Origin of the sequence: Microbacterium pasadenense, from assembly GCF_047246565.1 — a bacterium.
Lineage (GTDB): Bacteria > Actinomycetota > Actinomycetes > Actinomycetales > Microbacteriaceae > Microbacterium.
This window is the reverse complement of sequence record NZ_JBFOKN010000002.1, coordinates 113,990-227,268: the sequence shown is the minus strand read 5'-3', so window position 1 is coordinate 227,268 and position 113,279 is coordinate 113,990. Positions and strand designations below refer to the sequence as shown.

Genomic DNA, 113,279 nt, shown 5'->3' with positions numbered 1-113,279 from the left:
GCTGGCGAGGCGGCGTCATCGACTCGAACGAATCCGAGGTGGAGGAGCGCATGTTGGTGAGCTTCTTCTCCTTGGTGATGTTGACGTCCATGTCGTCGGCGCGGGAGTTCTCGCCGATGACCATGCCCTCGTAGACCTCCTGCGTCGGCTGCACGAAGAACGACATGCGCTCCTGCAGCGCGATCATCGCGAACGGGGTGACCACACCCGAGCGGTCGGCGACGATCGATCCGTTCTGGCGCGTCACGATGTGACCGGCCCACGGCTCGTATCCGTGCGAGATGGCGTTGGCGATGCCGGTGCCGCGCGTCGTGGTGAGGAACTCGGTGCGGAAGCCGATGAGACCGCGCGACGGGACGACGAACTCCATGCGCACCCAGCCGGTGCCGTGGTTGATCATGTTGTCCATGCGTCCCTTGCGGGCGGCGAGCAGCTGCGTGATCGCGCCGAGGTACTCCTCGGGGGCGTCGATCGTGAGGTGCTCGAAGGGCTCGTAGGTCTTGCCGTCGATCTTTTTCGTCACGACCTGGGGCTTGCCCACCGTCAGCTCGAAGCCTTCACGGCGCATGTTCTCGACGAGGATCGCGAGGGCGAGCTCGCCGCGGCCCTGCACCTCCCACGCGTCGGGACGGCCGATGTCGACGACCTTGAGCGAGACGTTGCCGATGAGCTCGCGGTACAGGCGGTCCTTCACCATGCGGGCGGTCAGCTTGTGCCCCTTGACCTTGCCGGCCAGCGGCGAGGTGTTGGTGCCGATGGTCATCGAGATGGCCGGGTCGTCGACCGTGATGGCGGGCAGCGGGCGGACGTCCTCGGGGTCGGCGATGGTCTCGCCGATCGTGATGTCCTCGAAGCCGGCGATCGCGACGATGTCACCGGGGCCGGCCGACTCGGCCGGGTAGCGCTCGAGGGCGCGCGTCATCAGCAGCTCGGTGATGCGGGCGTTGCTCGTGGTGCCGTCGGCGCGGACCCACGCGACGGTCTGCCCCTTCTTCAGGGTGCCGTTGAACACGCGCAGCAGCGCCAGCCGACCGAGGAAGGGCGACGAGTCGAGGTTGGTGACCCACGCCTGCAGCGGCGCCTCGTCGTCGTAGGCCGGCGCCGGAACATGCTGGAGGATCGCCTCGAACAGCGGCTCGAGGTCGTCGTTGTCGGGCAGCGAGCCGTTCTCGGGACGGTTGCGCGATGCCGCGCCGGCGCGGCCCGAGGCGTACACCACGGGGACGTCGAGCAGCGCGTCGACGTCGAGGTCGGGGACGTCGTCCTGCAGGTCCGAGGCGAGGCCCAGCAGCAGATCGTGCGCCTCCTCCTCGACCTCGGCGATGCGCGCGTCGGGACGGTCGGTCTTGTTGACCAGGAGGATGACGGGGAGCTTCGACTCGAGCGCCTTGCGCAGCACGAAGCGCGTCTGCGGGAGCGGACCCTCGGAGGAGTCGACGAGGAGCACGACGCCGTCCACCATCGAGAGGCCGCGCTCGACCTCGCCGCCGAAGTCGGCGTGGCCGGGCGTGTCGATGACGTTGATGGTCACCGGCACGTCGGTGTGGACGCCCTTGTAGGTGATCGCCGTGTTCTTGGCGAGGATCGTGATGCCCTTCTCGCGCTCCAGGTCGTTGGAGTCCATGGCGCGCTCTTCGACGTGCGAGTGCTCGCCGAACGAGCCCGTCTGCCGGAGCATCGCGTCCACGAGAGTCGTCTTGCCATGGTCGACGTGGGCGACGATAGCGACGTTGCGGAGGTCCGGACGGAGGGCGAGCGCCATAAAAGGGTTCCTTGCGAGAGGGATGTTGCCGGGATGCCGACGCTCCACTTTACCGCAGGCGCCGACACGCCGACGGGGCGACGCCGTTCGGCCCCGCCCCGTCTGCTGTTCCGGGCGTCCCGCGGCTCAGCTCCCCGGCGCGCGCGGAACGCCGTCGACCTGGTCGAGGAGCGCCCTGCGCGCCAGGCGCCGCTCGCGCTGCTCCTGCGGATCGGGCACCGGCGAGGCTGCGAGCAGCCGCCGGGTGTACTCGTCCTGCGGGGCGTGGAGGACGACATCCGTCCGTCCCTGCTCGACGGCCCGCCCGTTCTGCATGACGAGGACCTGATCGGCCAGCAGGTCGACGACGGCCAGATCGTGGCTGACGAGCATGCAGGCGAAGTCGAGCTCGCGCTGCAGCTCGCGCAGCATCTCGAGCACGGCCGCCTGCACCGACACGTCGAGGGCGGAGGTCGGCTCGTCCGCGATGAGCAGCTCGGGCTTGAGCGCGAGCGCCCGCGCGATGGACACCCGCTGACGCTGCCCGCCGGACAGCTCGTGCGGATAGCGGTTGATCACATCCGTCGGCAGGCGCACGGCATCGAGCAGCTCACGCGCGCGCGCCAGGCGGGAGCTCTTGGTGCCCACCCGGTGCACGACCATCGGCTCGATGATGCAGTCGCCGATCGGGAAGCGCGGGTTCAGCGACGACGCCGGGTCCTGGAAGACCGCCCCGATGTGCAGGCGCGCATCCTTCGCCGCACGACCGCGGAGCTTCGCGAGATCGGCTCCGCGGACCTCGAGCGATCCGGAGGCGACCGGAAGCAGGCCCAGCACCGCCTTCGCGATCGTGGACTTGCCCGAACCGGACTCCCCCACCACTCCGAGGACCTCGCGCTTGGCGAGTGAGAAGGACACCCCTTCGACCGCGCGGAAGGCCTTGCCCCGCATGACGTACTCGAGGGTCAGGTCCTCCGCCACGAGGACGAGCTCGCGCTCGGGACGGGACCCGACGGCCACATCCTCGAGATGCGGCTCGAGCACGGCGGCCGGTGGCACCGACAGGCGCGGCACCGCGTCGAGCAGCTTTCGCGTGTATGGGTGCTGCGGCGCCAGCAGGACATCCGAGACGGGACCCTGCTCGACGATCTCGCCCCGGTACATGACGACGACTCGGTCGGCGAGGTCCGCCACGACGCCCATGTTGTGCGTGATGAGGAGGATGCCGGCGTTCAGGTCGTCCTTCAGCGAGCGGAGCAGATCCAGGATCTCCGCCTGGACGGTGACGTCGAGCGCGGTCGTCGGCTCGTCGGCGATGATCACCTTCGGGTCGAGGGCGATCGCCATCGCGATCACGATGCGCTGCCGCTGGCCGCCGGAGAACTGGTGCGGGTACTGCGAGATCCGCGTCTCGGGGTCGGGGATGCCGACGCGCCGGAGCAGGTCCACGCTTCGATCACGGGCATCCGACCCGTAGGCCACGTCGTGCAGCTCGAACACCTCGGTCAGCTGCCGCTCCACCGTCAGGACGGGGTTCAGGGCCGACATCGGCTCCTGGAAGATCATGGCGACCTCGGTGGCCCGCATGGAGCGCATCCGATCCGGCGCGAGCCCGACGACCTCGACGCCGCCGATCTGAGCCGACCCGGATATCAGGGCGTTGTCCGGGAGGAGTCCCATGGCCGCTGCCGAGCTGACCGACTTGCCCGACCCCGACTCCCCGACGATGGCGACGACCTCACCCGCCCGCAGCTCGAGGGTGACGCCCTTGACCGCCTCGACGAGCCCCGCCTCCACCGCGAAGTCGACCCGCAGGTCGTCGAGGCGGAGCGCCGTCGCGGTTCCGATGCTGTTCGTGTCGCTCACGAGACGCCCTTCTCCGCGCGCAGGCGGTCCAGCCGGCGCGCGCTCCACTTGCGGGTCTGGCGCGGGTCGAACGCGTCACGCAGGCCGTCCCCGAGGAAGTTCACCGCGAGGACGATCACCAGGATGATCATGCCCGGCCACCAGAACAGCCACGGCCGGTTGGTGAACGCGTTCTGGTACTGGCTGATGAGGAGGCCGAGCGACGTCTCCGGCGGCTGCACCCCGAACCCGAGGAAGCTCAGCGAGCTCTCGAGGAGGATCGCTCCACCGATCGCGAACGTCGCGTTGACCACGATGATGCCGATCGTGTTCGGCATCACGTGCTTGAAGATGATCCGGAACGAGCTCGCCCCGGTCGAGCGCGCGGCGGCCACGTACTCGCGCTCGCGGAGCGAGAGGACCTCGCCGCGCACCAGGCGGGCGAGGCCGGTCCACGACACCAGGCCGATCATGAGCGCGAGGGCGAAGATGCCGCCGCCGGCGTTGCCGGCGATCCGCCCGAGCACGGCGGCCAGGACGAGGAGCGGGATGACGATGAAGATGTCGGTGATCCGCATCAGCACGTTGTCGACCCAGCCGCGGTAGTAGCCCGCGACGGCGCCCATCACGGCGCCGATGGAGGTGGACACGATGCCGACGACGAACGCGATGATCAGCGAGCGCTGCATGCCCACCATGACCAGCGAGAAGTAGTCCTTGCCGGTGCTGTCCTGCCCGAAGGGGTGCTCCCCCCAGCGGATCCCCTCGCCGCCCAGCCAGGTCGGGATGAGGCTGAGCGTCGGGCGGCCGCCGTCGACGACGTTGCCCGCCGCGAGGTAGCTCTTGTCCCACCAGCCCGGGACGCCGGCGAACCCGATCGAGGTGAAGGCCACGAGCATCGTGAGGATCAGCACGACGGCCGAGATCATGGCGGCGCGGTGCCTCACGAATCGCCGCAGGACCAGCCGTCCCTGCGAGAGCGGCTTGGCGTCGTTCGCGGCGAGAGCCGCGTCCTCCGCTTCGGCGAGGTCGTAGATCGCGTCGGTGCGCGGGGTGGAGTCGTTGCTCATACTCGGATCCTCGGGTCGAGGTAGGCATAGGAGATGTCGGCGACGAGGTTGAACAGGACCGCCACACCGCCTGTCACCAGGAAGAAGGCCATGACGGGCGCCGGGTCGACCTGGTCGAGACCGACGGCGAACAGGTCGCCCATGCCCTTCCAGCCGAACACGCGCTCGGTGATCACGGCGCCGCCGATGAGGGCGGCGAAGTCGAACGCGGCGATGGTGGCGATCGGGATGAGGGCGTTCCGCAGCGCATGGCGGAAGATGACCGTCCGCTCGGGGGCGCCCTTCGCGCGCGCCGTGCGGATGTAGTCCTGACGGTTCACCTCGAGCATCGACGCACGGGTGTACCGGCTGTAGCTGGCGAGCGAGATGACGGTGAGGAGGAGGGTCGGCAGCAGCATCTGCGTGCCGTAGTCGAGGAAGGTCTCCCAGAAGCCCCCGGCGAAGTTGGGGGTCTGCGACCCGATCGTCGAGATCGGCCGGGGCTTGAGGTCGAGGAACGACGGCCACACCCGGAAGATGTTGTCGAGGACCGTCAGCCCGGCGCCGATGAGCCCGGTCGCCACCGACGCCACGATCGCCTGGGTGCGATACCGGTCGCTGAGGAACCGTCCGATCAGCCACGGCACGACGAAGGCGAGCAGCAGCCCGAGTGCGAGGATGCCCCAGTTCATGTAGTAGACGAACACGTTGACCAGGGCGAACTGCACGACGCTGACGACGCCCGCCGTGATAAGGGCGGGCAGCAGGACCTCGCGGTTGCGGAGGCCCACCGTCATCGCGGTCGCGCTGAGGGCGACCGCGAAGGTGAGGAGGGCGACCCCGACCATGCCGAGCTGCGGGTTCCGGAAGAGGTCGAGGGCGGCGAGGGTCGGCAGCGACACCGCGAAGAACACGGCGGTCACCACGAAGGTGATCAGACGCCGCCGGAGCGAACCGGCGAGGAGCACCTGCATGAGGAGGCCGAGGACGATCGCGATGATCGCGACCTGGATCGGGTCGAAGCCCGGCTCCTGCAGCCAGTTGTTGAAGCCGATCGCCAGGTACTCCTTCAACAGCACTGCGGCCCAGAACACGGGCAGGGAGAAGAAGAGGAAGGTGCCGAAGGTGACGCCGTAGTCGAGGCCGGAGTACTGCCGGATCGCGGTGAGGATGCCGACGGCGATGCCGATGATGAGGGCCAGGATGGTGGCCAGGAGGACGAGGCGCAGGGTGGAGGCCGCGGCCTGGCCGAGAAGGGTGCCGACGTCGACGCCGGTGCGGCTGGTGCCGAAGTCGCACTGGCCGATGAGGCAGCGGCTCACGCCGCCGAGCCAGGAGAGGTAGCGCTGCCACCAGGGCAGGTCGAGCTGCATGTACTCGGTGCGCTGCTGGATCAGCAGATCGCGGTTCTCGGCGTTGCTCTCACGGAGGTCCGCGAGCGGGTCCCCGGCGTTGATGACGAGCACGTACACGAGGACCGAGGCGCCGAGCATGACGCCCACGGCCTGTACGAGGCGCCGCAGGATGAACTTCAGCACAGGTGTGCTTCCCTTCGGGTAGGTCGCAGTCGAACGGAGACGCAGATGTGCGGGCCGGCGTCGGCCGACCCGCACATCGGATCACCGCTGATTACTCAGCACTGCTCCATGCGTACGCGTTCCACGAGATTCCGCTCTGCGTGGTCGTCCGCTCGACGCCCTCGATGTTCGAGCTCGCCGCGTCGACGCCCGGGTGGGCGAAGATCGGGATGCCGAACAGGTCGTTCCACAGCAGCTCCTCGATGACCTTGGTCTGCGCGAGGTGGACCTCCGGGTCGAGGCTGTCCTTCAGCGTTGCCCACGCGGCATCCACGTCCGCGTTCGAGTAGCCGCCGTAGTTCTGCGGCTTGTCCGTGCCGTAGATGTTCTCACCCGAGGCGATCTGGCCGGAGCCGGCCCAGGCGAACAGCGCGACCTCGTAGTCACCGCGCTCCTGCGTGCCGCCGGGGGCGAAGAAGTCCTCGTTGCCCGCGTCGACGATGTTGAATCCGGCCTGGTCGCAGGACGACTTGATCAGTGCGACCTCGTCGGCACGGCGGGGGTTCGGAGCCGAGTACCCGATGCGGACCTCGGCGCCCTCGGCGCCCTCGGCGGAGACGATGCTCGCGGCCTCTTCGATGTTCGGCTCGTCGTACTCGCCGTTGTAGGACGCCTCGATGACCTCCGGGTAGTTCTCCTGGAAGGGGAACACCTCGCGGGCGTTGAGCACCTCGGCCTCGGGGTCGATCGGCTTGATGAGGTTGTCGACGATCTGCTGACGGGGCACGCACATCGCGAACGCCTTGCGGAGCTCGAGGTTGTCGGCGAACAGGGAACCGTCGACGAAGTTGAAGTCGAGGTGCTCCCAGGTCAGGGTCGCGCCCGTGAGGACGTTGGCCGAGTCGCCGAGCTGCTCGAGCTGCGAGAGGGTGTCGACGGTCGGCTGCGGCGCGATGACGTTGAGGTCGCCGTTGTCGAGCGCCTGGACCATCGCGTCCTGCTCGACGAAGCGGAAGACGAGCTCAGCGTTCTGCGCGGCGTTGGCCTCGCCGTAGTACTCCTCGTTCGCGACGAGCGTCACCGACTGGCCGGCCTCCCACGTCGCGAGCTTGTACGGGCCGGACGAGGGCACGAGGGCCTCTTCCGGGAGCTCACCGGGGTTGGTGAGCCAGCCCGTGTTCCAGAACTCGGCTGCCGGAGCGAGCGCATCGCTGTCGCCGGAGCGGATCGCCTCGACGAGCTCGTCGGTCGACATGCCGGCCTGCTCGGCGACGATGTGCGCGGGGTCGACGAGCCACGACTGGATCGCCCAGTCGGGGTTCTTCACGGCGAACTCGACCGTGAACTCCTTCGCGTCGGCCTCGCCCTGCGGACCGTCGGGGACTTCCTGGCCGAGGTCCTGGGAGACGGAGTTGAACAGCGGGCCGTCGTCGCCGGCGAGCTCGGTGTTCTGGATGCCCCACGCCAGGACGGCGTCGGCGACGGTGATCGGGGTGCCGTCGGACCAGACGGCCTCCTCGTTGATCGTGTACTGGATGGTCAGCGGCTCCTCGGAGACGAGCTCGTACGAGCCGAGGTCGGTGTTCGGCACGACGGTGCCATCCGGCCCGAAGTACGTGAACCCGGTCTTGATCTGGTCGACGATCGCCGAGTTGTACGTGCTGTAGGTCTCAGGGGTGAAGCCGTTGTAGCTGATGAAGTCGTTGGGACCGACCGACAGCGCAATCGAGGCGGTTCCCGTGGGCTCGGCCGTCGGCTCGCCACCTCCGCCAGCGGGCGGCGCGCACGCCGTGAGTGCGAGGGCCGCGGCGCCGATGGCCGCACCCGCGAAAAGGGATCGTCGTGAACGCATTTCGTCTCCTACATCATCGTGGTGCAAGGGTGATCCGGGCCCGGACGTCGCCGCCGAAGGGCACGGATATCGAAACCATAGGTTTGGGGCGGTTCCGATCAAAACGGTTTGGGCCAAACGTTATCGACCTTTAACTCGACCCGGACGACCGAAGCAGCCCGACCCGACCGGAGACATCGACAATCGCCCGTCAACCGTTGGAGATACTCAACCTAACTCGCCGATCCACTCTGATTCGGCGGCGTGGAGATCTCTTCGTACGAACGTAACATTGCGTGACGAACCCGCAAAATGTCTGTGATGGGGTCGACGGACCGCCACTACGCTCACGCCACGGCGCGGCTGATGATCACGGCGCCCAATGCCCACACGACGATGCTCGTGAGGGAGACCAGACCCACGGCATCCCACGAGCGGGACGGCTCGCCGTGACCGGCACCGCTCTCCGCGGCCCTCTCCCAGCGCCCTCGAATGAGATCCAGGTCGCGCAGGGCGGCCGACTGTCGATGGTTCCCCTCCGGCTCGCCGCGCAGGGCGGGCCGGGGTGGGCGACCGACCATGGGCCCGCCGAAGGAACTGACGATGCGTCCGCTGCGGAGCGTGAAGCGCACCTGGTACCGGAGGTCGATGTCCGTGACCGTCTGCCACGGCAGCCGGACCACCCGGAGGAAGTTCTGAACGGTCGCCCCCTCGTCGTCCACGGCGATGTGGGAGGCGTAGGACGCCGCGTAGATGAGCCAGAGCACCAGAAACAGCCACGGCGCGATCAGGAGGATGTCGAGCCAGCCCGCGCGCAGGCCGGTGTCGACCAGCAGCAGGACGACCACGATGCCCGCGACGACGAGGGCGGCGACGCCCGACGGTGCGCGGAAGGCCGTCCGGTGCGCGGGACCGGGGCCGCCGGGGCGGCTCCCGGTCCCGCGCTCGCCCGTCACGCCGTCAGGACCCGAACTCGAACCCGGCACCGGGGATGGCGGCGAGCAGTTCGCGCGTGTACTCCTCGCGCGAGTTGTCGAACACCTCATCCGTCGACGCCGACTCGACGAGCTGACCGCGCCGCATGACCGACACGTTGTCGGCGACGAGCCGGACGACCGCGAGATCGTGGGTGATGAACAGATACGTCAGATCCAGCTCGGTCTGCAGTTCGGTGAGCAGATTGAGGATCTGCCCCTGCACCAGGACGTCGAGCGCCGACACGGCCTCGTCGAGGACGAGGACGTCGGGCTTGAGAGCCAGCGCGCGCGCGATCGCGACGCGCTGGCGCTGACCGCCCGAGAGCTCTGCGGGATACCTGTCGCGGACCGCGCTGGGCAGCGACACCTGGTCGAGGAGCTCGGTGACGCGGGCGGAGTGCTCCTTGGCCGTCCCGAACTTGTGCACGCGCATGGGCTCGGCGATGGTGTCGCCGACGCTGTACTGCGGGTCGAGCGTCCCGTACGGGTCCTGGAACACCGGCTGCACGCGACGGCGGAACGCGAGCTCCTCGGCGCGGCTGAGCGAACCGAGCTTCTTGCCGTCGAAGCGGATCTCGCCCGAGGTGAGCGACTCCAGCTGCAGGAAGAGCTTGGCGAGGGTCGACTTGCCGGACCCCGACTCCCCCACGATCGCCGTCGTCGTGCCCTTGGCGACCGTCAGGCTGACGTCGTCGACGGCGACGATCTCGCGCGAGGACAGCCCGCCGGTACGGATCTTGTACACGCGACGCGCATTGCGGATGTCGATGAAGTCGGCGTCCGCCTCGGCCTGCGCCTCCGCCTCCCGCTCCTCGGCTCGGGTCAGGAACGGATCCCGCACTTCGCCGAAGACCTCCGTCGCCTCGTGGTGGCGGACGGCCTGCATCCGACGCGACGCCAGGCTCGGGGCCGCCGAGACCAGCCGGCGCGTGTACGGGTGCTGCGGGTCGGCCAGGATGACCTGGGACGGTCCCGACTCGACGATCCGACCGCGGTACATCACCACGAGATGCTCGGCCCGCTCTGCGGCGAGACCGAGGTCGTGCGTGATGAACAGCACCGACGTGCCGAAATCCGTCGTGAGCGTGCCGAGGTGGTCAAGGATCTGACGCTGGACGGTGACGTCCAGCGCGGACGTCGGTTCGTCGGCGATCAGGAGCTTCGGCCGCGCAGACAGCCCGATGCCGATGAGGGCGCGCTGCCGCATCCCGCCCGAGAACTGATGCGGGTACTGGCGCATGCGATCGGCGGGGTCCGGCAGACCAGCCTCCGACAGCACGTCGACGGCACGCTCGCCGATGGCGGCGCGACCCGTCGCAGTCCTGTTGGCGCGGACCGCCTCGCGCACCTGGAACCCGACCGTCAGGACGGGGTTGAGGTTCGACATCGGGTCCTGCGGCACGTAGCCGATCTGCGAGCCGCGGACGCCCTGCAGCTCCCGGGCGCTGAGGGAAGCCAGGTCCTGACCCTCGAACATGATCGATCCCTGCGTGATCCGACCGGCGCCGGGAAGCAGACGGATGATCGCCTGCGCCGTGGTCGACTTGCCGGAACCGGACTCGCCCACGATCGCCACGGACTGACGCGGATAGATCGTGAGGTCGACACCGCGAACCGCGGGGACGAGACCCGCCTTGGTCTGGAACCCCACGTGCAGGTCGCGGATGTCGAGCAGCGGCGTCGAATCGGAAGTGTGATCCGTCATCGGCGGGCACGCTCCTTCGGGTCGAGGGCGTCTCGCACGACGTCGCCCAGCATCAGGAACGACAGCACGGTGATCGAGAGAGCCAAGGAGGGATAGATGAGGACCATGGGGCTCGTGGTCAGCGACGGACGGGCCTGATCGATGTCGTTGCCCCAGCTCATCACGGACGGCGGCAGACCGACGCCGAGGAAGGAGAGCGTGGCCTCGGCGACGATGAACGTGCCGAGCGAGACCGTGGCCACCGCGATCACCGGCGCGATCGCGTTGGGGAGGACGTGGCGCAGCAGGACGCGGAATCGGGACACACCGAGCGCTCGTGACGCGACGACGTAGTCCGCCTGCTTGGCCGAGAGCACGGCGCCGCGCATGATGCGGGCGATCTGGGGCCAAGCGAACAGGGCGATGACCATCGCGACCACCAGCGGGGTCCGCTCGGGGAGGACCGACATGAAGACGATCGCGCCGAGAACGGTCGGGATCGCGAAGAAGATGTCGGCGACGCGGGAGAGGACCGCGTCGAGGAAGCCGCCGTAGAAGCCCGCGAGCGCGCCGACGGTCGAGCCGAAGACGGTCACGAGCGCGGTCGCGAGGAAGCCCACGAGGATCGACGCCTGCGCGCCGTGGATCACACGGGCGTAGATGTCGCAGCCCTGACGGGTGAATCCGAACGGATGACCGGCCGCAGGGCCGGCGTTCGAGTTCGCCAGCTGGCAGTTCGCGGTCGGCGAGACCTGCGTGAACAGGCCCGGCGCAACGGCGACGATCACGATGAGGAGGATGAGGATCGACGACACCCAGAACAGCGGGCGTTTGCGCATCGACTGCCAGGCGTCGTTCCAGACGGTCCGGGGCTTGTCGGAGACGGAGACCGCATCGATCGCCTGGAGCGGCGCCTCCTCCTCGGGGGCGACGAAGTGCCGCTGAGTGAGACGGGGGTTACTTGGCATAGCGGATCCTCGGGTCGAGCCAGGCGTACAGGAGATCGACGAGCAGGTTCGCGAACATGATGATGATGACCATGATCGCGACGAACGACACGACGGTCGGGCCCTCGCCGATGGTGATGGCGCGGTAGATCGTCCCGCCCACACCGTTGATGTTGAAGATGCTCTCGGTGACGATGGCGCCCACCATGAGACCGCCGAGGTCGACGCCCAGGAAGGTGACGACCGGGACCAGGGAGTTGCGCAGCACGTGCACCGTGACGACGCGGGGGCGGGACAGGCCCTTCGCCGTGGCGGTGCGCACGAAGTCGGCCGAGAGGTTCTCGGAGACGGAGGACCGGGTCAGCCGGACGATGTACGCGAACGAGACGCTCGCGATGACGATCGCGGGGAGGATGAGCTCGCTCCACGGGGCACCTGCGCTGACGGTGACGCGCGCCCAGCCCAGCTGGATGCCGACGACGTACTGCAGCACGAAGCCGATGACGAAGGTGGGGACGGAGATCAGCAGGAGGCTGACGACCAGGGCGCTCGCGTCGAAGAGCTTGCCCTTGCGGAGACCGGCGACGAGACCGACCAGGATGCCGAAGAACGCCTCGATGGCGAGAGCAAGGAGGGCCAGTCGGGCCGTGATGGGGAAGGCGGATGCCATGACGTCGGCCACGGGACGGCCGGAGAACGTGGTCCCCCAGTTCCCCTGGAAGAGGTCGCCGATGTACAGGAGGTACTGCACGATGAACGGCTTGTCGAGGTTGTACTGCGCGCGGACCGCTTCGATGGCTGCGGCCGACGGCTGACGGTCTCCGTAGAGGGCGGCGATGGGATCACCGGGAAGCAGGAAGACCAGGGCGTAAATGAGGAAGGTCGCCCCGAAGAAGACGGGGATCAGCTGGAGCAGCCGTCGACCGATGAACCAGAGCATCGACGAAGAGAGTCCTAAATGAGCGAGACGGGTGGGGAGGTGCCGGTCAGCACGGTGTCCGGGGCGCAGCAGCGCCCCGGACACCATACTTCACGTTGACCGAGAGCCGGATTCAGCCCTTGGTGACGAGGTGGTAGAGCGGCACCGAGTCCCAGCCGAACTCGACGTTGTCGACACCCTCGCCCCAGACGCCCACGGCGTTGGCGTACCAGAGCGGGACGCTCGGGAGGTCCTGCAGCAGCATGACCTGAGCCTCCTCGTACAGCACGGCCGCCTCCTCGGGAGACGCCGCCGCGGCGGCCTCATCGAGCTTCGCGTCGAACTCGGGGTTGGTGTACCCCTCGTAGTTCGAGCTCGCGCCGGTGCGGTACTGCGCCGAGAGGAAGTTGCCCTGCGACGGGTAGTCGGCCTGCCAGCCGGCGCGGGTGGCGCCTTCCAGCGTGCCCGAGGTCCGCAGATCGAGGGCTGCGGCGAAGGTCGGGAACGGCTGACCCTCCGCGTCGATGCCGAGCGTGTTGGTGACGCTGTTGATGACCGCGTCGACCCAGGCCTGGTGGCCGCCGTCCGCGTTGTACGCCAGCCGGAACGTGCCGTCGTAGGGAGCGATCTCCTCCGCCTCGGCCCACTTCGCCTGGGCGCCTTCGGGGTCGTAGGAGAGGACCTCGGAACCCTCGAGCGCGTCGGACCAGCCCTCGACGACCGGCGACGTGAAGTCGGTCGCCGGGGTGCGGGTGCCCTCGAAGATGGTGTCGGTGATCTCCTCGCGGTTGATCGCCATGGAGATCGCCTCGCGGCGGAGCTTACCCTCTTCGTCCTGACCGAAGTGGTCGAGGTAGAAGGGGATGTTGAAGCCCTGGTAGATGGCCGCCGGCTGGTTCACCGAGCGCTCCGGGAAGTCATTCTCGTAGGTCGCGAACGCGGTGTCCGGCACCGTGTCGAGGACGTCGAGGTTGCCACCCTGCGCGTCGGCGTAGGCCGACTCGAGCGACGTGTAGAAGACGATGTCGAGGCCGCCGTTGGCCACCTCGCGGACGCCTTCGTAGTCCGGGTTGACGACGAGCGAGATGCCCTCGTCGTGCCGCCAGGCACCCTCGCCGTCGAGCATGTAGGGACCGTTGCCGATCGGGTTCTCGCCGAAGGCCTCCATGTCCTCGAACGCGACGGACGGCAGCGGCATGTACGCCGTGTAGCCGAGACGCAGCGGGAAGTCGGCGTCGGGTGCCTTCAGGGTGACCGTGAAGGTCATCTCGTCGGTGACCTCGAGGCCGGTGGGCTCGGTGCTGCCGTCGTCGGTCGCACCCTCGATCGTGTAGAACCAGTAGGCGCCGTTGGGGTCCTGCGCGCCGGCGGTCCAGGTGTCGACGAAGGTCTGCGCTGTGATCGCCTCACCGTTGGTGAACGTCCAGCCGTCGGCGACGGTGATCGTCCACGTGGTGTTGTCGTCGCTCTCGATCGACTTGGCGACCTCGTTCTGGATCGCTCCGTCGGCGGCGTAGCTGACGAGACCGGCATAGATGGACGTCAGGATCTTGCCGCCGCCGACCTCGGTGGTGCCGTAGGTGATGAGCGGGTTCTGCGGCTCGTTGCCGTTCGTGGTGATGACGGCGGAGCTGTCGGCCTCGCCGCTCTCTGCCGGTGCCTCACCGGACTGCGATGCGCAGCCGGCCAGGGTGAGCGTGACTGCGGACGCGAGCGCGAGTGCGCCGAGCCCCCAACGTCGTCTCGACATGGTTCCTCCTGATTACGGGTACGTGGCGAACGGCCTTCCGGATCGAACCGCAAGGCGAATGCACACAAGTTGGCCCCCCGACGATAAGCCGACGTCGGGACCGCGCACGCACCGGTGGCCAAAACGTTACAAGTCGGCAACATACCGCCCGCGCGCTTGAGCCGTCTGCGAACTGCGCCGCCGTTCCACTGAGCAGGATCGCGTCGACCCGACGCAGCGCGCACCGTGATAGGCGGCGAATGCCCCTGCGAAAGCGAAGTTCTTCGCGCGGTTGACTTCGTATTCAGGCGCCCCGACCGCCGCGAAGTGAGTCTTTGTAAGGCCGGTGATACGCTGGCGCCGACACCGCCGAAAGGAAAACCATGAGCGACGCCGTCATGATCTTCGCAAGCACCGAGGCCGCCGACATGCGGCACGTCATCCCGCACGAGGTGCACGATCCGTTCCTCTATGTCGAGCTCGACGGACGCGCCTACACGGCCATCAAGTCCCTCGAGGCGGCGCGCATGCGTGAGGTCCCGGGCATGACCGTGTTCCCGCTGGATGAGCTCGGCTTCGACGACCTCCGCGCATCCGGTCAGGATCCCGACACGGCCGAGCTGAACACGCTCGTGGAACTCTGCCGCCGCCTCGGAGTGTCGCGGGGACTCGTGCCGCCGACCTTCCCACTGGAGGTCGCCGACCACCTGCGGGGCGCCGGCGTGGACCTGCAGGTCGACCGCCCGCTCTTCGTCCAGCGCCGCCGCGTCAAGACGCCGCACGAGCTGGCGGGCATCCGGCGTGCACAGGTGGCGGCCGAGGCCGGGGTCTCCCTGGTGGCGGATGCGATGTCGCGCGCGGAGGTCGCGGAGGACGGGGGGCTCGTCCTCGATGGCCGTCCCCTCACCTGCGAGGATCTCAAGGACGGCATCCGTGCCGCGTTCCTGCGCAACGGGTGCGAGGACGCCGGCATGATCGTCGCGCACGGAGCGCAGACGTGCATCGGGCATCACGCCGGCTCCGGTCAGATCTTCGCCGAGGAGCCCGTCACCGTCGACATCTGCCCACGGGACATCACCTCGGGCGGCAACTCCGACATGACCCGGACATTCGTGAAGGGCGAGATCGACGATGAACTCGCCTTCTACTACCGCATCGTCAGGGAGTCGTTCGACAAGACCCTCGCCGCGATCCGCCCGGGGCTCCCCGTGGCCGAGCTGCACCGGATCTCGTGCGAGCCGATCGAAGCGGCCGGCCAGCCGACGCAGCTCACGAAGAAGCCCGGCGAGGTCCTCGACGAAGGCTACTTCCACAGCCTCGGCCACGGTGTCGGCCTCGAAGTGCACGAGCCGCCGAGCCTCAACCAGAACGACGCGGTGCTCGTCGCCGGCGACGTGATCGCGATCGAGCCGGGCTGCTACCGTCAGGGCTTCGGCGGTGTCCGGCTGGAGGACATCGTCCTCGTGACGGAGGACGGGTACGAGCTCATCTCGGACTACCCGTACGAGCTCACTCCCGTCTCCCTCCCCCGCGGGAAGTGACCATGACGCGTGATGCGCGCATCGACCGGGATGCGGACGAGATCGTCGCGCAGTGGCAGGACCTCTGCCGCATCCCCACGGTCGCCGGTGACCTCGCCGCGATAGGCAGGGCCGCCGACTGGATCGAGGAGAAGCTGACTCCCCTGGTGGACTCGGTCGAGCGGTACGAGATCCCGGGCTACGGACCCGTCGTCGTGGGCTTCCGAGCCGGCCGCAGTCCGCGAACGCTCCTTCTCTACAATCACTACGACGTGCAGCCCGAGGGCGATCACGCGCGATGGACCTCCCCTCCCTACGACGCCGAGATCCGGGACGGCGCGATGTTCGCCCGGGGTGCCTGCGACGACAAGGCCGACGTCGCCGGCCGGCTCACCTCGCTCCGCCTGTGGATCGAGGAGCACGACGGCGACATCCCGTTCTCCGTCGTGTACCTCGCCGACCCGTGCGAGGAGATCGGCAGTCCCGGGCTCGCCGAGGTCCTGGCCGAGCACGCCGAACGACTCGCCGCGGACGCGTGCCTCTGGGAGAGCTACCTCCGGGAAGAGGACGGCCGGCCGGCCATCGGGTTCGGATGCCGGGGCTCGCTCGAGGTGGAGCTCTCGCTGACCCTGCTGGGCGCGGCGCAGCATCCGTCGTACTCCTCGATCCTCCGCTCCGCGCCGCTCGAGATGATGACGGCCGTCACGTCGATGCGGACCCCCGACGGCCGCGTGGCGGTTCCGGGCTTCGGTGACCAGGCCATCCGAGCGGACGACGCCGCTCGCGCCCGGACGGCCCAGGTGACGGTGCCCGCGGAATCGATCTCGGTCCCCGGAGTCAGCCCGCACCTGCCGATCCCCGCCGTCGACCTGTCGACGCGGTTCATCTACGAGCCGTCGATGAGTCTGGCCGGCTTCGACCTCGATCCCGGGGTGCGGCAGAGCATCCCGCCGTCGTGCTCCGCACGCGTCCGGTTCGGCCTGGTCCCGGGCATCGAGCCGCTCGCCGCGTTCGACGCCGTCACAGCCCACCTCGCTGCGGTCAATCCCGACATCACGGTCTCGCTCGTCCGCGCGATGGCGCCGGCCTACTCGCCGGTGGAATCGACGTTCGGCGAAGCCGTGGTGCGCGCGGCACGCACCTCGTTCCAGGCGGAGCCGGTCGTCTACGACGTCATGACCGGAGCCGGGCCCGGCGCTCTCTTCCTCGAGCACCTCGGCGCTCCGATCATCTCGCCGACCGGCACCCTGCGGCCGGCGGGGAACATGCACGGGTACGACGAGCACGGATACCTCGAGGACTACCTCGACCACGTCGACTTCTCGCTCAACGTCCTGCGAGAACTCGACTGTGGCGGGTTCGGCGAGAAGGCGGCACAGTCGTGACCGGCGCGACGGAGGACTCCATCCGGGCCCTGCTGGAGCCCGACCGCGAGCCGCTCGACCTCGACGATGTCGATCGCCGCATCCTCCACCGCCTCCACGAGGACGCACGCGCGTCGCTGCGGAGCATCGCCGCCGACGTCGAGATGTCAGCGCCGGCCGTGGCCGAGCGGATCAGCCGCCTCGAACGCGGTCACGTGATCCGGCGACACACGGTCGAGCTCGACTGGGCGGCGCTGGGGTACCCGATGCTCGTGGTCGTGCCGATCCGACTCGCGACGACGACGGATGCCGGCGCCGTCCTGAGCCGCCTCCGCGAGATCCCCGCCCTCACCGAGGTGCTCGTCCTGGCCGCCGGGTACGACCTCATGGCGCGATTCCGCGTCCGCGACCACGCGGACCTGCAGCGGCTGCTCATCGAACGGATCTGGCCGATCCCCGGCATCGAGCACACCGAGACCATGCTTTCGATCGGCCGCCTGGCCGACCCGGCCCCGCTGCGGCACGTGCTGCCGACGGAAACGCCGCTCAAACGGCGTCGCGGCTGAGCGCGGCGTCGCGAGACGGCTCGGTGCGCCCGACACGGCGGCCCGTCTCGGGCGCGAGGTGCCTTCTCGCGAGCCGGCGTCAGCGGCGACGGATCCGCGCGTCGGCGCGGTCCAGCCGGAACCAGTGCCACCCGTAGGGTCCGAGGTCGATGTCCAGGACGCCGTCGGTCCGGATCGTCGTGCGATCGAAGCGGTCGGTCAGGGTGACCGACTCGCCGTCCGCGTCGACCTGCAGCGTGGCCGTCTGCGGCTCGGCGCTGAGGTTGTGCAGGGCGAGCATCGCCCAGTCGCCGTGCCGCGCGAGGTGGGCGAGCACCGCGTGCTGACGCAGGGGCAGGACCTCGAGCGTCGACCAGGCCAGCGAGGGCTCGGCGCGGAACGCCGTGGACAGCCGCCGGATGTGATGCCAGAGCGACGTCTCATCCTCCCGCTGCACCGCGACGTTCACCCGCGCCGGCGCGTAGTCGCCGCTCGGCATCGGCCGCGGGAACCGGCGAGGCGGCGCCGTGGAGAAGCCGCCCCCGGCATCCGCGGTCCACTGCATGGGGGTGCGGACGGCGTACCGCCCCGCGACGTCGAGCTGCTCCCCCATCCCGATCTCCTCGCCGTAGAACAGCACCGGGACCCCGGGCAGCGAGAACATCAGGGCGTAGACCATCCGCACGGCGCGGTCGTCGCCCAGCATGGTCGGCAGGCGCCGACGGATGCCGCGCCCATACAGCCGCATCCCCTCCTCCGGCGCGAACGCGTCGAACACCTCGGCGCGCTCGTCGTCGGACAGCTTGTCGAGGGTGAGCTCGTCGTGGTTGCGGACGAAGCTCGCCCACTGGCTGCCGTCGGGGAGCTCGGGGCGCTCGCGCAGCGCCTGTGCGACCGGGCGGGCGTCGGCACGGGCGAGCGAGAGGTACAGCCGCTGCATCGTGACGAAGTCGAACTGCAGGTGGAGCCCGGACGAGTCGCCCTCGGCTTCGAACCACTCCAGCTGCTCCTGATGCGTGAGGTTCACCTCGCCGAGCAGGACGGCGTCGCCCGCGCGCATCGCGACGAACCGCTGGATGGCTCGCAGGTGCGCGTGCGCGTCGTAGGCCGGTCCCGTGCCGGCGGCGGTCTCGTGGCGGGCCGCGGTGCTGAACAGGAACGGCACGGCGTCGATCCGGAACCCCGAGACGCCGAGCTCGAGCCAGAGGCCCAGGTTGCGCTCGATCTGCTGCTGCAGCTCGGGATGCGCGATGTTCAGATCCGGCTGGTGCGCGCGGAAGTGATGCAGGTAGAACTGGCCCGTCTTGTCGTGGCGGGTCCAGGTCGACTCCTCCTCGCCCGGGAACACGGGCGGGTCGGGGTTCTCCGGCGGCTGGTCCCGCCAGACGTACCAGTCCCGCTTGGGGTCCGTCGTCGACGAGCTCGCGGCCACGAACCAGGGGTGCGCCGACGAGGTGTGATTCATGACGAAGTCGAGGATGACCCGCATGCCGTGCGCGCGCGCCACCCGGATGACCTCCACGAGGTCGCCGAGCGTCCCGAACCGCGGGTCGACCGCGAAGAAGTCGGTGATGTCGTAGCCGTCGTCGCGATCCGCCGTCGGGAACAGCGGCATGAGCCACAGGCACGTCACGCCGAGGTCCGCGAGGTCATGGATGCGCGTCGCGAGCCCCTGCAGGTCGCCCGTGCCGTCGCCGTCCGAGTCCTGGAACACCTGCACGTCGAGGCAGTAGTACACCGCCGTCCGCCACCACCGGTCGGCGGCCTCGATCGGGCGGGGACTCACGATGCACCCTTCAGCTGCGGGAGGACGTGCTCACCGAACGCGTCGATGAACGGATGCTGCTCGGTGCCGACCTGATGCAGGTAGAGCTCGTCGAGGCCCGCTGCCGTCAGCTCGGCGATCCGCTCGGCGTGGCGCCCGAGGTCGCTGGAGATCCAGACCGCCGCCCGCAGCTGCTCCTCCGTCGCGTCGGCGGTGCGGCGCTCGAAATCCTCCGGCTGCTCGATGTCCCACACCTCCGGCGCGGGCACGAGATTGCTCTGCCAGTGGTCGCGGGCGATGGTCAGCGCGTCGTCCTCCCGCGGGGCCCAGACGAGGTGCAGCTGGCCGCAGACGGGGCCGCGGCCGCCGGCATCCCGATATCGCGTCACGATCTCGCGGAGGGCGACCGGGTCGGATGCCACCGTGATCAGGCCGTCCGCCCATGCCGCATGCCGCTCCGCCGATTCGGCGGTCACCGCCGCGGCGAGCAGCGGCGGTCGCTGCGCCGGGCGCGACCAGACGCGGGCGCGGTGCACGCGGACCTCGCCCTCGTGAGTCACCTCCTCCCCGTCGAGGAGACGCCGCATGACGTCGACCGTCTCGATGAGGCGGCGCTCCCGCGTCGGCTTGTCGGGCCAGGGGTCGCCCGTGACGTGCTCGTTCATCGCCTCGCCGGAGCCGAGCGCCGCCCAGAACCGCTCGGGGAACATCTCGCCCAGGGTGGCGATCTTCTGCGCGGCGACGGCGGGATGGTAGCGCTGACCCGGCGCCGTGACGACGCCGTAGCGCAGCGACGTCGTCGCCATCGCCGCCGCGAGCCACGACCACGCGTAGCCGCTGTTGCCCTGCCGGCGGCTCCAGGGCGCGAGGTGGTCGGAGCACATCGCGGCGTCGAAGCCGGCGCGCTCGGCGTGCTGGACCGCCGCGAGCAGGGCGCTCGGCGGCAGGTGCTCGTGCGACGAGTGGAATCCGATGACGGCCATGCCGACCACGCAACCCTGCCCGGGCGGGGCCGTCAAGGGCGGCGCCCGGTCTTGCCCGGGTGTCAGCCCTTTGCTATGCCGACCTGGCATCCTTCTCCCATGCCGTCGCCCACATCCGCCCGGGAATCGTCGAGCCGCGACCCGCGGAGATCGCGACTGTGGTGGGAGATCGGGATCGTCCTCGCCCTGTCGCTGGGACGGTCGGCGGTGTTCTCGGTGCTCGCCCTGCTCGAGGCGCTCACCCGCGCGCCGCTCGGCGACCAGCAGACGTCCCTCAACCCCGGCGCGGGCGCCACCGAGTTCTGGGACGTCACCGAGCAGGTCCTGTCGTACCTCTTCGGGCTCGCGCCCGTCGCGCTGGCCGTCTACCTGCTGTGGGAGCCCGCGCGCACCGGCTTCGCGAAGATCGGTCTCACCGTCGAGCGCTTCGGCCGGAACCTCGGCGGGGGGCTCCTGCTCGTCCTGGTCATCGGTGTGCCCGGGCTCGCGCTGTATGCCGCCGGGCGGGCGGTGGGGATCACGGTCCAGGTGGATGCCTCGCCGCTCGACTCGTCGTGGTGGACGATTCCCCTGCTGCTGCTCGCGGCGCTGCGCGCAGGACTGCTGGAGGAGGTCGTCATGGTGGGGTACCTCTTCGACCGGCTGCGGCTGCTCGGCTGGCGGACCGGGACGATCATCCTGTCCACCGCGGCCCTCCGGGGCGCGTACCACGCGTACCAGGGGTTCGGCCCGCTCGTCGGGAACGTCGCGATGGGCATCGTGTTCGGGTGGGTCTATGCGCGCTGGGGACGGGTGATGCCCCTCGTGATCGCGCACGTCGCGATCGATGTGATCGCCTTCGTCGGCTACCCGCTGGCCGCGGCGTGGTGGCCCGGCGTGTTCGCGCCCCCGGGCTGAGTCCCGGTGCCGCGAGACGGCACGGTGCGCCCGACGCGGCATCCCGTCACGGGCGCGGGATGCCGTCTCACTGACGAGGGCCTCCCCACAGCGCGCCCAGCGCCGGAATCCGTCCCCGGATCGGCTGACCGGACGCCGGGATCCGCCGGCCGCGTCGACCATCGGGCATGCACATCCCCGAGCTGCGCCCCAGTCCGCTCCCGCTCGTCGTCGCGTGCGACCGCAGTCCGGTCCCGCGGCCGCGCCGCGACGTGCGGCTGATCGCCGTCCGGCGCGGCATCCACGCCGACGCCGCCGAATGGGCCCGGCTGCAGCCGTGGGAACGCTATCTCGCCCGGGTGCACGCGCTCGCGCTCGCCCGGCCGCAGAGCGTCTTCGCGCGCGAGTCGGCCGCGGCGCTCCTCGGCCTCCCGGTGTTCGGCGAGCCGCGCCGCATCCACCTCCATGACCCCGAGGGGACCGTGTCGACCACCTTCGGCGACGTGGTCGTGCACACCAGCCGGGACGAGCGGGGCGTCCTCGAGGCGTCGGGCCTGCGCCTGCTCTCCGCCGAGGACACGATCGTCGACCTGGCCCGCTCGCTCCCGCCCGCCTTCGGCCTGGCGGTGACGGATGCCGCGGTGGCACGATCGGCATCCGTCACGGATCTGGTCCACCGCAACGACGGCAGGGTCGACCGGCGCGGACGCCGGCGGGCGGCATGGGTGCTCGCACGCACGGACGGGCGGGCGGAGTCCGTCGGGGAGTCGGTCAGCAGAGCCGTGATCGAGTGGCTCGGGTTCGCCGCCCCGGTGCTCCAGCACGAGTTCGCCGCGGAGGGATTCCGGGACCGGACCGACTTCTGGTGGCCGGAGGTCCGGGTGGTCGGGGAATCGGATGGATGGGGCAAGTACGGGCTCGGCGACGCCGCCGCATCCCGCCTCGCGCTGGCGACCGAGAAACGGCGCGAAGACCGGCTGCGCCGGCAGGTGCGCGGCTTCGCGCGATGGGAGTGGCGGGACGCGATGCGGGCCGAGCCGCTCGGCAGCATCCTCCGCGCGGCGGGCGTCCCGGTGGTCCGCCGCCCCGACCATGCGATGCTCGCGACGCTGCGCCGCGCGTGAGACGGCACGCTGCGCCCGGAACGGGAGACCGTCCGGAGCGCAGCGTGCCGTCTCAGCGGGTCAGGCGAACGCCTCCACCGGAGGGCACGCGCACACCAGGTTCCGGTCGCCGTAGGCGTTGTCGATGCGACGGACCGGCGGCCAGTACTTCGCCCGAACCAGGCTGTGCACGGGATAGACGGCGACCTCCCGCGGGTACGGGTGCGCCCACTCACCGGTGATGACCGACTCCGCGGAGTGCGGCGCGTTCACGAGCGGGTTGTCGGCCGCCGGCCACTCCCCCGCCGCGACCGCGTCCGCTTCGGCGCGGATCGCGATCATCGCCTCGACGAACCGGTCGAGCTCGGCCAGATCCTCGGACTCGGTCGGCTCGACCATGAGCGTGCCCGCCACCGGGAACGACATCGTCGGGGCGTGGAACCCGTAGTCGATCAGGCGCTTCGCCACATCGTCGACGGTGACCCCGGTCGCCTCCTTCAGCGGGCGCAGATCGAGGATGCACTCGTGCGCGACGAGCCCGCCTTCGCCCGCGTACAGCACCGGGTAGTGCTCCTGCAGCCGTCGCGCGACGTAGTTCGCCGCCAGCACCGCCGCACCGGTCGCCTGGCGGAGACCGTCCGCTCCCATCATCCGGACGTAGGCCCACGAGATGGGGAGGATGGATGCCGATCCGTACGGAGCCGCCGACACCGGCCCGCCGTCGAACACGAAGCCGCCGGCGTGCTCGGCACGCTGCGCCATCGGGTGCGAGGGCAGGAACGGCGCGAGGTGCGCCTTCGCCGCGACCGGCCCGACGCCGGGGCCGCCGCCGCCGTGCGGGATCGCGAACGTCTTGTGCAGGTTCAGATGCGAGACGTCGCCGCCCAGGTCGCCGAACCGCGCGAAGCCGAGGAGGGCGTTGAGGTTCGCGCCGTCGACGTACACCTGCCCGCCCGCCTCGTGCACGGCCGCCGTGATGTCGACGACGTCCTGCTCGTAGACGCCGTGCGTCGACGGGTAGGTGATCATGAGCGCCGCCAGTGCGTCGGCGTGCGCGGCGACCTTCGCCCGCAGGTCGTCGAGGTCGACGTTGCCGGCCTCGTCGCAGGCCACGACGACCACCCGCATGCCGGCGAGGACGGCGGATGCCGCGTTGGTCCCGTGCGCGGACGACGGGATCAGGCACACGTCCCGCTGGCGGTCGCCGCGGGAGTGGTGGTACCCCCGGATCGCCAACAGGCCGGCCAGCTCGCCCTGCGACCCGGCGTTCGGCTGGAGCGACACGGCGTCGTAGCCGGTGACGTCGGCCAGCCAGCTCTCGAGCTGGTCGATCATCACGAGGTAGCCGCCCACGTCCTCGAGGGGGGCGAACGGATGCACGCGCGCGAACTCGGGCCACGACACCGCCGCCATCTCGGTCGCCGCGTTCAGCTTCATGGTGCACGAGCCGAGCGGGATCATGCCGCGGTCGAGCGCATAGTCGCGGTCCGAGAGCTGCTTGAGGTAGCGCATCATCGCCGTCTCGGAGCGGTGCGTGTTGAACACCGGGTGGGTCAGGTACTCGTCCGTGCGACGGAGCGCCTCGGGCAGGTGGGCGTTCCGGTCGCGGAGCGACACGAAGACGCGCGCCGCCTCGACGCCGAAGGCGGCGGCCACGGCGTGGAGGCCGGCCACGGTCGTGGTCTCGTCGACCGAGACGCCCACGGAGTCGCTGTCGCGGAACCAGAGCTGGTAGCCCCGTTCGCGCGCCGCTGCCACGACCTGCTCGGCACGCCCGGGGGTCGCGACGACGAGCGTGTCGAAGAACGCGTCGTGCAGCACGGCGGATCCGGTCTCGACGAGCCAGTCCCGCAGCAGCGCCGTCTTCGCGGTGACCTCCGCGGCGATCGAGCGCAGTCCCTCGGGGCCGTGGTACACGGCGTACATCGACGCCATGACGGCGAGGAGGACCTGCGCCGTGCAGATGTTGCTGGTCGCCTTCTCCCGGCGGATGTGCTGTTCGCGCGTCTGCAGCGAGAGCCGGTAGGCGGGGTGGCCCGCGGTATCCATGGACACGCCCACGAGGCGTCCCGGCAGCTGCCGCTCGAGGCCGGACCGCACCGCCATGTAGCCCGCGTGCGGGCCGCCGAATCCCATCGGCACGCCGAATCGCTGCGTCGTGCCGACGGCGACATCAGCGCCCATCGAGCCCGGCGAGCGCAGCAGGGTGAGGGCGAGCAGGTCGGCCGCCACGACCACGAGGCCGCCGGCGTCGTGAACCGACGCGATCACCTCACTCGGGTCCCACACCCGTCCCGTGGCGCCCGGGTACTGCACGAAGGCCCCGAAGACGTCGGAGGTCTCCCCCCCGTCGAAAGCCGTCTCGCGCACCTCGATGCCGAGCGCGGCGGCGCGATGGTGCAGCAGCGCCCTGGTCTGCGGCAGCGCGTCGGCGTCCACGAGGAAGACGTTCGACCGGCTCTTGGAGGCACGGCGGGCGACGAGCATGCCTTCGACGACGGCGGTGGACTCGTCGAGCATCGACGCGTTCGCCGTCGCCAGTCCGGTGAGGTCGGTGACCATCGTCTGGAAGTTGATGAGCGCCTCGAGCCGGCCCTGCGAGATCTCGGGCTGGTACGGCGTGTACGCGGTGTACCAGGAGGGGTTCTCGAACACGTTCCGCTGGATGACCGACGGCGTGAGGGTGTCGTAGTACCCGAGCCCGATCATCGGCCGCGCCGTGCGGTTCTGGGCGGCGAGGTCGCGGAGCTCGGCGAGCGCCTCGGCCTCGGATGCCGCGGGCGGGATCACCCCGTCACGCGGGCCGGCGTGGATGGCGTCGGGGACGGCCCGCTCGACGAGCGCGTCGAGGCTGTCGTGTCCCAGCAGGCGGAGCATCCGCTCCTGCGCCGCGGAGTCGGTCCCGATGTGACGGTCGCGGAAGGTCGAGCTCACGCCTCGCCGCCCGTCAGCGCGACGTAGCCGTCACGGTCGAGCAGTCCGTCCGTCGACGCGGCGTCGACACGGATCTTCAGCAGCCACGCGTCGAACGCGCCGCCGTTGACCGAGGAGGGGTCGTCGACCACGGCGTCGTTCACCTCGACGACCTCGCCGCTCAGCGGGGCGAACAGCTCGCCGACGGACTTGGTCGACTCGATCTCGCCGACGACGGCGCCCGCGGTCACGGCCGTTCCGACGCTCGGGAGCTCGACGAAGACGACGTCGCCGAGCTTGTCGGCGGCGTAGTCGGTGATGCCGACCGTCGCGATGTCGCCGTCGAAGGCGATCCACTCGTGCTCGGCGGTGTAGGACAGGGCGGTCAGATCGGTCATTTCTTCCTCCGGTAGAACGGCAGCTCGGTGACGACGGCGGGGATGCGGGTCCCGCGGACGTCGATGGTCAGTTCGGTCCCGTCGGCGGCGGCCGACGGGTGGACGTAGGCCATCGCGATGGGATGGCCGAGAGTGGGGCTGAGGGCGCCCGAGGTGATCCCGCCGACGCGCTCGTCGCCGGAGTACACGTCGTACCCGGCCCGGCCGGCGCGACGTCCCTCCGCCACGAGCCCCACGAGGACGGGAGCTTCGAGCAGCTCTCGGGCGGCGAGGCCCTCCTTGCCGACGAAGCTCTCCTTGTCGGTCGCGACGACGCGGCCGAGGCCCGCCTGCGCCGGCACCGTGTCGATGCCCAGCTCGTGTCCGTACAGGGGCATGCCGGCTTCGAGGCGCAGGGTGTCGCGCGCGGCGAGCCCCGCCGGGACGAGGCCATGGGAGGCGCCGGCATCCGTGAGCGCCTGCCAGAGGGCGGATGCCACGTGGGTGGGCACCAGCACTTCGAAGCCGTCCTCGCCGGTGTACCCGGTGCGGGCGATGAAGGCCCGCTCCCCCGCGAAGTCGCCGGCCGACCAGGCGTAGTAGGGCAGGTCCGCGAGCGCAGGCTCGACGGCGCTGAGCCCCGCCGCCTCCTCGAGGATCGTCCGCGCGGCGGGTCCCTGCACGGCGATGAGGGCCATGCCGTCCGTGACGTCCTCGATGCGCGGTGCGTCCGGCCAGGCCGCGTCGGCCGATGCGAGCGCGGCGGCCACGGCCTCGCGGTTGCCCGCGTTGGAGATGATCAGGAAGTGCTGCTCGCCGGTGCGGTAGACGATGACGTCGTCGATGATGCCGCCGGACTCGTCGAGGACGAGCGAGTACTTCGCCTTTCCGACCTTCATCGTCGAGATCCGGCCGGCGAGCACGTGGTCGAGGAAGCCGGCGGCGTCGCCGGCCGAGATCCAGAACTCCGCCATGTGCGAGATGTCGAAGATGCCCGCCGCTGCGCGGACCGCGTGGTGCTCGGCGAGGTCGGAGGTGTACCGCACCGGCATGAGCCAGCCGCCGAAGTCCGTGAACGAGGCGCCCAGGCCCTCGTGCACCTCGTGCAGCGGCGAGCGCCGCAGCCCGTCGGTCGGGGTGTCCGTCATGTCGTCTCCGCTCAACATTCCACGACGCTGACGGCCAGTCCGCCCAGCGACGTCTCCTTGTACTTGCTGCTCATGTCCCGGCCGGTCTCCCACATCGTGAGGATCACCTCGTCGAGCGACACCTTGTGGCTGCCGTCGCCCCACAGCGCCATCTTGGCGGCGTTGATGGCTTTGGCGGCGGCGATCGCGTTGCGTTCGATGCACGGGATCTGCACGAGACCGCCGATCGGGTCGCAGGTCAGCCCGAGGTTGTGCTCCATCGCGATCTCCGCGGCGTTCTCCACCTGCCGCGGCGTCCCGCCGAGCACCTCGGCGAGTCCGGCGGCGGCCATCGACGACGCGGACCCGACCTCGCCCTGGCAGCCGACCTCGGCGCCCGAGATCGAGGCGCGCGCCTTGTAGAGCACGCCGATCGCCGCGGCGGTGAGGAAGTAGGGCACCGCGATCTCCGCGCGGGAGCGCCCGGCCGGAGCGAAGTGGGTCGCGTAGTGCAGGACCGCCGGGACGATCCCGGCCGCGCCGTTGGTCGGGGCCGTGACGATGCGGCCGCCCGACGCGTTCTCCTCGTTGACGGCGAGAGCCACGAAGTTGACCCATTCCTGCCACAGCGACGGGTCGGTGCCGGCCGGGTCCTGCGCGACGAGCCGGGCGTGCCACTGCGGGGCGCGGCGCGGCACGTTCAGCCCGCCGGGCAGCATCCCCTCGCGAGCGGCTCCGGAGCGGACGCTGGCCTCCATGACGTCGACGATGTCGAGGATGCCGGCGCGCACCGTCGCCTCGTCGCGCGAGGCCACCTCGTTGTGCAGCATGACGTCGGCGATGCCGAGCTGCTCGCGCGCGCAGTGCGCGAGCAGTTCGGCGGCGGTCTCGAAGGGAAAGGGCACGGCGACGTCTTCGGCATCCGTCGCCGCCTCCCCGTCCCGCAGGATGAACCCGCCGCCGACGGAGTAGTAGATCGCCTCGTCCAGGAGCGCGCCCGAGGCGTCCTCGGCCCGGAACCGCATGCCGTTGCTGTGCCCCGGAAGCAGGGTGAGGGGATGGAGGACGATGTCGTCCTCGCCGAAGACGACCTCGGTCGCGCCGCCGAGGCGCAGCCGTCCGCTGCGGTGCAGAGCGGCCGCTCGCGCCTCGACCTCGTCGGGGAGGATGCGGTCGGGCCGGCAGCCCTCGAGCCCCAGCAGGACGGCGAGGAACGTGCCGTGGCCGCGGCCCGTCGCCGCCAGCGAGCCGTAGAGGTCGACGCCCACCCGCGCGATCGCGCTCGCATCGAGACGCGACACGAAGTCGGATGCCGCACGCATGGGGCCGACCGTGTGGGAGCTCGACGGCCCGAGACCGACGCGGAAGAGGTCGAACACCCCGATCGTCATGAGCGGGGCGGTCGCACGAGGAGCGGGTCGACCGGGTGGGCGACGGGGACGGCGGGACGGGGAGGTGCTGTCATGAGGAACTCCGAACGACGCGAGAAGCGGTGGGTTCCTCCCCCTCTGTCATCGGCCTGAGAGATTTCGCAGATCCAGTCTGCTTGCCCCGTCGGCGGGCACGCAAGGGTGCCGCTTTTCAGAGTGACCTGTCGTCTCGGTACGTGGGCCTGAGAGATTCCGGGGAGGGATTGCTCCTTCGGCAGCCGCGAGCGGCTTCTCCCGAGACGACGTGATGGTCGGTATTCGATTGTCGGCCGAGCCTATCACCGGGCGGCGCGACGCGCCGATCAGCCGGTGCAGGCCCCGGAGGCGACGGGCTCGTCGTCTGCCCGGGCCTCGAGCGCCGGCGCGAGCTCGGCGCTCGTCATGGCGTAGCCGCGCTCTTCGTCGTCCTCGCCGCGGGCGAAGACGACGCCGGTCACCTCGCCGTCCTCGGTCAGCAGCGGACCGCCGGAGTTGCCGGGCCGGACGTTCGCCTCGAGGGCGTAGATCTCGCGCGACGCCGTGCCGTCGTCGTAGATGTCGGCGACCAGCGCGTCGCCGACCGACAGGACGTAGGCGACGCCGCTCGTGAACGGCCCGCCCAGCGGGTAGCCCTGAACGGCGACAGAGGTGCCGGCGTCGACGGCGTCGACGATGGGCAGCGGAGCCGCGCCGAGGCCCGGGACGGCGATCACGGCGAGGTCGTCGGTCGGGTCGAAGTAGACGATCCGACCCTCTTCCGCCTCGCGCCCGGGGAGTTCCACGAGCGGCGCGTCGACGCCCGCGACCACGTGCGCGTTGGTGACGACGAGGTCCTCGGCGGCGACGAAGCCGGACCCGGTCAGCGAGGCGCCGCAGGCGTACGCGTTGCCGCTGATCCGGGCGACGGATGCCGCGGCCCGCTGCAGCTCGGGGTCGTCCAGGGCGACCGGGGGCGCCGTCGGCTCGACCTCGGGCGCGAGCAGCTCGCCGACCCGCGGGATCCCCTCGTCGACGACGAAGCCGCGGAACTCGGCGAGCGCGGCGTCCATGGCCGGCGGGGTGAGGTCGTCGAGGAGGCCGAGCACACGCGACGACGCCACGGCCGGTGCGATGACGGGGGTGCCGGAGCTCACGACCGTGCCGGCGACGAGGAGCAGGATGACGGCGAAGGATGCCGCGTTGACGAGGGCGCCGAGGACCCGGTCCAGCGGCGCGAGCTTGGCGCGGTCGATCCCCTTCCGCAGCCGAGCGCCGACGGCGGTGCCGACCGCGGCGAGGGCCGCGACGATGGCGAGCGCGATCGTCAGCAGCACGAGCGTGCGGTACTCCCAGTCCGCGAACGTTGGGGCGACGACGGGCGTCAGCCACACCGCGACGGTGACGCCGAGCAGCACGCCGACGAGGGTCCCGGCGGTGGCGACGAGCCCGCGCAGGAGGCCGCCCAGGAGGGCTGCGACCAGGACGAGCACCACGATGATGTCGACGACCAGCACGACGAGCCTCCTCTTGCGAGGCCGCGCACGACGGGCTGACGTGGTCCTCGCAGTCAGCGTAGGGGGCGAGTCCGGGAATTCCCCTTGCTTGCAGTTCAGGTCGCTCGGACCATAAGATGGGAGTGGAGGTTAGAGTCCCCATGACCAGAAGCCGCCCGGACCACGGGATCCGCGTCGCCGTCTCGACCGTCATCTTCAGTCTCCGGCGCGAGTCGGACGACGACGAGGCGCGCGTCGTGCTGCCCGTGGTGCGCCGCACCCGGGACCCGCAGAAGGGCCTGTGGGCCCTCCCGGGCGGATGGGTCGACAGAGCCGAGAACCTCGAGTCCACGGCATCCCGCACCCTCGCCGAGACGACCGGCCTCGCGCCCAGCTACCTCGAGCAGCTGTACGCGTTCGGGGACGTCGGCCGCTCCCCCACCCGCGTCGTCTCCATCGTGTACTGGGCCCTCGTGCGGGAGGACGTCTCGCGCGCCGCCGAGCAGCACAACGTCGCCTGGTTCAACGCCACCGAGCTGCCCGGGCTCGCCTTCGACCACACCGCGATCGTCGACTACGCGCTGTGGCGGCTGCGCAACAAGGTCGGCTACAGCCGGATCGCGCACGGTCTCCTCCCCGACCGGTTCACGCTCGCCGACCTCCGTGAGGTGTACGAGGCGATCCTCGGCCGGCGCCTGGACCCCGCGAACTTCCGCCGCCAGGTGGAGAACTCCGGCACCCTCATCCCGACCGACGACTTCCGCACCGGCAGCCACCGGCCCGCCCGCCTCTACCGCTACAACCAGGATGTCGAGCTGGCCGACCGCGGCCCGCTCCCGCAGTGAAGGACCACTCATGACCTCTCCGCTCACGCTTCAGCCCCGCCCGCTCGACCCCAGCGTCGATCACGGCATCCAGGCCATCGTCGCGGGCGCCGCGACGACCGAGACCTGCAACACCGACCTCGCCGCCGGGCCCTGGACGTTCGACTCGCGTCCCGGCTACGGCCCCGGATCGTCCATGGGCGACGTCATCCCCACCGGCGCGCCCCGGCAGGGCCAGCTGCCCGAGGAGTATCGCGAGGCCAGCGAGATCGAGCTGGCGGCCCGCATCACCGCCGCCAAGACCACGCTCGGCGACCGCGTGGTGGTGCTCGGACACTTCTACCAGCGCGAAGAGGTCATCGCCCACGCCGACTACGTGGGCGACTCGTTCCAGCTGGCGGGCGCCGCCCTCGAGCACCCGGACGCCGAGGCGATCGTCTTCTGCGGCGTCCACTTCATGGCCGAGACGGCCGATCTGCTGTCGCGGCCCGAGCAGGCCGTCATCCTGCCGAACCTCGCCGCGGGATGCTCGATGGCCGACATGGCCGACATCGACCAGGTCGAGGACTGCTGGGAGCAGCTGGCCGAGGTGTACGACGACCCGGCGATGCTGACGGGGGCCGGCACCCCCGACGCCGACGGCCTCGTCCCGGTCGTCCCGGTCACCTACATGAACTCGTCCGCAGCGATCAAGGGGTTCGTCGGCCGCCACGGCGGCATCGTCTGCACCTCCTCCAATGCCCGCACCGTGCTCGCCTGGGCGTTCGCCCGGGGTCGTCGCGTGCTCTTCTTCCCCGATCAGCATCTCGGACGCAACACCGCGAAGGCGATGGGCGTCCCGCTCGAGCAGATGCCGATGTGGAACCCCCGCCGCCCGCTCGGCGGATCGACCGAGGACCAGCTCGCCGCATCCCGCGTCATCCTGTGGCACGGCTTCTGCTCGGTGCACCGGCGCTTCACCGTCGACCAGATCGACCGGGCGCGCGCAGAGCACCCGGGGGTCCGCGTGATCGTGCACCCGGAATGCCCGATGGACGTCGTCGACGCGGCGGACGAGGCGGGATCGACCGACTACATCCGGAAGGCGATCGCCGCGGCATCCGAGCCGACCACCTTCGCCATCGGCACCGAGATCAACCTCGTCCAGCGGCTGGCCGCGCAGTTCCCGCAGCACACCGTCTTCTGCCTCGACCCGGTCGTGTGCCCCTGCTCGACGATGTACCGCATCCACCCCGGCTACCTCGCCTGGGTGCTCGAGGGGCTCGTCGCCGGCGAGGTGCGCAACCGCATCACGGTTCCGGCGGACGTCGCCGACCCGGCGCGCGTCGCGCTCGAACGGATGCTGGCGGCGAAGCCGTGACACCCGCCGTCGTCGTCGTGGGATCGGGCATCGCCGGCCTGACCGCGGCGCTGCACGCGATCGCCGGCGGCTGCCGCGTGACCCTCGTCACGAAGGACGTCCTCGACCACGCGAACACACGGTACGCACAGGGCGGGATCGCAGGCGTCATGTTCCCCGACGATCGCGTCGAGGACCACGTCCGCGACACCCTCACGGCGGGAGCGGGTCGGTGCGACGAGCGGGCCGTGCGCGTGCTCGCCGCGGAGGGACCGGCGCGGATCCGCGAGCTCATCGACCTGGGCGTCGCCTTCGACCGCGCCGCCGACGGCGCGTTCCTCAAGGGGCTCGAGGCCGCCCACTCCTACCCTCGGGTGCTGCATGCGGGCGGGGACGCGACCGGCACGGCCATCGAGCGCGCCCTCGTGGCCGCCCTCCGCGGGGCCGACGCGGCCGTCCGCGAGCACGCCTTCCTCGTGGACCTCGTCACCGACGGCGGACGGGTGGCGGGGGTCGATCTGCTCCTCGACGACGCACCGGGCCGCCCCGGCCGGCGCGAGCGGATCGCCGCGGATGCCGTGATCCTCGCGACCGGCGGCGCCGGGCAGCTGTACGCCCACTCGACCAATCCGACGGTCGCGACGGCGGACGGCATCGCCGCGGCCGTCCGCGCCGGCGCGGCGGTGGCCGACCTGGAGTTCGTCCAGTTCCACCCGACGGTGCTCGCCGCCGGTGAGGCGTTCCTCGTCTCCGAAGCGGTCCGCGGCGAGGGCGCCGTGCTGCGCGACGAGCGCGGGCGCCGATTCGCCCTCGACGCACACCCCGACGGCGAGCTCGCGCCGCGCGACGTCGTGGCTCGCGCGATCGCCGCCGCGATGGAGCGGCAGGACGGGCGGCCCGTGCTGTTGGACGCGACACGCGTCGGCGACCCCGGGTTCCTCGCCCGGCGCTTCCCGACGATCGACGCCGCCGTCCGCGCCCGCGGTCTCGACTGGACCCGCGAGCCGATCCCGGTGACCCCCGCCGCCCACTACCTCATGGGCGGCGTCGTCACCGACCTCGACGGGCGCACCGGCGTCCCCGGCCTGTACGCCGTCGGCGAGGTCGCCTGCACCGGGGTGCACGGCGCGAACCGCCTCGCGTCGAACTCCCTCCTCGAGGGCGCCGTCTTCGGTGCGCGCGCCGGCGACGCGGTGGCCGCGGATGCCGCCGCACCGGTGTGGCCGGTCCCCGCCGCATCGCCGCCGGGACCGGCATCCGTCCAGCCCGTCGTCGACGCGCCGCCGTTCAGCCGGGCCGCCCTGCAGGATCTGCTCTGGACCGAGGCAGGCCTCGTCCGGGACGGCGCGGGCCTGGCGCGCGCCGCCGCCCTCCTCGCGGCCTGGGCGGACGGTGCGGTCGCCCGCGCGGCCGTCACCGAGTCCGCCCTCGAGGACGAGAACCTGCTCGTCGTCGGTGCGCTGCTCGTCGCCGCCGCCCGGGCGCGCACGCGCTCCGTCGGCGCCCACCACCGCCGCGACGACACCCCCGTCGCGGCCGCCCTGGAAGGAGCCGCGTGATGCTCACGCCGCCCGTCATCGACCGTGTCGTCCGCGCCGCCCTCGACGAGGACGCGCCCTGGGGCGACCTCACGAGCGAATATCTGATCCCGGCGGACTCCGTCGCGACCGCCGACCTCGTCGCGCGTGAGGCCGGGGTCTTCAGCGGCGGGCAGGTGTTCGCGGCCGCGTTCGCGCTCACCGACCCGCGCGTGGACGTCGAGCTGCGCGTCGCCGACGGCACCCCGTTCTCGCCGGGGGACGTGCTCGCGTCGGTCACGGGGCCCGCACGCGCCATCCTCACGGCGGAGCGCATCGGGCTGAACTTCGCGCAGCGGATGTCGGGGGTCGCGACCGTCACGGCGCGCTACGTCGCCGAGGTCGCCGGGACCCGGGCGCGCATCGTCGACACGCGCAAGACGACCCCCGGGCTCCGCGCGCTCGAGCGGCACGCCGTACGCAGCGGCGGCGGTCACAACCACCGCCACTCGCTGTCGGACGCCGTCATGGCCAAGGACAATCACCTGGCACTGCTGACCCGCGGCGGCGCATCGGTGACCGAGGCCCTGATCGCCGCCAAGGCCCGTCTCCCGCACACCGCCCACCTCGAGGTCGAGGTCGACCGGCTCGACCAGATCGAGCCGGTGCTCGCCGCGGGCGTCGGCACGATCATGCTCGACAACTTCTCGCTCGCCGACCTCCAAGCCGGCGTGGCACAGGTCGCCGGACGCGCCACCGTCGAGGCTTCGGGCGGTGTCTCGCTCGACACGGTGGGCGCGATCGCCCGGACGGGCGTCGACGTCATCTCGGTCGGCGCCCTCACGCACTCGGCGCGTGCGCTCGATCTCGGGCTCGACATCCGCATCGACGGCTCCTGATGCTCTACCTCGACGCGGCCGCCACCACCCCGGTGCGCTCCGAGGTGCGCGAGGCGATGCTGCCCTTCCTCGACGAGCGCTTCGGCAACCCCTCCAGCGTCCACACGCTGGGTGGAGATGCGGCGACCGCCCTCGACGACGCACGCCGTCGGGTCGCCGCGATCGTGGGCATGCGTCCGGGCGACATCGTGTTCACCTCGGGCGGGACGGAGGCGAACAACCTCGCCGTCAAGGGCATCGCGATCGCCGCGTCGCTGCGGCGCGGCGCGCCGGTCCACGTCGTCACCAGCCCGATCGAGCACGAGTCGATCCTCGCCTCGTGCGCGTACCTCGAGCGCGTGCACGGCTTCACCGTCACCCGGGTCGCCGTCGATGCGCGCGGGCGCATCGATCCGGATGCCGTGGCCGCGGCGGTCCGGGGCGACACCGCCCTCGTCTCGATCGGGTTCGCGAACAACGAGGTCGGCACGGTGCAGGATGCGGCGGGCCTCGCCGCCGTCGCGTCGGCCGCGAGGGTCCCGCTGCACCTGGACGCCGTGCAGGCCGCCGGGTGGCTGCCGCTGTCCGGCACCGGCGCCGACGCCCTCTCGATCGCCGGCCACAAGGTCGGGGCGCCCAAGGGCATCGGCGTCCTCGCGGTCCGCGGCCGCATCCCTCTCGAGCCCGTGCTCCACGGCGGGGGCCAGGAGCGGGACCGGCGCAGCGGCACCGAGAACGTCGCAGGCGCCGTCGCCCTCGCCGTCGCGCTCGAGCTCGCCGAATGCGAGCGCGACGAGAGCGCCGTGCGCACCGCCGCCGTGCGCGACGCGTTCACCGCTCGCGTCCTCGAGCTCGTCCCCGAGGCGCGGCTGACCGGCGACCCGATCCGTCGCCTGCCCGGCACCGCGAGCTTCACGTTCGCCGGTGTCAGCGGGGAGGCCGTCCTCCTCGAGCTGGAGCGGCGCGGCGTGGTCTCCTCCAGCGGGTCGGCGTGCGCGGCCGGGAGCGACGAGCCCTCGCACGTCCTCGTCGCGATGGGGATCGCGCCGGAGGTGGCGCAGACGTCGGTTCGCTTCACGTTGGGGCACCGGGCCGCGGGCGACCCGGCCGCCGTGGCCGCGGCGGTCGCGGCATCCGTCACGGCGGTACGATCGCGGTGATGAGCAGCCCGACCGTCACCGTCATCGTGCCCGGCCGGAACGTCGGCGCCTTCGCGGCGGAAGCCCTCGACTCGCTGCGCGCACAGACCTCCGACGGGTGGCGGGCGATCCTCGTCGACGACGCGTCGACCGACGAGACGGGGGAGATCTTCGCGCGGGCCGCGGCGGACCCCCGGTTCAGCCTGATCCGGCACGATGTGGCACGGGGTCTCGGCGCGTCGCGCAACGAGGCGCTCGACGCCGTCGACACCCCGCTCGTCGGCTTCCTGGATGCCGATGACATCATGCGGCCTCGCGCGCTGGAGACTCTCGTCGGCTCACTGGCCGGCACCGGCAGCGACATCGCCGTCGGCGCCTACGTGCGGCTGAAGCCGGATGCCACCGGCGCCTACTCGCCGGGCGAGGTGCAGCCGTGGGTCACGGCCGCCACCGCCCCGGCCCGACGTGCGACGACCCTCGCCGAGCACCCCGACGTCTCGGGCAACATCGTCGCCTGGTCCAAGGTGAGCCGCATCGACCTGTGGCGGCGGAACGACCTGCGCTTCACCGAGGACCGTGCCTACGAGGATCAGGTCGTCGCCCAGCGGATCTACGCCTCGGCGCGCGCGATCGATGTCATCCCGGATGTCGTGGTGCAGTGGCGCGAGCGCGCCGACGGCACGTCGATCACGCAACTCCGCCATACCGTGCCGGTGCTGCAGGACTACCTCGAGGGGATGCGGGGCGGGCTCGCGGTCCTCGACGGGAGCGGCCACGCCGCCGCGGCGCGCTCCCGGATCAGCCTCATGCTCGGCATGGATGTGCCCGCGCTCGTCCGCATCGCCGAGCATCACCCCGACGACGCCTATCGTCGTCCGCTCGGCGCCTTCGTCCGCGACCTCGGCGAGCGGGCCGCCCGCGAGGGAATCGCGCTCGATCCGGCATCCGTTCCGCTCCTCGACGCCGCAAGGGCGTGGTGAGCGGCCGGGATCAGTCGAGGCCCGAGATCAGGCCCGCGGCCAGCTGCTGCGCGGCGAGCTCGGCGTAGAGCCCGCCCTGCGCCAGCAGCTGCGCGTGCGTGCCCGATTCGACGATGCGACCCGCGTCGACGACGTGGATGACGTCCGCGCCCACGACGGTGGAGAGCCGGTGCGCGATCGACAGCGTCGTCCGACCGCGCGCGGCCTCGTCGATGGCGTCCTGCACGACACGCTCCGAGACGGTGTCGAGGGCGGACGTCGCCTCGTCGAGCAGCAGGACGGGCGGGTCTTTCAGCAGCACCCGCGCGATCGCGATGCGCTGCTTCTCGCCGCCTGACAGGCGGTACCCGCGCTCCCCCACGACCGTGTCGTACCCGTCCTCGAAGCCGGCGATCACGTGGTGGATGTTCGCCGCGGTGCACGCCGCGACGATCTCGTCGTCGGCGGCGTCCGGCCGGGCGTAGCGGAGGTTGTCGCGGATCGACGCGTGGAACAGATAGGTCTCCTGCGACACGATGCCGATCCGGTCGATGATCGACGAGTGCCGCAGCGATCGGACGTCGGCACCGGCGAAAAGCACGGCGCCGGACACCGCCTCGTACAGCCGTGGCGCGAGATAGAGGATCGTCGTCTTGCCTGCTCCCGACGGCCCGACGAAGGCCACATGCTGGCCGGGCTCGGCGACGAACGACACGCGATCGAGCGTCGCCCGGGACTCCGCCGTGGCATCCGGGTACCGGAACGACACGTCCCGGAACTCGATCCGGCCGAGGGGGCCAGGCGCCGCCGCCACGTCGATCGCATCGGCCCGGTCCTCGATGGCGGGGACGAGGTCGAGGTACTCGAAGATGCGGGCGAACAGGGCCTGCGAGGTCTGCAGATCGAGCGCGACGCGCATGAGGCCCATGAGCGGCATCAGGAGACGGGCCTGCACGGTGGTGAACGCGACGACCGCGCCCGCCGTGATCGGGTCGGCGTCGCCGGCGATGAGGTACCCCGAGACGAGGTAGATGACGGCAGGGACCGACGCCATGATCACCTGCACCACGGCGAAGAACCCCTGCCCGCTCATCGCCTGCCGCACCTGCAGCGTGATCTGGTTGGCGTTCTCGCCGGAGTACCGCGCCGACTCGGCGCGCTGCCGGTTGAAGGACTTCGACAGCAGGATGCCCGACACGCTCAGCGTCTCCTGCGTGATGGCGGACAGCTCGGACAGCGACTCCTGCGTCTGGCCCGCGATGCGGGCGCGCACCTGGCCGACGCGCCGCTGCACGAAGACGAGGAACGGCATCATGACCACCGCGATGAGCGTCAGCCGCCAGTCGATGAGGATCATGGCGACGAGAGCGGATGCCACGGTGACCGTGTTGCCGAGGACGCTCGTGACCGTGTTGGTGAGGACTCCGGACACGCCGCCGACGTCATTCTGCAGCCGGGACTGGATGGCACCGGTCCTGGTCCGCGTGAAGAAGCCGAGATCCATCGCCTGCAGATGGTCGAACATGCGGACGCGGAGGTCGCCGGTGACCCGGTTGCCGACCGTGGAGGTGAACCAGGTCTGCGCGATCCCCAGCAGGGCGCTGAGGACGAACAGCGCGACCATCACCAGGACGAGCCACCCCAGCAGGCCCAGCACGGGACCGGAGCCGTCGAGCGGGAAGAGGGCCTCGTCGAAGATCCGCTGCACGATGAGCGGCGGGATGACGCCGACCGCGGCCCCCACGACCACCAGCACCGCCGTGACGGCGAGCTTGCCGCGGTACGGGCGGAACAGCTCGCCGACGCGTCGTCCCAGGTTCGGCACGCGCGGAGCGGCGGCGTTGAGCTTCCGCTGCGCCGCTTCGTCCACTCCGCGGAACCCTCCGCGCCCGCCGCCGGGCCCACGCATGCTCATCCCGTCACCCTAATCGCGGCCGCCTGCACCGGATCCGCAGCCCGGAACGGGAATGGCGGGCGGCGGTGGTTCGTTACGCTGGAGCGACGCGGTCATCGCCACGTCGCCTCACGATCACGCAGCCGCTCGGCTTCGATCCCCTGGTGGCACCTCTCACCGCTCTCGCACTTGCGTGACCGATTCCCGAAGGATCCTCTTGACTCTGCAGGACAGCTCCCCCGACACCGCGTCCACCCCGGTCGCCCAGATCGCCAAGCCGGGCCGCGTGATCGCGCTCCTCGTCGTCGCCGCGTTCGTCGTCATCCTGAACGAGACGACGATGGGCGTCGCGCTCACGAACGTCATGGCGGACCTCGGCATCACCGCCGCGACCGGCCAGTGGCTGACCACCGGCTTCCTCCTGACGATGGCGATCGTCATCCCGCTGACCGGCTTCCTGCTCGAGCGGTTCCCGCTGCGGACGGTGTTCTTCACCGCGATGACGCTCTTCTCCATCGGAACGCTGATCGCGGCGCTCGCGCCCGGGTTCGAGGTGCTGCTCGCCGGCCGCATCGTCCAGGCCAGCGGAACCGCCATCATGATGCCGCTCCTGTTCACGACCGTCCTCAACGTCGTGCCCGCCTCGCACCGCGGCCGGATGATGGGCGTCATCAGCGTCGTCATCGCCGTCGCGCCCGCCATCGGGCCGACCGTGTCCGGCGTGATCCTCTCGACGCTGTCGTGGCACGCGATCTTCTGGATCATCCTCCCCATCGCGCTGCTCGCCCTCGGCCTCGGCGCCGTGTGGGTGCGCAACGTCACGACGACCCGTCCCGACACCCGTCTCGACCTGCTCTCGGTGCTCCTGTCGGCCCTCGGATTCGGCGGGCTCATCTACGGTCTCAGCAGCATCGGCGAGTCCGCGTCCGGTCACGCCGCGATCCCGGTCTGGATCCCGCTCGTGGTCGGTGCGCTCGCGCTCGCCCTGTTCGTCGCGCGGCAGATCGGACTCCAGAAGTCGGACGGCGCGCTCCTCGACCTCCGGACGTTCCAGAGCCGGTCGTTCACCCTCGCCATCGTGCTCGTGGTCGTCGTGATGGCAGCCCTGTTCGGCTCGCTCATCCTGCTCCCGATCTACCTGCAGCAGGTGCTCGGACTCGACGTCCTGGCCGTCGGCCTGATGCTGCTGCCCGGCGGTGTGCTGATGGGCGCCATGGCTCCCGTGATCGGCAACATCTTCGACCGCGTCGGACCGACGCCGCTCGTCATCCCCGGCATGATCATCGCCGCCGCGTCGCTCTGGGGCATGGCGACCTTCGACGAGAACACGGGGGTCGCCTGGATCATCACGGTGCACCTCGCCCTGAACCTCGGGCTCGGCGCGGTGTTCACGCCGCTGCTGACCTCGGCGCTCGGATCGCTCCCCCCGCGGCTGTACCCTCACGGCAGCGCCATCGTCGGAACGGTGCAGCAGGTGGCCGGGGCCGCCGGCACCGCCGCGTTCGTCACCATCTTCTCCGTCACCACGGCCTCGGCGATCGCGACCGGTGCGGACGAGGTCCTGGCGAAGGCCGGTGGCGTGCACGCCGCTTTCCTCGTCGGTGCCGTGGTGGCGTCGCTGGCCGTCGTGCTCGCGTTCTTCGTGCGGAAGCCGGCCGAGCCGGCGCTCGGCGCCGCGCACCCCGCAGCCCACTGACGCGCGATGCCACCGGACGCCCGCGGGCGCCGGTGGCATCGTCTGTCGGTCAGTTCGAGCCGCAGCACCCGCCGCCGCAGCACGAGGAGCCCTCGTCGGCGACGATCTGGATCGGGTTCTTCTCGTCCGGCAGCGGCTGAAGCGTCGGAACGGGCAGCGAGGAGGTAGCCATGCGTCCATCGTATGCCCGCTACCGAGAGGCGGCTTCGCTGTCAACGCCCTCCGGCGCGCCGACGGCGGTGCGTAGCGTCGGGGCCATGAGCACACTCAGCGGAAAGCGCGTCGCGTTCCTCGCGACGGATGGATTCGAAGACAGTGAACTCACCTCGCCGTGGCAGGCCGTGACGGATGCCGGCGCGACGGCGGTGATGGTGGCTCCCGAGGAGGGATCGATCACCGGCAAGAACGGCCATGCGCAGCCGGTGGAGTTGACGACGCAGGCCGCGGATGCCGGCGACTTCGACGCCCTGGTCCTGCCGGGCGGCGTCGTGAACGCCGACCACCTGCGCCTCGACGAGGCCGCCGTCCGGTTCACTCGGGACTTCTTCGCCCAGCACAAGCCGGTCGGCGCGATCTGCCACGCGGCGTGGATCCTCGCCGAGGCCGACGTGCTCGGCGGCCGCAAGCTGACGAGCTACCCCAGCCTCAAGACCGACCTGGTCAACGCCGGCGCGGTGTGGGAGGACAAGGAGGTCATCGTCGACGCAGGACTGGTCTCGAGCCGCACCCCCGATGACCTCCCCGCGTTCAACGCGAAGGTCGTCGAGGAGATCGAGGAAGGGCCGCACTCCGGCCAGACCGCCTGACGCGGCCACCGACGGCAGAGCCCCCGGATGTCACGACTGCAGGGCCTGCGCGCGCAGCATCTGCGTGCGCGGGATGCCCGGCAGTCGGCATCCGGGGGCTCCGTCGTCGCGGCGGACACCGCCCGGCAGACGTACCGCGCCGTCCGGCTGGCGATCGTCGGCACCGTGGTGGCCCTCCTGATCGCCGTCGCGATCACCCGGCCCCGATACGACGAGCCGCTGCCGACGCTCAGTCACTACTTCTACACGCCCGCCGGCGCGATCTTCGTGGGGACGCTGGTGGCGGCATCCGTCGCGATGATCGCCCTGCAGGGCGGCGGCGTGCAGCAGGTGCTGCTGGACGCCGCGGCGCTCCTGCTGCCGCTCGTGGCGCTCGTCCCGGCCAACGCGGACAGCGCGCTCCTCGCCCGCCTCGGTCAGACGGCCTGCGCGGATGCCGATCCCTGCGTGCCGGCTCCCTTCGACGAGTACGCCACGACGGGGGCGGCCGTCTGGCTCGTGACGGTGCCCGTGGCACTCGCCGCCACCGCGGTCCTCGGCGTGATCGCCCGCCGCCGCGGCGAGGCCGCGACCGGGACGCTGACGCCGACGCTCGGGATCTGCGGTGCGCTGTGGGCGGCGGTGGGGGTGTGGTTCGGCGCGTTCCCCGCATCCTTCCTGGCACACGCGCACTACATCGCGGCCACGGCCTTCTTTCTCCTCATCGCCCTCGTCGCCCTGTGGCAGGCCTTCCTCGGGCCGCTCCGCGGCGCCCGACAGCTGACCGCCGGCGACCCGCCGACGCGGTTCCAGCGCGCCGCGCCTCTCGCCTACGCCGTCGTCGCCGCCTCGATGTCGATCGTCATCCTCGTCGGTGCCGGCATCCTGATCGGGGCGCCGAGCGGCGGGAGCGGGATGTTCTGGGTGGAGACGAGCGCGCTGATCCTGTTCGCCGTGTTCTGGATCGTGCAGACCGTCCAGAAGTGGGATCTCCTCGATCCGTGAGCGGGCATGCAGCGGCGCCCCGGCCGGATCCCGGTCGGGGCGCCGCCGTCGAGCTCAGAAGCCCTTGCCGCCGGTGACCGGCAGGACCGCGCCCGAGGTGTACGAGGCCGCCTCCGATGCCAGGTAGACGTATGCGCCCGCCAGCTCGACGGGCTGCCCGGCGCGTCCGAGCGGGGTGTCTTCGCCGAAGCCGTCCAGCTTCCCCTCGCCCCAGCCGGTCGCCGGGATCAGCGGCGTCCAGATCGGCCCGGGAGCGACGGCGTTGACGCGGATGCCGCGTGGTCCGAGGTCCTGGGCGAGAGCCTTCACGAACGCCACCTGCGCCGCCTTCGTCATGGCGTAGTCGATCAGGTTCGGCGACGGATTCGCCGCCTGGATGGACGACGTCACGATGATGGACGCGCCCGGCTTCAGGTGCGGGATCGCGGCACGGGCGGTCCAGATCATGGCGTACAGATTCGTCTTGAAGACGCGATCGAACTCCTCGGTCTCGAGGTTCTCGACCCCCTCGCGGTCCTTCTGGTACGCCGCGTTCAGCACCAGCAGGTCGAGGCCGCCGAACTCCGCGACGGTGTCCTCGACGATCTGCGTCGCGAACGCCTCGTCGCGCAGGTCGCCCGTCAGTGCGAGCCCGCTGCGACCGGCCTCCGTCACCAGTCGGATCGTGTCGTCGGCATCCGTCTGCTCCTCGGGCATGGCGACCACCGCCACATCCGCGCCCTCGCGGGCGTACGCGATCGCGACGGCGCGGCCGATGCCGGAGTCGCCTCCCGTGATCAGGGCGCGCCGACCGTCCAGGAGGCCGGAGCCCCGGTAGCGGTCCTCGCCGTGGTCGGGAGCGGGAGTCGTCTCCTCGGTCAGTCCCGGCTGCTCCTGGTGCTGCGCGGGGAACCCGTCGCTCGTGTGCTTCTCGCGCGGATCGTCGGCCTGCGTGCTCATGGCTCTGCTCTCCTTCTGTCCGATGGGAGCACCCACGCTAGAACGGCCCCCGCACCGTGCTGAGGGGGCTTGACGGATGCCCCGACGATCCCCGAGGCTCCGCGGCGGGGCCCGGCGTCGTCCCTAGCGAGGGGTCCGCGAGCCCGCAACCCCTGGTCGACCGGCGCCGGCAGGGCATAGCGTGCGGGTGTCCGGAGAAACGACGAAGGAGAAGCTGATGAGCGACGCAGACGCCAAGCCGAGCCAGGCCGAAGGCGAAGACCCCTCCCGCCCCGGCTCCGGCGACGGGGCCGAGGAGACCGGCCACCCCTCGCAGGCCGAGGGCGAGGACACGGACGACGACGACCATACCGGCGGTCAGGACGTCGAGGACCCCGAGGATCGGGGTGCGCCGGTCGCCGAATCCCACGTGGTGGTGTCCGACCATGACGGCCGCACGCGGGTCGACATCGCGGACGACGCGCAGATGAGGCCCGGCCCCGGTCCGGGTCAGCCCGACGCCGACCTCGGCTGAGTCAGCGTTCGAGGACGGCGTCCGGCGTCGTCCCGTACGTGCCGGCGTGCCGACGCACCAGATCCTGCTCGGAGAACCCCCACCGCTCGGCGATCCCGCTGACCGTCGTGCCGGCGGCGCCGTCCACCAGATCCCGGTGGGCGGCGTCCAGCCGCACCGACTCGAGGTGCTCCATGGGCGACCGGCCCGGCGTCGAATAGGTGCGGAAGGCTCGCTCGAGAGCCGCGGTCCCGACGCCGGCCGCCGCCGCGGCATCCTCAACGGACACCGGCAGCGACGCATGGTCGTCGAAGAACGCGACCGCCTTCCGGTAGGCCGCCTGCTGTGACCGTGCCGACTCGGCGCGCTCCCGACGCTCGCCCGACAGCGCGAAGGCCTCGAGGGTCGACACCGCGAGGGATCGGAACACGGAGGCGCGGACGAGATCGTTGTGCAGGCGCGGAGCCGCCTCGAACGCGAGCGCGGCCGCGGACCGCCAGGCTCGCAGCAGCGAAGGGGTCACGGCCCGATGCCCGTCGAACCGGACCTCGAGGCGGTCGTCGTTGTACACCGCCCGGGCGACGTCGGTGAGCGTGTCCCGCGAGAGGGTCACGACCCTCGCCGTCGTGTCGCTCAGCCGGCAGGTCAGGGGACCGGGCTGGAAGAGCACGGGGGCCGTCGCAGTGCCGTGCCGGCCGTCCACCTCCCAGTGATATCCGTGCGCGCTCTGGACGACGATGACGGCGGCGAGATCGACCTCCGCACGGTAGGCGCCCTCGACCTGCAGGCTGCGAAGCGTGAACCGCTCGTCTCCGACGCTGCGCTCAGCGAACGTGAGGTCGTCGGCGTAGAGCCCCACGGAGCCGTAGTTCCGCTGGATGTGGACTTCGGCCTCGCCGAGATCCGCTGACCGGAACTTCTCACGCCGCAGCGTCATGGGGACATCACCTCCGGAGCGCGACGCCGCGACGACCACGACGATCCGCCCCACCGAAAAGTCTACGTCCCGGTTCCCGGCCGCGACTCGCGCGATTCGGGTCGCGCACCGGATACATGTGCGCATAATGGATATCTGACACGAGGAGGATCCATGGGCAAGTTCGTCTACAACGAGCGCATCCGCGTCGATTTCGAGGACCGGCTGCTCGCCCACCTCCAGTTGGTCATCACCACCAAGCTCCGCCGCGGCGAGGGCTTCACCTTCATGTGGCGCAACGACCAGAGCGTCGGCGACGGCCGCCAGGTCGTGTGGCTGCACCCCGGCGCGGACCTGAGCTGGCAGTATTACGGCAGCCGCCAGCCGAGCCTGAACCCCGCCTGGCTCGATGCGCTGAGCCATGTCGCCAACTCCCCCTCCGGCCTGTACGTGGTGCCCGAGCCGACCGACGCCGCGGCCGCCGTCGGCGGCATGAGTGCCAGCGCGCCTCTCGGCTGATCCCGCCCCGACACGACAGGATGGCGGGATGGCGACTGCGGCGGGCGTGACCGTCTTCGACGAGTCGCACACCATCGACGACGTCGCCGGGGCGGAGCGGCTCCTCGCCGCCCTCTCGGCCGATGCCGTCCTGCTCGAGTCGGCCGAGCCCTTCCTGCTGCGTCATCGCACGGTCGGCGACGACCGGCTCCGCCTGTCCACCATCCAGGTGGCCTCCGCCGTCCACGTCCGCGTGGCCGTGGACGGCGCCGTCGGCGTCGCTCACCGTCGTCGGGGTGAGCTTCGAGCCCGGTCCAACGGGCGTGATCTCGACACGGGCGCACCGTTCCTGGTGCAGCCGGGTCTCGCCGAGACGTGGTCGACGGGCCTCGAGGCTCGCCTGATCGGTCTGGACCTCCCGGTCCTCGGCGAGTTCGTCGGTCGCCGGCTGGCACCGCGCGGGCGCGTTCTGGGTCAGGATGCCGCGCTCTCCCCCGCCCTCCAACGGCACTGGGAGCTGACGGTCGAGCACGTCGAGGCGGTGCTCGGCGACGCGGAGCTGCTGCACAACGACCTCATCCGACAGGCCGCCGTGGACACGGTGTTCGCCGCCGCCGTCAGCGTCTTCGGGATCGGCTCGGATGCCGCCGGGCACGACGCCGCCGCGCCGGCGGCCGTGCGACGCGCGGTCCAGTACATCGACGACCACCTGGGTGATCCGATCGGCGTGGTCGACATCGCGGCCGCGGCGCGGCTGAGCGTCCGCGGGCTGCAGAGCGCGTTCCGCCGATCTCTGGGTGTCACGCCCGCCGGGTATGTCCGCACCGCGCGTCTCGCCGCCGTCCGGGCCGATCTGACGAACGCGAGCGCGGACACGAGCACCGTCGCCGCGGTCGCGAGGCGGTGGGGATTCACCCATCTGCCGCGCTTCGCGCAGCACTACCGGGAGACGTACGGTGAGCAGCCCAGCGAGACGCTGCGCGCCTGAGGCGGACGATCAGTCCCAGCCGAGGTAGTCCTCGATCTGGAACGCCGTCTCGCCGGGGTGGGTCATCGGGAAGAGGTGCCCCGCGTCGGGCAGACGCACGACACTCGCGCGGTCCGCGGCGGTCGCCTGCAGGTCGTCGCCGTTGGAGGGGACGGTGATGCGGTCTTCGGCGCCCTGGATGATGAGCACGGGAAGGCCCTGGGCGAGCGTCGCCCACTCCGCCACCGGGGTCGAGGCGAGGGCGACGTACTGGAGCTCCTCGACGTCGGCGTCGCGCGACCGCGCGAAGACGTGCCAGGCGTGATCGAGATCGATGCCGTCGCCGGCGAGCACGCGGATCGCCCCCTGGTCGTCCGTGTCCACCGGCGCCGCGAACGCGCGCTTCACGGCGAGCGCGGCGTCGTCGCTGAGGGCTCGGGTCCCCTCGACGCCCAGCAGCAGCACACCGCCGGCGCGGCCGGGGTGATCGAGTGCGACGGTCCGCGCCACCGCGCCGCCGAAGGCGTGCCCCCCGATCCAGGCGGAGTCGATGCCGACGGCATCCATCACGTCGACGACGTCCCGCGCGAGATCGTGCATGGTGGCCTTCTGACCCGGGCGGCGCGAACCGACCCGCAGGATCCGGAAGCCCTCCTCCTCGAGGATGCTGGCGAGAGCACCGAGGTAGGCGATGTCGAGACCCTGAGCGGGGAGGAGGACGAGGGCAGGGCCGTCGCCTTCGTCGATGAACGGGATGCCGCGGCCGTCAGGCTCGAAGGTCTGGCGCTGGATCTCTGACATGAATACCTTCCCCGGTCGGGTTCATACGGGGGCGCAGCCGAGCCTGAAAGCGGGAGCGCTCTCGGGCTCTCGCAGCCCAGCACCACAGTCTAGACGGCTGGAGCCGGCGGGTCCGTGTCCACGGGGTGCGATGCCACCCGGTCCCTGTGAGCGGCCGGGTCTGCGCGTCTTCTCTCATATGGACGCCCCGAGGACAAGGGGGGTGCCCGAGGTGGACGGCGGCGCGTTGAGTGGGCGCATCCTCAGCCCTCGACCGGAGAGACCGCCATGAAAGCAGTCGTGTTCCACGCCATCGGAGACATCCGCCTCGACGAGGTGCCGGAGCCCACGATCCAGGACGAGCACGACGCCATCGTGCGCATCACCCGCAGCGCGATCTGCGGCACGGACCTGCATTTCGTGCGCGGCACCATGGCCGGGATGAGACCGGGCACGATCCTCGGCCACGAGGCCGTCGGTGTCGTCACCGACGTCGGCAGCGCCGTTCGCGGCTTCGCTCCCGGCGACCGCGTCGTGGTCAACTCGACGATGTCGTGCGGCGCGTGCGCCCCGTGCCGCGACGGGCACACCGCCCAGTGCGACGTCGCGAACCCGAATGGGCCGCAGGCGGGCACGTCGTTCTTCGGCGGGCCGGAGACGACCGGGCCGATCGACGGGCTGCAGGCCGAGTTCGCCCGGATCCCGTGGGCGCAGAACTCGATGCATCATCTGCCCGACACCGTCAGCGACGACCAGGCGATCCTCCTCAGCGACGTCTTCCCCACCGGATGGTTCGGCGCCGAGCTGGCGGGAGTGACGCGCGGCGACATCGTCGTCGTGCTGGGTGCCGGGATCGTCGGCCAGTTCGCCGTCGCATCCGCCTTCGCGCAGGGGGCGGGGCGGGTCATCGTGGTCGACGGCATCCCGGATCGTCTGGCGCAGGCGCGGAAGCTCGGCGCGGAGACGGTCGACTTCAACGCCGAGGACCCCGTGCAGACGGTCATGATGCTGACGAACGAGATCGGCGCCGACGCCGTGATCGACGCCGTCGGCGTGGACGCCGAGCGTCCCAAGCGGGGTCCGGCGGCCGTATCGGGCGACGAGGGCGAGAGCTTCGACGGCGAGGTCGCGTCGACCGCGCCGGATGCCGACCCGAAGGGCGACCTGTGGCGTCCCGGCGACGGCCCCACTCAGGCGGCGCGGTGGGCGGTCGAGATGGTCCGCAAGCACGGCCGCATCGGCATCATCGGCGTGTACCCGCCCACGGTGGAGGTCTATCCCATCGGCGTGGCGATGAACAAGAACCTCAGCATCCGGATGGGCAACTGCAACCACCACTCGGTGACCCCTCCGCTCATCGACCTCGTCGCGTCGGGACAGTTCGATCCGATCGCGCTCATCACCGAGCAGGAACCGGTCGGGTCCGCGATCGAGTCCTACGAGGCCTTCGATCGTCGCGAGTTCGGCTGGATCAAGGTCGAGCTCACCGTCTGAGCCCCGGTGCGCGCGGCGGACCGACGCGGGCGCGCCGTGGGCCGGCAACCCGTCTCGACCGCGTCGCCGTCGCGGAACGACATCAGCGCGGCGAACTCCATCCTCGCGCGTGCAGTCTCGCGAATCCGTCGATCAGGAGGTCCAGCGCGAAGGCGAACTCGGCGTCGTCGTCGCACGCCGCGCCCGCATGCGGGGCGGTCGTCGCCATACGGACGATCGCCGGGTACGCACCGGCGAACTCCGACATGGCCCGCGCGCGAAGGCGCGGATCCTCCGGGACGGCGGGGGTGGGCAGCACATCGCGCGTGATCCCCCACATCCGTGTGCTCAGCGCGTGCATGGCGTGATGGACGAGGTCTGCCGACAGCCCCCCATCGAACATGATCGCCATGAGCGAGTCCATGTAGGCGAGCACGGCGGGACTCGCGGCCGTCCGCGTCTCGATGGCGGCCTGCGCCCAGGGGTGCGCGTCCATGACCGCGCGAGCCGAGCGGATGCGGGTGCGCAGCGCCTCCTCCCAGGGCAGGCCGTCGGCAGGCACGTCGATGCTCACCACGAGCCGGTCGAGCATGGCATCGATGAGCTCTTCGCGGTTCGCAACGTGCTTGTAGAGCGCCATCGCCGTCACCCCGAGCGCATCCGCCACGCGCCGCATGCTGGTGGCCTCGAGGCCGACCTCGTCCGCCAGCGCGGCGGCCGCCGTCAGCACCCGCTCACGATCGAGCGGGCGACGAGGCGCGGAACTTGACACGTCTACAGCGTAGACCTACGATCGGAGCGCGTCGGTGTACGGCGTATACCACCGTCGCAAGGACCGCCATGACACGCCCTCCGCACACGTATGCCCGCACCGTCGGCATCCTGTATCTGCTCACGCACGTCACGTCCATCACGGCGGTTGCGGCGTACGCGGCGGGCGAGCTCGCCGCGGGCGTCGCCCTCGAACTGGTCCTCGCCGGGGGGTGCCTCGGCACCGGCATCCTGGTCTGGCTGCTGCTGCGCCCCGTCGGCCCTGCGCGCGCCGCAGCCTTCGCGGGGCTGCGCGCGTTGGAAGCCGCCGTCATCGCCGCGGGCGCCCTGCCGATGCTCGCGCTGCTCTGGGCGACCACGCCCGCACCGATGGCGGAGACCCTCACCGCCCTCCACACCGCCGCATTCCTCGTCGGGCAGGGCCTGGTGATCAGCGTGAACACGGTCATCCTGGGGTGGTTGCTGCTCGGCAGCCACGTCGTCCCGCGCGCACTGGCCGTGCTCGGGATCGTCGGCGGCGCGCTGGTCCTGGCGAGCAACTCGGCACAGCTGTTCGACGTGATCCCGCAGGGCGGCACGATCGCGGGCCTCTGCGCCGTGCCCGTTTTCGCATTCGAGATCTGGTTCGCGGTCCACCTCATCGCGGTGGGCCTGCAGCCCCGCGGCGCGCGGTCGTCCGTCGCGGCGCAGGCGACGGCGCGCTGACACCGCTCGCGGCCGGGCGACGAGCGCCTGATCCGGGTTCCGCGCCGTCGCCGCGATCAGTTGTTGAAGCGGAACTCCACCACGTCGCCGTCCTGCATGACGTAGTCCTTGCCCTCGAGGCGGGCCTTGCCCTTCGCGCGGGCCTCGACGACCGACCCGGTCGCGACGAGGTCGTCGAACGAGATCACCTCGGCCTTGATGAAGCCCTTTTCGAAGTCGGTGTGGATCACACCGGCCGCCTGCGGCGCCTTCCAGCCCTTGCCGATCGTCCACGCGCGCGCTTCCTTCGGGCCCGCGGTCAGGTAGGTCTGCAGGCCGAGCGTGTCGAAGCCGATCCGGGCGAGCTGGTCGAGCCCCGACTCGTCCTGACCGGTGGATGCCAGGAGCTCGGCGGCGTCCTCGGGGTCGAGATCGACGAGCTCCGACTCGATCTTCGCGTCGAGGAAGACCGCCTGCGCCGGCGCGACGAGCGCCGCCAGCTCCGCCTTGCGGTCGGCATCCGTCAGGACCGCCTCGTCGACGTTGAAGACGAAGATGAACGGCTTCGCGCTCAGCAGCCCGAGCTCCCTGATCGGCGTCAGATCGATGCCCGACCCCGACAGCAGCTCGCCGCGCTGCAGCGCGTCCTGCGCCGCCTTCGCCGCGTCGAGGACCGCGGGGTCCAGCTTCTTGCCGCGGACCTCCTTCTCGTACCGCGTGATCGCCTTCTCGAGCGTCTCGAGGTCGGCGAGCTGCAGCTCGGCGTTGATGGTCTCCATGTCGTTCTGCGGGTTCACCGCACCCTCGACGTGGACGACGTCATCGTCCGAGAAGCCACGGACGACCTGCGCGATGGCGTCCGCCTCGCGGATGTTGGCGAGGAACTTGTTGCCGAGGCCCTCGCCCTCGCTCGCGCCGCGCACGATGCCCGCGATGTCGACGAACGACACCGTCGCCGGGAGGATGCGCTCACTCGAGAAGATCTCCGCGAGCTTGCCGAGCCGCGGGTCGGGCAGGCTCACGACACCGACGTTCGGCTCGATCGTCGCGAACGGATAGTTCGCCGCGAGCACGTCGTTCTTGGTCAGCGCGTTGAAGAGGGTCGACTTTCCGACGTTGGGAAGGCCGACGATTCCGATGGTAAGAGCCACGGGCAACGAGTCTACGTTGCGCCGGATGAGCGCCCGACCCCGTCACTCCCCCGCGCGCACCGCCCGGAACGCGTGCGTCGCATACGGCACGTCGACCGTAGCCGCGCCGATCGCGCCCATCCCGTCGAGCACGTCCGCCATGCCGCGGTCGACACGCTGCCGCTCGGTCGCGCCGGCCGTGATGTAGGCACTCCGCGAATGGACCATGTCGAGGAGCATCGCCCGCGTCGCTCGCCGCGACCACGTCCACGACCGGTGCTCCAGCTCCCCGAACGGCTCGGCGACGACGGGGCCGTCCGATGACAGCAGCGCCTCGGCATTGCTCGCATGGATGACGGCGGTCATCGCCGCAACGTGCGCCTCCGATTCGTCGCGGATGTTCCAGATCAGGCCGAGGACGCCGCCGGGCCGGACCACGCGTCCGATCTCGGCCGAGCCCGTCGCCGGATCCACCCAGTGCCAGGCCTGACCGAGGACGACCGCGTCCATGGCGGCATCGGGCAGCGGCAATCGCTCCGCCGTGCCGACGTGCGTGGGGACATCCGGCAGCACGTCGTGCAGCGCCGCCAGCATCCCGGGATCCGGGTCGACCGCGACGACGTCGGCGCCCGCCCGGCGGAGGGCCGCCGTCAGCTTGCCGGTTCCGGCGCCGACGTCCGCGACGCGCGGTGCGCCGACGGCGGGCCGGATCGGTGCCAGCAGCCACGCGACGGCATCCGCCGGATAGTCGGGGCGGCCGCGCTGGTACGCGCCCGCCGCTCGGCCGAAGGAGACGGACATGTCGGAGCGATCGCTCATCCCCCGACCCTACGGCGCGCCTCCCCTGCCTGTCGCGTCACCGGAGCGACCCTGGGGTCGTGCCTCTGGATTTCACCGCGATCGACTTCGAGACGGCGAACTCCTCCAGCGCATCCGCGTGCTCGGTGGGACTCGCCCGGGTCCGCGACGGGCGCGTCGTCGCGTCGGAGGGCTGGCTGATCCGCCCGCCCGCCGGACACGACCGGTTCTTCGAGGTCAACGTCGGGATCCACGGCATCCGTCCCGAGCAGGTCGTCGCCGCCGACTCCTGGGCCGACCAGTTCCCCCGTCTCACCGCGTTCGCAGGCGACGACGTCCTGGTCGCCCACAACGCCGGCTTCGACATGCGCGTCCTGCGCAGCGCCTGCGAGGCGACGGCACTGACCGCCCCGCCGGCTCGCTACCTGTGCAGCGTGCAGGTGGCCCGCAAGAGCTACGACCTGCCGTCCTACCGGCTGCCGATGGCCGCCGCCGCCGCCGGGCACCTCGACTTCGCCCACCACGACGCGACGGCCGACGCGCTCGCATGCGCCCAGATCATCATCGACTCAGCACGGCGGGCGGGCGCCTCGGACGTGGTCAAGCTGGCCATGCTCCTCGGTGTGCGCATCTCGCAGATCCCGGTGGCCGAGCAGGTCGCGGAGCTCGCCGCGTTCTGAGTGGCGCGCCTCGCGCCGGCATGCCGTCCCGCGCGCCGCGAGGGGATGTCGGTGGCGCACGGCACGATGATCCCCATGGATGCCGCCACTCTGACCGCGCTCGTTCTCGCCTGCCTCCTCGCCGGCGCGCTCGCGGGCTGGTTCGCCGCGACCGCGCGCAGCGCGTCCCGCCGGGAGCAGCTGGCCGCCCGCCTCGCGGCGGCCGAGGCGAGCCGCGACGCCCTCACCACGCAGCTCGAACAGCAGCGCACCCTGCAGAGGGAGCTGTCGGTGCAGGCGCGCGCCGAGCAGGCGGCCCGCGAGGAACGCGAGCGACGTGAGCAGCTGCTCCTGCGCGCGCTGGCGCCCGTGCAGGAATCACTCACCTCGATGCAGCAGAAGGTGGAGCACCTCGAACGCGACCGGCAGGAGCAGTACGGGTCGCTCGCCGAGCAGCTGCGGCACGCGCACGAGGCGGACGAGGCGCTGCGCGCCACGACGGAGTCCCTCGCCGGCGCGCTCCGTTCCAGCAGCGCGCGCGGCGTCTGGGGCGAGACGCAGCTGCGCCGCATCATCGAGTCCGCCGGACTCACCCGCTACGTCGACTTCGACACGCAGGCGTCCCTGGTGTCGGATGCCGGAGCGGGCCGCCCCGACATGGTCGTCCGCCTGCCGGGCGACAAGGCTCTCGCGGTCGACGCGAAGGTGCCGCTCGACGCCTATCTCGAAGCAGCGCAGATCCCCGTCACCGCGCAGGGCGAAGAGGGCGCCCGGCGCAAGCGGCTGCTGGCCAAGCACGTCAAGGCGGTGCGGGCGCACATCGACGCGCTCGCGAAGAAGCGGTACTGGACGGGCCTCGCCGCGAGCCCCGAGTTCGTCGTGTGCTTCATCCCGAGCGAGTCGCTGCTGGCGGCCGCGCTCGAGGAGGACCCGTCGCTGCTCGAGTACGCGTTCGGGCGACGTGTCGCCCTCGCCTCGCCCGTGAACCTCTGGGCGGTCCTGAAGACCGTCGCCTACACATGGACGCAGCAGGACGTCTCGGACGAGGCCCGCAAGCTGTTCGACCTCGGGAACGAGCTCTACCACCGCCTCGGCTCGCTCGCCGGTCACGCCGACGACCTGCGTCGCGCGATCGAGCGCACCGTCGACAGCTACAACCGGTTCGCCGGGTCGCTCGAGACCCGCGTGCTCGTCAGCGCACGCCGCTTCCCGGGTATCGACGAGACGAAGCTCGAGACGGTCGCCGCGCCCCCGGCCATCGAGACGAGCCCCCGGCGACTCACCGCGCCCGAGCTGATCGGCGTCGAGACGGATGGCTCGCTGGCGGCGGATCTCGGCGAGGTCCGCGACCGCCTGGCGCGAGAGGAGGAAGTCAGGCCGGGAAGAAGTTCATGAGCGCGATCGTGGCCGCCGAGACTCCGACGAAGGCGCCGATCATCCACCACGCGCTGATCTGGTGCCCCGGAGGCATCCGGCGACGCAGCAGCACGTCGGGCCGACGAGCCGGGTCGTTCGCGATCGCGATCTGCGCGGTGGTGGGGCGAGGCGGCACGACGGCGATCTGACCGGTCACGGGGATCTGCCCGGTGCGGGTCACCGGGATCTGGCCGGTGAGCGAGAGCTGACCCGTGCGGGGATCGCTGGATGCTGCGGACATGAACACTCCTGATGCGCGTCGACGAGTGCCGGAGTAACGCTGACACCACGAACATTGTGCCAGAGCACTTCACGCGAACGCTGAGACGACGCGCAGGCGCGGTTTCCTTGTCAGAGCCACTTCGATGTGAGATGCTCCGACGAAATCCGGCGCAGCGTGCCCGACGCACCGCGCAGGACCACGCTCTCGGTGTAGACGTAGTCGCCCTCGCGTCGCACGCCGCTCACGAGCTCGCCGTTGGTGACCCCCGTGCCCACGAAGATCGTGTTGTTCCCGCGCACCATGTCGTCGGCCTCGTAGACGTGGTCGTCGTCGAGCGTGAGCCCGGCGTCGATGCCGCGCTGCTTCTCGTCGTCGTCGCGGGGCCACAGGCGTCCCTGGATGTGGCCGCCGAGCGCCTTGATCGCGCACGCGGTGACGATGCCCTCGGGGCTGCCGCCGATGCCCACGCACATGTCGGTCCGCGCGTTGTGGCGGGCCGCGTTGATCCCGCCCGCGACGTCGCCGTCGCTCATCAGGCGCGTGCCGGCACCGGCCTCCCGGATCTCGTCGATGAGCCGCGCGTGCCGGGGTCGGTTGAGCACCGACACGACGAGCTCGTCGACCGGCTTGTCGAGCGCCTTCGCGAGGCGGCGGATGTTCTCCGCGATGGGCAGGCGGATGTCGACGACACCGACGCCGGCGGGCCCGGTGACGATCTTGTCCATGTAGAACACGGACGACGCGTCGAGCATGGCGCCGCGGTCGGCGACGGCGATCACGGAGAGGGCGTTGTTCCGCCCCTCCGCGGTCAGCGTGGTGCCGTCGATCGGGTCGACGGCGATGTCGCACTGAGGGCCGCGGCCCGTCCCGACCCTCTCGCCGTTGAACAGCATGGGGGCGTTGTCCTTCTCCCCCTCGCCGATGACGATCACGCCGTCGAAGTTCACGGTGGTGAGGAAGGCGCGCATCGCGTCGACGGCCGCCCCGTCGGCCAGCTCCTTCTTGCCGCGACCGATGAAGGGCACCGAACGGATCGCGGCCGCCTCGGTGGCCCGCACCAGTTCGAGGGCGAGGTTGCGATCGGGATGCAGAGGGCTCATGTCGGCAGTAAGGCTCACCATGGGGCACAGCCTAGGTCTCCGCGGATCGCCGTATCGGTGATCCGCGGACGATCCGGACGAAGGAATCGGGATTCTTGCCAGGAGCGAAGACAGCGGACCCCGGCGGAGACGGCTCGGCGCCGGACGTGACGACGCCGCTTCGATAGAGTTGCACCGAATCACCGGACTTCCCCGAGGAGCTGACATGCCCGTCGCCACCCCTGACCAGTACGCCGACATGCTGGACCGCGCGAAGGCAGGCGGCTTCGCCTACCCCGCCATCAACGTCTCGAGCTCGCAGACGATCAACGCCGTCCTGCAGGGCCTCACGGAGGCCGGATCCGACGGCATCCTGCAGGTCACCACCGGCGGTGCCGACTACTTCGCCGGCCACACCGTCAAGGGGCGCGCCACCGGCGCCCTCGCCTTCGCGAAGTACGTCACCGAGGTCGCGAAGAACTACCCCATCACGGTGGCGCTGCACACCGACCACTGCCCGAAGGACGCCCTGCCGGGCTTCGTGCTGCCCCTCATCGAGGCATCCGAGGAAGAGGTCAAGGCCGGCCGGAACCCGATCTTCCAGTCCCACATGTGGGACGGCTCCGCGGTCCCCCTCGACGAGAACATTGAGATCGCGAAGGACCTGCTCCCCCGCATGAAGAACATCAACGCGATCCTGGAGATCGAGGTCGGTGTCGTCGGCGGCGAGGAGGACGGCGTCCAGCACGAAGGCTCGAACGATGCCCTCTACACGACGGTCGCCGACGTGACGAAGGCCGTCAAGGCGCTCGGGCTCGGCGAGAACGGCCGCTACATCTCGGCCCTCACGTTCGGAAACGTCCACGGCGTGTACAAGCCGGGCGGTGTGAAGCTCCGCCCCGAACTGCTCGGCGAGATCCAGGAGGGCATCGCCGCTCACTTCGGCACCGGCCCGAAGCCGCTCGACCTCGTCTTCCACGGCGGCAGCGGCTCGACCGGCGACGAGATCGCCACGGCCGTCGCCAACGGCGTCGTCAAGATGAACATCGACACCGACACGCAGTACGCGTTCACCCGCTCGGTCGCGGGGTTCATGTTCGCCAACTACGAAGGCGTCCTGAAGCTCGACGGCGAGGTCGGCAACAAGAAGCAGTACGACCCGCGTGCCTGGGGCAAGGTCGCCGAATCGGCGATGGCCCAGCGGGTCGTCGCGGCGACGCAGCAGCTCGGATCGGCCGGGAAGTCGCTCGGCGTCTGACCGCACCCGTCATGCGAAGAACCCCCGGCCGCGTGGCCGGGGGTTCTTCGTGTGCGGGAGCGTCTCAGTAGGAGCTCACGCCGAGCACGTCGCGCGGGTACAGGGCGTACCGGACGCCGTCGACGGTGAAGGCGGTGTGGAGGTGGGGTCCGGTCGAGCATCCGGTGGAGCCGACCTCGCCGATCTTCTGCCCGGCCTTCACCGTCTGTCCCGACTTCACGGAGAAGGTGCTTAGGTGGGCGTACACCTGGACGATGGTCGACCCGTCGATCTTCGACGTGATGACGACCTCCTTCTGGCGCGTCCGGTTGGGCGCCCACGACGGGCAGCCCGAGGTGATCCACGGCTCGCGCACGGTCACCGAACCGCCCCGCATCGCGTAGATCGGGGTGCCCGACTTCGCCGCGATGTCATCGCCGCTGTGCCCGGTGTACGTCGTGAACTTCGCAGACGGACGGATCGGGTACGCCCAGCCGTACCGGCCCGGCGTTGATCCTGTTGCGGCCGTGGTGTCGGTGAAGGCACGCAGGCTCGCACTGGTCCACAGCGAGGTGCCCTCCTCGTTCAGCAGCCGGAGCGCGCCGTCGTCGCCGAGCGTCAGCGCGACGACGCCACGGCCTGCCGTCCGACTGCTCCAGACGAGCTCGTCGTCCCCGTCCCGGAGCTGGAGCTCGCCCTCGCCGGTGAAGTGCAGCATGCCGTCGAGTGTTCCCGTCGTGCGCGCCGTGCGCAGCGGCGTCGTGCCGTCGCTGAGCGCCACGTTGCCGTCGCCGAGCAGCCCGAACCGGTACTCGCCGCTCGGCGAGTCGACCGCGACACCGGCCCGCATGGACGTCCCCGGCTCGATCGTCGCACCGAGCAGCCGCGACACGGTCTTGGCCGAACTGGTCTTGACGACCGTCTGGAAATCGGCCCGCGTGGCGGTCACCGACACCGTGACCGCGCGCCCCGCCGCCCAGGCCGGGACGGTCCAGGTGGTTCCCGTCGCGCCCGCGACGGCTGCGCCGTCGACCCGCCACCGGACCTTCACGGCCGCGGGTGCCGGCTTCCACGTGCCGACGGTCGCCGTGAGGGTGGAGCCCGCGCGCGCCGAACCCGAGATCTTCGGTGTCGGCGCGGACGTGAACGCCCACTTCACCTCGGCGGGGACGCTCGTGCGGTGCTGTGTCGTGTATCCCGTCTTGCGAGCGGTCACGCGCACCGACACGGACGTCGCGCCGTCGGCATCCGTGAGGGTGTACTTCTTGCCCGTGGCGTTCGGGATCGACCGGCCGTCGCGCAGCCAGCGGTACTCGAGTGTGACCGGCGACGGTCCCCAGGCCCCCGGTTCCGCCGTCAGCACCGATCCCACGGTGCGGGTGCCCTTTGCCGTCACGGTGGCGGGCGCCGTCAGGACCCGCGGCACCGAGACCGTGGCGCTCGCGCGGGTGACCGGCGTGTACCCCGACCGGGATGCCCTGATGCGGACGGATATCGCCTTGCCGCCATCGGCGGCGACCAGCTTGTACGTGGACCGAGTCGCGCCCGAGATCGGGGCGCTCCCCCGGTACCACCGGTAGGTGAGGGCGGAGGCGGCGGGCTTCCACGCCGTCGACGTCGCCGTGAGCGTCTTGCCGACGGCGACCGTGCCCGTGATCGTCGGCACTGGCCTCGTCGTGAAGGCGCGCGCGATGCGGACCTCGGCGGAGGTCTTCCTGGCGGTGGTGAAGCCCGACTTCTTCGCCCACATCCGCACCGACAGCATCCGCTTGTCATCGGCGGCGACCGGCACGTAGGTCCGCGCGGTCGCGCCGGGGATCGCTGCGCCGTCACGCAGCCACTGGTAGGTGATCTTCAGCGGCTGCGGTCCCCACGACCCGGGCACCGCCGTCAGGGTCTTCCCGACCGACCGCTCTCCCTTCAGGGTCAGGGTCGACCGGGTGAACGTGGCGGCGGACACCGCGGCCGTGGCGGCAGACGTCACCGTCTTGGTCTTGTACCCGGTCCGCTTGCCCGTGACCGACACCGTGACCTTCTTGCCGACGGCGCTCGCGGGCAGCCGCCAGCTGGTCCCGGTGGCGCCGGACACCGCGGCGCCGTTGACCCGCCACTGGTAGCGGACGGTCGCGGTGGGCTTCCATGTCCCCGCCTTGACGCGCAGGGTCTGCCCCATCGTCGGCGTTCCGGTGAGCGCGGGCTTCGGGGCTGTCGTGAAGCTCTTCAGGGGCGGCGGCGTCGGCGTCGGGCTGACCGTCGGCGTCGCGGTCGGCGACGGACTCGCCGACGGCGTGGCGGCCGGTGAGGTCGACGCCCGCGGCGTGGGGGTCGAGGACGATGCGGCGACCGCCGGGGTCACGGCGGCGAGGGCGACGACCAGCGCCAGACCCGCGATACCGGTGGACCAGCTGACACGACGAAGCGGGCTGCGCGACACGGAGGTGCCTCCTGAAGGACTCAACGCGCGAGAGGGCATCGCGCAGGCGTCACCGTACCAGGATCGGGGAGCGCCGCGCAGATCGGCGTCGGGGGGCTCAGCCGCCGGTGGCGAAGTGGCGCGCCACCGCGGGATCGCCCACGATCGGGACGACCAGGCACAGACTCACGATGACGAACGTCACGATGGCGCCGACGAGCGGGATCCACCACGTCACGCGCCGTCGCGCCAGCGACCACCACGACAGCCCGGCGGTCAGCAGCCAGCCGACGATGAAGATCGCCGCGCTGATCCCGCCCCAGAGGGCGCCCTGAGCGGTGTTGGTGAACCTGCCGTCGACGCCGGCGACGTCCATCCACGTCTCGGCGAAGGCGGTGAAGTCGACGAGCTGAGGGATCGCGCTCACGACGGTCACCAGTCCGTAGGCGAGCAGGACCGCGGTGAGCACCCGGTCCGCGAGCCGCGTCGGCTGGGGACCGACCGTGGTGGCCGGTGCGGTCGGAGGCTTCGGATGGTCGACCGCCGGCGCCGCGACCGGCTCGGCGACAGGCAGGCCCATCGCCGCCCGCTGCTGCTCCGGGGTCGCGTACTCGCCGTACTGCGGCTGGGGCCGCGGATCGCTCACGAGCGGTTCCGGCCTCCGAGCGCACGCTCATCGCGGCGGCCGGCGATGTCCTGGCGCAGCTCCTTCGGAAGGGAGAACATGAGGTCCTCCTCGGCCGTCTTGACCTCGGCGACATCCGCGTAGCCCGCGCCGGCGAGGTCGGCGAGGACCTCTTGGACGAGAACCTCCGGCACCGAGGCTCCCGACGTGACGCCCACGGTCTCGACACCGTCGAGCCATTCCTGCTGGATCTCGGAGGCGTAGTCCACCCGATAGGCGGCCTTGGCCCCGTACTCCAGCGCGACCTCGACGAGCCGGACGCTGTTCGAGGAGTTCGCCGAACCGACCACGATGACGAGGTCGGCATCCGTCGCGACCTTCTTGATCGCGACCTGGCGGTTCTGGGTGGCGTAGCAGATGTCATCCGAGGGCGGGTCCTGCAGGTTCGGGAACCGCTCGCGCAGGCGACGGACCGTGTCCATCGTCTCGTCGACCGACAGCGTCGTCTGCGACAGCCACACGACCTTGTCGGGATCCTTGACCACCACCGTGTCGGCCTCGTCCGGCGAGTTGACGACGGTGACGTGCTCGGGGGCCTCGCCCGCGGTGCCCTCGACCTCCTCGTGACCGTCGTGGCCGATCAGCAGGATCTCGAAGTCGTCCCGCGCGAACCGGACCGCCTCACGGTGGACCTTGGTGACGAGCGGGCAGGTGGCGTCGATGGCCTGGAGCCCGCGCTCAGCGGCCGCACCCACGACCGCCGGCGAGACGCCGTGCGCGCTGAAGACGACGTGCGAGCCCGGGGGCACCTCGTCGACCTCCTCGACGAAGATGGCGCCCTGCGCCTCGAGCTCGGTGACGACGTGGATGTTGTGGACGATCTGCTTGCGGACGTACACGGGCGCGCCGTACCGCTCGAGCGCCTTCTCGACGGCGATCACGGCGCGGTCCACGCCCGCGCAATAGCCGCGGGGAGCGGCCAGGATGACGCGCTTGGATCCCGCGACCGGACGGTCGACGAGCCGCCCGCGGGCTCCCGGGATCCGGGGCATCGGCAGGGAGACGGCAGTAGAGGTCACCCCCCGATTCTACGAACACCTGCCTGGGTAAGGGGCGTGTGCGCAAGGATGGGTGTCCGTGACGACGTTCCAGACCGCCGCCGGCGCGACACCGCCGCCGGATGCCGTGCATCCGCGCGACTCCTCCCCCGACACGCCGACGTCGGTGTCCCGGCTCAACGAGACGATCCGCGACTTCGTGCAGAAGTGGGGTGCGGTGTGGGTCGAAGCCGAGATCACCGCATGGAACGTCCGCGGCGGCCATGTGTTCGGCCGGCTGAAGGATGCCGGCGGAGAAGGCATGCTGTCGTTCCGGATGTGGTCCTCCACGCTGCAGCGGACGCCCGACGATCTGAAGGTCGGCGACCGCGTCGTGGCCTGCGTCAAAGCGGACTACTTCGTCAAGACCGGCGACTTCAGCTTCACGGTGTCGTCGATGCGGCACACCGGCCTCGGCGACCAGCTGGAGCGGCTGGAGCGGCTGCGGTCCCAGCTCCGCGCCGAGGGCCTCTTCGACCCGTCCCGCAAGAAGCCGATCCCCTTCCTCCCCCACGTCATCGGCCTCATCACCGGCGAACGGAGCGACGCCGAGAAGGACGTGCACCGGAACGCCGAACTCCGCTGGCCGCACGTGCGGTTCCGGACGATCCACGCGGCGGTGCAGGGCGACCGCTGCGTTCCCGAGACGATCGCCGCGCTGAGAGTCCTCGACGCCGACCCCGACGTGGACGTCATCGTCATCGCTCGGGGCGGCGGCGACCCGCAGACGCTCCTCGGCTTCAGCGACGAGCGCCTCGTGCGGGCGGTCGCCGCGGCATCCACGCCGGTCGTCTCCGCGATCGGCCACGAGAACGATCATCCGCTGCTCGACGACGTCGCCGACCTGCGCGCGTCGACGCCGACGGATGCCGCGAAGCGGGTCGTACCGGACGTCTCCGAGCAGCGAGCCCTCGTGCAGCAGCTGCGCAGCCGCGCCCGGACCCGGCTCACCCAGCGGATCTCGCACGACATCGCGAACCTCCAGCAGCTGCGCTCGCGCCCGGTGCTGCGCGAGCCGCAGTCGATGCTCCTCGGCCGCACGGTCGAGCTCGACTCGCTCACGAGCCGCGGCCGCGACATCGTTCGGCGGAGGTGGGATGCCGCCGCACGCACGACCGCCGAGCTCCGGGCATCCCTGCGGGCCCTGTCGCCCGGCGCCACGCTCGACCGCGGCTACGCGATCGCGCACCTCGGCGACGGCGTCATCGTCCGCGACGCGGACCAGGCTCCTGCCGGTGCGGCCGTCGTGGTGACCGTCGCACGCGGATCGTTCGCCGCCCGGTCGGAGGGCGAGCTGGCGGAGTCCGAGGGGGCTTCGGACGCCCTGCCGCCGACTTAGGATGGAGGACATGACCAGCGACGCCGGCGATGTGTCGAGCCTGACCTTCGAGCAGGCCCGCGACGAGCTCGTCCAGGTGGTCGCGCAGCTCGAGCAGGGGGCACCGACCCTCGAGCAGTCGCTGACCCTGTGGACCCGCGGCGAAGCCCTCGCGGCGCGCTGCGAGGAATGGCTGCTGGGGGCGAAGCGGCGCCTCGAGGAAGCCCGGCCCGCAGAGGGGGCCGGATCCTGATGGCGGGTCAGCGCGTCGTCGCCGAGCTGGGTCGCCCGGAGACCCCGGAGGAGACCGCCGCACGAAAGGCGGCGTCCTCGCAGCGGTACCGCTCGAGCCAGACCTTCCGGAACCTCATCGCCGCGCTCCTGGTCTGCGTGGCCATCGTCGCCGTCGTCATCCTGGGCGTGCCGCGCGGAACGCCGGCCGAACCGGCCCCGGTCGATGTGCAGGCCGCCGCCGACCGCGCCGCCGAGGCGGTCGGTCACGACGTCATCGTCCCGGATGCGCCGTCGGACTGGCGCACCAACTCCGCCCGCATCGAGGGCGGCGAGTGGCGCGTGGTCTACGGGCCCCCGTCCGGATTCGTCCGCGTCTCGCAGGCGTTCGACGCGCCCGACAACTGGGTGTCGACGCTCCTCGGCGGCTACGCGCCGACCGGCACCGTCACCGTCGACGGCATCCAGTGGGACGTGTACGACCTGGCATCCCCCGTCGACAACGTCTCGTACGCGCTCGCGACGGATGCCGGCACCGACACCATCACGATCTACGGATCGGCCACGGCCGAGATCGCCGAACGGGCGGCCACGGGCCTCGGCGATCAGATCCGCGACCTGCGAGAGGACCTGGGTTGAGCACCGAGACACGCGCCGTCGAGAACGCATCCCCCGCCGACGTCTGGGCGGAGATGCTCGACGGCAACCGACGCTTCGTCGCGGGCGAACCGCGCCACCCGCGCCAGGACGCCGACCGCCGCTCGGAGCTCGCTCACGTCCAGCGGCCGGTCGCCGCGCTCTTCGGCTGCTCGGACTCGCGTCTGGCGGCCGAGATCATCTTCGACGAGGGCCTCGGCGACCTGTTCGTCGTCCGCAACGCCGGACAGGTCATCTCCGACTCCGTCGTCGGCAGCCTCGAATACGCCGTCGCGGTGCTGAATGTGCCGCTGATCGTCGTGCTCGGCCACGACGAATGCGGTGCCGTCCGCGCGGCCATCGACTCGACCGCGGTCGACGCCCCCGCGCTCCCCCCGCGCATCTGGCGCCAGGTCGCCCCGATCGTGCCGGCGGTCCGACGCGTCCTCCACGCCCACGAGGGAACGACGGCCGACACGGTGGACGCCGAGGAGGTCGGGCGCGAGCACCTGCGCGACACCGTCGCCGAGCTGCTCCACTCCTCCGAGCTCATCACCGAGGCCATCGCCGAGGGCCGGCTGGCGATCGTGGGTGCGAACTACCGCCTCGCCGACGGCACCGCCGTCCCCGACGTCGTCGTCGGCGACGCGGACCGCGCGAACTGACCTTCCCCGCGCGCCGCCCCGCCCCGGAGCCCGCCGCACCACCCCCACAGGAAACGAGGACGTGACCCGACATGGCTGAACCGATCGAGTACCGGATCGAGCACGACACGATGGGCGAGGTGCGCGTCCCCAAGGATGCGCTGTACGCCGCTCAGACGCAGCGCGCCGTCGAGAACTTCCCGATCTCCGGGACCGGACTGGAGTCGTCCCAGATCGCCGCCCTCGCGCGCATCAAGAAGGCGGCCGCACTGGCGAACAAGGAGCTCGGCACGCTCGACGCCGGCATCGCCGACGCGATCGCCTGGGCCGCCGACGAGGTCGCCTCCGGCGCGCACGACGCGCACTTCCCGGTCGACACGTACCAGACCGGGTCGGGCACCTCGTCCAACATGAACATGAACGAGGTCCTCGCGACCCTCGCGTCGGGCCGGCTGGGCTCGACCGTGCACCCCAACGACCACGTCAACGCGTCGCAGTCCTCGAACGATGTCTTCCCGACCTCGGTCCACATCGCGGTGACCCAGGGACTCATCGACGACCTGATCCCCGCACTCGACCATCTCGCGGTCGCCCTCGAGGCGAAGGCCGAGGCGTGGCGGAGCGTCGTCAAGAGCGGCCGCACCCACCTGATGGATGCCACGCCGGTCACCCTCGGCCAGGAGTTCGGCGGCTACGCGCGTCAGATGCGGCTCGGCATCGAGCGCGTGCAGTCCGTCCTCCCTCGCGTCGGCGAAGTCCCCCTCGGCGGCACCGCCGTCGGCACCGGCATCAACACGCCGCTCGGCTTCCCGCAGAAGGTCATCGAGCTGCTCGCCGCCGAGACCGAGCTGCCCATCACCGAGGCGAAGGACCACTTCGAGGCTCAGGCCAACCGCGACGGCCTCGTCGAGGCATCCGGCGCGCTCCGCACGATCGCGGTGTCGCTCACGAAGATCAACAACGACATCCGCTGGATGGGCTCCGGCCCGAACACGGGCCTCGGCGAGATCCACATCCCCGACCTGCAGCCGGGCTCGTCGATCATGCCCGGCAAGGTCAACCCGGTCGTCCCCGAAGCGACGCTCATGGTCGCGGCGCGCGTGATCGGCAACGATGCGACTGTCGCCTGGGCCGGTGCGTCCGGCTCCTTCGAGCTCAACGTCGCGATCCCCGTGATGGGGACGGCTCTGCTCGAGTCCATCCGGCTGCTGTCGAACACGATGCGCGTCCTGGCCGACAAGACCATCGACGGCCTCGAGGCGAACGTCGAGCGCGCCGCTTCGTACGCCGGCATGTCGCCGTCCATCGTCACGCCGCTCAACAAGCTCATCGGGTACGAGGCCGCCGCGAAGATCGCGAAGCATGCGGTGGCGGCGGGGATCACCGTCCGCGACGCCGTCATCGACCTCGGCTACGTCGAGCGCGGCGAGCTGACCGAGGCGCAGCTGGACGAGAAGCTCGACCTGCTGTCGATGACCCACCCGGGTTGATAATCAGACGGTGAACACCACCGCGGGCCGCCCACGTCGGAGCACGCCGGGCCTCGGCATCCTGCTCGTCGTCTCGGCCGCCGGCTTCGTCGCCGTGGGCGCCGCGATGATCGTCGTCGTCCTGCTGGCGGCCCCGGCGGCCGCCGGCTGGACAGCCCTCGCCTGGCTCGTCGGCTCGGTCGCGGCCGTCGTGAGCATCGGGGTCATGGGCTGGGCGCTGCTGGAACGGCGCACGGAGCCGGCCGCGGGCGACGCCCGCGACGCCGCCGACACGGCTTTCGGGGTGCAGCGTCGGCTGCTCGACGACGTCCGGCACGAGCTGCGGACGCCGATCGCGATCGTGCGGGGCCACCTCGAGGTCATGGATGCCCGGGATCCCGATGACGTCGCCGCGATCCGCGACCTCGGGATCGCGGAGCTCGATCGGATGACGCGGCTCATCGGCGACATCGACGTGCTGGCCGCCGTCGAGGCCGGGCAGCTCTCCTACGGCGACGTGGATGTGGCGGCGCTGACCCTGCGGGTGGGAGAGATGGTCGGCGTCATCGGCGACCATGACTGGCAGGTGGAGCAGGTGGCCGAGGCCGTCATCCGCGCCGACGGCGACCGGCTGCTGCAGGCATGGCTGCAGCTCGCCGACAACGCCGCCAAGTACTCCCCCGCCGGCACGTCCATCCAGGTGGGCAGCGCGCTCAACGCCGCGGGCGCGCAGCTGTGGGTGCGCGACCACGGCCCCGGCATCCCCCATTCGATGCGACACCGCATCTTCCGCCGCTTCGACCGCGGCGCCGGAAAGCGCTCCGTCGGCGGCTCCGGACTGGGCCTTGCGATCGTCGACGCGATCGCGAAGGCGCACGGCGGTCACTGCTCCGTCGCGGACACCCCCGGCGGCGGTGCTACGTTCACCCTTGAGATCCCGGTCGGCACGCGAGGCGCACTGCCGTCGCCCGTGCGTGCCGGCGATGTCCTCCTTCAGCGAGAGGCCACCGAATGACCCGCATCCTGATCGTCGACGACGAGCCACACATCGTGTCGCTCGTGTCCCGCGCCCTCCGAGCGGAGGGCTTCGACGCCGTCGGCGCCGATGATGGGCCGGACGCCCTCGAGATCGCGCTGGCGGGTGACATCGACCTCATCATCCTCGACGTCGGGCTCCCCACCATGGACGGCTTCGACGTGCTCCGCCATCTGCGCGCCGAGGGCGTCACCACGCCCGTCATCATGCTGACCGCGCGCAGCGGCACGAGCGACACCATCGAAGGCCTGGACGCCGGGGCGAGCGACTACGTGCCGAAGCCCTTCGCGGTCGCCGAGCTCATGGCCCGCATCCGCTCGCGCCTGCGCGACAGCCTCGCCGGCGCGCCCGTCGTCCTCACCCGCGGACCGGTCACGCTCGACATCCTGGCCCGCCGCGCGAGCGTCAACGGCCGGGACGTGGACCTGTCGGCCCGCGAGTTCGCACTCGCCGAGCAGTTCCTGCGCCACCCGGGCGAGGTCCTCACCCGCGAGGTCCTGCTGAGCCGCATCTGGGGGCTGGAGTTCGATCCCGGCTCGAACGTCGTCGACGTCTACGTGCGGTACCTGCGTTCCAAGCTCGGCTCGGACCACATCGCCACCGTCCGCGGCGAAGGCTACCGCTGGGACTGAGGTCCTCCCGACCGGCACGAAGCCCCCGGCGGACCGTGCCGAGGGCTTCGCGCGCGCCGGGGCTCAGCTGAGCTCGCCGGCTTCCAGCAGATCCGTGACGAGCGCGGCGATCGCGGAGCGCTCCGACCGCATCAGGGTGACGTGCCCGAAGAGGTCGTGGCCCTTCAGCGTCTCGATGACGGAGGCGATGCCGTCGTAGCGGCCGACCCGGAGGTTGTCGCGCTGCCCGACATCATGGGTGAGGACGACGCGCGAGTTCTGTCCGACGCGGCTGAGGACCGTCAGGAGCACGTTCCGCTCCAGGGACTGGGCCTCGTCCACGATCACGAACGCGTCGTGCAGCGACCGACCGCGGATGTGCGTGAGCGGCAGCACCTCGAGCAGCCCGCGGGAGACGACCTCTTCGAGGACGTTCCCCGAGACGACCGAGCCGAGCGTGTCGAAGACCGCCTGACCCCACGGGCCCATCTTCTCGCCCTGGTCGCCGGGGAGGTAGCCGAGCTCCTGGCCGCCGACGGCGTACAGCGGCCGGAAGACGATGATCTTCCGCTGCTGCTGCTGTTCGAGCACCGCCTGCAGGCCCGCGCACAGCGCCAGCGCGGACTTGCCGGTGCCTGCCCGGCCGCCGAGCGAGACGATGCCCACCTCGGGGTCGAGGAGCAGGTCGATCGCGATCCGCTGCTCGGCCGAGCGGCCGTGCAGCCCGAAGACGTCCCGGTCGCCGCGGACGAGCTTGTAGGTGCCGTCACCGACCACGCGACCGAGCGCCGACCCGCGCTCGGAGTGGATGACGAGCCCGGTGTTCACCGGCAGACCGTGCACATCCTCGCTGACCCCGATCTCACTGTCGTAGAGGTCGCTGACCTCGTCGCCGGAGATGTCGATCGACGCGATGCCCGTCCACCCGGACTCCACCGCCTGCTCGGCGAGGTACTCCTCCGCGTGCAGACCGAGGGAGGCCGCTTTGACCCGCATCGGCAGGTCCTTCGAGACGACGGTGACCGACTGGCCCTCGTGACTGAGGTGCATCGCCACGGCGAGGATGCGCGTGTCGTTGTCGCCGAGGCGCATGCCGGCCGGCAGCACCGTCGGATCGGTGTTGGTGAGCTCCACCCGCAGCGATCCGCCGTCGCCGACGGGGACCGGGAAGTCCAGCCGGCCGTGCTCGATGCGCAGTTCATCGAGGTGCCGCAGCGCCTGCCGCGCGAAGTAGCCGAGCTCGGGGTCGTGGCGCTTGCCCTCGAGCTCCGTGACGACGACGACGGGCAGCACGAGCGAATGCTCTGCGAACCGGAAGAGCGCTCGCGGATCGCTCAGCAGGACGGAGGTATCCAGCACGTAGGTGCGCAGATCCTGGTCGAGGGCCGCTTCCGCGGTCCGGGTGAGGTGACGCTGCTGCTCAGGTGCTCGTGTGACCACGACCGACTCCCGCCCCGGGTGTCCACACCCGGCAGTCACGAGTCGACCAGGGGTCACGAGTCGTGAGAGGCCGACTCGAACAGGCTCCTTGCCCGTTGGGATGAACGTATTCGGCCGCCGCGTCGCGCCCCGAAACCGACACGCCGCGGGATGGCGACGCGGAGGTTAACTCTCGGCGCGAGCCGGCGGGTCGAGGTCGATCGGCATCGCCATCGCGTCGAGCGGAGCAAGATCGACGACGGCGGGCGGCGGCGTGATCGCCGCGGCCTCGGCGAAGGCGTCGCTCAGCCGCCGGACGGTGTCGGTGGGCGTCCCCGCGTGCGCGGCGATGCGGATGAGGTCGCCTCGGACGGTGACGGTGAGCCCGTTGTTGATGAGCGCGGCGGCGATCGCGCCGGTGTGCCGGGCCTCCGGCGCGAGGGCGACGATCCCGGCATGCCGCGTGCGATCGGTGAGGACGGGGATGCCGGCGGCGTCGGCCGCCGCCATGACCCGAGCGGCCTGGTCCGCCACTCTGGCGGCGACCTGCGCCGCGCCGGCATCCCGCACCTCGCGGAGGGCCACGGCGAGGCGTCCCGCGTTGACGGGGTCGACGGGTGAGATCGCGTAGGCATCGGCGCCGGGGCGCGGCGGACCGACCTCGAGGTCGCCCAGCTCGCCGACCATGCCGGCGTAGCCGGAGAGGACCGGTTCGATGCGCTCCCGTGCCCGCGGCGAGAACCAGGCGAACCCGGTCCCCCGGCCGGCCCGGAGCCACTTGTACCCGTTGCCGCAGACGACGTCGGCCGCGGCCCAGTCCACGTCGACGACGCCGACGGCCTGGACCGCATCGACGATCAGCAGGCGGTCGCCGATCGCCTCGCGGATGGCGGGAAGGTCGGCAAGATAGCCGGTGCGATAGTCGACGAGGCTCACGGCGACAGCGGTGACATCGTCCGTGAGCGCCTCGCGCACCGCGTCGGCGGTGACCGTGTCGACGGCCGCGGCCAGCTCGCGGACCTCGAGACGACCGAGCGCATCCGCGGCGCGGCGGGCCGCCACGGGGATCGAGGGGAACTCGTGCGGTGAGAGCAGGACAGCGCCGGACAGCCCGAACAGCGCGTGCATGAGTCCCTGCGTCGTCGACGGCTGCAGCGTGACATCGTCGGCGGACGCCCCGAGCATCTCGGCCACCAGCGCGCGTGCTTCGCCGAGACGACCCCACACCAGGTCGATCCCCGACGTCCGCCCGGCCCCCAGCAGCTCGGCGTCGGCCTGTGCGTCACTGCGCACCGCCGGAGACAGCGGGCCGAACGACGCCCAGTTCAGATACCCGGGATCCGCGTCGAAGCTCTCCAGGTACGGCTCCAGGTGACTCACCGGACCATTCTCTCACGCGGGATGCCGCTCATCGAGGGCCGCCGCGGGGGGGGAGGAGGACGCGGCGTCAGCTGCCGAAGCGACGGTCGCGATCGCCGAAGTCGCGGATCGCGCGGAGGAAGTCCACCTCGCGCAGATCGGGACCGAGCGCCTCGACGAAGTAGAACTCGCTGTGCGCCGACTGCCACAGCAGGAAGTCGCTCAGCCGCTGCTCGCCGGACGTGCGGATCACGAGGTCGGGGTCGGGCTGGCCGCCGGTGTAGAGGTGCTCGCCGATCTGCTCGGGCGTGAGGCTCTCGGCGAGCTCCTCGAGCGAGCCGCCCTTCGCGTGGTGCCGGGCGATGATGCTGCGCACCGCGTCCACGATCTCGCCGCGGCCGCCGTAGCCGACCGCGAGGTTCACGTGCAGGCCCGTGTTGCGGCGGGTGCGCTCCTCGGCGGTGCGGAGCGTCCGCGCGAGGTCGGCGGGGAGGATCTCGGCGCGGCCCACGTGCTGGACGCGCCATCCCGGCTCGCTGGCCAGGGTGTCGGCGAGCTCCGCGATGATCTCGATGAGATCGGTGATCTCCTGCGAGTCGCGCTTGGTCAGGTTGTCCGTCGACAGCAGGTAGAGCGAGACGACCTTGATCCCGAGCTCGTCGCACCATCGGAGGAACTCGTGCATCTTCGCCGCGCCCGCGCGGTGCCCGTGGGACACCGTGCTGTAGCCCAGCTGCCGCGCCCACCGCCTATTGCCGTCGATCATCATGGCGACGTGGTGCGGCACGGTGCCCTCGTCCAGCCCGCGGCGGAGGCGAGCGGTGTACAGCCGGTAGAGCAGGCCCCGTCCCTGGGGCACACGGGCTGAAGTCACGTCCCTACGCTACCCCGGTCGCCTTGCCCGGCGCGGCTGCGCGATGTATGTTCCCCCCGGCATGGCACGGGTCGTAGGCTCGATCCCGTGAGCTCGAACACGTCCGCCGACGGCGCAGAGATGCCGCAGCTTCCGCTCGTCGATGCCGCTGCCGCGGGCGCCCAGACCGAACTGCGGCCGTCGTGGCGGGGGTGGATCCACGCGGGGACGTTCCCCGTGGCGGTCGTGGCGGGCATCGTCCTCATCGCCGTGGCCGAGGGAGCCCCGGCCAAGTGGGCGGCCGCCGTCTTCATGGCGACCTCGATGATGCTCTTCGGCAATTCCGCGCTGTATCACCGGTTCGACTGGCAGCCGCGGACGAAGGCGATCCTGAAGCGCATCGATCACGCGAACATCGTGCTGCTGATCGCGGGCACGTACACGCCCATCGCCACCCTCGCGCTGGAGCCGGCGCAGGGGACCCTCCTGCTCGTGCTGGTGTGGTCGGGCGCGCTCGTCGGCATCCTGTTCCGCGTCTTCTGGATCGACGCGCCCCGCTGGCTGTACGTGGCGCTGTACCTGCTGCTCGGCTGGGCGGCCGTGATGTACCTGCCGGACCTGTTCCGGGCGAGCGCGACCATGATGGTGCTCGTCATCGTCGGCGGACTGCTCTACACCGGCGGAGCCGTCGTCTATGCGATGAAGCGGCCGAATCCCGTGCCCGGGCACTTCGGCTTCCACGAGATCTTCCACGTGTGCACGGTCCTGGCCTTCCTCTGCCACTGGGTGGCGTGCCTGCTGATCTCGCTGGACCCGCTCAGCCCTTCGCTGGGCCTTCCGGGCTGACCTCGTCGGGACCCGCATCGCCGGCGCCCTCGCGCGTCGCCGCCTCTTCGGCGTCGAGCTCCGCGCGCACGTCGCTGCGGTACTGCGCCCGGCGGATGCGTCGCAGCATGTCCATCCCCAGCAGCACGATCACGATCGCGACGAGGGCGATCGCGATGAAGCCCTCGACGCCCGGGGTGACGGCCTCGTCGGGGATCCGCGAGGTCGGCGTCGGTGTCGCCGTGGCAGCGAGCCAGAGCAGGTCGGGCATGTGTCCTCATCTCTCAGCCAGAGCGAATAGCCTGGAACTCCAGCCTAGAACGGATGCCGCATGACCCTCGCCGACGTCGACCGGAAGCTCGCCGAGCGCTACGGCCGCACCGGCGCGGCCGTCCGCCGGCGGTGGTGGTGGGCGGTCGGCGTCATCGCAGCCGTCGTCGTCGGGCTCCTCGCCTGGTCGACGGTCGCCGGCGCGCTCGGCAGCGTCGCCGCCGACACGACCGGCTACAAGGTCATCGACGAGCGCACCGTCACGGTGTCGCTGCAGGTGTCCATCGCGCCCGGGACCGACGTCGCCTGTGCGATCGAGGCGCAGGACGCGGAGCACGGCATCGTGGGCTGGAAGGTGGTCGAGTACGCGGCATCCGACGCCCACACGCGCCGTTTCACCGAGACGGTCCCGACGGTCGCCGCCGCGACGAACGGTTTGGTCCGCTCCTGCTGGATCCTCTAAGCTGTCTGTTCCGCGCCCCGGCCCGTCTGCCGGGGCGTTTGGCTTACCCATCGACCGACCACGGGAGATCACGTGTCCACTGAGACCTTCCTCACTCAGGAGGCGTACGACCGCCTCGCCGCCGAGCTCGACGAGCTCTCGACGACGGGTCGCGAGGAGATCGCCAAGCGCATCGAGGCCGCCCGCGAAGAGGGCGACTTGAAGGAGAACGGCGGCTACCACGCCGCCAAGGACGAGCAGGGCAAGCAGGAGGCGCGCATCCGCACCCTCCAGCAGCTGCTGAAGGACGCCAAGGTCGGCACGGCGCCGGAATCCGACGGCACCGTCCTCTCGGGCACCGTCGTCACCGCGCTGGTCGCCGGTGGCGAGGAGGTCTTCCTGCTCGGCAACCGCGAGATCGCGGCGAACAGCGAGCTCGACGTCTACAGCGAGGCATCGCCGCTCGGCGCGGCGATCCTGGGCCTGCGCGAAGGCGACAAGACGTCGTACACCGCGCCGAACGGTCGCGAGATCGGCGTCGAGATCGTGAAGGTCGAGACCTACGCCGGCCAGTGAGCCGCGTCAGTCCGGCAGGACGGTCGGCGCGTAGCCGGCCTCCTGCAGGATCGACAGCACCTGGGCGCGGTGCTCCTCGCCGCGCGTCTCCACGCTCAACTGCAGGATCACGTCGCTGATCTGCAGCCCCTGCCCGTGCCGGGTGTGCAGCACCTCGATGACGTTGGCGCCCACGACCGACAGCAGCTCCGACACCCGCGCCAGCTGACCGGGACGATCGGGCAGCGGCACCTGCAGCGTCATGTAACGACCGGATGCCGCGAGGCCGTGCGCGACGACGCGCTGCAGCAGCAGCGGGTCGATGTTGCCCCCCGACAGGATCACCGCGGTCGGTCCGGTGGCGGCGACCTTGCCGGTCAGGATCGCGGCGACGCCGACGGCGCCCGCGGGCTCGACGACCTGCTTGGCCCGCTCGATGAGCACCAGGAGAGCGCGCGCGATGTCGTCGTCGCTGACCGTCACCACCTCGTCGACGAGGTCGCGGATGATCGCGAACGGGATGTCGCCGGGGCGCCGCACCGCGATGCCGTCCGCGATGGTGGGCGTGGTCTCGGCATCGAGCGGATGCCCCGCGACGAGCGATGCCGGGTATCCGGCCGAGTTCGCGGCCTGCACGCCGACAACGCGGACCCGTCGGCCCCGCTGAGCGGCCCGGGCCTTGACGGCCGCGGCGATGCCCGCGGCCAGCCCGCCTCCGCCGATGCCCACGATGACGGTCTCGAGATCGGGGATCTCGTCGATGAGCTCGAGGCCGAGCGTCCCCTGGCCCACGATGATGTCGCGGTGGTCGTAGGGCGGGATGAAGATCGCGCCGGTGCGCTCGGCGAACTCCTTGGCCAGCCGCAGCGGCGTCTCCACGGTCGCGCCCTCGAGGACGACGTCGGCGCCGTAGCCCCGCGTCGCCAGCAGCTTCGGGACGGGAACCCCGAGCGGCATGAAGATCGTGGCGGGGATGCCGAGCTTCTGCGCCGCGAGGGCCACCCCCTGGGCGTGGTTGCCGGCGGAGGCGGCCACGACGCCGCGGGCGCGCTCCTCCTCGGTCAGCCGGGAGAGGCGGTAGGTGGCGCCGCGGATCTTGAACGAGCCGGTCCGCTGCAGGTTCTCCAGCTTCATGTGGACGGGAGCGCCGAGGACGCCGGAGAGGTAGATCGAGGTCTCCACCGGGGTGTGCGAGATGACGTCGCTGAGCAGCGCGGCCGCATCCTCGAACTCGGCCAGGGTGGGATGACTGATCTTCGTTTCCTCCGTCACGCGGGGATCCTCCTGCGGTTGCGCGGCACGGTGCTCCAGATCAGGTCGGTCGGCCCGGGCTGGAGCGGGCTCTCCCATCCCCGACGGGACAGGTAGAGCCAGACCACGTTGGCGAACGCGGCGAGCGGCACCGCGAAGACCGCACCGGCGATCCCGGCGACCATGGCGCCGCCGGCGACGACCAGCACCACGCCGAGCGGGTGGACCTTGACGGCGGCGCCCATGAGGAGCGGCTGCAGGACGTGGCCCTCCACCTGCTGCACGGCCAGGACGATGACCAGCATCCACAGGGCGATCCACGGGCCGTTGTAGACGAGGGCCAGGAAGACGGCGAACGCGCCGGTGGCGACCGCGCCCACGAAGGGCACGAAGGCGCCGAGGAAGACCAGGACACCGATGGGGGCTGCGAGCGGCACGCCGAGCGCCGCGGCGCCGAACCCGATGCCGACGGCGTCGATCGTGGCGACGAGCAGCTGGGTGCGGGCGTAGTTGACGACGGTGCGCCAGCCGGCCCGGCCGGCGCCGTCGACGGCGGGGCGCGCACGGCGCGGGAAGAGCCGGACCGTCCAGCGCCAGATCCCGCCGCCGTCGGCGAGGGTGCAGATCAGGATGAACAGCGTCAGCAGGGCGCCGGTGGCGACGTGGCCCAGTGTCGACCCGATCGCGAGCGCACCCGACCAGAGCAGCTGCGCCTGCTCCTCGACCATCCCGAAGACCTGGTCGATCGTCGAGTCGATCTGGAAGGCCGTGAGGTCGAGCGGCCCGTCGATGAGGTAGTCGCGGAAGTCGCCGACCGCCGCCATCGTGCGGTCGCGGACGCCGGCGGCACCGGTCGAGATCTGCCAGATGGCGAGCCACAGCAGGCCCCCGGCGACGGCCAGGGTGGCCGCGAGCGAGAGGACGACCGCCAGCCACCGGGGCACGCGGAGCCGCAGCAGGCTCGAGAACAGCGGCCACACGAGGGCGGTGATGAGGATCGCGGCGAGCAGCGGGATGATCAGCAGCTTGAGCTGGATGACGATCCAGACGAGGACGGCGATCGCCCCGACGACCACGAGGAACCGCCATGCGTAGGCGGTGGCGATCCGGAAGCCGCGCGGGATCGTCTCGGACATCTCGGTGGACACCGAACGCTGCCGCAGCGCGTCGAAGAACCCGCTTCGAGGCTTGCCGTCAGAACCGCTCACTGGGCCATCTTAGGCGGCCGCACCGGCACTCCCCGGTCAGAACTGGATGCGCGGCGGTTCCGCGATCGCGGCGCCGTCGACGACCTCGAAGAACTCGCGCTCGCTGAATCCCAGCCGCCGGGCGAAGAGGTTGTTGGGGAACACCCTGATCTTCGTGTTCAGTTCCCGCACCCCGCCGTTGTAGAACCGGCGGGACGCCTGGATCTTGTCCTCGGTGTCGACGACGGACTGCTGGAGCTGGAGGAAGTTCTGACTGGCCTGCAGCTGCGGATAGGCCTCGGCGACGGCGAACAGGGATTTCAGGGCCTGCTGCATGTGACCTTCGGCGACACCCGCGTCGGCCGGGGTGGACGCGGTGAGCGTCTCGGCCCGCGCCCGGGTGACGTTCTCGAAGACGGCCTTCTCGTGCGCCGCGTACCCCTTCACCGCCTCGATGAGGTTCGGGAGGAGGTCAGCACGTCGCTTGAGCTGAACGGTGATGTCGCTCCAGGCCTCGTCGACGCGGACGTTCAGCGAGACGAGCGAGTTGTACGTGGCCCAGAGGTAGATCCCGACGATCACCAGAAGCCCGACGATCACCAGTACCGGGATCAGAAAATCCATAGCGCCCCCTTGATTAGCGTCCTCATCCTATCCACGGGCTGCCGGGCGTCCACGTGCGGGGACGCCACTCCCAGGCACTCCCCACGTGGGAACTCCTACCGCGCAGGCGCCGCGTGGGCAAGCCCATTCGGGGCGGAGCCCCGAGCGGGCACACTACGGGAATGCGCAGAACCCCGCGAGACCCGGCCCCGACGGTCGTCGTCACGGGTGCCTCCAGCGGCCTCGGTCGCGGCACGGCGGAGGCGTTCGGACGCCGCGGCGCCGACGTCGTCCTCGTCGCGCGGGATGGAGCGGCACTCGCGGAGGTGGCGGCCGGCATCGAGCAAAGCGGCGGGCGCGCGCTCGTCGCCGTCGCCGACGTCGCAGTCCCCGGCGCCCTCGAGCGCGTGGCCGACGATGCGGTGTCCGCCTTCGGACGCATCGACGTCTGGATCAACAACGCGTCGGTGCTCGCCGTCGGACCGTTCTGGGACGTCCCCCTCGCCGATCACGAGCGCGTGCTGGCGGTGAACGCCGGCGGCATGCTGGCCGGGGCACACGCAGCGATCACGCGGTTCCGGCGTCAGGGCGACGGAGTCCTGCTCAACGTCGGATCGCTCGAAGGCGATGTCCCGATCGCCTACCACTCGTCGTATGCGGCGTCGAAGGCGGCCGTCGACACGTTCACACGGGTGCTCGCCCAGGAACTGCGTCTCGCGGGACTCCACGACCGGATCCGCGTGGGATCGATCCTGCCGTGGGCACTCGACACCCCGCTGTGGCAGCGCGTCTCGAATCATCTCGGACGCGCCCCGCGGATGGCGCGGATGGAGAGCCCCGACCGCGTCGTGCGGGCGATCGTCGCCGCGGCGGAGCGCCCCCGCCTCTCCCAGCCCGTCGGCGTCAAGGCATCCGCCTCCGGGATCGGGCGCCGCCTCGCCCCGCACACGATGGACCGGATCGCCGCCGTGATCAGCGAACAGCAGCGCCGCCGGGCGTCGCACACCGACACGACCGACGGCGCACTGCACCGCCCGATGCACCTCCCCTCCGCCGTCCACGGCACCACCCGCGCCCGGATGCGGCGCGAGGACGCCGCCGCCGATCTTCCGCCCGCTCCGTGACTCCTGCACCGAAAGGACGCATCATGACCACCCCCACCCCTGCCCCGGCCCCGGACGCGGTCCGCCGCGCCAAGCACCCGATCGCGCCGATCGCCGGCCCCTACGGGCATCCGTTCCACCCCATCGCTGTGACGATCCCGATCGGCGCGTGGGGAGCGAGCCTCGTCTTCGACATCATCGGCTTCATCGCCGACGATCCCGAGCCGTTCGTCGTCGGCGCCCGGGTGCTGCTGATCATCGGCATCGTCGGCGCCGTCCTCGCCGCGGTGCTCGGGATCCTCGACCTCCTCACGCTCACCAAGGGGACCGCGGCAAAGCGGACCGCCCTCATGCACATGGCGTTCAACACGGTCGCGCTCGTCCTGTTCGTGGTGAGCGTGGTCCTGCGCTTCGGGACGCCCGACGACGAGGCGAACGTCCCGGCTTTCGTCATCAGCCTCGTGGCGTATCTCGGCGTCGGCGTCTCGGGCTGGCTCGGCGGGAAGCTCGCCTACACCTTCGGCGTGCGCGTGGCCGACGAGACCAAGCAGGCGGAGGGCTTCCGCTGATCCGGTCGCGTCCGCCGCGGCGATGGACCCGGTGCGCGGCGTGGCGACCGCGGCGGCGGGCGCGCTCATCGCGGTTGCCGGAGGCGCCGATCGTGCGATGCGCCGGAGCGACGTGCGGGCGTATCCCGCCCGACACGGCGGGCCGATGTCCCGCCTCGGCCGCATCGGCCAGCTGGCGGTCGTGCTGGCCGCCGTCATCACCGGGATAGTAGCGTTCGCCGTGCGCGCCTGAGCGGCGGAGACGGCGGCGGCCCCCGCCGACCGGAGTCGGTGAGGGCCGCGATGCTCGATATCCTGCGGGCGTGCCGTGCCCCCACTGGGACTCGAACCCAGACTGAAGCGATTTTAAGTCGCCTGCCTCTGCCATTGGGCTATGGGGGCGCCGCCGTCAGGCGGTGCCCTCCCCACGCTAGCGGGTCAGCTCTTGACGTCTTCCTTGTTCGGCAGCTTCGGCGCGGGTGCCGTGTCCGGAGCGGCCGGGCGGGGCCGCGCGGCGAACTCCTCGAAGACGTAACGCGGGTTCTGGACCGCCTCGAGCGAGACGTTGTCGCGGCCGAACCAGAAGTTCTGCCACCAGTCCCCCACGACGCGGAACTTGCGCTCGAACGAGGGCATCGCCATGCCGTGGTAGCCACGGTGCGCGATCCAGGCGAAGAAGCCCTTGATCGCGACCCTGCCGGACTGGAACACGCCGTTGTAGAGGCCGAGACCTGCGACGGCACCCAGATTGTGGTGGATGTAGTCGGTGGGCACCTCGCCGCGGAGCACCGCGGTGAGGTTCTTCGCGAGCAGCTTGGCCTGGCGGACCGCGTGCTGGGCGTTCGGGACGCAGTAGCCGCCGACACCCTTTCCGGTGAGGTCCGGGACGGCGGAGACGTCGCCGGCCGCCCAGGCGCCCTCGACGATCTCCTCGTCGGTGCCGACACGGAGGTCCGGCCGGGTGCGGATCCGGCCGCGCTCCTCGATGGGGAGGTCGCTCCCGCGGACGACGGTCGGGTTGGCCATGACGCCGGCGGTCCAGATGATCAGGTCGGTCGGGATGATCTGGCCGGTCGAGAGCTCGACGTCGCCGTCGACGGCACCGGTGACCTGCGTGTCCAGGTGCACGTTCGCGCCGCGCTTGGCGAGGTCCTTCAGCACCCACTCGCTCGTCTTCAGGGAGACCTCGGGCATGATGCGGCCCATCGCCTCGATGAGGTGGAAATGGGTCTCTTCGAACGTGAGGTTCGGGTACGAGCGCAGCAGCTCGCTCGCGAACGCGCGGGTCTCGGCGAACACCTCGATGCCCGCGAAGCCACCGCCGACGACGACGACGGTCAGCAGGCGCTCGCGCTCGGGCCCGGGCGGCAGGTTCGCGGCGCGGTCGAAGTTGGTGAGGATGCGGTCACGGATCGCGACGGCCTCCTCGATCGTCTTGAGTCCGATCGCGTTGTCCGCGATGCCGGGGATCGGGAAGGTGCGCGACACGGCGCCGGCGGTGACGACGATCTGGTCGTACGTCTCCTGCCACGGCTCGCCGACGGCGGGGGTGATCGTGGCGGTGCGGTTCGCGTGGTCGATCCCGGTGACCTTCGCCATGACGACGCGGGTGCGCTTCAGGTGACGACGCAGGCCCACGACGACGTGGCGGGCCTCGATCTCACCGGCGGCGACCTCCGGAAGGAACGGCTGGTAGGTCATGTACGGGAGCGGGTCGACGATCGTGACCTCCGCTTCACCACGACGCAGGTGCTTCTCAAGCTTCCACGCGGTGTAGAAGCCTGCGTAGCCCCCTCCGACGACCAGGATCTTGGGCACAGTAGTCACAGTCGGAAGAACTCCTTGATTCAACGGCTCGGCGGTCGCGAGGTGCGCGCCGATCGGATGCGCCGGGCAGCAGCGGTGACCCCGAGCACGATCAGTATAGTCCCCAGGCTCAGCACCATGAGCGGGACCGTGCCGTAGCGCAGGGTCTCGGCGCTCGGAAGGAGCGGGGATCCGGTGCCGGTGGGAGGCTCGGCGGCCGGCAACGGCGCCACCGTGATCGGGGTCGACGTGGGGTTGGGGCGGGGGGTGGGAGCCGCCCGGCGGTAGAGGCGCACCCACTCGCTGAGATCGCCCATCGGGTTCTCGGAGACCTTCGGGACCGCGCGTGTCACCGCGGCCGCCGCGTTGACGGTGCCGTACCCGTACAGCTCGTCGGGGACCGAGCGTGCCCCCGCCGCGGGATCGGCCGTGCGGATGATGCGGTTGATCACGTTCGCGGCATCCAGGTCCGGATGCGCGGAGCGCACCAGCGCGGCGACCCCGGCGACGAGCGGCGCGGCGCCACTGGTCCCCTCCCAGATCACGAGGTCGCCGTTCGCCGACAGACCGAGGAGCTCCTCGCTGGGCGCGGAGATGCCGATCGTGATGCCCTGCGTCGACGCCGTGTTGCTGGCGCGGCCCTTGCGGTCGACGCCCCCGACGGTCAGGACGCCCGGGATGGTGGCGGGCGCGCCCACCTCGTCGGTGCCGCTCTCGCGGTTTCCGGCCGCGACGACCACGACCACGTCGTTCTCGAACGCGTAGAGGAACGCGTCGTCCCATGTGCGGTCCCAGTCCAGCGTGTTGGTCGTGAAGGACAGGTTGATGACGTCGGCGCCGTGGTCGACGGCCCAGCGCATCGCCTCGGCCACCTGGTCGACGAACGGGAGGTCCGACGATCGGCCGAATCCGATCGACAGCGACAGCAGCTCGGCCTTGGGCGCCACGCCGACCATCCCCGTGTCACGGCCGGTCCCCCGGGCCGCGGCGAGCGAGCCGACCCAGCTGCCGTGGTCGGAGTCACCGGACCCGATCGGGGTGCGGCCGTCCGGTGTGCCCACACCGGAGAAGTCCGCTCCTCCGGTCACGGCCGCGTTCAGCTCCTTCGCGCCCTTGCCGATGCCGGTGTCGATGACGGCGATCGTGGCACCCTCGCCCTGCGTCGTCTTCCACGCCTCGGTGATGCCGTACTCGTCGAGCCAGTACTCCATGCCGCGGACGGGGTCCACCTCGGGCTCGTCATCGACGGCGGGTGTCGCGGCGGCCGCCCCGCTCAGCGCGACGGTCGCCGCGACCAGAGCCGCGGCCAGACCGACGCGGAGCGCCCTCATCCCGCGTTCCTCGGCTCGGCGCAGGTGCAGCGCTCCGGCGACCACTCGGCCCGCGCGAGGGCGCGGTCCCCGATCGGATTGACCCCCGGCCCGGCCGCGAGCGAGTGCGCCGCGAGCGCGTGGAGGCACTTCACCCGGGTCGGCATCCCGCCCGCCGAGATCCCCTCGATCTCGGCGACCTCGCCGTGCGCGGCGCGATCCGACAGGTAGGCGAGGTGCGCGGCGGCATACTGCGCGGCGAGTTCCTCGTCCTCGGCCAGCTCGTCGGTCAGCTCCCGCATGACCTGGGTCGCCTCGAGCGCCGACATCGCCGCGGTCGCACCGGGATGGGTCAGGTAGTAGAACGTCGGGAACGGCGTGCCGTCGGGCAGGCGCGGCTCGGTCGCCACGACGGTCGGGTTGCCGCACGCACAGCGCGCCGCGATGCCGACGACACCGCGCATCGGGCGCCCCAGCTGGGCCCGCATGGTGTCGTGATCAGCGGCGGTGGCGGGCGTGAGCGTCGGGGAGGGCACCGATCAAGGGTACCGGGGACGGCACGGGCAGGCTGGATGTCACCCGGGGGCGACGGTCTGGGCGAGCCCGGACTCGGTGACCGATCGCAGCAGCTGCGTCATCCATTCCGTCCGCGTCTCTTCGACGTCCTCGCTCACCGCGTTCTGCTCCGGGACGAGGATGTCGCCGGGCAGGTCGTCCGCGACGAGGTAGACGACCTCGCCCGGGCGCATGTAGTACAGCCGCTCGCGGGCCTGCGCCGTGATGTAGGCCTCGTCGCGCCAGCGCTCGCGCTGCGCCTCCAGCTCGGCGACCTCGTCCGCGGTGGCCTGCACCGAGTGCTCGAGTGCGGCGATCTGCTGCCGCTGCTCGAGGTAGGTCCCGATCGTCGGGACGAGGACGAAGGCGGCGAGGACGACCAGTCCGAGCATGATGCCCATGAACCCGGAGAACCGGTTGCCGCCGACCCAGTCGCGCACATCGACCCGGGCGGCGCGGTTCCGCGCGGGACGTCCGGGCGAACGAGGAGGAGGAGCCGTCGGTCGATCCACGGCTCCTCCTCTCGTTGCGTCGTGCGTGCGCGTTACGCGCGGAAGCGCGGGAAGGCGGCGGCCCCGATGAATTCGGCGGCGTCGCCCAGCTCCTCTTCGATGCGCAGAAGCTGATTGTACTTCGCGACCCGCTCGCTGCGAGCGGGCGCGCCCGACTTGATCTGACCCGAGTTGACCGCGACCGCGAGGTCGGCGATCGTCGTGTCCTCGGTCTCGCCGGAACGGTGCGAGAGCATCGTCGTGTAGCCCGAGCGGTGTGCCAGGTCGATCGCGTCGAGCGTCTCGCTGAGCGTGCCGATCTGGTTCACCTTGACCAGCAGCGAGTTGGCCGCACCGCGCGCGATGCCGTCGGCGAGGCGGGCCGGGTTGGTGACGAACAGGTCGTCGCCGACGAGCTGCACCTTCGTGCCGAGACGCTCGGTCAGGGCGGTCCAGTTCTCCCAGTCGTCCTCGGCCAGGGCGTCCTCGATCGTGACGATCGGGAACGAGTCCACCAGGTCGACGTAGTAGTCGGTGAGCTGCTCGGCGGTCCAGTCCTTGTTCTCGAGGCGGTAGACGCCGTCGTTGAAGAACTCGGTCGCCGCGACGTCGAGGCCCAGGGCGATGTCGGAACCGGGCGTGAAGCCCGCCTTCTCGATCGCCTGGACGAGGAAGTCGAGACCCTCGCGGTTGCTCGGCAGGTCGGGGGCGAAGCCGCCCTCGTCGCCGAGACCCGTCGCGTAGCCGGCTCCCTGCAGCTCCTTCTTGAGGACCTGGTACACCTCGGCGCCCCAGCGGAGCGACTCGGCGAAGGTCGTGGCGCCGATCGGGGCCAGGAAGAACTCCTGCATGTCGATGCCGTTGTCGGCGTGCTCGCCGCCGTTGATGACGTTGAACAGCGGCACCGGGAGGACGCGTGCGTTGGGTCCGCCGAGGTAGCGGAACAGGGGAAGGTCGACGCTGTCGGCGGCGGCCTTCGCGACGGCGAGCGACACGCCGAGGATGGCGTTGGCGCCCGTGCGCGACTTGTTCTCGGTGCCGTCGGTCTCGATGAGGATCTCGTCGATGATGCGCTGCTCGCTCGCATCGACGCCCTCGATGGCGGGCCCGAGCTCGTCGATGACGGCGTCGACGGCCTTCAGGACGCCCTTGCCGCCGAAGCGGGTCTTGTCTCCGTCGCGCAGCTCGTACGCTTCGAAGGCGCCGGTCGACGCGCCGGAGGGGACGGCCGCGCGCTGGACGATGCCGTCGTCGAGCAGCACCTCCACCTCAACGGTCGGGTTGCCGCGCGAATCCAGGATTTCGCGTGCGCCTACTGCCTCGATCAATGCCACGGGGGTGTCTCCTTGCTCGTGGAGGATGGAACGGGAGCGTCATTGGTCCGCTCCCCGAGTCTAGTGAGATGACGGATGCGGCACAGGACCGTCACACGACGAGCGCGAGCGCCACACCGTCCCAGCCCTTGCGGTCGAGCGTCTGCAGGGCCGTCGCGTCGAACCGGGGGTCGTCCGCGAGCATGCGGAGTCCGGCGCGCACGCCGTCCGCCTGCGCTCCGGCATCCGTCTTCACCACGCGTCCCGAGCGGACGACGTTGTCGACCACGACGACGGTGCCGGGACGACCGAGCCGCGCCGCCCAGTCCAGGTAGAGCGTGTTGGACTCCTTGTCGGCGTCGATGAACACGAGATCGAACGGCTCCTCCTGCGTCAGGGTCGGCAGGACGTCCTCGCCGCGGCCGAGCCGGACCTCCACACGGTCCGCGACCCCCGCGCGCTCGAGGTTGCGCCGCGCGACCTCGGCGTTGTGCGGCTCCGCCTCGACGGTCACGACGCGACCGCCCTCCGGCAGCGCCCGGGCGAGCCAGATCGTGGAGTACGCGCCGAGCGTGCCGATCTCGAGCACGCGGCGGGCTCCGGCGATGCGCGCCAGCAGATGCAGCAGCTTGCCGTTCAGCGGGGCGACCTCGATCTCGGGCAGCCCCTCTGCGGCGAGCGAGGCGACCGCTGCGCGGAGCGCGTCGTCCTCGCCCACGAGGGTGTCGGTGAGGAAGGTGTCGACGGCCAGCCAGGATGCGGGTGCGGGTGCGGGATCGGTCATCCCCTCACTCAACAGCCGCTCCGGGCGTCGGGTCAACCGCCATTGCCGGCGACGCCATCACGCCACGGCACGGCCACCGCACTGCGTTACCCTTCGCCGGTGAGCTCCCCCGCCCTGCAGCGCCGATTGGGACTGCGCGATGCCGTCTTCCTCGGACTCGGCTCGATGATCGGCGCGGGCGTGTTCTCGGCATTCGGCCCCGCCGCGGCCGCCGCCGGCGGCGGTGTCCTGCTCGCGCTGGCGATCGCTGCGATCGTCGGATTCTGCAATGCCACGTCCACGGCGCAGCTCGCGGCCGTTCATCCGACGTCGGGAGGCGTTTACGCCTACGGCAGGGTGGAACTCGGACCGTGGTGGGGTTTCGTCGCCGGCTGGGGATTCCTCATCGGCAAGACCGCGAGCTGCGCAGCGATGGCCCTGACGGCAGCGGCCTATGCGGCACCGCCGGGATGGGAGCGCCCCGTCGCCGTGGCCGTCGTCGGGCTGCTCACGACCGTCAACCTTCTCGGCATCAGCCGCACCGCGCTGGCCACCCGCATCCTCGTGGTCGTCGTCCTCATCGTTCTGGGCGTGGCCGCCGTGACGGTGGCCTCGGGGATCGACAGCACGGGCGCGGCGGCCGGCGCGGCGACTGCCGGAACGGGCGACGTCTACGGAACGCTGCAGGCGTCCGGGATCCTGTTCTTCGCGTTCGCCGGCTACGCGCGCATCGCGACCCCCGGTGAGGAGGTGCGCGACCCGGCGCGGACGATTCCCCGCGCGATCGTCCTCGCCTTCGCCGGCGCCCTGTCCGTCTACCTGATCGTCGGTGTCGTCGTGCTGGCCGCGCTCGGCCCCGCCGGGACGGCCGCCTCGTCGGCGCCGCTCCTCGATGCCGTCCGCGGGGCGGATGCGCCATGGGCGGTGCCGTTGGTCCAGCTCGGCGCCGCCGCGGCGTCTCTCGGTGCTCTCCTCGCGCTGATCGCCGGAATCGGCCGCACCGCCTACGCCATGGCCCGCGAACGCGACCTCCCCACCGTCCTGGACGCGGTGCACCCCACGCGATTCGTCCCGCATCGGGCGGAGCTCACGGTCGCCGCGGTCGTGGTGACCCTCGTCCTCACCGTCGATCTCCGCGGCGCGATCGGGTTCTCCTCGTTCGGGGTGCTGCTGTACTACGCCATCGCGAATCTCGCGGCACTCCGCCAGCGCGGTGCGGCCCGTCGCTATCCTCGCTCGCTGCAGGCGGTGGGGCTGGCAGGCTGCGCCGTCCTGATGGCGACGCTCCCCCTGGCGTCCGTCGTCGTCGGCGTCGCTGCGGTCGCGGTAGGTGTGGTGGTCCGGGCCATCGGCGTCGTTCGGCGAGGCTGACGTCGTGCGGTGCTAGGACACCGGTCCCGGGCGCAGGCCGTCGATGATCGTCGCCACCCGTCGCTCGCGGGTCTCGGGCTTCTTCGCCTCGGCCACCTGACGCGCCAGCTCCTTCCGGCGCGACGGCGGCAGCGCATCGAAGGCCGCCCGCACCTGCGGCTCGGCGTCGAGCGCGCCGACCAGGTCTGCGGGGACGTCGACGGCGCGTTCGGCGGTATCGAGGTCGATGATCGCGTCGACCTCGTCGCCGATGTCGACGCCCAGCTCCGCGCGCGCGGCCTTCGACATGCCGATGAGATTCCTGCCGCCCATGACGCTCAGTCGCAGGCGGGCGCTGCGGTCGCCGATGGTCACCACGACCGCGGCACGACGCCCGCCGGCGAGCGCGTCGACCTGCGCGTCGGTCAGTTCGATGGCGGTCCCCGGACCGTTCGCGGGCAGGGCGGTGTGCACGGTGATGCTCATGATGGCGGCACGCTATCAGTGCCGGGGATGCGCTGTCACCGGCTCAGCCGAGGGGGCGCAGCTCCCCCGGCTGCTCACCGGCCGACACCGTCGCGAAGGCGGCGTAGCCGTCGGCGGCGGAGCGCTCCAGGAGTCCCTTGAGGTTCTTGGTCCGCTGCTCGAGCCGGACCCGCTTCCCGTCGGCGACGTAGGCCGCCTTGTGCGCCGCGAGCTCCGCCACCGGGACGTCGCGATCGTGGATGAGGACGACGGCGGATGCCGCGGCATCCTCGCCCGCCGCCACGAGGTCGACGATCCGCTCGAAGCCGATGGAGAAGCCGACCGCGGGAACGTCCTGGCCGAGGAAGCGGCCGATCATGCCGTCGTAGCGCCCGCCGCCGCCGAGCGAGTACGACACCGACGCGTGCGCGAGCTCGTAGATCGTCCCGGTGTAGTACCCCATCCCGCGGACGAGGAACGGGTCGAACAGCACGGGGATGTCGGTCGTCCCCCGCGCCGCGGCGACGGCCTCGCCGATGCCGACGAGATGCGCGACGACCTCGTCGGCCACCCCCTCGGGCAGGGCGCGCCGGATCTGACGCTCGCCGAACGGCAGCGCGTCGAGCGTCTGCGGCCGGTTCAGGAACCGCTCGAAGGCCTCGACCGCGCGGGGAGCGACGCCACGCTCGGTCAGCTCCGCGATGACACCGACGGGACCGACCTTGTCGAGCTTGTCGATCGTGATGAGGACGCCGGGGCGCTCGTCCTCGGCGAAGCCGAAGGAGGCGAGCATCGCGTCGAGCGCGCGGCGGTCGTTGATGCGGAACGTGCCGCCCTCGAGTCCCAGCGCATCGAGGGCGTCGAGGCTCGCGACGAGGAGCTCCACCTCCGCCCGCGGCGACGCGTCGCCGATGATGTCGATGTCGCACTGCACGAACTGGCGATAGCGACCCTTCTGCGGTCGCTCCGCCCGCCACACCGGGGCGATCTGCACCGCCCGGAACACGGTGGGCAGCTGGGCACGATGGGTGGCGTAGAAGCGCGCGAGCGGCACGGTGAGGTCGTAGCGGAGGCCGAGGTCCGAGAGCTGCGCCGGGTCGTCGGCGGCCTCGCGGATGCCGTCGGCGTCGAGTCCGCGGCGCAGGACGTTGAAGGCGAGCTTCTCGTTGTCGCCGCCGATCCCGGCGTGCAGGCGCTCGTAGTCCTCGACGACGGGTGTCTCGATCTCGTCGAAGCCGTGCGCGCGGTAGCGGTCGCGGATGACGGCGAGCACGCGCTCGCGGCGGGCCTTGTCGGCGGGCAGGAAGTCGCGCATGCCGCGCGGCGGGTTCACGGAGGGCACCGCCCTATCCTCTCAGACCGGCCTCGGCGGCCCGGACGTCGTCGGTCAGTGCGCGCAGCCGCTCGCGGAGCGCCCGCTCGGCATCCCAGCCCCTCTCGCGCGCCGTCGCGACGAGCCCCAGCAGGGCGTCGCCGAGCTCCGCCTCCGTCGCCGGTGGAGTCGGTGCGGCGGTCTGCGCCGGGCGGGCGGGCACGCCGGCCTGCGCCGCCTTGCCGAGGAGCTTCTGGGCCAGCGCCAGGGACGGCATGTGTCCGGAGACGCCGTCGAGAACGCTCGTCCGGGCGCGCTTCTCCGCCGCCTTCGCCGCGTTCCAGTGCACGAGCACCTCCTCGGGCGTGGTCGCCACGGCGTCGCCGAAGACGTGCGGATGCCGGCGGGTCATCTTCTCCGTCAGGGTGCGCGCCACGTCGTCGATGTCGAACGGGTCATCCTCCGCACGGGCGGCGATCTCGGCGTGGAACAGGACCTGCCACAGCAGGTCCCCGAGCTCCTCCCGGAGATCCGCGCGAGAGCCGGTCTCGACGGCGTCGACGAGCTCGGCCGCCTCCTCCTGCAGGTACGGCACCAGCGCACGATGATCGACCTGCTGCGTCCAGACGCAGCGGTCGCGGACCGCCCTCATCGTGTCGGCGGCCGCGCGGAGCGGGTCGGTGCCCGGCGGCCCGGTCAGACCGTCGTCGCGGCCGGAAGACGTCGATAGTGCCATGCCCGCAACGATACGAGCATCCCGGCGACGACGAGGGCGACCGCAGAGCCGGCGAGGACGCCGAGGATCGCCTGGTCGCGGGTCGCGGCATCCGTCTCGAACGCCAGCTCGCTCATCAGCAGCGACACGGTGAACCCGATGCCGCCGAGCGCGCCGGCGGCGAGCAGGTCGCCGAAGGCGAGTCTCACCCCGCCGAAGCGCATCGAGATCCAGCCCGCCGCCGTGATGCCGACGATCTTGCCGACCGGCAGCGCGATCGCGACGCCCCAGAAGGCGGGTGACAGGTCGGTGGCCGGCACCTGCGGGATGACGACGAGGGCCGCGACGAAGGCGAACAGCGGGAGCGCGACGGCGTTCACCCACGGCTCCAGGGCGTGTCGGGCGCGGAGCGCGGGCTGCTGCAGCATCACGAGGCCGAGCGCCACCCCGGCGATCGTCGCGTGCACGCCGGACTCGTGGACGACGTACCAGGTGGCGACGGCGAGCGCGACGAGGGCGACGGCGATGGGCATCTGGCCGCGCCCGCCGAGCTGACCGCTCAGCAGGCGGAACGCGACCAGGAAGACCACGGCGAGGCCGAGCATGAGGACGTTCACGTCGGTGGCGAAGAGCACCGCGATGAAGACGATGCCGACGATGTCGTCGAGGATCGCGAGGGCCAGCAGGAAGACGCGCACCGCTGCCGGGAGCCCGCGTCCGAACACGGCGAGGACGCCCAGCGCGAACGCGATGTCGGTGGCGGTGGGGATCGGCCACCCGTCCGCGGTGCGCTCGCCGCCGGCGATGACGAGATAGACGCCGATGGGCACGAGCACGCCGCCCGCGGCGGCGATGATCGGCTGCAGCGCCTTGCGCGGCGAGTTCAGCTGACCGCTCGTGAGCTCGTACTGCAGTTCGACCGCGGCGGTGAAGAAGAAGACGGCGAGGAGCCCGTCCGCGATCCAGTGGCCGACCGAGAGGGTGAGGACCCCGGGGATGCCGAGGTGCGCGTCCTTCGCGGCGAGCGCTCCGTCGCCGAGCGGCGAGTTCGCCACCACGAGACCGAGGATCGCGGCCGCCAGCAGGAGCATGGCGGGGAACCGCGCGGAGCGAAGCAGGCTCATGGATGCCTTTCTGGGTCGCGAGGATCGAGGCCGACCAGAGGTCCCGGCACACCAAGCATCCACTTTACCCGCGCGGAAAGGCGCTCAGTCGAGTCGGCGGTCCTCCGCGTGACGCGCCAGCGACGAGCCGTAGCGCTCGGTCAGCTGGACCATGAGGTCGGGGGTGTCGCGGTCGAGGCCGAACACGTACCCCGGGAAATCCAGCTCGTGCTGCAGCTCCCAGATGCGCTCATGCTGATCCGGCGGCAGCAGCTCGGCCGGGTCCCCGACGGCGACCCAGCCGATCGGCACGACCGACCGGGGCGGCAGCACGGTGCGAAGGTGCACGACGGCGTTCACGCGGACCTCGCTCCCCTGACCCACCCGGGCGCCGTTGAACACGCGGGTCCCGCTGGCGAGGAAGACCTGCTCGGAGATCGAGGCGCCGGCGACGGATGCCATCGGCCCGACGAGACTGTGCGACCCGATCCGCACGGCGTGCACGGAGCTGGCGCGGATGAGCGCGTTCTCCATGACGATGACGTTCTCGCCCAGGGCGATGGGACTCCCCTCCGCCGTGATCACGGCGCCGTGGAGGACCTGGCATCCGGCGCCGATCGTGACGTCGCCCGAGATCACGGCCGAGGGGGCCACGACCGCGTCGGGAGAGATGCGGGGCCGTGCCCCGAGGTGCTCGAACTCCATGGTGAGGCTCCTTCGCGTCGTCCTGCCCGCCACAGTACGGCGTCGTCACACGGCACGCGGGCGATGTCGGCCGTGGTTAGGCTGAATCGTTCGCGCCGTCCCGCCGGCCCGCCTGAGAAAGAGCTCCTCCGTGTCCGAGAACCTTCCCCCGCTGCCCGCGTCCGTCGCCCCCGTCTTCGAGACCGTCCGTGCACGCAACCCGCACGAGCCCGAGTTCCAGCAGGCCGTCCACGAGGTCCTCGACTCGATCGCGCCCGTCATCGAGGCGAACCCGGCCTTCGCCGACGCCGGCATCCTCGAGCGTCTCGTCGAGCCGGAGCGCCAGATCATGTTCCGCGTCCCGTGGGTCGACGACGCCGGCCGGCTGCAGGTCAACCGCGGCTACCGCGTCCAGTTCTCGTCGGTGCTCGGCCCCTACAAGGGCGGGCTGCGCTTCCACCCCTCGGTGAACCTGTCCATCATCAAGTTCCTCGGTTTCGAGCAGATCTTCAAGAACGCGCTCACCGGTCAGGGCATCGGCGGCGCGAAGGGCGGCAGCGACTTCGACCCGCACGGGAAGTCGGACGCGGAGGTCATGCGCTTCTGCCAGTCGTTCATGGCCGAGCTGTGGCGTCACCTGGGCGAGCACACCGACGTGCCCGCCGGCGACATCGGCGTGGGCGCCCGCGAGATCGGCTTCCTCTTCGGCCAGTACCGCAAGATCACGAACCGCCACGAGTCGGGCATGTTCACCGGGAAGGGCGTGCAGTGGGGCGGTGCGGAGGTGCGCACCGAGGCCACCGGCTACGGCGCCGTGTTCTTCGCGCAGGAGATGCTGGCCGTCTCCGGGAAGGACATGTCCGGACTCCGGGTCGGCGTCTCCGGCTCGGGCAACGTCGCGATCTACGCGATCGAGAAGGCGTACCAGCTCGGCGCGCTGCCCGTCACGGCGTCCGACTCGTCCGGGTACGTCGTGGACGACGCGGGCATCGACCTCGCGCTGCTGCGTGACATCAAGGAGGTGCAGCGCGGCCGGATCGCCGAGTACGCCGCCGCCCGCTCCTCCGCCCGCTTCGTCGAGGGCGAGCGGCCCTGGTCGGTGCCGGTGGACCTCGCGGTCCCGTCCGCGACGCAGAACGAGATCGACGCCGACGACGCCGCCGCCCTCATCGCCGGCGGCGTGAAGCTCGTCGTCGAGGGCGCCAACATGCCGACCCTTCCCGGCGCCGTCGCCGCGTTCCAGGACGCGGGCGTGCTGTTCGCACCCGGCAAGGCCGCCAACGCCGGCGGCGTCGCGACCTCCGCGCTGGAGATGAGCCAGAACGCGGCACGCCAGCGCTGGTCGTTCACCGACAGCGAGGACAAGCTCCGCGGCATCATGCGCGACGTCCACGACGCCGCCTTCGACGCCGCCGAGCGGTACGGCCGCCCGGGCGACTACGTCGTCGGGGCCAACGCCGCCGGCTTCGAGCGGGTCGCGCACGCGATGGTGGCACAGGGCGTCATCTGACCCGCCCGGCGGGACCGCCCCGAGGGAACTCCGAGGCAGCGCGCGTAAAGTGTGACGGTCCTCCTCCCGCCCATCCGGAGCCGTCTCCCGTGACCGCCACTGCGCCCGTCCCCGCTCCCGCGCCGTCGACGGCGCGGGTGTCGATGTTCACCCTGTCGAGCTTCGTCGTCGGCTCGATGGTCGGAGCGGGCGTCTTCTCGCTGCCGGCGAACTTCGCCGGGGCGACCGGCGTGGCTGGCGCGCTCATCGCGTGGGCGATCGCGGGCACCGGCATGCTCACCCTCGCCCTGGTCTTCCACCGCCTCGCGATCCGCCGGCCGGATCTCGACGCCGGGATCCACGCGTACGCGAAGGCCGGCTTCGGCGACTACATGGGCTTCTTCTCGGCCTTCGGCTACTGGGCGAGCGCCTGCGTCGGGAACGTCTTCTACTGGGTCTTCATCATGTCGACCCTGGGGGCGGTGTTCCCGGGTCTCGGCGACGGCGACACCGTCCTCGCCGTCGCCCTGTCGTCCGTCGGGATCTGGCTCTTCTTCCTGCTCGTGCGGCGCGGAACCCGCGAGGCCGCCGGGCTCAACCGGATCGTGAGCGTCGCGAAGCTCCTGCCGATCGTGGTCTTCGTCATCCTGTGCGCGACGGTGTTCGACCCGGCCGTCTTCGCCGCGAACTGGGCGGGCGGCACCGACGTCGCCCTGTTCGAGCAGGTCCGCGCGACGATGCTCGTGACGGTGTTCGTCTTCATCGGTGTGGAGGGCGCGAGCGTCAACTCGCGGCACGCGCGGCGCCGCTCCGACGTCGGTCGGGCGACGGTGCTCGGGCTTCTCAGCGTCCTGGCCGTCTTCGCCTCGGTGACGATCGTGTCCTACGGCATCCTGCCGCGCAGCGAGATCGCCGCGCTGCGACAGCCGTCGATGGCCGGCGTCCTCGAATCCGCCGTCGGCGGGTGGGGCGCGCTGTTCGTGGGCGCCGCGCTCGTCGTGGCGGTCCTCGGCGCCTACCTCGCCTGGACCCTCATGGCCGCGGAGGTGCTGCTGGCCGCCGCGCGGTCGGGCGACCTCCCCCGGTTCCTCCGGCGCACCAATGCGAAGGACTCCCCGGTCGGCGCCCTGACGCTCTCGTCGCTCCTCGCGCAGGTCCTCCTCGTCGTCGTGCTCGTGGCCGACGACGCGTTCGACGTCGCCCTGGAGCTCACCAGCGCACTCGCCCTCATCCCGTTCTTCCTGTCCGCCGCGTACGGCCTGAAGCTCGCGGTGCGCGGCGACGGCTACGGGCCTGGCGAGGGACGCGGCCGGGATGGCGTCGTCGCCGGGCTGGCGACGGCGTACACGCTGTTCCTGCTGTGGGCGGCGGGCCCGACCTATCTGCTGCTGTGCCTGCTCATCATCGTTCCGGGCACCGTGCTGTTCGTGATCGCCCGGCGCGAGCAGGGCGCGCGCGTCTTCCGGCCGTTCGAGGCGGTGCTGGTCGTCCTCGCCGCCGCCGGCGCGGTGACCGCGGCGGTCCTGCTCGCCAACGGCACGATCGTCCTCTGACCTCGCGCCCCTCCGAGGGGCACACTGGGACGAGGTCGCGTCACCGTGGTCGCGCCGGCGAGGAGATGACCCATGTGCAGATGGCTGGCGTACCTCGGTGAGCCCCTGCGGGCGTCGACGATCGTCCTGGACGCCGAGCACTCCATCGTCGCGCAGTCGCTGAACTCTCCGCTCGGGGCGGAGACGGTCAACGGCGACGGTTTCGGCCTCGGCTGGTACTCGGGCGACCCGGATGCCGAGCCCACGCTCTTCCACAGCATCGAACCGGCCTGGCACGACGAGAACCTGCGCGAGCTGACCCGCTCCGTGGAGAGCCCGCTGTTCTTCGCGCACGTCCGCGCCGCGGGCGGCCCGCCCATCCAGCGCACCAACTGCCACCCGTTCCGCTTCGGCCGCTGGATGTTCATGCACAACGGCCTGATCGGCGGCTGGCCGTCGACGCGTCGCGACCTCATGCTCGAGATCGACCCCGAGCTGTTCCCGCGGGTCCTCGGCACGACCGACTCCGAGGCCCTGTTCCACCTCGCCCTCAGCTACGGCCTCGAGGACGACCCGATCGCAGCGGTCGGCCGGGCGATCCGCTTCGTCGAGGCGGCCGGCCGCGGCCGCGGTGTCGGCGCCGCGTGGCAGGGCACCATCGCGGTCGCCGACGGCGAGCGGATCTGGGCCTTCCGCTACTCCACCTCCGGACGATCGCGGACGCTCTTCCACGCGGCCGACGTCCCCACGCTTCGCGAGATGTATCCGGATGCCGCCCGTCTCAGCCTCTACGGCGACGACGCGCGCCTCATGGTGTCGGAGCCGATCTCGGATCTGCCGGGCGCATTCCACGAGGTTCCCGAGGCGACCGTCGTGATCATCGATCACGACGGCTACCAGCAGCATCCGTTCCTTGCCGACTGAACGCCGGCACGAGTTCTGTCGCGGGCGCCGATCAGGACGCGGGCTCGGCCCCCGGCGCCGGCGGCAGCGGGAAGATCTGGTCGAGCAGCTGCGCCGTCCACGCGATCAGGTCGGCGTCGGCGAGGGCCTCTCCCCCGGCTGTCGGCAGCGGGACGACCATCGCCTCGCCGCCCGAGACGACCTTGGCCTTGGGATGCAGGCGCTGCAGGCGCACCCGGATCGAGTCCGGGATGTGGGCGGGCGCGATGCGCAGGTTCGGGCCCATCGCCACGACGTCCGACAGGGCGGACTGCGCGGCGCGACGACGCAGGCGGGCGATCGCGACGAGGCCCTCGACCTCGGCCGGAGGCTCCCCGTAGCGGTCGCGGAGCTCGTCGATGACGAGCTCCAGCGCATCCTCGGACGCCGTGACGGATGCCGCGGCGGACAGCTTCTGGTACGCCTCCAGGCGGAGCCGCTCGCTGTCGATGTACGACTCCGGGATGCGCGCCTGGACGGGCAGCTCGAGCCGCAGCTCGGTCGGGCCCTCGGTCTCCTCGCCGCGGAACGTCGCGACGGCCTCGCCGATCATCCGGAGGTACAGGTCGAAGCCGACGCCCGCGATGTGACCGGCCTGCTCGGCCCCGAGCAGATTGCCGGCGCCGCGCAGCTCGAGGTCCTTCAGGGCGACCTGCATGCCCGAGCCGAGGTCGTTGTTGACGGCGATCGTCTCCAGCCGGTCCGCGGCGGTCTCGCTGAGGGGCTTGTTCTCGTCGTACAGGAAGTAGGCGTAGGCCCGCTCCCGACCGCGGCCGACGCGGCCGCGCAGCTGATGCAGCTGCGACAGGCCGTACTTGTCGGCCCGGTCGATGATCATCGTGTTCGCGTTGGCGATGTCGAGGCCGGTCTCGATGATGGTCGTCGAGATGAGCACGTCGGCGCGACGCTCCCAGAAGTCGTCCACGACCTGCTCGAGGGCGTGCTCGCCCATCTGCCCGTGCGCGACGGCGATGCGCGCCTCGGGGACGAGCTCCGCCAGCTGCGCCGCGACGCGCTGGATCGACGACACCCGGTTGTGGACGTAGAACACCTGGCCTTCGCGCAGCAGTTCACGGCGGATCGCCGCCGCGACCTGCTTGTCGCTGCGGGGGCCGACGTAGGTGAGGATCGGATGCCGGTCCTCCGGCGGCGTCGCCAGCGTCGACATCTCGCGGATCCCGGTGACCGCCATCTCGAGCGTACGCGGGATCGGCGTGGCGCTCATGGCGAGGATGTCGACGTTGGTCTTGAGCTTCTTGAGCGAGTCCTTGTGCTCGACGCCGAACCGCTGCTCCTCGTCGATGATCATCAGGCCGAGGTCTTTGAAGAGGACCTTCTCGGTGAGGATGCGGTGCGTCCCGATGACCATGTCGACGGTGCCGTCGGCGAGGCCGGCGAGGGTGTCCTTCGCCTCCTTGGCGGTCTGGAACCGCGACAGCGGCCGCACCTTCACGGGGAACCCGGCGAAGCGCTCGGTGAACGTCTCGAGGTGCTGCTTGGCGAGGAGCGTGGTCGGGACGAGCATGGCGACCTGCTTGCCCTCCTGGATCGCCTTGAACGCCGCGCGCACCGCGACCTCGGTCTTGCCGAAGCCGACATCGCCCGACAGGAGGCGATCCATCGGGATCGGCTTCTCCATGTCCGCCTTGATCTCGTCGATCGTCTGCAGCTGGTCGGGCGTCTCCGCGAACGGGAACGCCTCTTCCAGCTCCCGCTGCCAGGGGGTGTCGGGACCGAAGGCATACCCCTTCGACGCCATGCGCGCCGAGTAGAGCTTGACGAGCTCCACCGCGATGTCGCGCACCGCCTTGCGGGCCTTGCCCTTCGCCGCGGCCCAGTCCGACCCGCCCATCTTCGACAGCTGCGGTGCCTCGCCGCCGACGTAGCGCGACAGGAGGTCGAGCTGATCGGTGGGAACGTACAGCTTGTCGCCGGGGTGACCGCGCTTGGACGGCGCGTACTCCAGGACGAGGTACTCCCGCTTGCTCTTGACGGCGTGGCGCCCGCCGGAGGAGACCTCGCGCTGCACGAGCTCGACGAACTTCCCGATGCCGTGCGTCGTGTGCACGACGTAGTCCCCCGGCTTCAGCTGCAGCGGGTCGACGACGTTGCGCCGGCGCGATGCCAGCTTCTTCACGACGCGGTTGTCGCCGCCGATCGTCCGGCCGTAGAAGTCACTCTCGGTGAAGACGGCGAGCTTCGCGTCCTCGAACTGGAAGCCGGCCTCGAGCGTCGCGATCGTCGCGATGGCGACGCCCGGCTCGGGCACCCCGTCGATCGCGTCGGCGGCACGGGCGGCGAGCCCGCGCTCCGACAGGACGTCGCGGGAGCGGTCGACGAGGCCCGACCCGGACGCCGCGATGACGACGCGCCACCCGGACTGCAGGAGACCCGCGATGTGCTCGGTGGCGCCCTCGACGTTGCCGGCGAAGGACGGGACGGGAACGGCCGGCACGCGGACCGCGCCGTCGGCCTGATCGACGAGGCCCTCGGCCGCGGCGTCGGCCGCACCGGAGTCGAACGCGCTGAGCGTCCACCACACGCCGCGACGCGACGCGGCGGCGTCGCGGAGGTCCGGCAGCGTCAGGAAGTCTCCCGCGCCGAGGTCGACGGGGCTGTCCGCTCCCGCCGTGGCCGCGCTCCACGCGGCCTCGAGGAACTCCCGATTCGTCTCGCTCAGCGTCATCGCGCGGGTCACGGCCCGCTCCGGGTCGACGACCGCGACGGCGGCGCCCTCGGGGAGGTAGTGGACGAGCGGCACGACCGCGTCCGCCACGACGGGCAGGAGCGACTCCATCCCCTCGACGGGGATGCCCTCCGCCATCTTCTCGAGCATCGTGCCGAGCCCCGGCATCCGGTCGCGAAGACCACGTGCCCGGTCCCGGACGGCATCCGTCAGCAGCAGCTCGCGACTGGGCAGCAGCGTGACCGTCCGGACCTCGCCCGGGAGTGAGCGCTGATCGGCCACCGAGAACGCCCGGATCTGGTCGATCTCGTCGCCGAAGAAGTCGACGCGGTACGGGTGGTCCGCCACCGGCGGGAACACGTCGAGGATGCCGCCGCGGACGGCGAACTCCCCCCGGCGCGACACCATGTCGACGCGGTGATACGCCAGCTCGACGAGGCGCCGGACGACGTCGTCGAGCTCGTGGCCGCGTGATCCGACGTCGAGCTGGATCACACCGGCATCCGTCAGCCCGGATGCGATGGGCTGCAGCGCACCCCGCACCGAGGACGTGATGACCAGTGGGCTCGTGCCGTCCCACTCCGCGGCGCGGCGCAGGACGTCCAGTCGGCGGCCGACCGTCTCGGCGCTGGGACTCAGCCGCTCGTGCGGGAGCGTCTCCCAGGCGGGCAGGTGCAGGACGGATGCCTCGGGCAGCAGGCACTGCAGGGCGGCGCCGACGCTCTCGGCACGGCGACCGGTCGGCGCGATGAGCAGCAGCGCGGCGGGTCGGCCGGCGGCGCGGCGGGACTCGAGGAGCCCGGCCAGCAGCGGCGCGTCGACCCCCGTCACGACCGAGAAGTCGGCGTCGGAGGTCCCGCCCGTCAGCGCCTCCCGAAAACTGTCAGCCTGCTCGAGGGCGCGCACGATCCCGGGAATTGTCACCGGATGAGTCTACGCGGGCCCGGCGACACGGGATCGCCGGCGTCAGGGCCGGGGCGCGTGATGGCGCTGTTGGGCGGCGAGGAGCCCTTCGTCCACGAGGAGCTCGACGGCGTCCGCGGCATCCGACAGCAGCGACGGCAGGGTCTGCCGTTCGCCGGGGCCGAAGGCGTCGAGAACCCAGTCCGCGGGGTCCTGGCGACCGGGCGGGCGCCCGACGCCGACGCGGACCCGCGGGAAGTCCGGCGTCCCCAGCGCCTTCGCGACGTCGCGGACGCCGTTGTGGCCGCCGTGACCGCCGCCGGTCTTCAGCTTGAGCGTGTCGAACGGGATGTCGAGCTCGTCGTGGATGACGACGACGCGCTCGGGCGGCACGGAGTAGAAGCTCGCCAGGGCGGCGACCGGACCGCCCGAGACGTTCATGAAGGAGTTCGGCTTGGCGAGGACCAGCTTCGCCGCCCCGGGACGCAGCCAGGTCTCGGCGGCGCGCGCGTTCGCCTTGTGCGAGCGCAGCGTCTCGGAGCGCCGGGCGGCCAGCTCGTCGATCACCATCTGACCGACGTTGTGGCGGGTCGCCTCGTACCGGGGGCCGGGGTTCCCGAGCCCCACGATGAGCCACGTGTCGGCCATGACGGGTCCTTTCGACGACGAAGCCCGTCGCAGCGGTGCGGCGACGGGCTTCGTACGGGGAGCAGATTACTCGGCGGGTGCGGCCTCGGAGTCGGCACCGGCCTCTTCGCCCGCGGCGGCGGAGGCGGCGTCAGCGGCCTCGTCGTCGGCGGTGGGCGCGGCGGGAACCGTGATCGCGACGATCAGCGTCTCCGCGTCGACGACCAGCGACGCGCCCTGGGGCAGCGTCAGGTCGCCGGCGGTGATGTGGGCGCCCTCTTCCAGGCCCTCCACGTCGACCTCGACGTGCTGCGGGATGTGGGTCGCCTCGACCTCGAGCAGCACGGTGGTGTTCTCCTGGTTGACGATCGTGCCGGCGAACGACTCGCCCACGACGGTCACGGGCACGTCGACCTGAACCTTCTCGCCCTTGCGGACGACGAGGAGGTCGATGTGCTCGATCACCTGGCGCACGGGGTCGCGCTGGACGTCCTTGACGAGGGTCAGGTGCTGCGTGCCGTCGACATCGAGCTCGAGCAGCGCGTTGGCGCGACGGATGAGCAGCGCGGTCTGGTGACCGGGCAGCGCGACGTGGACGGGGTCCGCGCCGTGGCCGTAGATGACGGCGGGGATCTTGCCGGCGGCGCGCAGGCGGCGGGCGAAGCCCTTGCCGAACTGCTCGCGCAGCTCGGCGGTGACCTTGGTGTCGGTCTCAGTCGACATGGCTGTTCTCCTTGCGGGCTCGAGGGCCCAGATCTGGTGGTGGGCCTCACGGCCCAGATGTGTGGTCTGTGGTTCGACTCGAACGCATGCGCGTGAGGAAAGCCGTGAAGCCTGCATCACCGCGTCGATCACGGGCGCGCAAGCACGTCCCTCGCCGAAGTTCCCCCCGAGTCTACCAGGGCGGCCGGCGCCTCACGTACGGCTGCGACGAGCGCGACGTGGCCTCGGGATCGACCCGGTCAGCCGGCGCGGAGGGCGGCGACGGCCTGCGCCACGACGTCCTCCAGGTGGTCGTGGCCGTCCACCTGGACCCCGTGCTCGTCGTCGTCGAGGTGCTCGAGGGTGCTCAGCTGCGACGCGAGCAGCGCCGGCGGCATGAAGTGCGCGCGAGTCGTCATCCGCCGGTGGAGTTCCTCCTCATCGACGACCAGCTCGACGAACCGCACGTCGGGGGCCGCCGCGCGGATCCGGTCCCGGTAGCTGCGGCGCAGCGCCGAGCAGGCGACGACGATCCCGTCCGCGGCGGCCAGCTCCGCCCCGACGACGTCGAGCCACGGTTCCCGGTCGGCATCGGTGAGCGGGATGCCCGCCGCCATCTTCTCGATGTTCGCCGCCGGATGCAGGTCGTCCGCATCCACGAACGTCGCCTGCAGGCGGGTGGCGACACCTGCCCCCGCCACGGACTTGCCGGACCCGCTCGGCCCCATCACGACGACCCTCACGCGGCGCCTCCCCTGTTCATCCCGCGCCACGATACCGTTCGGGCCGACGCCGGACCGGCCCGCACCGGCCGATACGATGGCAGTCCACCCTTATCGACGGAGGAACGATGGACAACGGATGGATGTCGCACGCACTGCTGTGGTTCGTGGGCGCACTCACGGCGGCGACGACACTGCTGACCGTGGGCGCGTTCTACAGCATGGGCCGCTCGAACCAGTACAACGACTGAGCAGAGCCACCCGGCGGGTACGGAGCCCTCGACGCGCACGCGGTCGGGGGCTCCGTCATGTCCGGCACCGCCGCGATGGCCGCCCACTACGATGGGGCTCGTGGACGGATCCTCGATCGTCCCCGACCTTCTCACCCACGCTCACACCTCACGCAGACCTGGAGCTACGCATGGCGTCGACCCCCTCACCCACCGGCCCCTCGACCGATCAGGACCAGGCGCCGGACGAGGCCACTCAGCAGCACGAGGGTGCGCCGCAGCCGGAGGAGGTCGACCGTCCGACCACGCCGGCCGCTGAGTCCGAGGGCGTGGGCTCCGGCAGCGGTCCCGCGAACATCGGCGTCGTCGGCCTCGCGGTGATGGGCTCGAACCTGGCGCGCAACCTCGCCTCCCGTGAGGGCAACACGGTGGCCGTCTTCAACCGCTCGCGCTCCAAGACCGACGAGCTCGTCGAGACCCACCCCGAGGCGGAGTTCGTGCCCGCCTTCTCCTACGAGGAGTTCGCCGCCTCGCTGCAGCAGCCGCGCACCGCGATCATCATGGTCAAGGCCGGCCGCGCCACCGACGCGGTGATCGACGAGCTGATGCGCGTCTTCGAGCCCGGCGACATCATCATCGACGGCGGGAACAGCCTGTTCACCGACACCATCCGCCGCGAGAAGTCGGTCCGCGAAGCCGGTTTCAATTTCGTCGGCATGGGCGTGTCCGGCGGCGAGGAGGGCGCCCTCAACGGGCCGTCGCTCATGCCCGGCGGCCCCGACGAGGCGTGGGTCACGCTCGGCCCGATCCTCCGCTCGATCGCGGCGGTCGCCGAGGGCGAGCCGTGCGTCACGCACGTCGGCCACGACGGCGCGGGCCACTTCGTCAAGATGGTGCACAACGGCATCGAGTACGCCGACATGCAGCTCATCGCCGAGGCGTACGACCTCATCCGCCGCGGCACCGGCAAGACGCCCGCCGAGATCGCCGACATCTTCGCCGAGTGGAACTCCGGCGAGCTCGAGTCCTACCTGATCGAGATCACCGCCGAGGTCCTCCGCCAGACGGATGCCACCACGGGCCGGCCGCTCATCGACGTCATCGTCGACGAGGCGGGCGCCAAGGGCACCGGAGCCTGGACCGTGCAGACCGCCCTCGACCTGGGCGTCCCCGTCTCGGGCATCGCCGAGGCCACCTTCGCCCGGTCGCTGTCGTCCCACCGTGAGCAGCGTGACGTGTCGGGTGCGCTGCCCGGCCCGTCCTCCGAGGACTTCACGGTCGAGGACACCGACGCGTTCATCGAGCAGGTCCGCCTCGCGCTCTACGCGTCGAAGATCGTCGCGTACTCGCAGGGCTTCGACGAGATCCGCGCGGGCGCCGCGCAGTACGACTGGAACATCGACCTCGGCGCGGTGAGCAAGATCTGGCGCGGCGGCTGCATCATCCGCGCCCAGTTCCTCAACCGGATCGCCGACGCGTACGACGCCGAGTCCGACCTCCCGGTCCTGCTCACCGCGCCGTACTTCGTCGAGGCGCTCGGCCGCACGCAGGACGCCTGGCGCTCGATCGTCCAGGTCGCGGCGGCCGCCGGCATCCCCGCACCCGCCTTCAGCTCGTCGCTCGCGTACTACGACGGCCTCCGCGCGGACCGTCTCCCCGCGGCCCTCATCCAGGGTCAGCGCGACTTCTTCGGCGCCCACACCTACAAGCGCATCGACAAGGACGGCACCTTCCACACGGTGTGGTCCGGAGATCGCAGCGAGGTCTCGGCAGAGGACACGCACTGACCCGCACCGACGCGGCGCTGCGGGTCCACCGCGCGGCGGCGCGGGTCGTGCTCGCGGGGCTGTCGGGGCTGTACCTGTGGGCGGTGGCGTGGATCACGCTCCGCGCGCAGCCCTACGGGTCCGACATCGCCGGGGTGCTCGACCGGGTGCTCGCGTGGTTCGCAGAGCGCGAGTCGACGCGGTGGATCACCTTCACCGTGGTCGAGTTCTCGGCGAACGTCGCGATGTTCGTCCCGCTCGGCCTGTTCGCGGTGCTGTGGTTCGGCGTCCGTGGCTGGTGGACGGCTCCCCTGCTCGGACTCGCGCTGAGCCTCGCGATCGAGGCGCTGCAGGCGACGCTCCTCGACACCCGCATCTCGGATGTGCGCGACATCGTCGCCAACACGGGCGGCGCGGTCGTCGGCATGCTGCTCATGCTGCTCCTCGCCTTCCTGCTCTCGCCGGCGCCGCCGCGGCGCTGACGGAGCCCCGCACGCCCGTCAGCGGGGTGCGAGATTGTGGTTCCGCGCGAACACGTTGCCCGGGTCCCATTCCCCCTTGAGCGCCGTCAGCCGCGCGAGGGTGGCGGGCGGGAACATGCGAGGCACCCAGGAGGGTTCCATCGACGTGGTGAAGTTGCCGTAGACACCGGCTCCGAGCCCCTCGATGACCGCCCAGTCGCGGACCGCCGCGCCGCGTCCGGCGTCGTCGAGCAGCCCGGGGATGTCGAAGGCCCCGGCCATCGCGAACCACGTCGCATCGCGGGCGGCGAACGCCGTGGCATCCGCCGGCACCTCGCCGAACGCGCCGCCCAGTGACCGCAGGAAGAGCACCGAGGCGGGATTCCCGGCGCGGAATGCGACGAGCGCCGCGATCGCCTCGTCGGTCAGCTCGCGGAGCATCGTGTTGCCGCCGACGAAGCCGGGCATCGGCTGATCGGGGTCCGCGGCCGGCATCTCGAGCAGGATCTCCGGATACGAGCGGATGCCGATCTCGACGTCGCCGACCGCCCCAGAGGCGAGGACCGGGCCGAGCGCGGCGCGCGCGGCCGTCACATCGTCACCGATCCAGCAGGCCGTGATCGTCGCGCCGGCCGGAGCGCTGGGGTCCATCGCCGGCACATCCATGTAGGTCGCCGTCAGCTCGCGGGGCGCGCGGTCCATCGTGTCGCGCAGCACGCGGAGCGCCTCGGCCGGATCCCCCGTGACGGTGAGCGTCGCGAAGACGACCGCGGGCAGCGGGGAGGCGCGGAAGTCGAAGCGCGTCACCACGCCGAAGTTGCCGCCGCCGCCGCGGAGCGCCCAGAGGAGCCCCGGGTCCGTGGCATCCGTCGCCTCGACGACGTCGCCCGCCGCCGTCACCAGCTGCACGCCGACGAGCTGATCGGCGGCGAGGCCCCACGCGCGGACCATCCATCCGATCCCGCCGCCGAGCGTGAGCCCGCCCACGCCGACGGAGGCGGTGTCCCCCGAGCTGAGACCGAGTCCGTGCCCGGCGAGCGTGCGAGCGACGTCGCCCCACCGGGCACCGCCGCCCACCCGGACGGTCGTCCCGTCGACGACGATCCCGGCGAGGCCGGCGAGGTCGATCGTCAGGCCGCCGTCGAGGGCTCCCCAGGGTCCGTGTCCCCCGCTGCGCACCAGCACCGGCAGCGAGAGGGCGGCGGCATGGCGCACAGCGGCACGGACGTCGTCGACCGTGCGCGCCCGGACGACGACCGCCGGCGTCCCGATGCCGGAGTGGAAGCGCCGTGCGGCATCCCACTCCTCGTCGGCCGGGGTGACCACGACGCCCGGCGCAGCCGAGGCGAGTTCCTCCAACGTCATGACGCACACCGTACCGAGCGCCCACGACATGCGACAGAGGGCCGGCGCGCGCGCCCGGGCCACCTCATAGGAAACACAAAGGCCGACGAGCACAATGGAAGGATGACCGCTCCCGCCCCCGCCCTCGCCCGCCCCGACGGTTCCCCCCTGCGCGTCCTCGTGGTGGACGACGAGCAGATGCTCACCGACCTGCTGTCGATGGCTCTGCGCATGGAGGGCTGGGAGGTGCGGACCGCGTCCTCGGGCTTCGACGCCCTGGCCGCGGCACGCGAGTTCAGCCCGGACGCCATGGTCCTCGACATCATGATGCCCGACCTCGACGGCATGGCGGTGCTGCAGCGGCTCCGCCAGAGCGGCGACGACGTGCCGGTCCTGTTCCTCACCGCCAAGGACTCCGTCGCCGACCGTGTCGCCGGGCTCACGGCGGGTGGGGACGACTACGTCACGAAGCCGTTCAGCCTCGAGGAGGTCGTGGCCCGTCTCCGGGGCCTGATGCGCCGCTCCGGCGCCTCGGCCGGCGCCGCCGACCCGATCCTCCGGGTGGGCGACCTCACCCTCAACGAGGACTCCCACGAGGTGGTCCGGGGCGCCGACGAGATCGAGCTCACCGCGACCGAGTTCGAACTGCTGCGCTACCTCATGCGCAATCAGCGGCGCGTGCTGTCGAAGGCCCAGATTTTGGACCGCGTCTGGAACTACGACTTCGGCGGTCGCTCGAGCGTCGTCGAGCTGTACATCTCCTACCTCCGCAAGAAGATCGACGCCGGCAAGGAGCCGCTCATCCACACCGTCCGCGGCGTCGGCTACATGATCAAAGCGCCGCAGTGAACCGCCTGTCCGCCCTGTTCGCACGCCGGTGGAGCCTGCAGGCCCGGCTCATCGTCGCGGTCATCTCCTTCGTGTCGGTCATCCTCATCGCGGTGGGGCTCGCGACCGGGGCGATCCTCGGCACCATCGTGCGCGACAACCTCGACACGCAGGTGCGGACGGCTCAGCAGAACGTCCACTGGTCGGCGGGGCAGAGCGCCGAGCAGATCCTGCAGGGCGGCCGGCAGGAGCCGGGCACGCTGCTCATCGTCAACAACCTGGCGGGACTCTCCGGCGCGTACGTGACCTCCGACGGCGCCGTCTCGGCGATGCGGGACGATCAGGTGGACCTCTCCGACCGGCTGCCCGCGCAGGGCTGGTGGACCGCCACCTTCCGCGGGCTCGGGGAGTATCGCGTCCTCGTCGCCAGCGACCCGAGCGGGGTGTTCTCGATCGTCGGGATGCCGACCTCCGAGATGACCGACATCACGGCGCGCGTCGTCACGACCGTCGCCCTGCTGACCTCCGGCGGCATGCTGGTGCTGGCGGCCGTCATCTCGCTCATCATCCGCAGCAGTCTCGCTCCGCTGCGCTCGGTCGCCGACACGGCCGCCCGGGTGGCGTCCGTCCCGATGTCCGAGGGCGCCGTGACCATCTCCGAGCGGGTCCCCGCCGAGGACACCGACGATCACACCGAGATCGGCCGGGTCGGCAGCGCCCTGAACACGCTGCTCGACCACGTCGACTCGTCGCTGTCCGCGCGCCAGCGCAACGAGGAGCGGATGCGGGCGTTCGTGGCGGATGCCAGCCACGAGCTGCGGACGCCGCTCGCGTCGATCCGCGGCTACTCGGAGCTCTCGCTGCGCGGCATCCGTCAGCAGGAGGCGGCGGGCGGGGACGTGTCCCCGATCGTGGCGGAGACGACCCGCGAGTCGCTCGAGCGGATCCAGGCGCAGTCGCTGCGGATGACGGCCCTCGTCGAGGACCTGCTGCTGCTCGCCCGGCTCGATGAGGGCACCGAGCTGGTGTACGGCGCCGTGGATCTCACCCGGCTCGCCGTCGAAGCGGTGTCGGATGCGCGTGCCGCGGGTCCCGACCACGACTGGGTGCTGGAGGTCGCGCACGAGCCGGTCGTGGTAGCCGGCGACGCGTCGCGCCTGCACCAGGTCGCGGCGAACCTCCTCGCGAACGCGCGGGTGCACACACCGACGGGGACGACCGTGACCACGTCGGTCGTCGTCGACGACAGCGCCGCCGTCCTCCGCGTCACCGACGACGGTCCCGGGATCGATCCCGCCGTCGCCGGCGGGCTGTTCGAGCGGTTCGCCCGTGCGGACTCGTCCCGGGCACGGCAGACCGGCGGCACCGGACTGGGTCTGTCGATCGCGAAGGCCATCGTCGACGCGCACGGCGGCACGATCACCGTGACATCCGTCCCGGGATCGACGACGTTCGAGGTCCGCCTGCCCGCGCGGCCGGACTCGCCCGCCGCCTGATCGCCGCGCAGCGCCGCTCAGTACCCGCTGAAGGCGTCCGTCGTGATCGCGCGCGCCCGCTCCAGTGCGGGCGCGAGGCTCGCGATGAGCGCCGGCGGACCCGACACGTAGGCGTGCCGTGCCGCGATGTCGGGGACGAGTCGCAGCAGCCCCTCGGCGTCGAGCCGGCTGCCTCCCGCCCAGCGCCACCCCTCCGGAAGGTCGGCGGGCTCATCGCGGGTGACGACGACGACGGGGATGCCCGCCGCGGTGAGATCCTCACGGAAGGCGAGCTCGTCCGAGCCCGAGGCGACATAGACGAACACGACGTCGCGACCCTCGTCGGCGAGCCGCATGTGCCGCAGCTGCGAGACGAACGGCGTCACCCCGATGCCCGCCGCGACCATCAGCACGGGCGTGGACGTCTTCCGGGGCAGCACGAAGTCCCCCCAGATGCCGGTGATCGCGAGCTCGTCGCCCGGCGCCGCCTGCGCGAGCGCCTTCTTGTAGCTGGACTGCGAGCCCTCCCGCATCGCGATCTTCACGATGGGCAGCTCGGCGGGGGACGACAGGATGCTGAACTCCCGCCGGGTGCCGCGGGCATCGGGGTGCGGGTGCGGCACCTCGAGCTCGAGGTACTGCCCCGGCGCGAAACGCACCGGCCGCTCGGCGCGGAAGCTGAGCTCCCGGACCGACGGGGTGAGGGACGTGCGGTCCACGATCGTGAGCCGCACCGCCGTGCGCATCGCGAAGAGGAAGGCGACCAGGTTGCCGATCAGCAGCGCGCGCTCCTGGCCGAGGGTCATCTCCCCCAGCGGGATCGGCCAGCCGACCAGCACGCCGACGACCACCGCCACGATCGCCTGCTGCCGGCGCCGGGGCGGCAGCGTGAGCGGCTCGGACAGCATGAAGGCACCGAGGAACAGGATCGGCGAGGAGAACGCGACCTGCGACAGCGTGAGCCCCAGGTCGATGCCGAGCCCCGCCTGCTGCGCCTGGAGGACGCTGCGCACGGTCCCGACGACGACGGCGACCACGACGAACAGGCCGACGACGCGGATCTTCTCGGTCCGCAGCAGCACGATCGCGCCGAGGACCAGGACCGGGCCGGCGAGCAGCGGGGAGCCGACCCACCACCACGACGACCCGAGCGCCGGGAAGGCGATGCTCAAGGCGGTGAGCGCGGCCGCTCCGACGGCGGCCGGGTTGAAGATGTGCCGGCCCTGCCACGCGAGCAGGTACTTCGATGCGGATGCCAGCACTCCCGCCACCGCGATGCCGAGGAGCGCGACCGGGTCGGTGGTCGGCCGCAGGACGAACAGCAGGATCGCGGCCGTGATCAGCGCCGACTCGATCCGCCAGGCCCGGTGCAGCAGGAGCCGGTGCGCGAGGACGTCGACGGCGGCGATGGCGACGACCAGCACGGCCGAGGTCGCGAGGATCTCTAGCGGACCGGCCGCGAGCTGACCGGTGAAGGAGAGGAGGAACGCGATGATCGTGAGGGTCCCGAGCGCGAGCAGCACCATGCGGTACATGGAGACCCGGCCGAGGAGCGCGAACATCCGGTTCCAGGCCGCGGTGAACATCGAGATCACGTGAAGAGCTCCGCTTCGCTAGTCGGGGACCATTCGACGGCGCCGTCCGTGCGCATGCGCACCCAGGCGACGTGCCATTGCGCCGCGAGGCGGGGGCCGCCTTCGAAGAACAGCGCCGTGGCGACGGCATCTGCCATCATCGCATCCGGTGCGACCGCCCAGGTCGCCGCGTAGCGACGCACCGGCTCGCCGGTGCGGGCGTCGAGCACATGATGCAGGCCGTCGCCCCAGGCCCGCCGGTTCGTCGCCGACGCGCAGAGCGCCGCATCCGTCACCGCCCACACCCCGATCGCACGAGCCGAGTCGTACGGATGCTCGAGGGCGATGCGCTGCGTCGTGCCGGACACGGCCACGTCGCCGCCGGCGTCGACGACCGCTCCGCCCCCGCCGCCGGCCCTCACTTCGGCGAGCACCAGGTCGACGAGGCGGCCCTTGCCGAGTGCGCCGACGTCGATCGTGTGCGGATGCCGCACCGCGAGCAGCCCGTCGTCCCAGCGGACCTCGTCGCGCCACGCGGCGGGCGCCGGCGCGGCGCCGCCGTCGACGAACGAGTAGCCGGCGTCGTAGCCGCGGCGGGCGAGCGCGTCGCCGACGAGCGGGTTGACCGCACCGCCGGTCGCGTCGGACACCGCGGCGTAGGCGTCGAGCAGGACGGCGGCGTCGGGCGGCGCCGGGACGACCCCGCCGTCCTGCGCGAGCGCGGAGACGAGCGAGTCGGAGCGGAACCGCGACCAGTCGCGGTCGAACCGGTCGATGACGGCGCCCACCCCGGCCCGGGTGCGGGCGTCGAGCGGCTGCGCGGTGTCGATGCGCCAGGTGGTCCCGATGGCCTCGAACCGCCAGAGCCCGGACCCCGGCGACGCGCTCACTCGGCGGCGTCGGCGCGGATCTTGTCGAGGGCCTGGGTGAACCCGCCGCTGGTCAGCGACGACCCGGCGACGCGGTCGACCGAGATCTCGTCCAGCTTCTTGCCCACGACCTCGTCGGAGATGCCGCCGATGAACTGCCCCTGGTACTGCTCGCTCTCGGCGCGGGTCGGGTCGCCGGTCACCTCGACGGCGGTGACCACGTCGTCGGCGAGCGTCAGCGTCACGCTGATCGTCTCCACGGATTCGGGCGTCTGGTAGGACCCCTCCGCGGTGTACTCCCCGTCGGCGTACGGTCCAGTCGCGTCGCCCGCCGGAGCGTCGCCGGCGGACGGGGCGTCGCCGGTGCCGCCCTGGCTCGCACAGCCGGCGAGGAGCGCGAGGCCGGCGACGGATGCCGCTGCGGCGCTGACGCGGAGGGGACGTGCTGCGGTGGTCCGGATCATGGGCGTCTCCCTGAGGTCGTACGGCGCGGAGCGAAGCGGTCCTCCCACGCTAACGTCGCGGGTCCGCCGGGACCCTGCTCTTCCCTATGCGTTCGCATTGAGTGTCACGCGCCGCAGGCCGAGCTTGAGCGCCTCCACGGCCGCGAAGATGAGAACTCCGGCGGCGAGGGCCAGGCCCCAATGCTCCGCGGCGAGGGGACGCGAGTCGGACAGGGCGTTCAGCAGGGGGACGTACGTGTACAGCAGCTGCAGCGCGAGGAGCGCCGCCGCCGACCACCACACCACCCGGTTCCCCCGGAGCACCGCGGGAGTGAGGCTTGAGCGGGTGAGGAAGCGGCAGTTCAGCAGGAACCCGAGCTGGCCGAACGCGAGCACCGTCACCGCGACGGTGCGGGCGACGTCCAGGTCGGCACCTGTCTGCCGCACCCACCCGAACGCCGCGAGCGTCACCCCGCCGATGAGGAGCGAGACGGCGAGGACGAATCCGAGCTCGCGCCGCGAGATGATCGACCCGCCGGCGGCTCGGGGCGGCCGCGTCATGATCCCGGGCTCCGCGGGCTCGTAGGCGAGCGCGAGCGACAGGGTGATCGCGGTCACCATGTTCACCCAGAGCACCTGCACCGGTGACAGCGGCAGGGTGAACCCGAAGACGACGGCCGCGAGGACGACGAGCGACTGCGCGCCGTTGGTGGGCAGCAGGAAGACCACCGACTTGCGCAGGTTGTCGTAGATGCGGCGGCCCTCCCGCACCGCGCTGCGGATGGTGGCGAAGTTGTCGTCGGCCAGGACGATCTCGGCGGCCTCCTTCGTCGCCTCGGTGCCCTTGATCCCCATCGCGATGCCCACGTCGGCGCGCGTCAGGGCGGGTGCGTCGTTGACGCCGTCGCCCGTCATCGCGACGACCTCGCGATGGGACTGCAGCGCCCGGACGATGCGGATCTTGTGCTCCGGGCTGGTGCGCGCGTAGACGTCGACGTCGCGCACGACGCGGGCGAGCGCGTCCTGGCTCAGGTCCTCGAGCTCGGGGCCGGTGATGACCCGGCTGCGCTCGGGGGTGACGAGTCCCATCTCGCGGCCGATCGCGACCGCGGTGCCGGCGTGATCGCCGGTGATCATCTTCACCCGGATGCCGGCGGCGTGGCAGTCGGCGATCGCCTCGACGGCCTCGGGCCGGGGCGGGTCGACGATCCCCCAGAGGCCGAGGAACTCCAGGTCGACGAGGTCGTCGGCGCTCACGTCCTCCGCCCGTGTGGGCTTGCGGGCCGCGGCGAGGACCCGGAGGCCTTCCGCGCTCAGCTCGTCGACGGCGCGCTCCCACGAGGCGCGGTCCAGGGGTTCGGCGCCGGCCGCCCCGCGCTGCGTCAGCGAACGCTGCAGGATGCGGTCGGGGGCACCCTTGACCAGGATCGCGCGCGCACCGTCGGGCGCCTCGTGGAGCGTCGCCATGAACTTGTGGGCCGAGTCGAAGGGGACGACGCCGCGGCGCACCATGCCCTCCGACGAGGCGCCGCCCTTGCGCGCGACGACTTTCAGCGCTCCTTCGGTCGGCTCGCCGACGAGACCCCATCCGCCGTCCGTCTCGACGAGGTGCGCGTCGTTGCACAGCGTCGAGACGGCCAGCAGGGCGGAGAGGTCGGGTCCCGAGGCGGCACGGCCGCCCGCATCGACGATCCGGCCGTCGGGGTCGTACCCGAGACCGATGACGTCGTACCGGCCGACGGGAGTGACGAGGCGCCGTACCGTCATCTCGTTCTTGGTGAGGGTGCCGGTCTTGTCGGAGCAGATGGTCGTGACCGACCCGAGCGTCTCCACGGCGGGCAGCTTGCGCGTGATGGCGTGCCGCCGCGCCATCTGCTGCACGCCGATCGCGAGGGTGATGGTGACCAGCGCCGGCAGCCCCTCGGGGATCGCGGCCACGGCGAACCCGATCGCGGCCGAGATGAGCTCGTCGAACGGCAGCCCGTGCAGGTAGCGCCCGATGAGGAGCATGACCGCTGCGAGCCCCAGGATGACGACCGTCAGCACCTTGCCGAACGAGTCCAGCTGCGCGGCGAGCGGTGTGCGGAGCGTCCCGGCGTCCTGCACGAGCTCCTGGATGCGGCCGATCTCCGTGCCCGCGCCCGTCGCGGTCACGATGCCCCGCCCCTGACCGGCGGCCACGATGGTCCCCGAGAACGCCATCGAGCGCCGGTCGCCGACCCCGGCATCGGGGTCGACGGCATCCGTCTGCTTGGATGCCGGCACCGACTCCCCCGTCAGTGCGGCCTCGTCGATCCGCAGCTGCACGGCCTGGGACAGCCGCAGATCGGCCGGCACCCGGTCGCCGGGGGCGATCCGCACGACGTCGCCCGGGACGAGGTCGGCGGCGGGGATCGTCGCCCAGCGGCCGTCCCGGCGGACGCTCGCCTCGCGGGAGAGCATGCCGCGGATGCCGGCGAGGGCCTTCTCGGCACGCCCCTCCTGCACGAAGCCGATCACCGCGTTGATGATCGCAACGGCGACGATGACCCAGAACTCGAGCCAGTCGCCCATGACCGCCTTGATGGCGGCCGAGCCGAGGAGGATGTAGATCAGGATGTCGTTGAAGTGCGACAGGAACCGTCGCCACGCCGGGGTGCGCGGCGCGGTCGGCAGCTCGTTGGCGCCGACCTCCGCGAGCCGGCGCGCGGCGTCCGCCCCGGCGAGGCCCGCCTCGCTCGACTGCAGCAGCTCGGCCACCTCGGCGACGGACCGCCCGTGCGGGCGGTCGACGCTCGATCCGGTGTCAGGCTGCGGCGACGCCATGAGGGGTGCCGATCAGGCGGCGCCGTCGAACATGCTCGTGACGGAACCGTCCTCGAAGACCTCCTGGATCGCCCGTGCCAGCAGCGGCGCGATCGGGAGGATGGTGAGAGCCGGGAACCGCTGGTCCTCCGCGAGCGGGATCGTGTCGGTGACGACGACCTCGTCGATCGCGGCGTCCTGCAGCCGCTCGGCGGCCGGGTGGCTGAAGACGGCATGGGTGGCGGCGACGATGACGCGCTCGGCGCCGTTCGCCTTGAGCGCCTGCGCCGCCTTCACGATCGTCCCGCCGGTGTCGATCATGTCGTCGACGAGGAGGCAAACGCGGCCCTCGACCTGGCCCACGATCTCGTTGACGGTGACCTGGTTCGCGACCTTCGGGTCGCGGCGCTTGTGGATGATCGCGAGTGGTGCGCCGAGGCTGTCGGACCAGCTGTCGGCGACGCGGACCCGGCCCATGTCGGGCGAGACGATCGTCAGCTTCTCCCGGTCGGCCTGGGAGAGGGTGCTCTCGAAGTGCTCGAGCAGCACCGGCTTCGCGAACAGGTGGTCGACCGGGCCGTCGAAGAAGCCCTGGATCTGCGCCGCGTGCAGGTCGACGCTCATGATGCGGTCGGCGCCGGCCGTGCCGAGGAGGTCCGCGATGAGTCGGGCGCTGATCGGCTCGCGGCCCCGGCCCTTCTTGTCCTGCCGCGAGTACGGGAAGTACGGCAGCACGACCGTGATGCGCTTCGCCGACGCGCGCTTGAGCGCGTCGAGCGTCAGCAGCAGCTCCATGATCGACTTGTTGACCATGTCGGCGAAGGACTGGATGACGAAGACGTCGCAGCCGCGGACCGACACCTCCGGGCGGACGTAGATCTCGCCGGACGCGAAGACCCGATGCTCGGTGGGGGCCAGCTGCGTGCCGATCGAGGCGCACACCGCCTTCGCCAGGTCGGGGTGCGTCGTCCCGGACACGACGACCAGCCGCTTGCGCGTCTTCAGCTCGAGGCTCGGGGCGATGGCCTGGTCACGGTCGAGATCGACCGTCTTCTTCTTACGCGCCATGTTCGGTGTTCTCCGCGGAGCGGGCACGGGTGGCAGCCTCGGCTGCCGCCGTCCCCTGTCGGTTCGTGTCGACCCACCCATCGATGTTCCGCTGGGGGGCGACGCTCAGAGCCAGCGCGCCGGGGGGCACATCCTTGCGGATGACGGCGCCGGCACCGGTCTTGGCGCCAGCCCCAATCCTAACCGGCGCGACGAAGACGTTGTGCGAGCCGGAGTGCACCTCGTCGCCGATCTCGGTGCGGTGCTTGGCCAGGTCGTCGTAGTTGGCCGTGATCGCGCCGGCGCCGAGGTTCACGCCGCGACCGATGGTCGTGTCGCCGATGTACGACAGGTGCGGCACCTTGCTCGCCTCGCCGATCGTGGCGTTCTTCGTCTCGACGAACGTGCCGATCTTGCCGCGGACGCCGAGGTTCGTGCCGGGACGGAGGTAGGCGAACGGGCCGACCGTCGCCCCCTCGCCGATGACGGCGAGGGTCGCGTCGGTGCGGGTGACCGTCGCACCGGCGCCGACCTCGCAGTCCACGAGGCTCGTGTCGGGCCCGACGGTGGCGCCCTCGGCGACGAAGGTGGCGCGCAGGATGTGCGTGTTCGGGAGGACCGTGACATCCGGCGACAGCGTCGCGGTCACGTCGATCCAGGTCGTCGCCGGGTCCTGCACACTCACCCCGGCGAGCTGCCAGCGACGCACCGTCCGGGCGTTGAGGATGCGGGCCGCCTCGGCGAGCTGCACCCGGTCGTTGACGCCCAGGACGAGCTCGACCCGGGCGACGACGGATGCCGCGACCGGCAGCGCCTCCTCGCGCAGCAGCGCCACGACGTCGGTGAGGTACTTCTCCCCCTGCGCATTCGCCGTGCCGACGCGCTCGAGCTGCCGACGCAGCTCGGCCGCGCGAAAGACGTAGACCCCCGCGTTGATCTCGCGCACGGACGCCTCCTCGGCGGTGGCGTCCTTCTGCTCGACGATGCGGGCGACGGTGCCGTCGGCGGCGCGGATGACGCGGCCGTAGCCGGTGGGGTCGTCGACCTGGGCGCTCAGCAGGGTCGCGGCGGACCGGGCGGCGCGGTGCTCTCGGACGAGGGCGGTCAGCGCGTCGGCGTCGAGCAGCGGGACATCGCCGCTCAGCACGAGGACGTCGCCGGTGAAGCCCGGCAGCGAGGCGAGGGCCACCTCGACGGCGCGACCGGTGCCCGGGATCTCGTCCTGGTCGACGACGACCACCTCGGGCGCGACGCCCAGGACCGCATCGGCGACCTGGTCCCGCTCGTGCCGCACCACCACGACGACGCGGGCGGGCCCCAGGTCGCGGGCGGTGTCGAGGACGTGCCCGACGAGGGGGCGACCGCCGATGCGGTGCAGCACCTTCGGAAGCGACGACTTCATGCGCGTCCCCTGGCCCGCGGCGAGGATGACGACGGCGAGCTCGGTGTCGAGCGTGTTCTCGGTCATGCTCCGCCGCCAGGACTCGAACCTGAACCTCACAGCTCCAAAGGCTGTCGTGCTGCCATTACACCACGGCGGAACGCGGTCCCCCGGGGGTCCCGGAGCCGCCCGACAAGTCTGCCACGCCTGCGCCCGGCGTCCCGGCCCGCGATAATGGTCGGATGGCGCCCGAACACGACGAGGTCGACCGGATCGTGAGCGCGTGGATCGCGCAGCGGCCCGACCTCGACTTCTCCCCCCTCGAGGTGCTCTCGCGCGTCGACCGGCTGTCGCGGCACCTCGACCGCGCCCGCCGCGAGGCGTTCCGCCGCAGTGAGCTCGAGCCGTGGGAGTGGGATGTGCTCTCGGCGCTGCGCCGCGCGGGTGAGCCCTACACGCTGAGCCCGAAGCAGCTGCTGCAGCAGACCCTCGTCTCGAGCGGCACCATGACCAACCGGATCGACCGTCTCGTGGAGCGTCGGCTGGTCGGCCGGGCCGCCGACCCCGGCGACGGTCGGGGCGTGCTCGTCACGCTGACCGAGGAGGGCCGCAACCGCGTGGATGCCGCCATCACGCGCCTGGTCGACGCCGAGGCGGAGCTGCTCGGGCTGCTCTCGCGCTCGGACCGGGAGCGACTCGCGGGCCTCCTGCGCAAGCTCAGTCTCGGCTTCGACGTCTGAGCGGCGGCCCCGACCGATGGCGATGCGTTCCCCTCTGCCCGTCCGTGACGGCGTCGGCCCGACACGGCTGCGCGTACCCCGGACCGGCCCGTGGGAGACCGTCGCGGACTATGTCGTCGGCCGCTTCGCGCACATCGACCCGGCGATCCTCCGCGCCCGCTTCGAGCGGGGCGAGGTCGTCGACATCGACGGCACCGGCCTGACCCTGGCGACTCCGCTCGGCGCCGCGGACTTCATCTGGTACTACCGGGAGCCGCCCGTCGAGGCCGACATCCCCGGGACGGAGCGGATCCTGCACCAGGACGCCGATCTCGTCGTCATCGACAAGCCGCACTTCCTCCCGACGACGCCCGGCGGCGGCTTCCTCGTCAACTCGGCTCTCGTGCGACTGCGGCGCCGCCTCGACAACCCCGACCTCACCCCGATCCACCGGCTCGACCGCGCGACGGCGGGGGTGCTCATGTTCTCCGCCCGCCCCGCGACGCGCGGCGCGTACCAGAGCCTGTTCGCCGCCCGCACCGTCGAGAAGGTCTACGAGGCGGTGTCCGCCGCGCCCGCGGGGCGGATGCCGGAGCTCCCC

The 113,279-nt window shown here is 71.4% G+C and carries 105 protein-coding genes, 2 tRNA genes and 2 riboswitches (2 of these 109 running past the window's edge); of the genes, 46 read left to right on the top strand and 61 right to left on the bottom strand.

Going from position 1 to position 113,279, the window contains the following annotated elements; genetic code table 11:
* The 10 genes from typA to AB3M83_RS07110 form a co-directional block, all read right to left on the bottom strand.
* On the bottom strand, positions 1-1,762 hold the 5' portion of the coding sequence (typA, locus tag AB3M83_RS07155; protein ID WP_412946434.1) for a translational GTPase TypA. Its footprint begins 149 nt before the window's first position; 1,762 of the gene's 1,911 nt are visible here — the first part of the coding sequence; the start codon lies at positions 1,760-1,762; the stop codon falls past the left edge of the window.
* 126 nt (positions 1,763-1,888) lie between these two features.
* Positions 1,889-3,607 (bottom strand): ABC transporter ATP-binding protein, encoded by a 1,719-nt coding sequence (locus AB3M83_RS07150; RefSeq protein WP_412946432.1) that lies wholly within the window; start codon positions 3,605-3,607, stop codon positions 1,889-1,891.
* Positions 3,604-4,656 (bottom strand): ABC transporter permease, encoded by a 1,053-nt coding sequence (locus tag AB3M83_RS07145; protein ID WP_412946429.1) that lies wholly within the window; start codon positions 4,654-4,656, stop codon positions 3,604-3,606. The genes AB3M83_RS07150 and AB3M83_RS07145 overlap by 4 nt, the downstream gene beginning before the upstream one ends.
* Positions 4,653-6,173 (bottom strand): ABC transporter permease subunit, encoded by a 1,521-nt coding sequence (locus AB3M83_RS07140; protein WP_412946426.1) that lies wholly within the window; start codon positions 6,171-6,173, stop codon positions 4,653-4,655. The genes AB3M83_RS07145 and AB3M83_RS07140 overlap by 4 nt, the downstream gene beginning before the upstream one ends.
* Positions 6,174-6,264: 91 nt before the next feature.
* Positions 6,265-8,004, bottom strand: a complete 1,740-nt coding sequence (locus AB3M83_RS07135; protein ID WP_412946424.1) for an ABC transporter substrate-binding protein — start codon at positions 8,002-8,004, stop codon at positions 6,265-6,267.
* Positions 8,005-8,330: 326 nt separating this feature from the next.
* Positions 8,331-8,939: a hypothetical protein gene (locus AB3M83_RS07130; RefSeq protein WP_412946421.1), complete on the bottom strand. Its 609-nt coding sequence runs from the start codon at positions 8,937-8,939 to the stop codon at positions 8,331-8,333.
* A gap of 4 nt (positions 8,940-8,943) precedes the next feature.
* Positions 8,944-10,665 carry a dipeptide ABC transporter ATP-binding protein gene (locus AB3M83_RS07125; protein WP_412946419.1) on the bottom strand — a complete coding sequence of 574 codons (1,722 nt, stop codon included), beginning with the start codon at positions 10,663-10,665 and terminating at the stop codon, positions 8,944-8,946.
* Positions 10,662-11,612: an ABC transporter permease gene (locus AB3M83_RS07120; RefSeq protein WP_412946417.1), complete on the bottom strand. Its 951-nt coding sequence runs from the start codon at positions 11,610-11,612 to the stop codon at positions 10,662-10,664. The genes AB3M83_RS07125 and AB3M83_RS07120 overlap by 4 nt, the downstream gene beginning before the upstream one ends.
* Positions 11,602-12,531: an ABC transporter permease gene (locus tag AB3M83_RS07115; protein WP_412946415.1), complete on the bottom strand. Its 930-nt coding sequence runs from the start codon at positions 12,529-12,531 to the stop codon at positions 11,602-11,604. Before AB3M83_RS07115 ends, AB3M83_RS07120 begins: the two co-directional genes overlap by 11 nt.
* 112 nt (positions 12,532-12,643) lie before the next feature.
* Positions 12,644-14,260 (bottom strand): peptide ABC transporter substrate-binding protein, encoded by a 1,617-nt coding sequence (locus AB3M83_RS07110; RefSeq protein ID WP_412946413.1) that lies wholly within the window; start codon positions 14,258-14,260, stop codon positions 12,644-12,646.
* 362 nt (positions 14,261-14,622) lie between these two features.
* Here AB3M83_RS07110 and AB3M83_RS07105 point away from each other — a divergent pair, with 362 nt between their 5' ends.
* The 3 genes from AB3M83_RS07105 to AB3M83_RS07095 are packed head-to-tail and all read left to right on the top strand — an operon-like array spanning position 14,623 to position 17,689.
* A complete protein-coding gene (locus AB3M83_RS07105) occupies positions 14,623-15,780 on the top strand; it encodes a M24 family metallopeptidase (RefSeq protein ID WP_412946411.1) in 1,158 nt (385 codons plus the stop codon).
* 2 nt (positions 15,781-15,782) lie between these two features.
* A complete protein-coding gene (locus AB3M83_RS07100) occupies positions 15,783-17,144 on the top strand; it encodes a M20/M25/M40 family metallo-hydrolase (RefSeq protein ID WP_412946409.1) in 1,362 nt (453 codons plus the stop codon).
* Positions 17,141-17,689, top strand: coding sequence for an Lrp/AsnC family transcriptional regulator (locus tag AB3M83_RS07095; RefSeq protein WP_412946406.1), 549 nt, complete (start codon positions 17,141-17,143; stop codon positions 17,687-17,689). The genes AB3M83_RS07100 and AB3M83_RS07095 overlap by 4 nt, the downstream gene beginning before the upstream one ends.
* Before the next feature lie 79 nt (positions 17,690-17,768).
* Here the strand turns inward: AB3M83_RS07095 and AB3M83_RS07090 are convergent, their stop codons facing one another.
* A complete protein-coding gene (locus AB3M83_RS07090) occupies positions 17,769-19,454 on the bottom strand; it encodes an alpha-amylase family glycosyl hydrolase (protein WP_412946404.1) in 1,686 nt (561 codons plus the stop codon).
* Positions 19,451-20,416 (bottom strand): TIGR03885 family FMN-dependent LLM class oxidoreductase, encoded by a 966-nt coding sequence (locus tag AB3M83_RS07085; RefSeq protein WP_412946401.1) that lies wholly within the window; start codon positions 20,414-20,416, stop codon positions 19,451-19,453. The genes AB3M83_RS07090 and AB3M83_RS07085 overlap by 4 nt, the downstream gene beginning before the upstream one ends.
* Before the next feature lie 99 nt (positions 20,417-20,515).
* Between AB3M83_RS07085 and AB3M83_RS07080 the strand changes: the two genes are divergently transcribed.
* Both AB3M83_RS07080 and AB3M83_RS07075 read left to right on the top strand, forming a co-directional pair.
* Positions 20,516-21,313, top strand: a complete 798-nt coding sequence (locus AB3M83_RS07080; protein WP_412946398.1) for a CPBP family intramembrane glutamic endopeptidase — start codon at positions 20,516-20,518, stop codon at positions 21,311-21,313.
* Positions 21,314-21,480: 167 nt separating this feature from the next.
* Entirely contained in the window at positions 21,481-22,416 is a 936-nt protein-coding gene (locus AB3M83_RS07075) for a hypothetical protein (RefSeq protein WP_412946395.1), read from the top strand.
* Between the two features lie 60 nt (positions 22,417-22,476).
* Here the strand turns inward: AB3M83_RS07075 and gcvP are convergent, their stop codons facing one another.
* The 5 genes from gcvP to AB3M83_RS07050 form a co-directional block, all read right to left on the bottom strand.
* Positions 22,477-25,272, bottom strand: a complete 2,796-nt coding sequence (gene gcvP, locus AB3M83_RS07070; RefSeq protein ID WP_412947841.1) for an aminomethyl-transferring glycine dehydrogenase — start codon at positions 25,270-25,272, stop codon at positions 22,477-22,479.
* A gap of 53 nt (positions 25,273-25,325) precedes the next feature.
* Positions 25,326-25,706, bottom strand: coding sequence for a glycine cleavage system protein GcvH (gene gcvH, locus AB3M83_RS07065; protein WP_412946393.1), 381 nt, complete (start codon positions 25,704-25,706; stop codon positions 25,326-25,328).
* A complete protein-coding gene (gcvT, locus tag AB3M83_RS07060) occupies positions 25,703-26,833 on the bottom strand; it encodes a glycine cleavage system aminomethyltransferase GcvT (protein ID WP_412946391.1) in 1,131 nt (376 codons plus the stop codon). The genes gcvH and gcvT overlap by 4 nt, the downstream gene beginning before the upstream one ends.
* An 11-nt stretch (positions 26,834-26,844) precedes the next feature.
* Complete coding sequence (locus AB3M83_RS07055; RefSeq protein ID WP_412946389.1) at positions 26,845-28,203, bottom strand: L-serine ammonia-lyase; 1,359 nt, start codon at positions 28,201-28,203, stop codon at positions 26,845-26,847.
* A 107-nt stretch (positions 28,204-28,310) separates the two neighbouring features.
* Positions 28,311-28,402: riboswitch (glycine riboswitch) on the bottom strand.
* Positions 28,403-28,489, bottom strand: a riboswitch (glycine riboswitch). It abuts the riboswitch before it with no gap.
* Between the two features lie 55 nt (positions 28,490-28,544).
* A complete protein-coding gene (locus AB3M83_RS07050) occupies positions 28,545-29,714 on the bottom strand; it encodes a MarP family serine protease (RefSeq protein WP_412946386.1) in 1,170 nt (389 codons plus the stop codon).
* Positions 29,715-29,854: 140 nt separating this feature from the next.
* Here AB3M83_RS07050 and AB3M83_RS07045 point away from each other — a divergent pair, with 140 nt between their 5' ends.
* The 6 genes from AB3M83_RS07045 to AB3M83_RS07020 are packed head-to-tail and all read left to right on the top strand — an operon-like array spanning position 29,855 to position 36,370.
* Positions 29,855-30,538, top strand: coding sequence for an NUDIX hydrolase (locus tag AB3M83_RS07045; RefSeq protein ID WP_412946384.1), 684 nt, complete (start codon positions 29,855-29,857; stop codon positions 30,536-30,538).
* A gap of 10 nt (positions 30,539-30,548) precedes the next feature.
* Positions 30,549-31,877: a quinolinate synthase NadA gene (gene nadA / locus AB3M83_RS07040; RefSeq protein ID WP_412946382.1), complete on the top strand. Its 1,329-nt coding sequence runs from the start codon at positions 30,549-30,551 to the stop codon at positions 31,875-31,877.
* Positions 31,874-33,415: an L-aspartate oxidase gene (nadB, locus tag AB3M83_RS07035; protein WP_412946380.1), complete on the top strand. Its 1,542-nt coding sequence runs from the start codon at positions 31,874-31,876 to the stop codon at positions 33,413-33,415. Before nadA ends, nadB begins: the two co-directional genes overlap by 4 nt.
* Positions 33,415-34,272, top strand: coding sequence for a carboxylating nicotinate-nucleotide diphosphorylase (gene nadC, locus AB3M83_RS07030; RefSeq protein ID WP_412946378.1), 858 nt, complete (start codon positions 33,415-33,417; stop codon positions 34,270-34,272). Before nadB ends, nadC begins: the two co-directional genes overlap by 1 nt.
* Positions 34,272-35,411 (top strand): cysteine desulfurase family protein, encoded by a 1,140-nt coding sequence (locus AB3M83_RS07025; protein WP_412946376.1) that lies wholly within the window; start codon positions 34,272-34,274, stop codon positions 35,409-35,411. The genes nadC and AB3M83_RS07025 overlap by 1 nt, the downstream gene beginning before the upstream one ends.
* On the top strand, positions 35,411-36,370 hold the full coding sequence (locus tag AB3M83_RS07020; protein ID WP_412946373.1) for a glycosyltransferase family 2 protein: 960 nt from the start codon (positions 35,411-35,413) through the stop codon (positions 36,368-36,370). The genes AB3M83_RS07025 and AB3M83_RS07020 overlap by 1 nt, the downstream gene beginning before the upstream one ends.
* Positions 36,371-36,380: 10 nt before the next feature.
* Here the strand turns inward: AB3M83_RS07020 and AB3M83_RS07015 are convergent, their stop codons facing one another.
* Entirely contained in the window at positions 36,381-38,264 is a 1,884-nt protein-coding gene (locus tag AB3M83_RS07015) for an ABC transporter ATP-binding protein (RefSeq protein WP_412946370.1), read from the bottom strand.
* A 196-nt stretch (positions 38,265-38,460) separates the two neighbouring features.
* Between AB3M83_RS07015 and AB3M83_RS07010 the strand changes: the two genes are divergently transcribed.
* Positions 38,461-39,939, top strand: coding sequence for an MDR family MFS transporter (locus AB3M83_RS07010; protein WP_412946368.1), 1,479 nt, complete (start codon positions 38,461-38,463; stop codon positions 39,937-39,939).
* Between the two features lie 49 nt (positions 39,940-39,988).
* Here AB3M83_RS07010 and AB3M83_RS07005 read toward each other — a convergent pair whose 3' ends face one another.
* Positions 39,989-40,111: a hypothetical protein gene (locus AB3M83_RS07005; protein WP_412946365.1), complete on the bottom strand. Its 123-nt coding sequence runs from the start codon at positions 40,109-40,111 to the stop codon at positions 39,989-39,991.
* An 85-nt stretch (positions 40,112-40,196) separates the two neighbouring features.
* Here AB3M83_RS07005 and AB3M83_RS07000 point away from each other — a divergent pair, with 85 nt between their 5' ends.
* A complete protein-coding gene (locus AB3M83_RS07000; protein ID WP_412946363.1) occupies positions 40,197-40,745 on the top strand; it encodes a type 1 glutamine amidotransferase domain-containing protein in 549 nt (182 codons plus the stop codon).
* Between the two features lie 27 nt (positions 40,746-40,772).
* Positions 40,773-41,729, top strand: coding sequence for a hypothetical protein (locus tag AB3M83_RS06995; RefSeq protein ID WP_412946361.1), 957 nt, complete (start codon positions 40,773-40,775; stop codon positions 41,727-41,729).
* A gap of 54 nt (positions 41,730-41,783) precedes the next feature.
* Here AB3M83_RS06995 and AB3M83_RS06990 read toward each other — a convergent pair whose 3' ends face one another.
* Positions 41,784-42,668 (bottom strand): SDR family oxidoreductase, encoded by an 885-nt coding sequence (locus tag AB3M83_RS06990; protein ID WP_412946359.1) that lies wholly within the window; start codon positions 42,666-42,668, stop codon positions 41,784-41,786.
* 217 nt (positions 42,669-42,885) lie between these two features.
* Here AB3M83_RS06990 and AB3M83_RS06985 point away from each other — a divergent pair, with 217 nt between their 5' ends.
* Complete coding sequence (locus AB3M83_RS06985) at positions 42,886-43,182, top strand: hypothetical protein (protein WP_412946356.1); 297 nt, start codon at positions 42,886-42,888, stop codon at positions 43,180-43,182.
* A 1-nt stretch (position 43,183) separates the two neighbouring features.
* Here AB3M83_RS06985 and AB3M83_RS06980 read toward each other — a convergent pair whose 3' ends face one another.
* Positions 43,184-44,152, bottom strand: coding sequence for a helix-turn-helix domain-containing protein (locus AB3M83_RS06980; protein ID WP_412946353.1), 969 nt, complete (start codon positions 44,150-44,152; stop codon positions 43,184-43,186).
* 99 nt (positions 44,153-44,251) lie between these two features.
* Here AB3M83_RS06980 and AB3M83_RS06975 point away from each other — a divergent pair, with 99 nt between their 5' ends.
* Both AB3M83_RS06975 and AB3M83_RS06970 read left to right on the top strand, forming a co-directional pair.
* A complete protein-coding gene (locus AB3M83_RS06975) occupies positions 44,252-44,596 on the top strand; it encodes a DUF7882 family protein (RefSeq protein WP_412946351.1) in 345 nt (114 codons plus the stop codon).
* A 28-nt stretch (positions 44,597-44,624) separates the two neighbouring features.
* The gene (locus AB3M83_RS06970) at positions 44,625-45,563 is read left to right on the top strand and encodes a helix-turn-helix domain-containing protein (protein WP_412946348.1); all 939 of its coding nucleotides are present in this window, start codon (positions 44,625-44,627) and stop codon (positions 45,561-45,563) included.
* Positions 45,564-45,572: 9 nt separating this feature from the next.
* Here the strand turns inward: AB3M83_RS06970 and AB3M83_RS06965 are convergent, their stop codons facing one another.
* Positions 45,573-46,343: an alpha/beta fold hydrolase gene (locus AB3M83_RS06965; RefSeq protein ID WP_412946346.1), complete on the bottom strand. Its 771-nt coding sequence runs from the start codon at positions 46,341-46,343 to the stop codon at positions 45,573-45,575.
* A 267-nt stretch (positions 46,344-46,610) separates the two neighbouring features.
* On the opposite strand from AB3M83_RS06965, the gene AB3M83_RS06960 reads away from it, so the two are divergent.
* On the top strand, positions 46,611-47,816 hold the full coding sequence (locus AB3M83_RS06960; protein WP_412946344.1) for an alcohol dehydrogenase catalytic domain-containing protein: 1,206 nt from the start codon (positions 46,611-46,613) through the stop codon (positions 47,814-47,816).
* An 82-nt stretch (positions 47,817-47,898) separates the two neighbouring features.
* On the opposite strand, the gene AB3M83_RS06955 is transcribed toward AB3M83_RS06960, so the two are convergent.
* Positions 47,899-48,567: a TetR/AcrR family transcriptional regulator gene (locus tag AB3M83_RS06955; protein ID WP_412946343.1), complete on the bottom strand. Its 669-nt coding sequence runs from the start codon at positions 48,565-48,567 to the stop codon at positions 47,899-47,901.
* A 68-nt stretch (positions 48,568-48,635) separates the two neighbouring features.
* On the opposite strand from AB3M83_RS06955, the gene AB3M83_RS06950 reads away from it, so the two are divergent.
* Entirely contained in the window at positions 48,636-49,271 is a 636-nt protein-coding gene (locus tag AB3M83_RS06950; protein WP_412946340.1) for a DUF4386 domain-containing protein, read from the top strand.
* A 56-nt stretch (positions 49,272-49,327) separates the two neighbouring features.
* Here AB3M83_RS06950 and ychF read toward each other — a convergent pair whose 3' ends face one another.
* Both ychF and AB3M83_RS06940 read right to left on the bottom strand, forming a co-directional pair.
* On the bottom strand, positions 49,328-50,401 hold the full coding sequence (ychF, locus tag AB3M83_RS06945) for a redox-regulated ATPase YchF (RefSeq protein WP_412946337.1): 1,074 nt from the start codon (positions 50,399-50,401) through the stop codon (positions 49,328-49,330).
* Between the two features lie 42 nt (positions 50,402-50,443).
* Positions 50,444-51,199 carry a class I SAM-dependent methyltransferase gene (locus tag AB3M83_RS06940; protein WP_412946334.1) on the bottom strand — a complete coding sequence of 252 codons (756 nt, stop codon included), beginning with the start codon at positions 51,197-51,199 and terminating at the stop codon, positions 50,444-50,446.
* Positions 51,200-51,258: 59 nt separating this feature from the next.
* On the opposite strand from AB3M83_RS06940, the gene AB3M83_RS06935 reads away from it, so the two are divergent.
* The gene (locus AB3M83_RS06935; RefSeq protein WP_412946331.1) at positions 51,259-51,858 is read left to right on the top strand and encodes an exonuclease domain-containing protein; all 600 of its coding nucleotides are present in this window, start codon (positions 51,259-51,261) and stop codon (positions 51,856-51,858) included.
* A gap of 75 nt (positions 51,859-51,933) precedes the next feature.
* Positions 51,934-53,232 (top strand): DNA recombination protein RmuC, encoded by a 1,299-nt coding sequence (locus AB3M83_RS06930; protein ID WP_412946329.1) that lies wholly within the window; start codon positions 51,934-51,936, stop codon positions 53,230-53,232.
* Here AB3M83_RS06930 and AB3M83_RS06925 read toward each other — a convergent pair.
* Both AB3M83_RS06925 and glpX read right to left on the bottom strand, forming a co-directional pair.
* Complete coding sequence (locus AB3M83_RS06925) at positions 53,210-53,494, bottom strand: hypothetical protein (protein WP_412946326.1); 285 nt, start codon at positions 53,492-53,494, stop codon at positions 53,210-53,212. The genes AB3M83_RS06930 and AB3M83_RS06925 overlap by 23 nt on opposite strands.
* 110 nt (positions 53,495-53,604) lie before the next feature.
* Positions 53,605-54,597: a class II fructose-bisphosphatase gene (gene glpX / locus AB3M83_RS06920; RefSeq protein ID WP_412946324.1), complete on the bottom strand. Its 993-nt coding sequence runs from the start codon at positions 54,595-54,597 to the stop codon at positions 53,605-53,607.
* A gap of 184 nt (positions 54,598-54,781) precedes the next feature.
* Between glpX and fbaA the strand changes: the two genes are divergently transcribed.
* The gene (gene fbaA, locus AB3M83_RS06915) at positions 54,782-55,813 is read left to right on the top strand and encodes a class II fructose-bisphosphate aldolase (protein ID WP_412946322.1); all 1,032 of its coding nucleotides are present in this window, start codon (positions 54,782-54,784) and stop codon (positions 55,811-55,813) included.
* A gap of 64 nt (positions 55,814-55,877) precedes the next feature.
* Here the strand turns inward: fbaA and AB3M83_RS06910 are convergent, their stop codons facing one another.
* From AB3M83_RS06910 to AB3M83_RS06900, 3 genes are all read right to left on the bottom strand, one after another.
* The gene (locus tag AB3M83_RS06910) at positions 55,878-58,226 is read right to left on the bottom strand and encodes a peptidoglycan DD-metalloendopeptidase family protein (RefSeq protein ID WP_412946321.1); all 2,349 of its coding nucleotides are present in this window, start codon (positions 58,224-58,226) and stop codon (positions 55,878-55,880) included.
* Between the two features lie 97 nt (positions 58,227-58,323).
* Complete coding sequence (locus AB3M83_RS06905) at positions 58,324-58,851, bottom strand: DUF6264 family protein (RefSeq protein ID WP_412946318.1); 528 nt, start codon at positions 58,849-58,851, stop codon at positions 58,324-58,326.
* A complete protein-coding gene (locus AB3M83_RS06900; RefSeq protein WP_412947840.1) occupies positions 58,848-59,882 on the bottom strand; it encodes a 4-hydroxy-3-methylbut-2-enyl diphosphate reductase in 1,035 nt (344 codons plus the stop codon). Before AB3M83_RS06900 ends, AB3M83_RS06905 begins: the two co-directional genes overlap by 4 nt.
* Before the next feature lie 133 nt (positions 59,883-60,015).
* On the opposite strand from AB3M83_RS06900, the gene xseA reads away from it, so the two are divergent.
* The 7 genes from xseA (at position 60,016) to AB3M83_RS06865 (ending at position 65,893) form a co-directional block, all read left to right on the top strand.
* The gene (gene xseA / locus AB3M83_RS06895; RefSeq protein ID WP_412947839.1) at positions 60,016-61,266 is read left to right on the top strand and encodes an exodeoxyribonuclease VII large subunit; all 1,251 of its coding nucleotides are present in this window, start codon (positions 60,016-60,018) and stop codon (positions 61,264-61,266) included.
* 10 nt (positions 61,267-61,276) lie between these two features.
* Positions 61,277-61,498, top strand: a complete 222-nt coding sequence (locus tag AB3M83_RS06890; RefSeq protein WP_412946316.1) for an exodeoxyribonuclease VII small subunit — start codon at positions 61,277-61,279, stop codon at positions 61,496-61,498.
* Positions 61,498-62,115, top strand: coding sequence for a DUF4245 family protein (locus AB3M83_RS06885; RefSeq protein ID WP_412946313.1), 618 nt, complete (start codon positions 61,498-61,500; stop codon positions 62,113-62,115). Before AB3M83_RS06890 ends, AB3M83_RS06885 begins: the two co-directional genes overlap by 1 nt.
* A gap of 53 nt (positions 62,116-62,168) precedes the next feature.
* On the top strand, positions 62,169-62,777 hold the full coding sequence (locus tag AB3M83_RS06880; protein ID WP_412947838.1) for a carbonic anhydrase: 609 nt from the start codon (positions 62,169-62,171) through the stop codon (positions 62,775-62,777).
* 71 nt (positions 62,778-62,848) lie between these two features.
* The gene (locus tag AB3M83_RS06875; protein WP_412946311.1) at positions 62,849-64,246 is read left to right on the top strand and encodes a class II fumarate hydratase; all 1,398 of its coding nucleotides are present in this window, start codon (positions 62,849-62,851) and stop codon (positions 64,244-64,246) included.
* A 10-nt stretch (positions 64,247-64,256) separates the two neighbouring features.
* Complete coding sequence (locus AB3M83_RS06870; protein WP_412946310.1) at positions 64,257-65,240, top strand: sensor histidine kinase; 984 nt, start codon at positions 64,257-64,259, stop codon at positions 65,238-65,240.
* Positions 65,237-65,893, top strand: a complete 657-nt coding sequence (locus tag AB3M83_RS06865; RefSeq protein WP_412946308.1) for a response regulator transcription factor — start codon at positions 65,237-65,239, stop codon at positions 65,891-65,893. Before AB3M83_RS06870 ends, AB3M83_RS06865 begins: the two co-directional genes overlap by 4 nt.
* Before the next feature lie 63 nt (positions 65,894-65,956).
* Here the strand turns inward: AB3M83_RS06865 and phoH2 are convergent, their stop codons facing one another.
* From phoH2 to AB3M83_RS06850, 3 genes are all read right to left on the bottom strand, one after another.
* Positions 65,957-67,312, bottom strand: coding sequence for an RNA 5'-3' helicase PhoH2 (gene phoH2, locus AB3M83_RS06860; protein ID WP_412946307.1), 1,356 nt, complete (start codon positions 67,310-67,312; stop codon positions 65,957-65,959).
* A gap of 165 nt (positions 67,313-67,477) precedes the next feature.
* On the bottom strand, positions 67,478-68,671 hold the full coding sequence (locus AB3M83_RS06855; protein WP_412946305.1) for an aminotransferase class V-fold PLP-dependent enzyme: 1,194 nt from the start codon (positions 68,669-68,671) through the stop codon (positions 67,478-67,480).
* Positions 68,672-68,738: 67 nt separating this feature from the next.
* Positions 68,739-69,524, bottom strand: coding sequence for an isoprenyl transferase (locus AB3M83_RS06850; protein ID WP_412946304.1), 786 nt, complete (start codon positions 69,522-69,524; stop codon positions 68,739-68,741).
* 120 nt (positions 69,525-69,644) lie between these two features.
* On the opposite strand from AB3M83_RS06850, the gene trhA reads away from it, so the two are divergent.
* On the top strand, positions 69,645-70,349 hold the full coding sequence (gene trhA, locus AB3M83_RS06845; RefSeq protein WP_412947837.1) for a PAQR family membrane homeostasis protein TrhA: 705 nt from the start codon (positions 69,645-69,647) through the stop codon (positions 70,347-70,349).
* Here the strand turns inward: trhA and AB3M83_RS06840 are convergent.
* On the bottom strand, positions 70,321-70,599 hold the full coding sequence (locus AB3M83_RS06840; protein ID WP_412946302.1) for a hypothetical protein: 279 nt from the start codon (positions 70,597-70,599) through the stop codon (positions 70,321-70,323). The genes trhA and AB3M83_RS06840 overlap by 29 nt on opposite strands.
* Positions 70,600-70,659: 60 nt before the next feature.
* Between AB3M83_RS06840 and AB3M83_RS06835 the strand changes: the two genes are divergently transcribed.
* Entirely contained in the window at positions 70,660-71,061 is a 402-nt protein-coding gene (locus tag AB3M83_RS06835) for a DUF4307 domain-containing protein (protein ID WP_412946300.1), read from the top strand.
* 72 nt (positions 71,062-71,133) lie between these two features.
* Positions 71,134-71,616, top strand: a complete 483-nt coding sequence (gene greA, locus AB3M83_RS06830) for a transcription elongation factor GreA (protein ID WP_412946297.1) — start codon at positions 71,134-71,136, stop codon at positions 71,614-71,616.
* Positions 71,617-71,622: 6 nt separating this feature from the next.
* On the opposite strand, the gene ilvA is transcribed toward greA, so the two are convergent.
* From ilvA to AB3M83_RS06815, 3 genes are read right to left on the bottom strand one after another with little or no spacing between them, the layout of a single operon-like run.
* Positions 71,623-72,867 carry a threonine ammonia-lyase gene (ilvA, locus tag AB3M83_RS06825; RefSeq protein ID WP_412946295.1) on the bottom strand — a complete coding sequence of 415 codons (1,245 nt, stop codon included), beginning with the start codon at positions 72,865-72,867 and terminating at the stop codon, positions 71,623-71,625.
* Positions 72,864-74,054: an AI-2E family transporter gene (locus AB3M83_RS06820; protein ID WP_412946293.1), complete on the bottom strand. Its 1,191-nt coding sequence runs from the start codon at positions 74,052-74,054 to the stop codon at positions 72,864-72,866. Before AB3M83_RS06820 ends, ilvA begins: the two co-directional genes overlap by 4 nt.
* A 36-nt stretch (positions 74,055-74,090) precedes the next feature.
* Entirely contained in the window at positions 74,091-74,657 is a 567-nt protein-coding gene (locus AB3M83_RS06815; RefSeq protein ID WP_412946292.1) for a LemA family protein, read from the bottom strand.
* Between the two features lie 161 nt (positions 74,658-74,818).
* Between AB3M83_RS06815 and AB3M83_RS06810 the strand changes: the two genes are divergently transcribed.
* Genes AB3M83_RS06810 through AB3M83_RS06800 form a run of 3 tightly spaced genes read left to right on the top strand, consistent with a single transcriptional unit; the run spans position 74,819 to position 76,540 of the window.
* Positions 74,819-75,760 (top strand): SDR family NAD(P)-dependent oxidoreductase, encoded by a 942-nt coding sequence (locus AB3M83_RS06810; protein ID WP_412946290.1) that lies wholly within the window; start codon positions 74,819-74,821, stop codon positions 75,758-75,760.
* A 23-nt stretch (positions 75,761-75,783) separates the two neighbouring features.
* A complete protein-coding gene (locus AB3M83_RS06805) occupies positions 75,784-76,308 on the top strand; it encodes a DUF2231 domain-containing protein (RefSeq protein ID WP_412946287.1) in 525 nt (174 codons plus the stop codon).
* 22 nt (positions 76,309-76,330) lie between these two features.
* The gene (locus AB3M83_RS06800) at positions 76,331-76,540 is read left to right on the top strand and encodes a hypothetical protein (RefSeq protein ID WP_412946284.1); all 210 of its coding nucleotides are present in this window, start codon (positions 76,331-76,333) and stop codon (positions 76,538-76,540) included.
* Between the two features lie 76 nt (positions 76,541-76,616).
* On the opposite strand, the gene AB3M83_RS06795 is transcribed toward AB3M83_RS06800, so the two are convergent.
* From AB3M83_RS06795 to AB3M83_RS06765, 7 genes are all read right to left on the bottom strand, one after another.
* Positions 76,617-76,689, bottom strand: a tRNA-Leu gene (locus AB3M83_RS06795).
* Positions 76,690-76,725: 36 nt separating this feature from the next.
* On the bottom strand, positions 76,726-78,105 hold the full coding sequence (locus AB3M83_RS06790; protein WP_412947835.1) for an NAD(P)/FAD-dependent oxidoreductase: 1,380 nt from the start codon (positions 78,103-78,105) through the stop codon (positions 76,726-76,728).
* A gap of 29 nt (positions 78,106-78,134) precedes the next feature.
* A complete protein-coding gene (locus AB3M83_RS06785) occupies positions 78,135-79,424 on the bottom strand; it encodes a S8 family serine peptidase (protein WP_412946281.1) in 1,290 nt (429 codons plus the stop codon).
* On the bottom strand, positions 79,421-79,891 hold the full coding sequence (locus tag AB3M83_RS06780) for a DUF501 domain-containing protein (protein WP_412947833.1): 471 nt from the start codon (positions 79,889-79,891) through the stop codon (positions 79,421-79,423). The genes AB3M83_RS06785 and AB3M83_RS06780 overlap by 4 nt, the downstream gene beginning before the upstream one ends.
* Before the next feature lie 87 nt (positions 79,892-79,978).
* Positions 79,979-80,470, bottom strand: coding sequence for an FtsB family cell division protein (locus AB3M83_RS06775; RefSeq protein ID WP_412946278.1), 492 nt, complete (start codon positions 80,468-80,470; stop codon positions 79,979-79,981).
* Positions 80,471-80,502: 32 nt separating this feature from the next.
* Complete coding sequence (eno, locus tag AB3M83_RS06770; RefSeq protein WP_412946276.1) at positions 80,503-81,783, bottom strand: phosphopyruvate hydratase; 1,281 nt, start codon at positions 81,781-81,783, stop codon at positions 80,503-80,505.
* Positions 81,784-81,874: 91 nt separating this feature from the next.
* Entirely contained in the window at positions 81,875-82,546 is a 672-nt protein-coding gene (locus tag AB3M83_RS06765) for an O-methyltransferase (protein WP_412946273.1), read from the bottom strand.
* A gap of 99 nt (positions 82,547-82,645) precedes the next feature.
* Here AB3M83_RS06765 and AB3M83_RS06760 point away from each other — a divergent pair, with 99 nt between their 5' ends.
* Positions 82,646-83,896, top strand: a complete 1,251-nt coding sequence (locus tag AB3M83_RS06760) for an APC family permease (protein ID WP_412946270.1) — start codon at positions 82,646-82,648, stop codon at positions 83,894-83,896.
* Positions 83,897-83,908: 12 nt separating this feature from the next.
* Here the strand turns inward: AB3M83_RS06760 and AB3M83_RS06755 are convergent, their stop codons facing one another.
* From AB3M83_RS06755 to AB3M83_RS06735, 5 genes are all read right to left on the bottom strand, one after another.
* Positions 83,909-84,361 carry a YdeI/OmpD-associated family protein gene (locus tag AB3M83_RS06755; protein ID WP_412946269.1) on the bottom strand — a complete coding sequence of 151 codons (453 nt, stop codon included), beginning with the start codon at positions 84,359-84,361 and terminating at the stop codon, positions 83,909-83,911.
* A gap of 43 nt (positions 84,362-84,404) precedes the next feature.
* Positions 84,405-85,655 (bottom strand): histidine--tRNA ligase, encoded by a 1,251-nt coding sequence (locus tag AB3M83_RS06750; protein WP_412947831.1) that lies wholly within the window; start codon positions 85,653-85,655, stop codon positions 84,405-84,407.
* A gap of 31 nt (positions 85,656-85,686) precedes the next feature.
* Positions 85,687-86,388: a nucleoside triphosphate pyrophosphohydrolase gene (locus AB3M83_RS06745; protein WP_412946267.1), complete on the bottom strand. Its 702-nt coding sequence runs from the start codon at positions 86,386-86,388 to the stop codon at positions 85,687-85,689.
* Positions 86,349-87,491, bottom strand: coding sequence for a Na+/H+ antiporter NhaA (locus AB3M83_RS06740; protein WP_412946265.1), 1,143 nt, complete (start codon positions 87,489-87,491; stop codon positions 86,349-86,351). The genes AB3M83_RS06745 and AB3M83_RS06740 overlap by 40 nt, the downstream gene beginning before the upstream one ends.
* Positions 87,492-87,575: 84 nt before the next feature.
* Entirely contained in the window at positions 87,576-88,175 is a 600-nt protein-coding gene (locus tag AB3M83_RS06735) for a gamma carbonic anhydrase family protein (protein ID WP_412946262.1), read from the bottom strand.
* 130 nt (positions 88,176-88,305) lie between these two features.
* On the opposite strand from AB3M83_RS06735, the gene gdhA reads away from it, so the two are divergent.
* The 3 genes from gdhA (at position 88,306) to AB3M83_RS06720 (ending at position 92,099) form a co-directional block, all read left to right on the top strand.
* A complete protein-coding gene (gene gdhA / locus AB3M83_RS06730; protein ID WP_412946259.1) occupies positions 88,306-89,664 on the top strand; it encodes an NADP-specific glutamate dehydrogenase in 1,359 nt (452 codons plus the stop codon).
* Positions 89,665-89,807: 143 nt separating this feature from the next.
* The gene (locus AB3M83_RS06725) at positions 89,808-91,196 is read left to right on the top strand and encodes a basic amino acid/polyamine antiporter (protein ID WP_412947830.1); all 1,389 of its coding nucleotides are present in this window, start codon (positions 89,808-89,810) and stop codon (positions 91,194-91,196) included.
* 72 nt (positions 91,197-91,268) lie between these two features.
* Positions 91,269-92,099: a class II glutamine amidotransferase gene (locus AB3M83_RS06720; protein ID WP_412946256.1), complete on the top strand. Its 831-nt coding sequence runs from the start codon at positions 91,269-91,271 to the stop codon at positions 92,097-92,099.
* 31 nt (positions 92,100-92,130) lie between these two features.
* Here the strand turns inward: AB3M83_RS06720 and mfd are convergent, their stop codons facing one another.
* From mfd to AB3M83_RS06700, 4 genes are all read right to left on the bottom strand, one after another.
* The gene (mfd, locus tag AB3M83_RS06715) at positions 92,131-95,727 is read right to left on the bottom strand and encodes a transcription-repair coupling factor (protein ID WP_412946253.1); all 3,597 of its coding nucleotides are present in this window, start codon (positions 95,725-95,727) and stop codon (positions 92,131-92,133) included.
* A gap of 42 nt (positions 95,728-95,769) precedes the next feature.
* Positions 95,770-96,354, bottom strand: a complete 585-nt coding sequence (gene pth, locus AB3M83_RS06710) for an aminoacyl-tRNA hydrolase (RefSeq protein WP_412946251.1) — start codon at positions 96,352-96,354, stop codon at positions 95,770-95,772.
* A 66-nt stretch (positions 96,355-96,420) separates the two neighbouring features.
* Positions 96,421-97,056, bottom strand: coding sequence for a 50S ribosomal protein L25/general stress protein Ctc (locus tag AB3M83_RS06705; protein ID WP_412946249.1), 636 nt, complete (start codon positions 97,054-97,056; stop codon positions 96,421-96,423).
* A 239-nt stretch (positions 97,057-97,295) separates the two neighbouring features.
* The gene (locus tag AB3M83_RS06700) at positions 97,296-97,763 is read right to left on the bottom strand and encodes a gluconokinase (protein WP_412947828.1); all 468 of its coding nucleotides are present in this window, start codon (positions 97,761-97,763) and stop codon (positions 97,296-97,298) included.
* 122 nt (positions 97,764-97,885) lie between these two features.
* Between AB3M83_RS06700 and AB3M83_RS06695 the strand changes: the two genes are divergently transcribed.
* The 3 genes from AB3M83_RS06695 to AB3M83_RS06685 all read left to right on the top strand — a co-directional run bounded on the left by AB3M83_RS06695 (position 97,886) and on the right by AB3M83_RS06685 (position 100,235).
* Entirely contained in the window at positions 97,886-98,008 is a 123-nt protein-coding gene (locus AB3M83_RS06695; RefSeq protein ID WP_412946247.1) for a hypothetical protein, read from the top strand.
* Positions 98,009-98,178: 170 nt separating this feature from the next.
* A complete protein-coding gene (gene gndA, locus AB3M83_RS06690) occupies positions 98,179-99,774 on the top strand; it encodes an NADP-dependent phosphogluconate dehydrogenase (RefSeq protein WP_412946245.1) in 1,596 nt (531 codons plus the stop codon).
* On the top strand, positions 99,729-100,235 hold the full coding sequence (locus AB3M83_RS06685; protein WP_412946243.1) for a VanZ family protein: 507 nt from the start codon (positions 99,729-99,731) through the stop codon (positions 100,233-100,235). Before gndA ends, AB3M83_RS06685 begins: the two co-directional genes overlap by 46 nt.
* A gap of 18 nt (positions 100,236-100,253) precedes the next feature.
* On the opposite strand, the gene AB3M83_RS06680 is transcribed toward AB3M83_RS06685, so the two are convergent.
* Positions 100,254-101,579, bottom strand: a complete 1,326-nt coding sequence (locus AB3M83_RS06680; protein ID WP_412946240.1) for an FAD-binding oxidoreductase — start codon at positions 101,577-101,579, stop codon at positions 100,254-100,256.
* Positions 101,580-101,681: 102 nt separating this feature from the next.
* Between AB3M83_RS06680 and AB3M83_RS06675 the strand changes: the two genes are divergently transcribed.
* Positions 101,682-102,407, top strand: coding sequence for a response regulator transcription factor (locus AB3M83_RS06675; RefSeq protein ID WP_412946237.1), 726 nt, complete (start codon positions 101,682-101,684; stop codon positions 102,405-102,407).
* On the top strand, positions 102,404-103,882 hold the full coding sequence (locus AB3M83_RS06670) for a sensor histidine kinase (protein WP_412946235.1): 1,479 nt from the start codon (positions 102,404-102,406) through the stop codon (positions 103,880-103,882). The genes AB3M83_RS06675 and AB3M83_RS06670 overlap by 4 nt, the downstream gene beginning before the upstream one ends.
* 17 nt (positions 103,883-103,899) lie before the next feature.
* Here the strand turns inward: AB3M83_RS06670 and AB3M83_RS06665 are convergent, their stop codons facing one another.
* The 7 genes from AB3M83_RS06665 to AB3M83_RS06635 form a co-directional block, all read right to left on the bottom strand.
* Entirely contained in the window at positions 103,900-105,456 is a 1,557-nt protein-coding gene (locus AB3M83_RS06665) for an FAD-dependent oxidoreductase (RefSeq protein WP_412946233.1), read from the bottom strand.
* Positions 105,453-106,325: an FAD:protein FMN transferase gene (locus AB3M83_RS06660; RefSeq protein ID WP_412946231.1), complete on the bottom strand. Its 873-nt coding sequence runs from the start codon at positions 106,323-106,325 to the stop codon at positions 105,453-105,455. Before AB3M83_RS06660 ends, AB3M83_RS06665 begins: the two co-directional genes overlap by 4 nt.
* Positions 106,322-106,768: an FMN-binding protein gene (locus AB3M83_RS06655; RefSeq protein WP_412946228.1), complete on the bottom strand. Its 447-nt coding sequence runs from the start codon at positions 106,766-106,768 to the stop codon at positions 106,322-106,324. The genes AB3M83_RS06660 and AB3M83_RS06655 overlap by 4 nt, the downstream gene beginning before the upstream one ends.
* Before the next feature lie 84 nt (positions 106,769-106,852).
* Complete coding sequence (locus tag AB3M83_RS06650) at positions 106,853-109,552, bottom strand: cation-translocating P-type ATPase (RefSeq protein ID WP_412946226.1); 2,700 nt, start codon at positions 109,550-109,552, stop codon at positions 106,853-106,855.
* A gap of 12 nt (positions 109,553-109,564) precedes the next feature.
* Positions 109,565-110,599, bottom strand: coding sequence for a ribose-phosphate diphosphokinase (locus AB3M83_RS06645; protein WP_412946224.1), 1,035 nt, complete (start codon positions 110,597-110,599; stop codon positions 109,565-109,567).
* Entirely contained in the window at positions 110,589-112,046 is a 1,458-nt protein-coding gene (glmU, locus tag AB3M83_RS06640) for a bifunctional UDP-N-acetylglucosamine diphosphorylase/glucosamine-1-phosphate N-acetyltransferase GlmU (protein ID WP_412946223.1), read from the bottom strand. The genes AB3M83_RS06645 and glmU overlap by 11 nt, the downstream gene beginning before the upstream one ends.
* Before the next feature lies 1 nt (position 112,047).
* Positions 112,048-112,119 (bottom strand) — tRNA-Gln (locus AB3M83_RS06635).
* A gap of 82 nt (positions 112,120-112,201) precedes the next feature.
* On the opposite strand from AB3M83_RS06635, the gene AB3M83_RS06630 reads away from it, so the two are divergent.
* Positions 112,202-112,699 carry a MarR family winged helix-turn-helix transcriptional regulator gene (locus tag AB3M83_RS06630; protein ID WP_412946221.1) on the top strand — a complete coding sequence of 166 codons (498 nt, stop codon included), beginning with the start codon at positions 112,202-112,204 and terminating at the stop codon, positions 112,697-112,699.
* 16 nt (positions 112,700-112,715) lie between these two features.
* Positions 112,716-113,279, top strand: partial view of a pseudouridine synthase gene (locus AB3M83_RS06625; RefSeq protein ID WP_412946218.1) — the 5' portion only. Its footprint extends 378 nt past the window's final position; 564 of the gene's 942 nt are visible here — the first part of the coding sequence; its start codon is at positions 112,716-112,718; its stop codon lies off the right edge, out of view.

Coding starts and splice junctions, on each gene's coding strand:
- AB3M83_RS07120 (WP_412946417.1), bottom strand. CDS start 11,612: ATGCCAAGTAACCCCCGTCTCACTCAGCGGCACTTCGTCGCCCCCGAG.
- AB3M83_RS06975 (WP_412946351.1), top strand. CDS start 44,252: ATGGGCAAGTTCGTCTACAACGAGCGCATCCGCGTCGATTTCGAGGAC.
- AB3M83_RS07025 (WP_412946376.1), top strand. CDS start 34,272: ATGCTCTACCTCGACGCGGCCGCCACCACCCCGGTGCGCTCCGAGGTG.
- AB3M83_RS07080 (WP_412946398.1), top strand. CDS start 20,516: ATGCCGTCGCCCACATCCGCCCGGGAATCGTCGAGCCGCGACCCGCGG.
- AB3M83_RS07020 (WP_412946373.1), top strand. CDS start 35,411: ATGAGCAGCCCGACCGTCACCGTCATCGTGCCCGGCCGGAACGTCGGC.
- AB3M83_RS07135 (WP_412946424.1), bottom strand. CDS start 8,004: ATGCGTTCACGACGATCCCTTTTCGCGGGTGCGGCCATCGGCGCCGCG.
- nadC (WP_412946378.1), top strand. CDS start 33,415: ATGCTCACGCCGCCCGTCATCGACCGTGTCGTCCGCGCCGCCCTCGAC.
- AB3M83_RS06950 (WP_412946340.1), top strand. CDS start 48,636: ATGACACGCCCTCCGCACACGTATGCCCGCACCGTCGGCATCCTGTAT.
- AB3M83_RS06985 (WP_412946356.1), top strand. CDS start 42,886: ATGAGCGACGCAGACGCCAAGCCGAGCCAGGCCGAAGGCGAAGACCCC.
- AB3M83_RS06675 (WP_412946237.1), top strand. CDS start 101,682: ATGACCGCTCCCGCCCCCGCCCTCGCCCGCCCCGACGGTTCCCCCCTG.
- AB3M83_RS06695 (WP_412946247.1), top strand. CDS start 97,886: ATGGACAACGGATGGATGTCGCACGCACTGCTGTGGTTCGTGGGCGCA.
- AB3M83_RS07085 (WP_412946401.1), bottom strand. CDS start 20,416: ATGGCCGTCATCGGATTCCACTCGTCGCACGAGCACCTGCCGCCGAGC.
- AB3M83_RS06880 (WP_412947838.1), top strand. CDS start 62,169: ATGCTCGACGGCAACCGACGCTTCGTCGCGGGCGAACCGCGCCACCCG.
- AB3M83_RS06765 (WP_412946273.1), bottom strand. CDS start 82,546: ATGACCGATCCCGCACCCGCACCCGCATCCTGGCTGGCCGTCGACACC.
- AB3M83_RS06650 (WP_412946226.1), bottom strand. CDS start 109,552: ATGGCGTCGCCGCAGCCTGACACCGGATCGAGCGTCGACCGCCCGCAC.
- AB3M83_RS06865 (WP_412946308.1), top strand. CDS start 65,237: ATGACCCGCATCCTGATCGTCGACGACGAGCCACACATCGTGTCGCTC.
- AB3M83_RS07100 (WP_412946409.1), top strand. CDS start 15,783: ATGACGCGTGATGCGCGCATCGACCGGGATGCGGACGAGATCGTCGCG.
- AB3M83_RS06725 (WP_412947830.1), top strand. CDS start 89,808: ATGTTCACCCTGTCGAGCTTCGTCGTCGGCTCGATGGTCGGAGCGGGC.
- AB3M83_RS06750 (WP_412947831.1), bottom strand. CDS start 85,655: ATGCGCGACTTCCTGCCCGCCGACAAGGCCCGCCGCGAGCGCGTGCTC.
- nadA (WP_412946382.1), top strand. CDS start 30,549: ATGACCTCTCCGCTCACGCTTCAGCCCCGCCCGCTCGACCCCAGCGTC.
- AB3M83_RS07145 (WP_412946429.1), bottom strand. CDS start 4,656: ATGAGCAACGACTCCACCCCGCGCACCGACGCGATCTACGACCTCGCC.
- AB3M83_RS06925 (WP_412946326.1), bottom strand. CDS start 53,494: ATGTCCGCAGCATCCAGCGATCCCCGCACGGGTCAGCTCTCGCTCACC.
- AB3M83_RS06965 (WP_412946346.1), bottom strand. CDS start 46,343: ATGTCAGAGATCCAGCGCCAGACCTTCGAGCCTGACGGCCGCGGCATC.
- AB3M83_RS07055 (WP_412946389.1), bottom strand. CDS start 28,203: ATGACGATCGGGGTGTTCGACCTCTTCCGCGTCGGTCTCGGGCCGTCG.
- AB3M83_RS06930 (WP_412946329.1), top strand. CDS start 51,934: ATGGATGCCGCCACTCTGACCGCGCTCGTTCTCGCCTGCCTCCTCGCC.
- AB3M83_RS06840 (WP_412946302.1), bottom strand. CDS start 70,599: ATGCCCGACCTGCTCTGGCTCGCTGCCACGGCGACACCGACGCCGACC.
- AB3M83_RS07110 (WP_412946413.1), bottom strand. CDS start 14,260: ATGTCGAGACGACGTTGGGGGCTCGGCGCACTCGCGCTCGCGTCCGCA.
- AB3M83_RS06740 (WP_412946265.1), bottom strand. CDS start 87,491: ATGAGCCTGCTTCGCTCCGCGCGGTTCCCCGCCATGCTCCTGCTGGCG.
- AB3M83_RS07125 (WP_412946419.1), bottom strand. CDS start 10,665: ATGACGGATCACACTTCCGATTCGACGCCGCTGCTCGACATCCGCGAC.
- AB3M83_RS06655 (WP_412946228.1), bottom strand. CDS start 106,768: ATGATCCGGACCACCGCAGCACGTCCCCTCCGCGTCAGCGCCGCAGCG.
- AB3M83_RS07015 (WP_412946370.1), bottom strand. CDS start 38,264: ATGAGCATGCGTGGGCCCGGCGGCGGGCGCGGAGGGTTCCGCGGAGTG.
- AB3M83_RS06900 (WP_412947840.1), bottom strand. CDS start 59,882: ATGCCCCGGATCCCGGGAGCCCGCGGGCGGCTCGTCGACCGTCCGGTC.
- gcvH (WP_412946393.1), bottom strand. CDS start 25,706: ATGACCGATCTGACCGCCCTGTCCTACACCGCCGAGCACGAGTGGATC.
- AB3M83_RS06785 (WP_412946281.1), bottom strand. CDS start 79,424: ATGAGGGCGCTCCGCGTCGGTCTGGCCGCGGCTCTGGTCGCGGCGACC.
- AB3M83_RS06720 (WP_412946256.1), top strand. CDS start 91,269: ATGTGCAGATGGCTGGCGTACCTCGGTGAGCCCCTGCGGGCGTCGACG.
- glmU (WP_412946223.1), bottom strand. CDS start 112,046: ATGACCGAGAACACGCTCGACACCGAGCTCGCCGTCGTCATCCTCGCC.
- AB3M83_RS06745 (WP_412946267.1), bottom strand. CDS start 86,388: ATGGCACTATCGACGTCTTCCGGCCGCGACGACGGTCTGACCGGGCCG.
- AB3M83_RS07115 (WP_412946415.1), bottom strand. CDS start 12,531: ATGCTCTGGTTCATCGGTCGACGGCTGCTCCAGCTGATCCCCGTCTTC.
- AB3M83_RS06940 (WP_412946334.1), bottom strand. CDS start 51,199: ATGAGCGATCGCTCCGACATGTCCGTCTCCTTCGGCCGAGCGGCGGGC.
- AB3M83_RS07045 (WP_412946384.1), top strand. CDS start 29,855: ATGACCAGAAGCCGCCCGGACCACGGGATCCGCGTCGCCGTCTCGACC.
- AB3M83_RS06810 (WP_412946290.1), top strand. CDS start 74,819: ATGCGCAGAACCCCGCGAGACCCGGCCCCGACGGTCGTCGTCACGGGT.
- AB3M83_RS06890 (WP_412946316.1), top strand. CDS start 61,277: ATGACCAGCGACGCCGGCGATGTGTCGAGCCTGACCTTCGAGCAGGCC.
- AB3M83_RS06805 (WP_412946287.1), top strand. CDS start 75,784: ATGACCACCCCCACCCCTGCCCCGGCCCCGGACGCGGTCCGCCGCGCC.
- AB3M83_RS06960 (WP_412946344.1), top strand. CDS start 46,611: ATGAAAGCAGTCGTGTTCCACGCCATCGGAGACATCCGCCTCGACGAG.
- AB3M83_RS06800 (WP_412946284.1), top strand. CDS start 76,331: ATGGACCCGGTGCGCGGCGTGGCGACCGCGGCGGCGGGCGCGCTCATC.
- AB3M83_RS07005 (WP_412946365.1), bottom strand. CDS start 40,111: ATGGCTACCTCCTCGCTGCCCGTTCCGACGCTTCAGCCGCTGCCGGAC.
- AB3M83_RS06735 (WP_412946262.1), bottom strand. CDS start 88,175: ATGGAGTTCGAGCACCTCGGGGCACGGCCCCGCATCTCTCCCGACGCG.
- AB3M83_RS06835 (WP_412946300.1), top strand. CDS start 70,660: ATGACCCTCGCCGACGTCGACCGGAAGCTCGCCGAGCGCTACGGCCGC.
- AB3M83_RS06885 (WP_412946313.1), top strand. CDS start 61,498: ATGGCGGGTCAGCGCGTCGTCGCCGAGCTGGGTCGCCCGGAGACCCCG.
- AB3M83_RS06755 (WP_412946269.1), bottom strand. CDS start 84,361: ATGAGCATCACCGTGCACACCGCCCTGCCCGCGAACGGTCCGGGGACC.
- gcvT (WP_412946391.1), bottom strand. CDS start 26,833: ATGACGGACACCCCGACCGACGGGCTGCGGCGCTCGCCGCTGCACGAG.
- AB3M83_RS06680 (WP_412946240.1), bottom strand. CDS start 101,579: ATGACGTTGGAGGAACTCGCCTCGGCTGCGCCGGGCGTCGTGGTCACC.
- AB3M83_RS06990 (WP_412946359.1), bottom strand. CDS start 42,668: ATGAGCACGCAGGCCGACGATCCGCGCGAGAAGCACACGAGCGACGGG.
- AB3M83_RS06700 (WP_412947828.1), bottom strand. CDS start 97,763: ATGGGGCCGAGCGGGTCCGGCAAGTCCGTGGCGGGGGCAGGTGTCGCC.
- pth (WP_412946251.1), bottom strand. CDS start 96,354: ATGGCCGACACGTGGCTCATCGTGGGGCTCGGGAACCCCGGCCCCCGG.
- AB3M83_RS06875 (WP_412946311.1), top strand. CDS start 62,849: ATGGCTGAACCGATCGAGTACCGGATCGAGCACGACACGATGGGCGAG.
- AB3M83_RS07000 (WP_412946363.1), top strand. CDS start 40,197: ATGAGCACACTCAGCGGAAAGCGCGTCGCGTTCCTCGCGACGGATGGA.
- AB3M83_RS06780 (WP_412947833.1), bottom strand. CDS start 79,891: ATGCGGGCCCAGCTGGGGCGCCCGATGCGCGGTGTCGTCGGCATCGCG.
- glpX (WP_412946324.1), bottom strand. CDS start 54,597: ATGGTGAGCCTTACTGCCGACATGAGCCCTCTGCATCCCGATCGCAAC.
- AB3M83_RS06645 (WP_412946224.1), bottom strand. CDS start 110,599: ATGGCGCGTAAGAAGAAGACGGTCGATCTCGACCGTGACCAGGCCATC.
- AB3M83_RS06815 (WP_412946292.1), bottom strand. CDS start 74,657: ATGGATTTTCTGATCCCGGTACTGGTGATCGTCGGGCTTCTGGTGATC.
- AB3M83_RS06970 (WP_412946348.1), top strand. CDS start 44,625: ATGGCGACTGCGGCGGGCGTGACCGTCTTCGACGAGTCGCACACCATC.
- AB3M83_RS06995 (WP_412946361.1), top strand. CDS start 40,773: ATGTCACGACTGCAGGGCCTGCGCGCGCAGCATCTGCGTGCGCGGGAT.
- AB3M83_RS06705 (WP_412946249.1), bottom strand. CDS start 97,056: ATGTCGACTGAGACCGACACCAAGGTCACCGCCGAGCTGCGCGAGCAG.
- gndA (WP_412946245.1), top strand. CDS start 98,179: ATGGCGTCGACCCCCTCACCCACCGGCCCCTCGACCGATCAGGACCAG.
- AB3M83_RS07075 (WP_412946395.1), top strand. CDS start 21,481: ATGCACATCCCCGAGCTGCGCCCCAGTCCGCTCCCGCTCGTCGTCGCG.
- AB3M83_RS07105 (WP_412946411.1), top strand. CDS start 14,623: ATGAGCGACGCCGTCATGATCTTCGCAAGCACCGAGGCCGCCGACATG.
- AB3M83_RS06630 (WP_412946221.1), top strand. CDS start 112,202: ATGGCGCCCGAACACGACGAGGTCGACCGGATCGTGAGCGCGTGGATC.
- fbaA (WP_412946322.1), top strand. CDS start 54,782: ATGCCCGTCGCCACCCCTGACCAGTACGCCGACATGCTGGACCGCGCG.
- trhA (WP_412947837.1), top strand. CDS start 69,645: ATGCCGCAGCTTCCGCTCGTCGATGCCGCTGCCGCGGGCGCCCAGACC.
- gcvP (WP_412947841.1), bottom strand. CDS start 25,272: ATGCTCCGCCTGCTGGGACACGACAGCCTCGACGCGCTCGTCGAGCGG.